The sequence below is a fragment of the Ruegeria sp. AN11 genome, from assembly GCF_056536005.1.
Genome location: NZ_JBQFJD010000001.1, coordinates 3,613,984 through 3,727,350 on the forward strand (window position 1 = coordinate 3,613,984; position 113,367 = coordinate 3,727,350).

Below are 113,367 nucleotides of genomic sequence, written 5' to 3' on the forward strand. Positions count from 1 at the left end.
CGGCATCTTTTCGATCAGGTTTTCAGCAAAGATCGAACCGGGAATCGAACCTGCGGTATTGGCGAAATAGCACAGCTTCATCAGCTGGTCGTACACCGCCTTGCAGATCGATTCGCGGCCATAGCCTACGTTGACCGTCCAGACCCCGCCGGATACGGCATCCAGATGCTCTTTGCCTTTCTGGTCCCAGACGCGCATGCCCTTGCCTTCGACAATGATGCGCGGGTCACTGGTTTCAAAAGGTTTATGCTGCAGCAGATGGTGCCAGATATGGGCGCGGTCGGCTTCGACTACGCGCGAAAGATCGTTTTCGTTGAACGTGCCGTCCATGACATGTCCTTTCCAAAATGCAGTGCCCGGCGGCGAAATCAGCCCTGTCCCGGGAAGTGTTTCCGATGGCCCAGATCACCTTGAAAGGTGCTTTGTAGATAGGGCCAGATCGCATCATCCCGTATCTCCAGAGCATACGCCAGAGTATTTTTACGGATTTGCACAGCCCTGTCTTTGTGGTGAAGTCTACCGGCACGAATTGGGAGGACCAGCGGATGTCAGGCACCAACATCTATACCCGCCATCTGGATAAAAGCGGCGCGAACTACACACCGTTGTCTCCGCTCAGCTTTATCGAAAGGACGGCTCAGGTTTATCCGGATTATCCGTCCGTGGTTTACGGTGATCGCAGGTATACGTGGGAGGAAACCTACTCGCGTTGCCGCCAGCTTGCCGGGGCGCTTGCGGCGCACGGAATCGGGCAGGGGGATACGGTGTCGATCATTGCGGCCAATCTGCCTGAAATGTACGAGGCGCATTTTGGCGTGCCAATGGCAGGGGCAGTGCTGAACGCGATCAACACCCGGCTGGATGCTCCGATCGTTGCGTTCATCCTGAACCATGCCGAAGCCAAGGTTCTGCTGGTGGATCCCGAGTTTTCGGGCGTGGTCAACGAGGCGTTGAAACAGGTCGATCACGAGGTTCTGGTCATCGACATTGAAGACCCAAGTTTTGCCGGTGGCGAAAAGATCGGATCAGTGACCTATGATGATTTTCTGGCCACAGGTGACCCGCATTACAATTGGTCGTTGCCGGCAGATGAATGGGACGCCATCACGCTGAACTATACCTCCGGTACGACCGGAAACCCGAAGGGCGTCGTCTACCACCACAGGGGTGCCGCCCTGAACGCGCAATCGGATATTCTGGACTGGGACATGCCGAAACACTCGGTGTATCTGTGGACCCTGCCGATGTTTCACTGCAACGGGTGGTGTTTCCCTTGGGCCATGGCGGCCAATGCCGGGGTTTCGGTCTGCCTGCGTGCAGTGCGGGATGAGCCGATCTATGCCGCGTTCCGAGAGGAGAAAGTAACCCATTTCTGCGGTGCCCCCATTGTTCTGAACATGCTGGCCAATGCCCCGGACCACCTCAAGGTTTTTGATCATCCCATCAAGGTGATGACTGCCGGTGCGCCGCCGCCAGCCGCCGTCATCGAAAAGATGGAGGCCATGGGCGTTGAAGTGACCCATGTTTACGGGCTGACCGAGACATATGGCCCTTCGGTTGTCTGTGCGTGGAAAGAGAAATGGAACGAGCGGGGCGCGGATGAACGCGCCGCGCTGAAGGTGCGGCAGGGTGTGAAATACACGGCGCTGTCCGGCCTGATGGTCGCGGATCCGGAAACACTGGAACCTGTTCCGGCCGATGGCGAAACCATGGGTGAGATTTTTATGCAGGGCAACGTCGTGATGAAAGGGTACCTGAAAAACCCGGATGCCACGGACAAGGCGTTCCGGGGTGGTTGGTTCGCTTCGGGCGATCTTGGGGTGATGCATCCCGACGGCTATGTCGCGTTGAAGGACCGATCCAAGGACATCATTATTTCGGGGGGCGAAAACATCTCATCCGTCGAGGTTGAGGGGATCCTTTACAAGCATCCCGCCGTGATGGAGGCGGCAGTGGTCGCGCGCCCGGATGACAAGTGGGGCGAAACACCCTGTGCATTTGTCGAACTGAAGCCGGGCAGGGAAGCAACTGAGGCTGAAATTATCACCTTCTGCCGGGACAACATGGCCCATTTCAAAGCGCCCAAAACGGTGGTTTTCGGCGCATTGCCCAAGACTTCGACCGGCAAGATACAGAAATTCAAGCTGCGTGATCAGGCGCGAGGGCTTTCTTAGGTCCTGGCGTCATCGAATATTGACAGATCGAGAGGCAGCATCTCTCCCATCCAGATCGCGCGGTCACGGTGATCGCTCAGATGGTCGCCGGTCTCGGGGTGGGTAAATACGGTCAAACCCCTGCGGTTTATCATAAGCCAGGGAATGACCCGGTCGAATGCCTCCGGCCCAAAGCCCAATTGGCAACTCCACCGGGGGTGGGGGCCGACATTGCGCGCATGCATTCGGCCCACCTGAACGGGAAACAGACGCGCGGCTTCTTCACAGACAAGCCGGGCGGTTTCCTGTGTATCCGCGTCAAAATAGACATGGGCGTGATAGCCGGTAATTTCAGTCATATAGGGCCTCGATCATCATTCACTGGCCAAAGTGTACCGGCTGCACGGCTTCCTAGCCATCCTTGCCAAACACACAGAGACTGTGCGCTGAATCAGGCTGGGGCGTGCGCGTCAGGATATGCCGCTGCAAAGGCCGGGTGTTTGGCGCACGCGGCCTCAACTTGCAGGATTCGGGGCATTCCGCTCAGGTCGACCTGCCAGCGGCGCGCATTGTACATCTGCGGCATCAGGCACAGATCGGCCAGACCGGGCGCGTCTCCGGTGCAATACGGGGATTGATCGAACCCGCCCAGCAGGTCTTCAAACGCCAGCAGGCCGGGGCGAATGAAGTGACGCATCCAGTCCCCGGGCATGTCACCGGCCCCGCCGCTCAGCGTGGTGGCATGGCGCGCGACGGAAAGATTGCAGACGGGATGCAGGTCGACGGCAATGGAATGCGCCAGGGCCTGAACTTTGGCACGTTTGCCTGCGTCAGCTGGCAGCAGCCCCAGATTTCGCGTTTGATCGAGATACTCAAGGATTGCCAGAGACTGGGTCAGCCGCAGGCCGTCAATCTCCAGAACAGGAACGAAACCCTGCGGATTCCGGGACAGGTGGGCCTTTGACTTATGTTCGCCTGCAACCAGATCGACGACTTCCGACCGATAGGGGATGCCAGCCAGATTAAGGGCGATCCGAACCCGGTAGCTGGCCGATGACCGCCAGTAGTCATAAAGAACGACGTCATTCATCTTGGTCTCCGCTGCCAAATCACCCCTGCTCCTTTTTTGCCCATGTGCTGAATTGGTTGAGGCCGTCCCTGACGGAGACCTGTGGGGACCAGTTCAGCAGGCGGCGTGCCTTCGAGATATCGGCCAGAGCATAGCGAATGTCGCCGGCGCGGAAATCGCCGGTGACTTGGACGCCGTTGCGCGCGTCCCCGACAAGGCCGATCAGTTGCCGGGCCACGTCGATGATGGTCGCCGCCTCGCCCGCGCCGATATCCACGATCTGATCCGAGAAACTGTCCAGCGCGACGGTGCTGGCAAAGGCGCGCACAACGTCGTCGACATAGACAAAATCGCGGGTGATATCGCCGTCCTCGAAGATGTTGAGCGTCTTGCCCTGCATGATCTGGTCGGCAAAGATCGAGATCACGCCGGTATAGGGGTTCGACATGGACTGCCCCGGGCCATAGACGTTCTGCAGGCGCAGAATGCCGACCTCGGTCGGGGTGCCCCAGAAGGCCTGGGTCAGCAGGTATTCCTGCATCAGCTTGGTCGAGGCATAGATCGAGGCGGGTGCCACCGGGCAGGTATCGGCATTGGTCGGCACCGGTGTCAGGGTTTCGCCGCTGGCCGATTTCGGCAGGAAATCTCCGTTCGACATGTCCTGGCTGGTGCGGGCGACCGCAGGCACAAGGACGTTGTTGGCGTCCACGCAGGCGCCCTCACCATAGACGCTGCGCGAGCCGGCCAGAATGATGCGGCGCACCGGGGTATCGGCCGCGCGCACCGCCTCGATCAGGTTGGTGGTGCCGATGATGTTGACCTCGTTGTACCGGGTCGGGTGGTCAAAGGACTGGCCGGTGCCGGTTTCGGCGGCAAGGTGGAAGATGAACTCGGGCCGGACCTGCGACATGGCGCGCTGCATGTCGTCGCGCGAACGCACGTCGCCCACGATCATCTCCGCGCCCGAGGATTTGGCGATCCTGAAATTGGTCTCGTTCTGGAAATGAACCTGTGGGTGCAGAGAGTCGAAAATCGTGACGTCATGCCCTTGCTGAACAAGTTCAGCGCTCAGCCGCGACCCGATAAAACCCGCGCCCCCCGTGATCAGAATCTTCATTAAGCTATCCACCATGTCTACAGATGGCGCGTCACTAGTTCATTCAGGCGAATTTCGCAATGTAGCCCGGATGTGCCGGGTGCAACCTGCCTGAAAATTCAACGTCTCAGGCGTTGTCCTGGAGCCGGCAGGTGCCGGCATTTATTGGGGCAGGTGAGCCCAAATACTAGCTACAAGGCCAGTGCATTTAGGTTTCAACCGCCTCGCATGACCGGAGCACGTCCGCCACAAAAAGTTCAACTGCCTGTCTGTGCAGGCTGGAAGATCGCGTTGCGAGGTAGAATGTCGAGGTCCAGTGCAGTCTTTCAGGCGCAAGTTCTCTCAGACGGCCGTTTTGCCCAAGGCCTTCCACAAAGTGAACAGGCAGCGGCCCCAGAAAATGGCCGGTTTCAATCAATGTCGCCATCGCCTCCATATTCGCCACGACCGCTTTGGATTCCTGGGATTGCAGTTCCGGCGATACCAGCATGCCGTAGGACCGCTGGCAAATCTGATGTTGCGAGATGACGTCGAGATCGATCTTGTTGTCGGGCTGGTCGTACAATGGATGGTCTCGGCCGCAGTAGAGCCGATGTTCTTCCTGACACAGTTCATAATAGGTCAGTTCGGCAACCTGATTGCGAAAGGGCGCAATTGCCACATGCAGTTCCCCGGTCAGCAACCGTTGCGTCAATTCTGTTGGTGAGGCAACGACGACTTCCAGCTGCACCTCGTTTGGCCGATCCAGAAATCGCTTGAGGGCTTCTGCCAGGTTCAGCTCGGCCAACGAGTTGACAGCGTCCACGACGCCGATCCTCAAATCGCCGGCTATCGTGTTTCGAAGCCCCAGCAGTTCGGCATCAAAATCACGCGCGCTCCGCAATATGTCCTTGGCCTTTTTGTACGCAATCTCGCCGCGTTCCGTCAGCCAGAAACCGCCGCGCCCCCGTTCGCAGACCCGGTAACCAAGCGCAGCTTCCAGGTCGCGGATTCGGATGCTGATGGCTGATTGGGTGATACCCAGCGCATATTGCGCATCGGTGAATCCGCCGCAATCGACCACGGCAACAAAAGTCTCCAGAAGTGTATTTCTCAGCAGTTTCAACGATCAGCCCTCACTGAGGTCATTACATGAAGAATCCTTATGTCAACATTTACAGTATGATATTTTTTAATGAAAGGAACCGTGATGTGATCTCCCTCAGAAGCAACTGACTAAGCGAAACGGGAGGATATTCGCGTGGCTTTTACTCTGAGTACCCTAAGAACAACTGCGACCGCCGCGCTGCTCGGGCTGGCGCCCATTGGTGTGCTGGCGGAAGACTGGAAATTCGCCATCGAGGAAATTCCGGGCTCGATCATGGACGCCTATGCGCAGGAGTTCAAATCCCGCATCGAAACCGCGACGAATGGTGACGTGACCGTGACCGTCTATCCGATGGGCGCGCTGGGCACGCCGACAGAAACAGTCGAGCAGGCCGCCGATGGCATCATCCAGTTCACCAATGTCTCGATCGGCAACCTGGGCACTGTTGTGCCGGAAAGCCAGGTGTTCCTGCTGCCCTACCTGCTGCCGTCCGACCCGGCTGCAATCTCGAACATCCTGAGCAGTTCGGAAACCATATACGGCCCGATGAATGATGATTTCCGCCAGCGCGGTCTGGAAGTTCTGACGATGTATTCCGAAGGCCCGCAGGTCTGGACCACCAACCGCGAGATCCGCACGCCTGAAGACTTCGACAACTTCAAGATGCGCGTGATGGTGTCGCCGATCCTTCTGGAAACCTACAAGAACATGGGTGCAAGCCCGACGCCGCTGCCGTTTGGCGAAGTGTTCGGGGCGCTGCAACTGGGTGCTGTTGATGGTCAGGTCAACCCGATCCCGACCATCGAAGAGATGAAGTTTTATGAAGTCACCAGCCACCTGATCTGGGCTGGCGAGCAGGAGCTCGTCACCACAGTTGTGGCCGGTTCGGACTGGTTTGAAACCCTCAGCCCGGACCGCCAGCAGCTGGTACGTGACACCATGGCCGACATGACCGGGTTCATCGATGGCGTTGTCACCGACTTCAACCAGCAGCGTCTGGACATCATCAAGGAAGCCAAGCCTGACATCGGTCTGGTTGTTCTGACCGAAGAAGAGCGTGATGCGTTCCGCGCGCGCAGCACCGACACCTCGGCGACTTATGTTGATACCGTCGGTTCCCGCGGCCAGGAGTTGCTGGACGCGCTGCAGGCGGAGCTTGCGGGTAACTGATCTCCCCACCACTCACACAAAACTTCCTCACGCGCCCTGCGCGTGAGGGCTTTCAAAGGGAGGACACCATGCAAAGCGGCACCGCCACTCCCTTCGGCTTTTTGGGAAAGATCGACGCCGTCATCGGACGGATCGAAGTCTGCATCCTGGGCTGGGGGATCATCCTGATGGCCGTGAACACAATCGCCAATGTTTTTGGTCGCTATGTGTTCAACCAGTCCATCTATTTCTCTGAAGAACTGAACGAGTTCCTGATCGTCATCGTCACCTTCATGGGGCTGGGCTATGCCACCCGCAAGGGTATCCACATCCGCATGTCGGCGATCTATGACGCGCTGCCGATCAAACTGCGCAAGGGTCTGATGGTGGTGATTGCCGCCACCACCGCAGTCGTCATGGCGGTACTGGCCTGGTACGCGCTTGAATATGTTCAGAAAGTCGCCTCGCGCGGGCGAATAACCCCGGCGCTGCAGCTGCCGCTGTACCTAACTTACGTCTGGGTGGTGATCGGACTTGCGCTGGCCTCGTTCCAATACCTGTTGACCGCGATCCGCAACCTGAATTTCGCCGAGGAAGAGGTCTACGTCTCGTACCTCGAGATCGACAGCTACGAAGACCCCGAGACCGCGGCGGCCATCAAGAAATTCGAAGATTCCAAGGAGGCAGGCAAATGACCGAGTTGATGCTGGTCGTTATGATCGTCCTGCTGCTGGCAGGCTTCCCGATGAAAATGCCGCTGATCTCGGCGGCGGTGCTGGGGTTCCTTGTCTACTTCCCGGACATGAACATGCAGATCCTGATCCAACAGATGATCGGGGGTGTGAAACCGGCTGCGCTGATCGCGGTGCCGATGTTCATTCTGGCCGCTGACATCATCACACGCGGTCATTCCGCCAACCGGCTGATTGACCTGGTGATGAGCTTCATGGGCCATATCAAGGGCGGATTGGCGATCTCTGTCACCTCGGCCTGCGCACTGTTCGGCGCGGTTTGCGGCTCGACCCAGGCGACCGTGGTGGCCATCGGCGGCGCGATGCGCCCCCGGATGCTGAAATCGGGCTACAGCGACAGTTTCTCGATCGGTCTGATCGTGAACGCCGCCGACCTTGCATATCTGATCCCGCCTTCGATCGGCATGATCATTTATGGCGTCGTGTCGGGCACTTCGATCTCGCAACTGTTCATCGCCGGTATCCTGCCGGGTCTGCTGATCGTGGCGCTGTTCTCGGCCTATTGCATGGTCTACGCCTATCGCCATGACATCCCCGTGCTGCCGCGCGAGGGCTGGGCGCAGCGTTTTACCGCCCTGCGCAAAGCGCCATGGCCGATGGGTTTTCCAGCGATCATCGTGGGCGGTATTTATGGCGGTGTCTTCTCTCCGACCGAGGCGGCGGCGATCTGTGTGCTCTATGCGGTCGTGCTGGAGGTCGTGATCTTCCGCTCGATCAAGGTCGGTGATCTGTTCGATATCGCGTTGTCCACCGGTGCCATCACTTCGGTCGTTTTCATCCTGATTGCGGCAGGCGCGGCATTCAGCTGGACGCTGAGTTTTGCCCAGGTGCCACAGACAATCATCGCCGCACTGGGTCTGGAAAGTGCCAGCCCGCTGATGGTGTTGCTGGCAATCAACGTGGCCTTCTTCGTCGGCTGCATGTTTGTGGACTCGATCGTGGTGATCCTGATTCTGGTTCCGATCTTTGCGCCGATGATCAAATCCAGCGGCCTCGACCCGGTATTGGTCGGCGTCCTGATCACGCTTCAGGTTGCCATCGGCGCGGCCACGCCACCCTTCGGCTGCAACCTGTTCACTGCCATCGCGGTCTTCCGCCGCCCCTTTGTCGAGGTGGTACGCGGAGTACCCCCGTTCCTGATCATCCTTTTGATCGTGACGGGCTTGCTGATAACCTTCCCTCAAATCGCCCTGTTCCTGCCGGAACTGGCCTATCGCTAAACCATAAGAAACGGAGAAAATCATGTCGGGACATGGTTATGAAGCTGGTCGCCTGAATCTGCCTTTTGTCGGCATCTCGACCTTTGGCAAGAAGCCTTATGTCGAGAACTGGGACGAAATCGACGCGGATGTGGCGATCCTTGGCGCGCCATTCGATTTCGGCTGTCAGTTCCGCCCGGGCGCACGGTTCGGGCCACGCTCGGTGCGCGAGGCATCGACCCTGTTCAGCTTTGGTCACGCTGGTGCCTACGACCACGAGGATGACGCGACATATCTGGGCAGCGACGTGCGCATCGTCGATCTGGGGGACGCCGACATCATCCACACCAAGACCGAGGAGAGCCACGCCAACATCGAATACGGCGTCAGGAAAATTCTCGATGCCGGCGCGATCCCTGTCACCATCGGCGGCGACCATTCGGTCAACATTCCCTGCATCAACGCATATAAGGACGACTGCGCCAAAAACGGACCGATCCACGTGATCCAGATCGATGCGCATCTGGACTTCGTCGACGAACGGCACGGTGTCACCGTTGGCCATGGCAACCCGATGCGCCGCGCCATCGAAAAGGATTATGTCTCGGGCATGACCCAACTGGGCATCCGTAACGTGTCCTCGACCGCGAAAGAAGGTTATGACGATGCGCGGGCGCGCGGATCGGACATCCTGTCGGTGCGGCAGGTTCGCAAGCTGGGCGTCGAAGGCGTTTTGGATCGCATCCCGGAAGGCAGCCGGTACTATGTCACGATCGATATCGACGCTTTCTGCCCGTCGATTGCGCCGGGTACAGGAACACCCAGCCATGGCGGGTTTCAGTACTATGACGTGCTGGAAATCCTGCAGGGCCTCAGCAAACGCGGCGACGTGGTCGGCATCGATCTGGTCGAGGTCGCGCCTGCTTATGACCCCTCGGAAAGCACACAAATCCTGGCGGCCCAATTGTTGCTGAACTTTATCGGGTTCATTTTCCACAACAGGAAATAGGCTCCCTCCCATGGCGTTCTCTGATGCCGTGACATGCCGGCGCGCTGACAACAAACGTCGCGTGCCGGTTTGGACCGTTCCCATGATGCATTGACGGTTGCGAGGCTTGAACCAAGGCCCCTTTGCATCCTCGGACGATCGGTTCGGGAAGTGGCGCGAATCTCAAGATGTGCGACTCTAAGGGCGTGCAGTGTTTGTTCAATCCCCGGGAAAGCTATGGCCTGACTTACGAAACGTTTCGTTCATCAAGAAACTTCATCGTATTTTCCAGGCCTTGTTGCATGTGGTCTTCAAGGTGATCCAGCATGTCATCCAAGCTGTCCCCGTTGGCTAGCTGAATATACTTGTCGTGGGACTCATGGAGCGGGCCGCCACGCCCATGCGCCTTTTGATGCATGGCAAAGTAGAACTGCAGGTTGGGTTTCAGACGTTCCCAGCTTTGCAACAGCAGGGTATGCCCCGACAGCTCGTAGCACCAAGAATGAAGATGCATTTCGGCCATGATCGCACCGTATGGATCATTGTTCGAGATGCAATCGCATAGCTTGTTGTTTCGCATCTGCAGGTCGGCGAGGCTGATCAGATCGCGCTTGTCCCAGCAGAACCGGAAGGCCATCTTCTCGAGCCCGGTGCGAAACGAATAGATTTCATCCAGATCAACCGGATCCAATGTACGCAGGAACGTTCCGCGGAAAGGCAGATAGACCAGAAGCCCGATCTCACTCAATTGAACCATGGCCTCGCGAAGCGTTGCGCGGCTTACGTCCAATTGGGCGGCAACTTGTGTTTCCAGCAGCTTTGCACCCGGATCCAGATTGCCGGTCAGGATCAGTTTCTGGAGGCGCTCCAGTGTTCTGTCTTTCAGCGTGTCGCCGGATTTCTCTGGTGAGGATGCTTGCCGTGTCATTTCGATCCCGTTGATGGAACACCCGATGGGTGGAAGGCGAGATTACTTCTTTAAGTCAGGATAGCCAGAAAAATGACCGAAGCTGAACTTTCTATTCCGGTTCGATGGCTGGCTGTGGGGCGTGGAAACTAGAGTTAGTTCGAATATACAGTATTGTCGACAATATTTGAAATTGTCGACAATATGAAAATCCTGCTGTAGTGTCGTGCCGGGTGGGGATTCGAAAAGCGCGAAACCTGGCTGCGATTGCCCACCCCATCGGCAAGAACAGTTCATCCGGTCCGGAACCGGGATGACACAACAGGTGAAAAGGGAGAAATTCATGTTGTCGACCGGCGTTCTCAAAGGGAAAATGAACTCGGGGCTCGCGGTGATTGGCGCCGCCGCGCTGCTGTCGGGCGCTCCCGCAAAAGCCGAAGAGTTCCTGACCATCGGCACGGGCGGTGTTACCGGCATCTATTACGCCGTTGGCGGCGGTATCTGCCGGCTGGTCAATCAGGGACGGAAAGAGCACGGCATTCGCTGCTCGGTCGAGAGCACCGGCGGTTCGGTCTACAATCTGCGCACGATGCGTGAAGGTGAACTGGAGATGGGCATTGTGCAATCGGACTGGCAGTTCCACGCCTTGAACGGAACCAGCTTATTCGAAGAGGACGGTCCGGATTCGGAGCTTCGCAGCCTGTTTTCGCTGCATCCGGATACGGTCATCATCGCCGCGCGCAAGGATACGGGAATCGAGTCGCTGGACGATCTTGGCGGTCGGACCATCAACTTGGGCAATCCCGGCTCTGGTACGCGAGGGACGGCAGAGGTTCTGGTAGACGCGTTGGGTTGGGACATGGATCACTTCGGGCTGGTGACCGAATTGAAGTCCGCAGAACAATCCGCAGCGCTGTGCGACAATACTATCGAGGCGTTTCTGATGGTCGCTGGGAACCCGGTGGCCAACGTTCTGGAAGCCGCTACAACCTGCGACATCAACATCATTCCGGTTGAAGGCGAAGCCGTGCAGGCTCTGGTCGAGAGCAAACCCTATTACGGTAACGTCACAATTCCGGGTGGTCTGTACCGCGGCGTAGATGGAGACGTTCCGTCCTTCGGTCTTCCGTCCACCTTCGTGACATCCTCGGACGTGCCGGAAGAAACCGTATACGTGATGGTCAAGGCGGTCTTTGACAACTTTGATGCCTTCAAGTCGTTTCACCCGGCCTTTGCCAACCTCAAGAAAGAGGAGATGGTCGTAAACGGACTGTCCGCTCCGATGCACCCCGGTGCAGAGCGCTATTTCCGCGAAGTCGGGTTGTTAAACTAACCACCTTTACCGGGGCGGCGGCCATCGCCGCCTCTGCACCACCTAAACCCAGCGTCCAGCTACGAGCGAAGATATGAGCGAGCAATCCCTGAGCCATTCCACCCATGACGCGCAGGAAGACCTGCGCAATCGGGACATCAAGATCTTTCTCAACGGCAGGATCGCACCGCGCAGCGAAGCCATGGTGTCCGTCTACGATTCCGGCTTCATGCTGGGTGATGGAATGTGGGAGGGGCTACGGCTTTATGACGGTGTATGGGCGTTTTTTGACGAACACATGGATCGGTTTTTTAACAGCTGCAAGGCCGTCTCGATTGATGTTGGCATGACCAAGGCCGAGGTCCTGCAGGCGCTGAACGACACCGCCAAGGCCAACGGTATGACAACGGACGCGCATTGCCGGTTCATGGTGACTCGTGGTCCAAAGGACAAGCCGTTTCAGCATCCGGGGTTGTCACGTTCCGGGCCAACGGTAGTTGCGATCGTCGAGCACTCGAAGCCGGTGGACAGCCTGATGAGCCAGGGCATCCGGCTGGCCACCGTGCCTCAGGTGCGTGGCCTGCCGATGAGCCAGGACGCCAAGTATAACAGCCACTCGAAACTGAACTGCGTTATCGCATGTTTGCAGGCCGAGCAGGCGGGTGCCGACGAAGCCCTGATGCTGGACCCTCATGGCTTTGTGAACACCACGAATGCATGCAACTTTTTCATTGTGCGCCGTGGCGAGGTTTGGACATCCAACGGAGACTACTGCATGAATGGGGTGACGCGCCAAAAGGTCATCGACCTGTGCCATGCTAACGACATCCCTGTGTTCGAAAAGAACTACTCGCTCTACGAAGCCTATGGTGCCGACGAGGCATTCCTGACAGGTACTTTCGGCGCCCAGACACCCGTCGCGTCAATTGACGGGAAAAAGATCGGTGAACATGAAGGTGCCGGTCCAATGACACATCGCATCCGAGAGCTTTACAAGGAGCTTGTGCAGCGAAATGTCCACCATCAAGGCGGTTGCCCCTACTAAGCGGAGAGCATTGAGCGCGACCTGGCCAAACTGTTGCTTTTTTTCGGTCTGCTATGTGCGCGCCGTCTTCCAAAATGAGTGATGTTGAGGAAGGGGAACCTGCAAAATCACAGCGGACATTGTCCGCCCACATGGCCTCCAGAGTGAGAGAGGCATGTTCTTCCAACAGCAACTTGGCGTTATCCGCATCTTTGACCAGAGCAGCGTCGAACATGCCTATGGGATCAGAACCCTCAGTCCGGTTATCGCAAGCAACGACGGCTCGTAAACACCTGACTGTTCAAAGTAGGGTAACTAGAGCATCCACTCGACCGGCAGCCACCTTACGACCGCCGTCATCGCGCGCTGGAAGCTGCTGGTTTCCGGTTCCGTCGTGTGAACAGTGACTGTCCCGTCTTTTTCTTCTTGCAGCCAGATCACCTCACCGTTGTCGGCCAGTTCAACACGGTACGCGAATTCGGGCCTGTTCAGTTGATCGGCAAGCGACGCTGCAATCGCGGGGCTTTCGACCAGCAATCCCATTTCGGTATTGAGACGCGCAGATCTAGGGTCAAGGTTATAGGAACCGATAAAGACCCGCTTTCCATCCGACCCAAAGACCTTCGCGTGTAATCCCGAGGCTGAACCGGCCAGTATCTCGGGCAGGCTTCGGTCGCGATGTTCCTGCCGTAACGCCCGAAGTTCCAGCAACTCGACACCGCTGTTCAGCAGGCCATCCCTGTATCGCATATAAGCGGCATGAACCGGCATAACGTCCGTGGCGTCCAGCGAGTTGGTCAGAACGCGGACCTTAACGCCGGACTTCGCCAACCCTTCCAGAATGTCAGCGCCTCTTTCGCCGGGAATAAAATACGCCGACACAAGGTCCAGTGAGGTTTCAGAGCCTTGCGCGAATTCGATCAGCCGTTCCACGATCAGGTCTTCGCCTTTGACTTCGCCTAGGCCTTTTGCCGGGTCGTCTGAAAAAAGGGTGATTTCGCTCCATTCGAACTTCAGATCATGTGCGGCTATTTGGTCGGTCAGCGCATTTTCCTGGATTGCCTTTTGATAGCCCGCGCCAACGGCAGTCTGTCGCGCAGCGTCGGCCGTGGATTGAAGGCTTTTTTCCGCCGGAGGTCCCAGAAAGAGGTCGGCGTCGTAGGATGAGCCGCTGTTCCAGTATGAATCGAAGGATTGCGAAACCTCGTCCACGATCGGACCAATGGCTATCGCGTCCACGTCCAGGTAGTGGGTTCCAGCGCCGTAATCAAAGTATATGTCGCCGACATTGCGGCCCCCGACAATCGTTGCCACACCGTCCACTGTCATTGACTTGTTGTGCATGCGTCGATTCAGGCGGCCGAAGTCAAAAGCATATGACAGGAGTTTGGGGTTTCTCAGCGTGAACGGATTGAAAATACGCACATTTGCGGTCGGCAGGGCATCGAGTTCGGCAAGATAACTGTCCATTCCGGATATGCCGTTATCGTCGACCAGCAATCTGACCCGCACGCCGCGCTCGGCCGCTGACCTAAGCTCATCCAGCAGCATCAGGCCCGTGACGTCATCTTGCCAGATGTAGTACTGAGCATCGATTGAGGAAACCGCCTCTCTCGCGAGGATGGCCCGGGCCGCGAAAGCCACGCGCCCATTGCCCAAAGGCCGAATTCCGTCCCGCCCGGGATTCCGTTCGAGAGCGTTTTTGATCGTCTCCCCCAAGGGTCCGGTCCAGTCCGCATCTTGCTTCAGCGTTCGCTCTGAGAAGTTCTCTTCAGGAAGCGGAAACGCCAGTCTTAACCCGACTACGGCGATTGCGATCACCGCCACTGCAATCAAACAAATCCTGATCAGCCGCATTCAGGGTCCCTTGTTGTGTGCGCCGGATTGGCCTTGTTGCCGAGATTGACCTATTGGAACTTGGATTTTCAAGAGAATAGATCGAAGCAAGTGGTCTAGCGACATGCTGTGATTGCCTTTGGGCGGAATCAGACCATCGCGCTAAGTTCCGGACTCTGAGGTAGGGTGCGGATCTCAGGCAAAGTGAGGATCAGCGCATCGAACAACAGGATCGTTCACTCGAATTTCGGCTGGGATTGGGCTTGACGCTTTGCAGAGCGAACGGACGGTCACTGGCGGGCTTTGCGCTACATGAAACAGGTTTTTAACGCGGCCAATGCCGAATCCATTTCTTCCTCGGAATACCCGCAAAAGCCAAGGATCAGGCCATTGTGGGCCGAACCTTTGACTGAGAACCGTGATAGCGGCTGCGCTGTGACGCCCATCTCTGATGCGCGCATGGAAATCTCGGTATCTTCGAAGCCATCGTTGAGGTGCAACACTACCTGCATACCCGCCTGGTGGTTGATGAAGTGCCCATAATCCGAGAAATCGTGCCTGAGCCGTTCCAGAAGATATTTCCGCCGATCATCGTATATCCGACGCACCCGGCGCAAGTGTCGGTAAAATTCCCCTGACTTCATGAACTCGGCCAGCGCCTGTTGGGGCATATAGCTCGCTTTCAGCCCGAAGCGCCTCAACGTTGTTCGGAAACGGTCGATCAGGACCTCGGGGACGATGACATATCCCAACCGCAATGAATTAGAGAATACCTTGGAGAAACTGCCGACATAGATTGCTCGGTTCAGACTATCAAATCCCGCCATGGCAGGGATCGGACGGCCCGCATACCGGAATTCGCTGTCGTAGTCGTCTTCGAGAACCCACGCGTCATTTCTTTGCGCCCATGCCAGGAAGTCCAGCCGACGGCTTGGCGACATGGCCCCACCAAGCGGGTATTGATGTGACGGCGTCAAAACGGCAAGCTTTGGCACGGTGCCCTGTTCGGGCAAACGGGCGCCGCTTTCATCCACGTCCAGATAGGTTGGCGCAAGCCCCTGGGCGTCGGCAAGCTGGCGAACGGGCAGATAGCCCGGGTTTTCCAGGCCGACGATCTCGCCTTTGCCAACCAGACTGCGCAAACAAATCTCGATTGCATCGATTGAGCCGGCGGTCACGATGATCTGATGCGGTGAGGCATCGATCCCACGCCACTCTGATACATGTGCGGCGATGGCTTCGCGCAGATCGCTATTTCCAAAACCGGAACTCCCGACCAGCATGGCCTCGGGATTTGTTCGGCAGACGCGGGCAACCGCCTTGGCCCACTGCCGGTGCGGGAACAATCGCATGTCCGGATAGCTGGCCTCGAAAGGGATCGGGGTTTTGATTTGTTTATCGGCGGATCGGGTCCCTGTGCGATTGCCTGACTTGGTCAATTCAACTTCACCCAAGGCACAAATAGTGTAGCCCGACCCTTGCAGGCTGTTCAGGTAGCCTTCGGCAACCAGTTGTTCATAGGCTGTCACGATGGTCGAACGCGACACACCAAGTTCGGTGGCAAACACGCGGGTTGGCGGCAGTTTCGAACCCTCGGCCAGATCGCCGGAAATGGCGCGGTCTCGGATAGCGGCACAGATCTGCTCGAAGACCGGTGTCTTCGCGGACCGGTCGATGGAAAAGGCAAGCCAGGGTGTTTGCTTCATATTGGTATGCTCATTTTTGTCCATTTTGGACATTAATGAACATCCAAAATCATGACAATCGATTCCCGACCAAAAACACCTTGAGGACGCCGCCATGACAGTGCGTAGAAATGAACACGGCCAGCTGATCGGCATGGCCTTGCCCAACTGGGCAGGCGCCGAGCACCCCGGACACAAGGGAATGGCCGGGCGCTATGCGCGCTTGATCTCTCTGGATCCGTTGACGCACACAAAAGAACTGTTCGAGGCGTTCAGCCAGGATCGTTCGGGAAAAATCTGGACCTACAACTTCATTGGACCGTTCAACACGGCTTCGAGTCTCAGGGCCTGGACCGAAGGCGCCAGCGGCGTTGACGCGCAACCCTATTTTGCTGTGATCGATCAGGAAACCGGCAAGGCGTCGGGGATTGCCAGCTTTATGCGCATCCTGCCCGAACATGGCGTGATCGAGATCGGCGGCATCACTTTCGCACCCGGCTTGCAACGCACAAGGGTTGCGACCGAGGCGATATACCTGATGATGCAGCGCGCCATGACCGAACTGGGCTATCGCCGCCTGGAATGGAAATGCGACGCGTTGAACACACCCTCTCGGGCAGCGGCAGAGCGTTTCGGTTTTCGGTTCGAAGGCGTGTTCCAACAGGCAGCCACTTACAAGGGCCGCAACCGTGACACCGCTTGGTATGCGCTTTTGGATCGGGAATGGGAACCCGTCCAGCGTGGTTTCCAGACGTGGCTTGCACCGGAAAACTTCGATGAAGGTGGCCGACAGCACCAGAAGCTCTCGGACCTGATCGCGCTGGAACGCTCCAAATTCTACAAAACGGAGGACGTCGCATGAACCGACTGACCATGTTCGCCCTGTTTTACACCGCCAGTTTCCTTCAGGCGGGTGCCTATGGCCTCACGTTCATGTTGCCGCGCCTGTTCGAAACCTTTGGGGCCAATGAGAAAGTGGTGGGCGTAACGTTGTTCGTCACCACCATCGCCACGCTGATCACTGTCTATTATGCCGGTCATCTGTCAGACAGGTTCGGGCGCCTGCGCACGCTTGGTGTGGCCTGTTTGTCCATCGCGGCCGCGCTGACCGCCTATGGCCTCGCCGAAGGTGTCGGGGCGCTTCTGATCTTTGCCAGCATCGCGATCGGCTTTGGCTGGGGACTGACCTACGCGCTGTCGCCCATCGTTCTGACCCGCTTGGTCACGACCGCTGAACGGGTTCGTTATTTTGCCATTCTGTCGGTCGCCTTGATGGCCGGGTTCGGCCTGTCGCCGGTCATGGCGTCGATGATGGAAAAAGCCGGCATGACGGTGAACACCGCATTCTTTGTCACGGCCGCACTGTGCGCACTGGCCGGCGCTATCTTCTTTGCCCTCATCAAGCCTGTTCGCGCTCATTCCGAGGGCTCCGGCCCCGAGCTGCGCTCCTCCCTCTCGCTGGCCGGCGTCGCCGCTATCATGCGCTCGCGTGCGCGACTGCCGGTGATCATGGTCTGCCTTGGCGCGTCGGTCTTTGCCGGGATGAACAACTTTCAGACCGTCTTTGCGGATGAGCGTGGACTGGATTACGCCGATTATTTCCTGATCTACACGGTCACTGTCGTGCTGTTCCGGGTGGTGCTGGCGCGGTTCAAAGGCGGGCGCAATCCCTACATGACGATCGCCGCCCTGCAATACGTGATGTTCGGGTCCGTTGTGCTGTTCATGGGGATCGGCGGCAATGTCCAGATGTATCTGGTCGTCGCCTTCCTGTTCGGCATCGGTTACGGGGTAAGCTATCCGATCCTGGCAGCGATGGCAGCCAATGATGCCGACCAGGACCTTTTGCCCCAGACACTTCAGTTCTTCGCTCTTTCTTACTTCATTGGCATCTTCGGCTTCCCGCTGGTGGCGGGATGGATGATCGTCGAATTGGGCAACTTAGCACTTCTGATCCTGGTGGCCGCCCTGGCCGGGATCGAGGCAACCATGGCGGCATTACGCGGCGCGCAGCAACGCAAGGCTGTTCCGGTCAGCACATGACCCGGATTGCCGAGAACCTTGCGGCGGTGCAAGCCCGGATCACCCGCGCTTGTATCGCCTGCAACCGAAACTCGGCGGAGGTGACGCTGCTGCTGGCGACCAAGACGCAACCGGCAGCACGGATCCTGGAAGCCATGGCGCACGGCCCCTTCCTGACCGGCGAGAACCGCGTGCAGGAACTTGTCGAGAAATCACCGGCTCTGGCCGGGCACAGGATACAACGGCATCTGATAGGGCACCTGCAATCGAACAAGGCGGGTAAGGCATTGGAACATGTCACTTGCGTGCAATCCGTCGACCGGCTGTCGATCGCCGAAAAGCTGAATCGCCTGTGCGAGGTTCGAGAACGGGAGTTAGATGTTTTCCTGCAATTCAACACATCGGGCGAGGCCAGCAAGTTCGGCATGGATCCAGCCGACGCCATATCATTCGCCCGTGCCGTGGCTGCACTGCCCAACCTGCGGGTGCGGGGCTTGATGACGGTTGGTTTGCTGGCCCCGCACCCGGTTCTGTCCCGCGATAGTCCGCGCGACTTGCGCCTGTTGCGGGACAAGATCACATCCGAAGATATAGACGACGTGGACCTGCGCCACCTGTCGATGGGCATGAGCACGGATCTTGAGATTGCTATTCAGGAAGGATCAACCATGCTTCGCATCGGGACTGACGTTTTCGGAAAACGAAACCTGCCGCCGGGAACCTTTTGGCCCGAAAAAGAATGGGAGTATCTGGCATGATTGCAGTCATCTTCGAGGTTGAAATCGCCGACGGGCGAAAACAGGACTATCTGGACGTTGCCGCAGACCTGAAGCCGCTGCTGGAGCAGGTGGATGGGTTCATATCCGTCGAACGCTTTCAAAGCCTGACCAATCCCGGAAAACTGCTGTCGCTTTCATTCTTTAGGGATGAGAAGGCTGTTGAAGCTTGGCGCAATCTGCCGCGTCACCGGGCCGGACAGGCCATGGGCCGAGACGGAATTTTCGAAGGTTATCGCCTGCGCGTTGCCGGTGTGATCCGGGACTACGGAATGAACGACCGGGAACAGGCCCCGAAGGACAGCCGGGAAACGCACAGTTGAAGGTTGGGTGCCTCGCTGCCGTCGATCCGCATCTGGAATTGCCTGATGACTAAGCAAGGTTCAGATTGCTCACAGCGCGAACAGATGCTTGCCGGAACAGACTTGCCAATGGGGACATTTCACTGTCCGCCCGGGCCATTATGCCAATTGGCCCCGCAGTCAGACTTGTATCGATCGGTAGCGCCTTTAGCCGTCCGCTTTGGATGTCTGCGGCGACCACGCCCGTTGAAATGATCCATACGGCACCGCCGGCAAGCGCAACCTGCCGCCCGAACGCTGCGGAGACGGATTCGATCATTCTTGGAAAACTGCTCAGACCGTTGGCGATCATCATCCGGTCGACCAGCGGTCGGATCGCCGAGTCATCCGGCGGATAGATAACGGGATAGTCTGACAACTCGCTCAGGTTCTGGGCATGGACCAATGGGTGATCGGGCGCACAAACGATTGCGACGCGTTCGATATACATTTGAGTGAACGAGATATCCTTCATCGTCGTTGGTTTTCCCAGCCGACCGATGACAAGCTCCAACTGCCCCGCGTGCAAGCGATCGATCAAATATCCATGGGGGCCGTCCTCGACCCGGGGAATGGTGTCGGGCGAAAGCTGGGAAAAGATCTCGAGCGCATGCGGCAGTAACCGGGCGGCAACGCTGGGCAGGGCGCCAATGGAAATCGAACCGGCATCTCCCTTGCGGATCGCGGCGACGCTGTTCATCGCCATGTCCAAGGCTGTCATTCCACTTGTTGCGTGTCGCAAGAACACGTCCCCGGCCACGGTCAGTGTAATGCCACCCCTGTTGCGCTCCAGAAGGGTGGTGCCGGTGATGTCCTCCAGTTCTTTCAGGGTTTTCGAGATTGCAGGCTGACTGAGATTCAGGTTCTCGGCCGCAAGTTTCATGCTTTGTCGCCGCACGATTTCAACGAAGGCTTCGATGTGCCTGACTTTTAGCCTGCGATCGATCATCACTTTCCATTTTTGGAAACTAAATGGGACATAACGTCATTTTACATAACGGAAACCGTAGTGCAATCTGGTCGAAGTTGGAGGAGGGGACAGATGCGCACACAAGTCGTGGTCATCGGTGGCGGACCGTCAGGCTTGCTTTTGTCGCAGCTTCTGCATGTCCACGGCATAGACAGCATCGTTTTGGAGAGAAAGACCAAGGAATATGTCCTCGGCCGCATCCGCGCAGGAGTATTGGAAAAGGGATTTGTCGGCCTGATGGAAGAGGCCGGTGTCGCCGACCGCCTTCATGCCGAAGGTTTCGAACATGACGGCACGCTGATTGCTTATGATGACGAGTGCTTTCGCGTCGATTTTCGCGAACACACCGACACGCCTGTCGTCATCTATGGCCAGACGGAAGTGACGCGCGATTTATACGCTGCCCGCGAAGCCGCAGGCGGCAGGATTGTTTTCAACGTGGAAGATGTCACGATCCATGATGCCGACACCGACACGCCGTTTGTAACATTCACGGTCGACGGTAAGGAGCAGCGTGTGGATACCGATTTCGTGGCTGGCTGCGACGGGTTCCACGGCGTCAGTCGCCAGACCATTCCTTTGGATGTGCGCCGCGAATACGAAAAAGTCTATCCATTCGGTTGGCTTGGCGTTTTATCTGAGACGCCCCCTGTCCACGAAGAACTGATTTATTCTTCATCGAGCCGTGGTTTTGCGCTGTGCTCCATGCGCAACGAGTCTCTTAGCCGCTATTACATTCAGTGTTCGTTGTCCGACAAACCCGAAGATTGGTCTGACGCGTCTTTCTGGGCCGAGCTCAAGCGTCGTATCCCGTGCGAATTCGCCGAAGCGTTGGTGACGGGACCGTCGATCGAGAAATCGATTGCGCCGCTACGCTCGTTCGTGACGGAACCGATGCGCTGGGGGCGGCTGTTTCTTTGTGGCGATGCCGCGCATATCGTGCCGCCGACCGGAGCGAAGGGGCTGAACACCGCGTCTTCGGACGTACACTACTTGTACAACGCCCTCAGGGACTTCTACGAAAACGGCTGCACCCGGGGAATCGACAGTTATTCGCAAAATGCGCTGGCCCGCATCTGGAAAGCTGAACGCTTCAGCTGGTGGTTTTCATCGCTGCTGCACCGGTTTCCGGATCAGTCCGAATTTGACCTTAAGATGCAGCAGGCCGAGATCGACTTCCTGCGGACAAACACGGCGGCCCAAAGGGCGATGGCTGAAAACTACGTCGGTTTGCCATATTGATGGGCATAGCCAAGGAGATAACGATGACGGATCGCTATACCACGGGAATGTCAGTCCGGCGCCGGGTGCTTGGTGATGTGCATGTGGACCGGGCGGAGGCACAGAAATCCGCCTTTGATGCGCCGTTCCAGGAAATGATAACTGAAACGGCGTGGGGCACCCTTTGGGCCAACGATGCGATCACACCGCGCGAACGTTCGATGATCACGCTTGCCCTTTTGGCGGCCACGCGGAACTTCGAGGAGATCCCGATGCATGTGAAGGCGTGCAGAAATACAGGTGCCTCGAGGGAAGACATCATGCAAGCTTTCATGCATGCGGCGGTTTACGCAGGCGTTGCATGCGCGAACCAGGCCGTGAAGCTGGCAAAACAGACATTTGCCGAAATGGAGGGTGAGGTGAAATGACCAGGCCGATGGACCTGTACCAGCGGGACCGCGAATGGCACCCGCCTGCCTTTTCCCCGAATTACAAGACGAGTGTGTCGCGCTCGCCCAGAAATGCCCTGTTGTCGCTGGAACCTTCGCTGAGCGAGGCCACAGGACCGACATTCGGCCATGATGATCTGGACCCGCTGGATAATGACCTGATCCGAAATTACGCCAAGACAGGCGATCCGATCGGCGAGCGTATCATCCTCCATGGCCGGGTTCTGGACGAAAACGCACGGCCGGTTCCGAATACCTTGGTGGAGATCTGGCAGGCCAATGCAGGGGGCCGCTATCGCCACAAGAAAGACACCTATCTGGCCGCGATTGATCCCAATTTCGGAGGGTGTGGCCGTACGCTGACGGACGAGAATGGCTGTTACACTTTCAGAACGATCAAGCCAGGGGCTTATCCGTGGCGCAACTGGGTCAACAGCTGGCGGCCGGCGCATATTCATGTTTCGGTGTTCGGCCCAACCTTTGCGCAGCGGCTGATCACGCAGCTTTATTTTGAAGGCGACCCCCTGATTGCCAAATGTCCGATCGTGAACACGATTCCGGATCAAAACGCGATTGATCAACTGGTTGCCGCGCTGGATCTGAACGCGACGGTTCCGCTGGACAGTATCGCCTACAAGTTCGACATCGTGCTGCGCGGTCATCGATCGACCTATTTCGAAAATCGCCCGGACGGGAATTGATCATGGTTCAGAAGCTCGACTATCTGAAAGAAACCCCATCGCAAACGGCCGGACCCTACGTTCACATTGGCCTGGCCCCGGGGGATGCAGGGTTTGACATCTACCGGCAGGAATTGGGCCGGGACGTTGTCGGCGCGCAGGCCGAAGGTGAGCGGATCACTATTCGGGGCAGGGTGCTGGATGGCATCGGCGCGCCGGTCAAGGATGTTCTGATCGAAGTCTGGCAAGCCAATGCAAAGGGGATTTACCCCGGGCAGGGCGAGGTTGAGCCCGGTTTTCGTGGATGGGGCCGTATCATACCCGATTTTGAATCCGGAGAGTGGATCGTTGAAACAGTCAAGCCCGGCTCTGTTCCGTATCGGGATGGCAGGCCAATGGCTCCGCACATCAGCGTGTGGCTGGTAGCCCGCGGCATAAATGTTGGGCTGAACACGCGGCTCTATTTCCCGGAAGAAGAAGCCGCCAATTCGGTTGATCCGGTTCTGAATCTGATCGAACAGGTTGACCGGCGGCAAACCCTGATAGCTGAAAGAACCCCGGATGGCTATCGGTTCGACATTCGCTTGCAGGGGGAAAATGAAACGGTGTTCTTCGATGTCTGACGAAACAAAACAAAACCCGTGTATTATTTGCGTGGCAATCACCGGCTCGGTTCCGACCAAGGCGGACAACCCGGCTATTCCGATCAGCGTGTCGGAACAGGTTGAAAGCACACAGGAGGCTTTTGAGGCCGGTGCTGCCATCGCCCATTGCCATGTGCGCGATGAGGAAGGCAAACCTACTTCGGACCCCGATCTTTTTGCCGCGTTGAAAGAAGGGATCGAAACCCACTGTCCCGGCATGATCGTGCAGCTTTCGACGGGTGGGCGGTCCGGGGCGGGCTCCGCCCGTGGTGGCATGTTGCCGCTGCGGCCGGACATGGCGTCCTTGTCCGTCGGATCGAACAACTTTCCGACCCGCGTTTATGAAAACCCACCTGATCTTGTCGAATGGCTGGCCAGCGAGATGGTGAAGTACGATGTCAGGCCAGAGATCGAGGCGTTCGACCTGTCTCATATCTTTCAAGCGGCCAAAATGCATAAGGCAGGTCAAATCAGGGATGTGCCCTATGTCCAGTTTGTCATGGGCGTGAAAAACGCCATGCCCGTTGACCGTGAGGTTTTTGATTTCTACGTGCATACAGTGCGCCGCCTTTGGGGGGATGTGCCATGGTGTGCGGCGGGCGTCGGGGCAAATCAGATCGTGTTGAACGAGTGGTCCGTTGTTTCCGGCGGGCATGTTCGAACGGGGCTTGAGGACAATGTGCGCCTGAACAGAACCACGCTTGCCCCCTCGAATGCAGCGTTGGTTCGTCGAGCTGTCGAAATCTGCGAAACGCACGCACGCCCTGTCGCGACTGTCGCGCAGGCGCGCGCAATCCTTGGGTTGCGAGAGGTCGCCGCCTGATGCCGAGCTTCGCCAGACCCCGTGACGTAATCTTGCACTACGAAGTGGCAAACCACGGTGTCGGCAGAGTGCCTGTTGTCTTTCTGAACTCTTTGGGAACGGATTATCGCATCTGGCGGGAAGTCGTGGCAGGTCTGGGCAAAACAGAATGCCTTCTTTGGGACAAGCGCGGGCATGGCCTGTCGGATTGCGCCGCAACTTCAATTGATACGCTGGCCGAAGATGTTGCCGATCTGATGGACATGTTGGGTTGGCGTCATGCAATTCTGTGCGGTGTTTCGGTCGGTGGACTGATCGCTCAGCGCATTGCCCACCGACGCCCCGATCTTGTGGCCGGGCTTATCCTGAGCAATACCGGCACGAAAATTGGGGATGACGAGGTTTGGAATACGCGCATTCAGGCTGTGCGTGAATCCGGTATCGATGCCATCGCCGACACGGTAATGGAACGTTGGTTCTCCAACCGTTTCCGAGCCGAGCACCCCGATGCTGTGGCCGGTTACCGAAACATGCTGACACGCATACCTGCCGAAGGTTATGTCGCGACCTGCGAGGCCATTCGGGATGCGGATCTTGCCGAAACAACCAGCCAGATCAAAGTACCCACCATCTGTATCGGTGGGCGTGAAGATCAGGCAACGCCGCCCGAACTTGTAGAGGCTTTGGCCGACCTCATCAAAGGCGCAGAGCGGCATATTTTGCCGGATGTCGGGCATTTGCCATGCGTAGAAGCGCCGGGATTTGTCGCGGGTCAGATCCGGGCACTATTGGGTCGTGTGGCATGAGTGACGTGTTCAATCATCCTTGGTTGTCGGGCCTTTTTGGCGATCAGGACGCCGAGGCGATCTGGTCAGCCGAACGTACACTGACCCATATGCTTGCCTTCGAAGCCGCTTATTCCCGCGGACTTGGCGCCATTGGCGTCGTACCAGAGGACCAGGCCCGGGCCGCCGCCGAGTTGATTGAGCGCGCCAATCCGGACCTTCGGGATTTGCAGGCCGGAACCTTAAAAGACGGGATGCCAATTCCCGCATTTGTGCGTGGTCTGAAGGCCGAGGCCGGGCAATTGGACGGTGCGATCCATACCGGCACAACCTCACAGGATGTGATGGATACAGCGCTGGCAATGACAATGCGCGAAAACTCAGATCTGATCGCGGATCGCCTGTCGACCCTGACCGAGCGATTGGGTAGTCTGGGCCGCCGGTTCGGCAGCAACAAGATGATGGGCCGCACACGGATGCAGGCCGCATTGCCGATCTCGATCGGGCACCGGATCGAGAACTGGCAAGCGCCGTTGATCGAGCACGGCGATCGCATCGAACAGATGCGCAAGAGTGTCGAGCGCCTACAATGGGGCGGGGCAGTCGGGGATGGACAGGCCATTGGTGAAAAGCATCGCGACCTGGCAGCCTTTGTTGCCAAAGCGTTGTCGCTGCGCCCACCCAGCCGCAACTGGCATTCAGATCGCGCAACCGTCACCGATTATGCAAATCTGTTGTCGCTTATTTCCGGTTCGATTGGAAAAATAGGGCAAGACATCTGCTTGATGGCGCAGCAAGGTGTCGACGAAATCAAGCTTTCGGGCGGCGGTGGGTCATCAGCCATGCCGCACAAACAGAACCCAATTCTTGCCGAATTGCTGGTGACGCTGGCGCGCTTCAATGCCACGCAAGTATCCGGGATGCATCAGGCGCTTGTGCATGAACAGGAACGTTCAGGAAGCGCCTGGTCGCTGGAATGGATGCTGTTGCCAAACATGGCCAGGTGCACGGCCAGATCGCTTTCTGCAGCGAATGCCCTGTGCGCGCAAATTGATTCAATGGGGGTGCGGGAATAGGCGCGAGGCAGACATCGCGCCGAACGCCAAACACCGAACTGCGCCATCACGACACAACGGAGGAGGAGAAATCATGACCATAAGGAAATCCTTGCTGAGTTCACTGGCCGCCCTGGCCGTTTCAGCAACAGCCAGCCTGGCCCAGGAAGTGACGCTGACGATGCATCACTTCCTGCCGCCAGTCGCAGCGGCGCACAAAGGCATGCTGCAGCCATGGGCCGATAAGATCACTGCCGACAGCGATGGCAGGATTGCGATTGAAATCTTCCCGTCAATGTCGATGGGTGGCAAACCACCTGAACTGTTCAGCCAAGTGCGTGATGGGTCTGCCGATATTGTCTGGACAGTCCTGGGATACACGCCGGGTGTCTTTCCGCGCACCGAAGTTTTCGAGCTGCCGCTTGTACACGCAGGCTCTGCGACGGATACAACGGTCGCCATGAACGCCTCGATGGAGATGCTCGCGGAAGACTTCGATGACGTCCACGTCATCTTTCTGCACACCCATGATGGGAATGTCATACATTCGGCGTCCGACCCGGTGCGCACTCTGGAAGACGCAAAGGGGATGAAGCTGCGGACCCCCAGCCGTACGGGCGCGTGGGTGATCGAAGGCATTGGTGCGGAACCGGTTGGCATGCCCGTGCCAGCCTTGCCCGAAGCCATGTCGAAAGGCGTTGTGGATGGCGCGCTGATCCCGCTGGAAATCGTGCGACCCCTGAAATTGCAGGAACTGGACAAGTCCATAACGGAACTGCCGAACGGAGACCGCTTTGGCACCGCGACCTTCATGGTGGCGATGAACAAAGACGCCTACGAAGCGCTGCCGGATGACCTTAAGGCCGTTATCGACGCCAATTCAGGCGCCAATGTCGCGCGCGAGGTCGGGTCCAATTGGGAAGGTTTCGAAGAAAGCGGCACCGAGGCACTTGAAGACGCAGGTGTAGAACGGATCGTGTTGTCCGACGAAGAAGCGGCCAAGTTCAACGCCGTGAGCGAACAGATCGTCCAGCGTTGGATTGACGAGGTGAGCGAGAAGGGCATTGATGGTGCTGCCCTCGTCGACAAAGCCCGCGCGGCAATTGCCGCAGCCCAGTCTGGCAAATGATTGGAAACCGACCGAGCGGTCCGATGATCGCCCGGTCGTTTGTGAAGCCTCGGGAATATGAGAATGCGCGTGGTTCTGAAACGGCTGGCGGATGCTTTTGCATTGCTCGGCGGCGTCATCCTGCTTGCGATTGTCGCCGTCACCACAACGAATGCTTTTGCCTTCATCCTCGATCGGTTTGCCGGGGCGTTTGGCGCGGATGTGTCGGGCCTGCCGGGCTATGAGGATTTTGTTCAGCTGGCAATCAGCTGCGCAGCCTTGATGTTCTTTCCCTACTGCCAGGAAAACCGAGGCCATGTGTCAGTGGATTTGCTGATGGATCACTTGCCGAAGGCCGTGCAGCGCGGCTTCGATCTTCTTTGGTTGGGGGTCACCGTCATTGTCGCTGTGTTTTTAAGCTACTGGATGGTTTTCGGTATGCTCGAAGTACGCTCGGACGAGGTGGTGACCAGCGTTCTGGGGTGGCCGACCTGGCCATTCTATTTCCCCGGCCTGCTGTCGATGATCCTGTGGGCTTTGATCGCGGTGTCTCAGGCATTCGAGGGCGCCGCAGATGCTTGATCCCATTTCCATCGGCATTCTTGGCCTGATCGTTCTTTTCGTCCTACTGCTGCTTCGGATGCCCGTCGGGATCGCGATGATCGTTGTGGGGATTGGCGGCACGTGGGTGCTGAGCCAATCTGTCAGTTACATCCGGTTCGTGCCCTACCTGAAGCAATTCAAAAGCCTGTTGTGGGAAAACGTGGCCAACTATGACCTTTCCGTCGTCCCGCTGTTTGTCCTGATGGGCTATGTTGCGGCCGAAGCGCGACTATCCACTGATCTCTTCAAAGGCCTCGAAGCGCTCATGTCGCGTTTGCGCGGTGGCGTTGCGATGGCTGCGGTCGCGGCTTGCGGTGGTTTCGGTGCAGTTTGCGGGTCTTCTCTGGCGACCGCAGCCACGATGGGGCGCGTTTCGTTGCCCGAACTGAAACGGCTGGGATATGCGCCCAGTCTTGCCTCAGGATCACTGGCCGCCGGAGGGACCTTGGGAATTCTGATCCCGCCATCGGTAGCCCTGGTGATCTATGCGATCATCGTGGAAGGCTCGATCCTGCGGATGTTTCAGGCCGCTATCGTGCCAGGGATATTGGCCGTTCTGGGTTTTATCGCCGTGATTGCCATTCAGGTGAGGATGAAACCATCGCTGGCGCCAGAGCCGACGCAGATGGATCCGGTTGAACGAAAACTGGCTATACGTCGCCTCTGGCCCGTTATTCTGATTTTCGGTGCCATCATACTGGGTCTGGGCTTTGGTCTGTTCACGCCAACACCCGCCGCCAGCATTGGGGTTTTTGTGATAACGGCCTACGGTTTTGCGCTGCGGGTTTTTACGGGCGAAGGATTGGCGTTTTCCGGGTTGTTGAAGGCCATTCGCGCCACGGCAATCACCAGTGGAATGATCTACCTGATCCTTTTTGGCGCCGAAGTTCTGAAAGGCTTTTTTGCCCGCACTCAGCTGCCGCAGGCCTTGTCCGACTGGGCCGCAACCAGTGGTATGGATCCGATGCTGATCCTTGTGATCATGCTGTGCCTCTTTGTCATTCTTGGCTGCTTCATGGAAAGCTTGGCAATGATCCTTGTGGTGGTCCCGTTTTTCTGGCCGACCCTGATTGCGTTGAATGGGGGCGAGTACGCCACGGCCGAGACGGCGGCGTTCGGAATGGACGCCGATAACCTCAAGATCTGGTTTGGAATACTGGCGCTGATCGTTGTGGAACTAGGGTTGATAACGCCCCCCGTCGGGTTGAACGTGTTCATCATTTCGTCGCTTGAAAGGGATACGTCCATGGGCACGGTGTTCCGGGGCGTCTTTCCCTTTCTTGGTGCCGAGGTCGTACGGGTTGCATTGATCCTGTCGATACCGGCCCTGACGCTAGCGGTGCCGGCACTCATCGGGGGCTAAGCAAGTTTTGATACCTGTTTTGGACGCTTGCGCAGTATCTCCGACTTAGATGCGCTGTGATTTTGAGGAAAACGGCACGGCACCAAATTCCTTTTCGCCGTTTACAAATTAAAATATTCATTTTAGTGATTGTGTATGAGTGAGAATGCATGGTCCCGACGCACTTTCTTGTTTCACGCCGCATGCCTGACGGCATTGGGTGCTCAATCCAGGATTGCACTCGCCGAGCTGCAGCTTGGTACTTCGGCCCGGATATCAACAGTGTCAGACGGGCACCTGTCGTTGCCGCCGGAGATGGTGTTCGGATCCATGCCGAATGAAGAGCTGAAGCAGCTTCTGAACCGCAATAAGGTGGACACGACCAAGTACGAGCCGGAGTGCAACGTTGCACTTTACCGCGACAATGAAAACACGGTGTTGTTCGATGTTGGGGCGGGGTCTGATTTCATGCCGACGTCCGGCAAGCTTCTGGAAACTCTTGAAACAATTGGCCTGGCGCCTGAAGACGTAACTCAGGTGATCTTTACCCACGCGCACCCGGATCACCTTTGGGGCGTTTTGGACGACTTCGACGATCTGCTTTTTCCCAACGCCGCACACCACTTTGGTCGCAAGGAATGGGACTATTGGTGGAACCCTTCAACGGTAGGGTCGATAGGGGAAGATCGCGCCGCGTTTGCCGTGGGCGCAAAGCGACGCATGGAGGCGATTGAGGATCAGGTCGCGTTCTTTGACGACGGTCAGGAGATCCTTCCCGGTATCGCCGCTCGGGCAAGTTATGGGCACACGCCCGGCCATATGGCATTTGAAATTCGCAATGGAACCGAGGCCGTCATGATCGTCGGCGATGCGCTCGGGAATCCGCATGTCGCGTTCGAACGCCCGGACTGGCACAGTGGTACTGATCAGGACCCTGAAGCTGCAGCAACTGCGCGCACATCACTGCTGGATCAGATTTCTCAGGAGCAAATGAAAATCATTGGCTTTCACCTGCCGAACGGTGGGATTGGCCGGGTCGAAAAGACCGGCTCCGTATATCAATTCATTGGAGAGCCTTCATGATGCGATCGTTCGTGATTGCCGTTGCCTTGGCCACACCAGCCTGGGCCAGCGAAGATATTGCAGATCAATACCCGCAAAGCGTGCTGTATTCCAAACCGGTCGAATACATTCCCGGCGTCTATTCTGCCATTGGCGCAACTGCTCCGCCCACCTATGAAAACTCCGGTCACAATAACAACCTCAGCTTCATCGTAACAGGTGAGGGCGTGGTCGTTGTAAACGGTGGTGCGGCCTATGTACTTGCCGAAGCGCTTCACAAGGAAATCCAGGCGATCACGGATCAGCCGGTCAAACTGGTCTTTAACGAGAACGGTCAGGGGCACGCGATGCTTGGCAATGCCTACTGGTCAGAACTTGGCGTTCCAATCATCGCACACTCGGATGCAGCGGCAGAGTTTGAGGAATACGGCGCCCAGATCCTGCAGGGGATGCAAGAGTACAACAAGGACAAATCCGAAGGGACGTTCCTGGCTGGCCCGACCGAAACATTCGACGACGAATATGTGGTCGAGCTGGGCGACTATCGCATTGAGGCGAAATACCTTGGACCGGCACACAGTCCCGGTGATATTTCGATCTGGTTGCCCAACCAAAGCCTTGTCATCGCAGGCGACATGGCCTTCCACGAGCGTATGCTGCCGATCTTTCAGGAGACCTATACGGCCGATTGGCTTGAGACCTGGGACAATGAGTTCGAAGCCTTGAATGCCACATATGTCATTCCCGGGCACGGCCACCCGACAAACATGGATCAGGTACGCCGCTATACGCGCGATTATCTGATTTACCTGCGCGGCAAGGTTCAGGAGCACATGGATGCCGGTGGCGATCTGGCCGAGGCCTACTACGTCGATCAGTCGCCTTATGCCCAACTGGATACGTTTGAAGAACTGGCAACAAAAAACGCCGGACGTGTTTTTGAGCAGATGGAATTCGAATAGTTCAGGACTGCTGTGGAACGGGCAACCGCATCAGCAATCTGTGCGTGCTGATCGCCCCAACCCACATGAAGAAGACGGCGAGCCATGCGGTCGATGACAGGGCTGACCCACCAGACAAACCGGCCCCAACGGCGCAGCCGCCTGCCAGCATCGCTCCGAAACCCATAAGAACGGCCCCGACCAGGTAGCGTTCCATCGGTGTATCCGGGCCAAACCGTTCAATCTTCCACTCTCCGGCAAGTATGGCAGATCCCGCTGCACCGATGGCCACACCCGGAACAAGGCCGATACCGAAGGACAGCACGACATTACGCTCTGCAACCAATGCCATCAGTGTATCTGTGGAGGGGCCCGTGAAGGTGACCGAGGACGCGGGCACAACTTCAAAAGACGCTTGCGCGATTGCAAATGTCATCAACCAGCCAAATGCAACCGCCACCCCAACTCCTGCTGCGGATACGATCTTGGTGATCGTGACATTCCGGCGGATTGCAAATGCAATTGCCAGGGCCAAACCGAAGGACGCAAGGCTTGCGTAAATCACCGGAGAAAACCCAATTATCTTGGACAGATCACGCGGCGCGCCTCCAGCGATGGTCCAGATGCCGGAAAGCGCCTCGCGCGCCGGGCTGAGAACACCGGTGTAGGCCGCCTGAGCCACCAAGGTCAGAATCAACCCCGCTACAAGGGCACGCAGGTTCCCGCTGGACGCCAGAACCAACAGGCGTGAGGCGCACCCGCGCGACAGAACCATTCCAACCCCGAACATTGCACCGCCAATTACCGCACCGCTGAGACTTCCCGTCGATGCAATCGCACGCGCCCCGGACAGGTCCAGCCATCCGAACGAGACAAACCCCTGCACCAGAGTCAGCGCTGCGGAGAAGGCAATCAGCCAAACCGCAAGCCGTGGCCCGAACTCACCTTCAGCGACCTCGACGGTCGAGGCGCGCAAACAGAAGTGGGATTTCTGGGCGGTCACACCGAATAGGAGGCCGACAAGCGCTCCGGCAAATGCCAGCGCGCCCGGGTCTCCCAGCAGATCGATGAGCCTCTCCATGGACAGAAACTCTCACCTCGTTGATTGTTCGTCTTTGTCTTTCGTCAAATTACTATTGCGCGGCCATCGGCGTTCGAGCCAGTTGGCATTGCGTCCAAAGCTCGCCCAAAGCGGCTACCAACCTGTCGATGTCTTCCGGTGAATGCACGGGCGACGGAGTGATCCGCAAACGTTCAGTTCCCTTCGGGACGGTTGGGTAGTTGATGGGCTGGATATAGATCCCGAAATCGCGCATCAGAACGTCTGATATAAAGCGGCATTTGATCGGGTCGCCAACCATGACCGGGATGATGTGGCTTGGGTTGGGTGTGTGTGGAATGCCCAGATCGTCCAGCCTGTTTCTGACTTCCTGCACGCGTTGCCGGTGCAAATGCCGCTCCGCTTTGCTCTGCTTCAGATGACGAACAGAGGCCGCCGCACCAGCTGCCACGGCAGGGGGCAGCGCGGTGGTGAATATGAACCCACTGGCAAAAGACCGAACAAAGTCGACAAGGTCATGGGAGGCCGCGATGTATCCGCCGACTACGCCGAACGCTTTGCCCAATGTTCCTTCGATGACGGTCAGACGGTCCATCAGACCTTCGCGTTCGGCAATGCCACCTCCGCGTGGGCCGTAAAGTCCGACGGCGTGAACCTCATCCAGATATGTCATCGCGCCATAGCGATCCGCCAGATCGCAAATCTCGGCAATCGGTGCAATATCGCCGTCCATCGAATAAACACTCTCGAACGCGATGAGCTTCGGGGTATTGGCCGGCAGGTCCGCAAGGTGCCTTTCAAGGTCCGCGAGGTCGTTGTGCTTCCAGATCCGCTTGTTGCAGCGACTATGGCGTATGCCCTCGATCATCGAAGCGTGGTTCAACTCGTCGGACAGAACAGTGATACCGGGGATCTTGGATGCCAAAGTGCCCAAAGCAGCCCAGTTCGACACGTAGCCGGACGTGAACAACAACGCCGCTTCCTTGCCATGCAGGTCTGCAAGTTCTTGTTCCAGCAACACATGCTCGTGCGTGGTTCCCGAGATATTCCGTGTTCCGCCAGCCCCGGCACCACAGCTGTCAATGGCCTGATGCATGGCGGCGAGGACTTTGGGATGCTGGCCCATCCCGAGATAATCGTTCGAACACCAAACGGCTACATTCTCAGGACTGTTCTTCGTGTGGCTTCGGGCAGTTGGGAACTTGCCACACTGACGTTCCAGATCAGCGAAGACCCGGTAGTTCCCTTCTTCCTTCAGCTTATCAAGCTGGTCGCGAATGCACTGCTGGTAGTCCATTTCAGTTTCCAACGGCCTCTTCGACGATCTCGGACAACAGGGTCTGGACCTTTTGCATCGGACCGTCAGGATAGCTTCGGTATCCCACCATCACGCCGCTATCGTTCTCGGCCACAAAAATTCCGTAGGGGCAGTAGCCGATATTCATTGGGTCGGCTTCCATCACCTCACGCGAGATCTTTGCTGAACAGAAGATGAAGATATCTGCGGCCGAAAAAATCTGTTTGTCGCTGCCGACGTCAGAGCCTGTTCGGTTCAGCATTTCACCGACATGGCTGACATAGTCGATGACCAGTCCCTGTCCCACGATCGTGGACTCCACGGCGAAGGTGGCATCGTCAAAACTTCCGTCGAAGGGAGTGGTTATGATCGCTTCCGCAAGCGCCTGGCTTGCCAAGACAGCGGAAAGCGCGGCCGTAGCGATAAAGTGTTTCATGATCGTGATCCTCCTCGTGAACCGCATTCTCTCAGGTTGTGCTGTGGGGCCTTTGACACCGGTCAACCCCCCCCCAGTCCTTTAGCCAAACATGTCCGAGGTGATACCCGCGTACCAACCAAGCGACTCTTCGTAGGTTGCTTTCCGAAGGTCTGTGTTTTCGCCTGTCTGACTGATGAAACCATCCACCTTGGCGATCTTCTCGGGCGTCGCTTCGTACGTGGCACCGACTTTGACCCCGTCATCTGCATCGATGAGCGACCAGCACGTGTTCGAAAACTTGGCCGGAAACACTTTCGACCCGGTCAGCGCGCCTCGTACGGCATTTGCACAAACCTTCGCCTGACTGTTGGCCGAGAAACCGGATTTCGGCATGTCGCCCTGCTGGCTGGCATCACCAAGAACATAAATGTCCGGATCGGCTTTCGAGGACATGTCCGCCGCATTGACAGGCGCCCAGTTTCCGTCGGTCACACCCGCCATTTCCGCGATGCGCCCCGCTTTCATCGCCGGGATCACATTGCAGACATCGACCTTGGTCACTTCACCGTCGATGGTCACAGTCATCGCGTCCGGATTCACCGACACGTTGCCGCCGCCGAAGTCTTCACCGATCCAGTCTACCGTCCCTTCGTAGTGGTTTGCCCAGCCTTCCTGAAACAGTGACATCTTGGAAAACTTCGGTTTCGGATCAGCTACGATAATTTTTGCTGTCGGATTGTTCGCCTTCAAAACATGCGCGACCATTGAAACGCGCTCGTACGGCCCGGGAGGGCAACGGTAGGGATTCGGCGGGGCGACCATTGCAAAGATCCCGCCTTCGGGCATTGCCATTACCTGCGCTTTCAGGAGTTCGGTCTGGGAACCGGCCTTATATGCGTGCGGCATCTTGTTTTGTGCGGAGATATCCCAACCCTCGACCGCGCCATCGACGAAATCGATACCCGGGCTCAGGATCAGCTTGTCATACGGGACGGATCCACCCCCCGCCAGGGACACGGTCTTTGCGTCGCGATCCACGCCAACCGCCCAATCATGAACCACGTTGATGCCATAGTCCGCGGCCAGCGTGCCGTAGCTGTGTGCAATATCCGAAAGCTCCTGAAACCCTCCCAAATAAAGGTTCGAGAAGAAACAGGTGTAGTACGTTCTGGACGGCTCGATCAGAGTTACATCGATTTCGCCTTTGCTATCCTTGGCAATGTAGCGTGCAGCGGTTGCCCCACCGGCGCCGCCGCCAACAACCACGACACGTGGCTTGCCTTGCGCCAGTACCATCGGAGCGGACAGCCCGGCGGCAATTGCCCCGGCGGTTCCAAGAAATGCACGTCTATTGATTGTCATCGCGTTTCCTCCCCTTAGTCACTTTTATTCTGGATTGTTGAAATAGGCGGCCAAGGCCGCGATCTCGTCGTTGCTTAGCCGTCCGGCGATCATTTGCATGACCGGATGGGGCCGCTGCTTTTGCTTGTATGCGTGCATGGCGACCACGAAGTCCTCATCAGGCCAATACACGATCGAGGGAATGCCATCGTCGGCCCCTTGGATCTGATGGCATGTCGTACATTCGCTGCTGAGATATGCGCCGTATTCAGGATCACCCTGGATCGCCAGAATCGCCGGATCGACCGAGCGATCGGTACTTTTAGCCGTTGGATCCGCTTCGGGAATATCCCGGGGATTGTCCGAAAACGCCCGAAGATATGCGATAACGTTGGCCCTGTCTTCCGCGGTCTTCAAACCGCGAAAACTCATCCGTGTTCCTGACGCAAAGGCACGTGGGTTTTCGATGTAAGCCGACAGGGTGTCTGCGTGCCATTCCAGGCCCGAATTTCCCGCACGTTTCAGGCTTTTCGAATAGTTGAAGCCATCCAGCCCGGCGGCCTTGCGGCCGAAGATTCCGTTCAGATGTGGACCGATCTTGTTTTCAGCCCCGTCACCGACCTCGTGGCAGCCTTTACACTGCGCGAACACAGCTTTCCCGGCGTCCGCATCGCCCAGGTCCTCGGTTGCGCTTGCCATAGGTGCAAGACCACCCAAGACCGCAGCACAACTCAGTACCTTCGGCCACCCCATGGTCAGCCTCCGAACGACTTGAGATAGACAATGACCGCCTGGATATCGTCCTCTTTCTTAAGTCCCGCGAAAGACATTCGCGTCCCCTTCATGTAGGCTTTGGGCTTTGCCAGAAACGCCGCCATTTCTTCGTCAGTCCAGACGAGGCCGTCATCGGCGGCCGCCTTCATTGCCTTGGAGTATTTGAACCCTTCGAAAGCACCGGCATTTGCTCCGATAATCCCATTCAAGGCCGGGCCCGTCCGGTGCTTGGCACTTTCACCGACCTGATGACAGGATTGGCACTTCTTGAAAACTTTCTTTCCGCTTTCGATCATCTCGGGATCAAGTGCGGCGGTTTGTTCTACTGCTGTAGCTTCCGCCGGTTTCTCTTCGACCTCCACCGATGCTTCCTGAACCGAAGGCTGCGCCTCGGTCGCCTTTGCTGCGGTTTCTTCAGGCGTAACATCCAAAACAGCCGCGCGCATCGTGATTTCCACGCTTTCCTTGCAATCGGTCATGCAAGGTTTGCTGGTCCAGAAATGGGCCTCAGCGGTTTCACGATCATCCACGATGAAACCGCCTGCATTCGGCATTTCGACTTCGAGGAAATTCTCGTGCGACAGAGTAAACTCGTCATCGACGATGTCATTGGAATAAAGGATATAGGCCACCATCGCATAGACATCATCCGTTTCCAGCGACTGTGCGTTTCCGAAGGGCATGGACCGGTTCACATAGTCCCAGACCGTCGAAAGATAGGGCCAATAGGACCCGACTGTTTTCAGAGGGTCCTTGTCGGCCAGTGTGCCTTCGCCGCCCGCCAGTTTGGGCCAGTTGTCCACGCCTTCCGCGAAATCGCCGTGGCAGATCGCGCATTGCTCGGCAAAGACCTCTTCTCCGGTGAACACGTCACCAGAACCCTCCGGCAAACCGGTTCCGTCCGGAGCGACGTCCAGATCCCACGCCGCAATCTCTTCTGACAGTGCTGGCCGTCCAAGCCCGAATTTTTCGGCATAAGCCGGTACGGCCAAACATAAAGCAAGGGCGGAGGCGGCTAACAGCTCAGGATACTTCGACATTTTCCGCCTCTCCGGTCTCTTTGATCCACCAGGTCTGGATGCAATTGTTGTGGTAAATTGAATTCTCGCCGCGCACTTCACGCAGTTGGGCCTTGCTTGGCTGGACATAGCCTGTGGAATCCTTCGCGCGGGCCTGCAGAAGCATTTCGGACCCGTCCCAGTTGTAGTCCAGATAAAAGCGGGTCAGCGCCTTGTCCGTACCGGGCGCTGCCAGTCGGGCCGGAATCCAGTTCTTGCCCCCGTCCACGGAAACGTCGACACCCGTGATCGAGCCTCTTCCAGACCAGGCCAACCCCGTGATCACCAAGGGTCCCGGTCCGTGCTTGATCGGAGCCTGTGGACTGGGCGACGTTACAACGGACTTGGCGTCCATGACCCAGGTCCATTTGCGGGATGTGCCGTCTTCCAGCGTGTCGGTGTATTTCGAAGTCTCCTCGCGGCTCTCAATCGCCATTTCCGTGACCTCGACGCGGCGCAGCCATTTGACCCACATGTTGCCTTCCCAACCGGGGACGACCAGGCGAACCGGATAGCCATGTTCCTTGCGCAACGCCTCGCCATTGGCCTTGAAGGCCACGATCACGTCGTCCATGGCCTTTTCCAGCGGGATCGAGCGCCCGTTCGAGGATGCATCCGCCCCTTCAACGTAAACCCACTTGCCTTCGGGCTTCACGCCGGCCTCTTCCAGCAGGGTGCGAAGCGATACGCCGGAATATTCCATATTGTGGATCATTCCATGGGTGAACTGCGCACCATTCAGTTGCGCACCGGCCCACTCCATACCTGTATTTGCAGCGCACTCGCAGAAATAAACGCGGTTCTCTCGCGGGAAGCGTTCAAGGTCTTCGTAGGTGAACACAAGGGGTGTATCGACCAACCCGTTGATCATCAGGCGGTAGTCCGCCTTGCTCAGTTCGATGGCGCCTGAATGATGCCTTTCGAACGCGCAACCCTGCGGCGTGATTGTACCGTCCAACGCGTGGATCGGTGTGAAGTTTATCGAACTGATCGTGTCGGCGGTCAGCCACTCGACATTGCGGCGCACGACGTCGTCTTCAAACTGGATCGGCAACCCGTAGGGGGTCGCATCCACGCCCTCACCAGTGGCCTGTGCCCATTCCTGAACCTGGGTAATCAGCGGATCGGGGCCGGCAGCGCGCGCTGCTCCGGCGCCGACTGCTCCTACTCCAACGGCGGCCGCGCCACTTAGAAATTGGCGGCGGGAGGGTGCCTTTTCTCTGGAGTTTTCACTCATCGTGTTTGCCTCCGTTACTCGATCAGCAAATTTTGTTTATGTGTTGCAAGTTCCGGCCGCGGCCTCAGGCGCCGATGACATCGACCGATGTATTCGGCTCGACGGTCACGGTGCCCTGGCCGCGAATGTGGTTTTCGACGACATCCCAAATGGGTGGGCCTTCGGTGCCCTCGTTGACGCTGGCCCAACCCGCCACGACGTAGGTTTTCGACGGATCAATCGCCTCGCCGGTCTTGAGCAGGGTCATTTCACTGATCCGCTGGCCTTGCGGTTTGGTTACGTCGATGCGGTAGCCAAGCCCGCCGACACGCACCATGTCGCCGCCCTGCTGGTAATAGGGATCAGGGTTGAACAGGTTGTCACCGACATCTTCGAGGATGACGTGGATGAATTCGCCCGTCATTTCCGTGCGATACGCGTTCGGATAGGACATCGAGGTGACGTTCCAGATGTCTTCGCGGGTAATGTCCTGCCCCGGCAGGATCGACGGCCCCCAACGGACGCCGGGCGACATCGCGATGTCCGCCTCGCGCTGGTTGATCAGGGCATCGCAGATCAGATCATCCCAGGTGCCGTTAAAGTTGCCCCGGCGGTAAAGCAGCGAGTCGGTCTTACCGATGACCTTGCTCAATGCCGTTTCGAAAGGTGCCCGTTGATCGTTGATCAAGGCGGAAATGGCAGGATCTGGGGCGATAACGTCCGAGAAGATCGGGATCAGCTTGTGCTTCAACCCCATCATCTGGCCATCCCGCACATCCAGGTCCACGCGGCTGACGAATTTGCCATTCGAACCCGACGCGACGATGTGGGTCTTGCCAACCAGAACTGGCTCGGGCAACGCATCATGGGTGTGACCGCTGAGGATCACGTCGATCCCCTGCACCCGTGCGGCCATCTTTTTGTCAACGTCGAACCCATTGTGGCTGAGGACAACGACAACATCGGCACCGGCATCGCGCACTTCGTCGACCATGGCCTGCATGTTTTCGTCCCGAATACCGAAAGAGTATTCCGGGAACATCCAGCCCGGGTTGGCGATTGGCATGTAGGGGAATGCCTGCCCGATCACGGCGACCTTTGCGCCGCCCCGGTCAAAGAACTTGTAGGGTTGGAACAGCTCGGCGGGTTCGTCCCATTCGGCGTCAAAGATGTTCTGGCCCAGGGCGGCAAAGGGCAAACCTTCGACGATTTCGTTGACTCTGTCGCTGCCCAGGGTGAATTCCCAATGGAATGTCATCGCGTCAGGTTTCAGCGCGTTCATGACATTGACCATGTCCTGCCCAGCCGTCTGGTAGCAGGTGTAAGAGCCGTGCCACGTATCGCCGCCGTCCAGAAGCAGGGCATCAGGGCGGTCAGCGCGGATAGCGTTTATGACTGTCGAGACCCGGTCCAGACCACCGACCCGGCCATAGGTCTTCGCCAGCGCCGCGAAATCATTGTAGGTCAGTGCATAGGCAGACGGGCTTCCATCCTCGATCCCGTAGGCTTTGCGAAACGCGGCACCCGTCACATGCGGCATGTGCCCGCGCGCGTCGCCGATACCCAGATTGACTTCGGGTTCGCGGAAATAGATCGGCTTGAGTTGCGCGTGTATGTCGGTGACATGGATCAGGCTGATATTGCCAAAAGTCTCAAACTCCAGCAGCTGATCCTGCGTCAGGCTTTGCTGCGCGGCAAGTCTGGCCCAGTTTCCAAACCCGGACGCCCCATAGAGCGCGGAAGCGGCCATCGAAACCTGCAGGAAGTCACGTCGCGAAATCATCTATCGGCTTTCCTATTTCACATATAAATGTGTGAATGTTTAATCAGTCGAAAACCCGCGCAAGACATCTCTTGCGCGGGTTCAGTGTTATTGACGCACGGCCGGAGTTTCGACCGACAGCCCGTTGCCACGTGAAGCAACATAAAGCTCCAGCGCGCGGAACTCATCCGATCCTTCGGCAAAGGTTTCCGCCCGCGTATCGCGAATACAGCCACGGAAACGATTGTGGCGCGAAATCAGCTTGGCCTGTTTCAGGCGGTAGGTCGGAAATCCGTTGATCATACCCTGGCTCAGGTGATCCGCCCGGATCATGTTGCCCCAGTTGTCCTCATGACAATTGGCGCAGCTCAGTTCCAACTGGCCATAGCGGGTGTAGTACATTTCCTTACCCTGCTCCCAATAGGGGGCGGCATCGCCATCAATAGCGACGTTCATCGGCATCCCGCGTGACTGCAGACCAATCAGCGCGACCATACCCTGCATGTCGCCGCCGGACCATTTCCAGGCATCGGCTTCCATGCGATCCGTACGACACTTGTTGATCAGATCTTCCATAACCATCAGCTTGCCGCTTTCGGCATCGACCTTGGGCATGGACGCCTGCAGCCCCTTGAAGCTTTCCACGCCATCATGGCACGAGGCACAGCTTTCACCAGCGGCACCATCGGCCGCCTGGAACAGGTCCGCCGCCTGGTCGACAAAGATCATCGCCGGATTGTCAAAATCGTCGATTTGAAGCGCCTGGGTTTCATCGGTTCGGAAATGCCACCCCGAATAGATCTTGTCGAAGTTTTCGACATGCGCCGGTGCCGCGGTTACCGAGATCATATCCAGCTCGTCGTTGATCACGAGATTGTCGCCGTCTGGTTCGGCCACCGCCGCCATTGGGAAAGCCAGAATAGCTGCAATCGCCGTAAGTGCCTTAGTTTTCATTACGTTCCTCCCTTGGTGGACAAGCGCCAGAACTCATAACCGGCGCTGACCTGCCTTAGCGGTCGAGCCGTCAGGCGATCTCGATCGATTTCTTTTCGTCGTAGACAGAACCGTCATCGTCGTACCATGTGAAGACAAACTCACCGGCCTCGGGCACAGTTGCTTCGAACTGGAAGTACGGGTTTGTCGAAATCGCCGGCTCCATCGTCACATCAACGACCAGTTCACCGTTAAACTCGCAGGTGAAACGGTTTATGATCGAACGCGGGATGACATTTCCTTCTTTGTCTTTGCGCTGACCGCTTTCCATTTTGTGGCTGATCAGCGTTTTGATCGTGATCGTTTCGCCAGCAGCGGCAGTCTTGGGAACCTTGACGCGGGGTTTTACACCGGATGCCATTGGTTGAACTCCTGTTCTTCAGGGCGCGTGGCGATCAGCCGCCGCAGCCGCCAATTGTCACTTTTACGGTCGCGGATGCCTTGGCAAAGCTGCCATCCGCCATCTTGGCCACGGCAATGACGTCCTGCGTTCCGGCAAGCCGAATGCGCGTGGAAGCAGCCTGTTCGGCCGCCAGAGGGCCGAAATTGAACGTGGCAACGCCCGGCTCGGGGTTACCTGCCGCCACGATCAGAATTGCGGAAGCACCCGGCGCACTGACTTCAATCGGTACAGTATTGCCATTCTCGGCAATTTCCGGCGCCGTAAGGGTGACACCACCGTCCGCCATGTCCGCCCCGCCGGTAAACGCCGCGATGGCATCTTTGGCGGCCGCATTGGCGCGGAGCGGCATCAGTGTCAGGAACGCGGCGCTCAGGCCAAGGGCCAGAGTCTCGCGACGAGAAAGTTCCATTTTCAATCTCCTTCGGATTCTCGCAATTTCACGCCTTAACGCGTGATCATTCCTCTTTCAGGGTCGCCAGAAATGCGACCACATCCTCGATCTCCTGCGCGGTGAGGATCGTCGTCAAAGGCGCTGACGGAGCTTTGCCGGTATAGGCGTCGCCGGGGCGAATATAGCCGTCATCCTTGTAGAAGGCGGGCATGACCGTTCCTTCAAACGTCATCTTGGCATTTGCGACCAAACCGCGAAGTTCTGCTTCGCTCCAACGATCACCAGCTCCGTCCAGCATCGGTCCAACTTCTCCATGAAACGGAATTTCCGCCAAGGCCGTAACCGCATGGCAGGCCACGCAGTTGCCCTTGGACTTGTCTCCGACGATGATCGCACCGTTTTCGGCATCACCTGCAACGCCGGTCAGAGAGACCTCGATTGCACCATAATCATCATAGGCTACGTCTTTCGGGCCTGTGCCTGCCGCATAAGCGGCGACACCTGTCATTGCGCAGACCAAAGTTAAGAGTCTCAGCTTCATGATCCCTCCCATTTGCTACCGCGCCGATGGCGCTTTGCGGCCCAAAGCTTTGGTGTACCGTAGTCGACGGGCAGGGTTCGTCGCAACATTAAATTCATCAAAATGAATTTTTTTATTTGTAACGCTATCGCTCAGTCCTGCGAAATATTGTTTCGCTCCTGAATGCGCCGCGCATGGTATCGTTGAAAATCTTCACCATTATCAAGTTCGTATCGTTTCTCATTGACCCAAGTAAAAAGATCCAGGGTTGTTCCTTTGGAGAACGCGCCTGGCATGACGGCAACCGCCGCATTGATGGCTGTGACGTCCTCGGGCACCTCTTCCGGCAGAAAAACAAGCGTCGGGGTGAACAGAATCCCCCACTTGCGCATCAGCGCTCTTTGCTCATTTTCTTCCCCGTCAAAGTCGGTGGCGGTGGTGCTTCCATGCAAATCCAATTGGACCACAAAGAAGTTGTCTTCGATATACACCGCCAGATCAGGCTGGGGAAAAACCTCATCATGCATCTTTTTGCAATAGATGCAGCCTTGTTGTTCAATGAATAAAACCAAGCGCTTACCTTCACTTGAAGCCTCTTCAAGGTCCTCGCGGAGGTCCTTGAACGTATCGCGCATCCACGGCGTTTTGTGCAAGCCGTCGTCGCCCAGTTCCGCAGCGGAAACTGCCCCACCCAACAGGCACGCTGCCAGGAAAAGTAATACTCGGTTCATGTCTTCCTCCTGTCTTAGCCAATCGCCGCGAGCCAGGGCATATGGTCCAGCATCCACTGGGCGATGAGGTTGATAGAGTTGGTTGCAATCAGCACGCCGAAGAGAATCAGCAGCCCGCCCATTGCCTTTTCGATCAAAGGCAAATGCTTCCTGAACCGCGCCATCCATTGCATGAACGGGCGAACCAAAAAGGCCGCCAGAACAAACGGCGCGGTCATTCCTGCACCGTAGACGAACAAAAGCATTGCACCACGCCAGGCCGTCTCGGTACCTGCCGCCGTAAACAGGATTGCCGCAAGCACCGGTCCGACGCAGGGTGTCCAGCCAAAAGCAAAGGCCAGTCCAAGAACGTAGGCTCCGATCAGGCTTATATTCGACGTCTCGCCTATGTCCGCGCGAAACTGGCGATACAGAAACCCGATGCGGACAAGCCCAAGGAAATGCAGTCCCATTGCAATGATGATGGCCGCCGCGATCCAGCGTAGAATGTCAAAATACTCTCGGACCAACTGCCCAAAAATCGAAGCCGTCGCTCCGAGAGCCATGAATACGGTGATGATCCCGGCCGCAAATGCGATTGCAGATAACGTGGCCCTGCGACGGACGCCGGGCGAAATGGCGGAACCTGCTGAAATCTGCTCCATCCCGACACCCGCCAGATAGCTGAGGTAGAAGGGCACAATCGGCAGGATGCAGGGAGAGAGAAAAGATAAAAGCCCCGCGACCAAAGCTCCTGCAAATGTAATGTCGAGCATGGTCAAACCCGTCCCAAAACGCTATCATTCACACATTCAAAATAGTAAAGATATAATGCTGCGGTCAATCGGATCTTGAGATGCGTCAATTACTCTTGCTTGTTCTGGCAATCACATTGCTTGTTTCCCCTGTGTCTTCGCGGGCCGAAATGACACTTCTGATGGCAGAGGAAGATGGGTGTATATGGTGCGCCCGTTGGGATTCCGAAATCTCTCAGATCTACCCGAAAACGCCCGAAGGACATACCGCACCATTGCAGCGCGTCGATATCCACGCAGCACTGCCAGACGGTATTTCTCTGACAAAACCTCTCTACTACACGCCGACCTTTGTTTTGTTGGACAATGGCCACGAGGTCGGCCGGATTGAAGGCTACCCGGGCGAGGACTTTTTCTGGGGCATGTTGGGTGTTTTGCTTCGTGACGCAGGAATACCGATTGAGACCTCTGGCTAATTGGCGGCAAATTATATAAACTGTTTTGAATACGTGAAGCCAAGACAGCGAGGCATTCTTGTTGGACAAACCATCGAAACTGCCTGTGTTCTCGAAGGACATGTGTGCGGAAGATCTGGACCGAATGATGGAAAATGCCCAGACGGCATCAAACTTCCTGAAGGCTATCAGTCACGAAGGGCGTCTGATGATCCTGTGCTATTTGTCCTCGGGGGAAAAATCCGTCACCCAGATGGAGGAGATGCTATCGGCTCGGCAGGCTGCGGTCTCTCAACAACTGTCTCGCCTGCGCTTCGAAGGTCTGGTCAAAACCCGGCGCGAAGGAAAAACGATCTACTACAGACTGGCTGACGACCGATCGACACAGATTCTCGAGGTTGTTTACGATCTTTTCTGCAGGGAAAATTAGAGGCCCTGTCTGAAAGGCCGCCAGCTTTGGGAGGGGACTGGCCATGTTCGAATTGCTGGGAGACGCCAATTCCGTTGCCCTGATCGGATTGATCGGCGGGATAGTGTTGGGATTGGCGGCACGTATCGGTCGTTTCTGCACGTTGGGCGCGATTGAGGACTACCTATACGCGGATGATGATGGGCGGCTGCGAATGTGGGCGATGGCAATCGGTGTGGCCATTGTCGGTAGCCACGTGGCTATGGCGTTGGGTTGGCTCGATCCCGTCGAAACGACATATCTTGCACAATCGTGGAACCCGCTCGGCTCGATCGTGGGGGGGTTGCTGTTCGGCTACGGCATGGCCATCAGTGGAAACTGTGGCTACGGCGCATTGGCAAGGCTGGGGGGCGGTGACCTCCGATCATTCGTAATCGTATCTGTCCTTGGTCTGTCAGCATACGTCGCGATGTCGGGCCCTTTGGCGTATCTCAGGGTTTCGGTATTTCCTGTGGAAATGGATATCGGCCAGCCGCAGAGCATCAGCTTACTGGCCGAGCGCTTGACCTCTGTTCCGGCCTGGTTGATTGGCACGCTTGTCGGCGCCGCCACGGTGGGTTTCGCTCTGGCAAACGAACGGTTTCGCCGCACCCCGTCGCGGGTATTTTGGGGCACAGCCGTAGGACTGGCGGTCGCCTCAGGTTGGCTTGGAACGTATCGGGTTGCGTCTCATGGCTTTGACGGAGAGACGGTGCAGACCCATACATTCGCAAAGCCGCTGGGTGACACGATACTCTATCTGATGACGGCGTCCGGCACCACGCTTTCCTTTGCTGTCGGTTCGGTCTCAGGTGTTCTCATCGGAGCGTTCCTTGGATCCTGGTCCAAGGGCCATTTCCGGTGGGAAGCGTGCGAGGATCCACGTGAACTCAAGCGGCAAATGCTGGGTGCCGCCATCATGGGCCCGGGCGCGGTCATCGCGGTTGGATGCAGCGTTGGACAAGGCATCTCTGCCTTCTCACTTCTTGCCTACAGCGCGCCCGTCACATTCGCTGCGATCTTCGCCGGGGCAGCCCTTGGTTTGAGGCAACTCGTCTCAGGGCTGTCTTTCATAACTGAGCGTTGAGTTCCTAATTCAACGCCAACCGGAAACAACTTCCCGCCGCCTCCCTGACGTCGGTGAGTTTCTTTCGCCAATAATCAGTTCGTGTTGATAGCGTTTTCTTGATTAGCGCCTCATACCTCATCATGATCCAGATATGTCGGTCGAAATTGAAAAGTGGCTAAATGATCTCGGATTGAGTCAGTACGCAGATGCTTTTGCGGAAAACGATATCGATGCGCGCGTTCTGCCATTGTTGACAAGCGACGACCTCAAGGAGCTTGGGGTAAGTCTGGGTCATCGAAAAATCATTCTCGCTGCGGTTCGGGAACTGAGTGGCCAACAGAAATTGCCCACTTCACCCCAGTCAGCGGACGGGCGAGTCGATGAGAAGGATGAGGCATTTGTTTCTGATGAGGCTGAAAGTGGAAGTCCATCGAAAAGAAGATCTACAACACAAACAGCCGCTGAGAGGCGACATTTAACAGTCGTGTTTGCTGATCTGGTTGGCTCGACAGAACTGACCAATCGCCTGGATCCCGAAGACATGCGGGGTCTGTTGCAGAATTACCAGGATGCCGTCGCAGGGGCGGTAAGCCGATATGGCGGCTACGTCGCGAAATATCTGGGCGATGGCCTTCTGGTGTTCTTCGGCTGGCCAACGGCCTATGAAGATCACGCTGTTCGCGCGGTAAAGGCCGGTCTTGAGGCTGTTCGACGGGTCAAAGAACTTAAAACGCCGGACGGCGAGCGTTTGTCGGTAAGGCTGGGCGTTGCGAGTGGTGATGTGGTGGTCGGCGACACGGTCGGAGAAAACACTTACGAAGAAGGCGCAATGACCGGCCCGATCGTCAATCTTGCGGCTCGGTTGCAGGAATATGCAGAACCAAACTCAGTCGTCTTGTCTGTTGAAGAAACCGAAGCAGCCTTGCATCAGATTTTCGAGTTCAAATCTCTTGGGCAAACCGAACTCAAGGGGTTCAGAGAACCACGCACTCTGTTGAAAGTAGTTTCGGAGCGCAGCGCGGAGAGCCGTTTTCGCGCTTCACACAGAAATGACGCCGGCAGCGCCATGATTGGCAGGGATTACGAAAAAGGGATCCTTTTGCAGTCGTGGCAACGTGCCAAAAGCGGTCATGGGGAAGTTGTCCTTCTGGCGGGCGAGGCCGGAATCGGAAAATCGCGCCTGACAGAGGAATTCCTTGCAGAAGTCGCCGCAACTGACGAAGCCGATGTGATAAGACTGAACTGTTCCCCTTATCTGACCAGCAGTCCTTTCCACCCGGTTACGCAGCGAATTTCCCAGGACGCGGATGTTGAACCTGACTTTGATGACAATCTGATCCTCGACCATGTCAGGGAGATGCTGGAGGGCAGAAAAGGCTTGGACTGGGAGAAGGTCTTGCCTGTTTTCGCCGCCTTGGTCGCGCCTCGTAGCGCGCTCGCTCGAGAAGTGCTCGACTTGACGCCGCAGGAGCAGCGCGACCTAACAATTCAAACCTTGATCCACGCGGTTCAGGTTCGGTCAAACGTGCGTCCGGTTATTCTGTGCGTTGAGGATGCTCATTGGATCGATCCTTCGACGCAGGCCCTGTTGGAGCGTTTCAAAGCGATTTGCACCGATCTTCCCCTGATGATGTTGATAACGCACAGACCGGGCTGGGAAATGGCCCGTGACGATGGAGCCTCGCACGTTCAGACCCTCTTGCTGAGGCGGTTTGATTCAGCTCATGTCTTCAATCTGGTTCGCAATATTACCGGTCAGGATCCGGACGATGCGCTGATCGCCGCAATTGTTGAGAAGACGGATGGCGTGCCCTTGTTCGTCGAGGAACTGACCCGTGCAATCGTGGAAGCCGGAGAGCAGGGACAAATCCACATACCGTCGTCTTTGAAAGGTGCGTTGATGGCGCGGCTCGATGCGGTTTCACCAGAGGCCAAACAAGTCGCGCTTACGGGATCCGTCATTGGCCGGGAGTTTGAGCCGAGCATATTAAGTGCCGCAATGAGCCTAGATGAAGCCGACATCATCAAGCGTCTCGAAGAGCTTTCTCGTACCGGCCTGATCTTTGAAAGCGGGCATAATCGTGGGCATTTCGTTTTCCGACATGCCCTTATTCGTGACACTGCCTATCAGTCTATGTTGAGCTCTACCCGAAGACAGCAGCACTCAGGTGTGGCGCGCGCTTTGCTGCAGATGCGATCCGCTGAGATTGAACGCAGACCCGAATTGGTCGCCCGCCATCTTTCAGAGGCCGAAGAATGGCCCGCTGCGTTCGAAAAATGGCGCACTGCGACTGAAATGGCCCTCGGGCGATCCGCTAGTCAAGAGGCGATGGTCAACGCCCGGGAAACACTCAAGGCAGCGGAAAATCTCGGACCTGAGAACAGTGCTGAAACGATCAAGAGCAAAATACTGATCGGTCGCAGCCATGACAGCCTGGGTCAGTTGCCAGAGGGTATAGCGGTCTTGAAAGCTGCTTCGGACGCAGCCCGTGTCATACGTGACGTAGAGCTCGCTGCAGATGCGGCCAACCACTTTGCGGATTCGTGTATGATGTCGAGCGAGAAATACAGCGAGGCAATTGAACTTTGTGACGACGCGCTGAAGGACCTGCCCGACCATGACGAAGTTCGCCGGTGCAGGCTGATGAGCCAACTTGCGCGCGCGCACATGTTTGCTGGCCAGCTTTCCGAGGGCGTGCGTTTTGGCCAGCAATCCATGGAACTGGCCGCGAGACTGGGTGATTACAAATCCCAGTTCTCTGTGATGATGATGCATTTTGGCGCGCCGTTTGTCGCGCGCAAAGGAAGAGAGGCACGCCATTGGCGTGAAAACCTCGATGCCATGCATCGGGTGGCCGAGAACCTGGGAAGTATTGATCAGGGCCGGAATTGGACACTCAGCCTGTTTGTCGGAGCCGAAATGGCCGACCGAGACCTGATGGACAAATCGCTCGAATTGCTGGCGGAGAACTCGGAAAAGGAAAACCATCTGCAGCTCTACTGGGTTCAGAAACACGCACGCGCCATGATTGCAATTATGGACGGCGATTTTGACCAGGCCGAAAAGCATGCAACCGAGGCGGTGCAGATAGGTCGGAAGACCCACGGCGAACACGTTGAGGGCGTCTTCGGTGTTCAGATGTTCACCATCCGCCGCGAACAGAACCGTCTGCACGAGGTCGCGCCGGTGATCAAAAAACTGATGACGGACAGCCCCGATGATATTTCCTGGAAACCGGGCTTTGGCCTGATCGCGGCAGAGTTGGGATATACAGAACCAGCCGAACGCATTTTGAACGAAATGGCAGAAAATGGCTTCGATCTTCCACCGGATGCCATGTATTCGACCACATTGTCCTATCTTGCCGACATTTGCGTCGCCGTTGAGAACCTTAAGCATGCCAAGACCCTCTTTGACATGCTTGCCCCATACGAAGAGCTGACGATCACCGCTGGGGCAACCACAGTTTGCACCGGGGCTGCTGCGAGACGCCTTGGCAGTCTGGCCGCGCTGCTGAAGGACTGGGATACTGCCGAAAGGATGTTCGAAAAGGCTATCGAAATAGACACGCACATGAAATGCCCGCCCTGGATTGCGCATAGCAAGGCAGCCTACGCATCCGCGCTGCGGCGCCGGGGTCGAACGGATGATCTGAAGTTGGCGTTTCAACTGGAAGGGGAAGCGTTGGCAACTTCGCAGAAATTGAGTATGGTTTCCTTAAGGTCAAAGCTCGAAGGAACAGCCAGTTAAGGCCATACCATGCTTGGGGGAGCATCATGCCAAGGTACATCATAGAAAGACAATTCGCCGAGCAACTGAACGTCACCGACGATGACAAAATCCACATCAAGCAGATCAATGACGAGGTCGGCGTCGAGTGGATTTTCTCGTTCCTGAGCGCAGACAAGCGCAAAACATACTGCCTGTATGAAGCCCCTGATGAGGAGAGCCTCAGAAAGGCGGCCGAGCGCCTGAACATTCCTGCCGATGTCATAACACCTGTGGATCAGATCGATCCGGGCATATTCGCCTGACCGTCAGCCGGTCTTTTACCTGAAAGAACGTAGCTCCTTCGTGAAGGGCTTCATAAGTACATGAGGCAGCCGTGCAAGAAGCCTGACCTGACAATGGGGAGGCCTAAGCATGTATGACCTGAAAACACTCGACGGAAGCACAGCAACTGTGGATCAGGAAGCGCTGGACGCGCTGGATGCCTCACTTCGTGGCGGTGTCTACCTGCAGGGAACTTCGGAATATGAAGACGCAAGGACGACCTGGAACAGTATGTTCGAGCGTTATCCCGGGTTCGTAATCCGCGCCATGGGGGCGAGTGATGTCCAGAAGGCAGTGAACTTTGTCAGAGACGCAGGCCTCATGATGTCGGTCCGGTCCGGTGGGCATCAGATTGCAGGTCATGCTGTCGCAGACGAGACCGTAATGCTCGATCTGTCCCAGATGCGGTCTGTACACGTGGATCCGGTCAACAAGATTGCGCGGGTTGCGCCAGGTGCACTGCTTGGCGACGTAGATCGCGAAACTCAGGCTCATGGGCTTGCCGTTCCCGTTGGCATCAACTCGACCACGGGTATCGCAGGTCTGACCTTGGGCGGTGGCTTTGGATGGACCACCCGGAAATTCGGCATGACTATCGACAACCTGCTTTCGGCAGAAGTCGTGACCGCAGACGGCGCGATTGTAACGGCCTCTTCCACGAGCCACCCAGAGCTTTTCTGGGCCATCCGCGGTGGGGGTGGAAATTTCGGGGTCGTGACTTCCTTCGAGTTCCAGTTGCACGACCTCGGACCCGATGTTCTGTCAGGCCTGATCGTACATCCGATCGAAAAAGCGTCGGAGCTTCTTGCCCAATTTGCGGCCATTGCAGACAATTCCCCTGATGAACTGACCGTCTGGAGCGTGATGCGCAAAGCACCGCCTCTGCCTTTCCTGCCGGAGGAATGGCATGGGCGGGAAGTGCTGATCTTTGCGGCTTGCTATAGTGGACCGATGGGCGAGGGTGAAAAGGCGATGTCACCCTTACGTGCGCTCGGCGAACCGATTGCCGATGTCATATCACCGCACAAGTTCGTGGACTGGCAAGCCGCCTTTGACCCCTTGTTGACGCCCGGGGCCCGGAACTATTGGAAAAGCCATGATTTCGATGCGCTATCCTCGGATGCGATAGCGGGTCTGCTGGAGGCAATTTCCAGCCTTCCCGACCCGGCGTGCGAAGTCTTCATTGCCCATCTAGGTGGCGCAATGGCCCGCGTTGAATCCAGCGCGACAGCGTATCCGGAAAGATCGGCACATTTCATCATGAACGTTCACACGCGCTGGGAAGACCCCAGCAAGGACGGAGAATGCATTGAATGGGCGCGCAGGCTTTATGAGCAGATGCGACCACATTCGACTGGCAGCGCGTATGTGAACTTCATGCCAGAGGACGAAGCGGATCATATGACTTGCGCGTACGGCGCGCATGGGGAGAAGCTAACAAAGATCAAAGGCAACTATGATCCAAATAATCTGTTCAGGATCAATCACAACATCTTGCCCGGGTGAGGCCATGCCGTGCTTGCAAGGTCGGGCTGAGTAGAGACCCGTAACCTGATTTGGTACCGCACAAATGCTCACTTGGGTGTGCCAAAAGCCCGCAGGGAGCTCTTGATTGCCGTCTTGAGGGTCCATACGAATCCGGTTTCGAAATCAACCGAATGAGGCGGCGAAGAGAGAACTGTGCATTGCATATCTGCCGGTCTTGCTGATCGAAGCGTTCCGCCAGCTTCACCATAACCGGCCCTCGTTTCCCGACCTGAGCAGCGCGCATGTGATCAATAAGGTAGTGCGCCCGCCGCTCTCATTCTCGGGGGGCTAAACTACACACTGGGTCTAAATAGCCATTGCAGGCTGTCCAGACCTTTGGATGACACTTATCCGCTTTTCTCTGAACGAGCATATCCGACGACGCCAATTCGGTTTTGGATAGATGCGTACAGATTTCTTTTTGATACTTCCTCGACAAATTCCGATTTTTGACTTTGTTTCATAAGCGCGTACAATTCCAACAGCTTTTAGCGTTGGATTTTCAAGTTGGCCCGCCTTCACGAAGACGACGGTAGGAAAAGCGGCCAGCACGGGAGGGGGAAATGAAGAGATTTTCTGTTTGGTTGTTTGCCCTCCTGTCGCTTACGGGGTGCTGGGAGAAGGAAGAGGAAACAGCCGAAACGGTCGTCCGTCCCGTCAGAGCAACCGAGATTTCCGATCTGTCCAGTTTGCATGACCGGTATTTTGTTGGAACAGCCAGAGCCGCGCGCGAGGTGTCCCTGGCATTTCGCGTCCCGGGCAACGTGGTCGGAGTGGACGTTCAGGTTGGCGACCTGGTGGCCAAGGGCGACGTTGTCGCAGCCTTGGACCCGGCCCCATACCAGGCCGAGGTCGATCGGCTTTCAGCAGAACTTGAGAGCGCGCAGGCGACGTTCGAGAACGCCAAGCTTCAAACGGACCGGCAACGTTCATTGGTTGAAAAAGACGTTGCTGCGCAAGCGACACTTGATCGGTTTGTCGCGGGTGAAACATCAGCTCAGGCAGCAATCAATTCTGTCCAGGGCGCGCTGGACAGGGCCACCTTGGATTTGACCTATACAAGCCTGACTGCGCCATTCGATGGGCGTGTGGTCGCAAAATACATCGAGGATTTTGAAGAGGTCGCGGCACAAAGCCCGGTTCTGCGCATTCTGGATGCGGAGCACATCGAAGTGGTGATCGATATCCCCGAACGATACATCGCCCTGATCCCGCATATCGAGGACATAACCGTTACTTTTGACGCTTTAGGGGACGTGATCCTGCCTGCCGAGATCAGTGAGATTGGTTCTGAAGCTTCTGCAACCACCCGAACCTTCCCCGTCACGCTGATTATGGAGCAACCAGAAGACTCGCTTGTTCTTCCGGGCATGGCAGGGCGTGTCAGCGGTCAGCCAAAGGAAGGGCACGAGCCATTTGACGCGATCACGGTTCCTGCCAGCGCGGTTTTTGTGCCCGAAGGGGAAACCGCCCCTCATGTCTGGGTGTTTGACGCAGCCTCGGAAACCGTGACCGCACGGAAGGTTGCGCTTGGCACACCCCGGTCGCAAGGGGTCGCCGTCAGCGAAGGACTGGAGTTCGGCGACGTGGTCGTTACGGCCGGCGCGAACTCTTTGCGAGAGGGCCAGAAGGTGTCGCTGCTTTCTGAGGATCCGGAATAATGGGCCTTGCCGCATTCGCAGTCCGCAACGCCAAGTTTGTTTGGTTTACGGTCGTCATGCTTACGTTGGGCGGCATTTCGGCGTTCTTCAGTCTTGGCCAGTTGGAAGACCCCGAATTCACCATCAAGACCGCAGTTGTAACCACCCCCTATCCCGGTGCCAGCCCTGAAGAAGTTGAGCAGGAGGTCACCGAACGGATTGAACTCAAGCTTCAAGAGATCAAGGAAATCGACTACATCTCGAGCGAAAGCCGGGCCGGCATTTCGACCATCAAGGTCGAGATCCGTCCGAATTACTGGTCCGATGAACTTCCCCAGATCTGGGACACGCTGCGCCGCAAAGTCAGGGACGTGGAAACAGACCTGCCCCCTGGCGCAGGCCGTCCTGCTATCAACGACGATTTCGGTGATGTCTTCGGGCTTCTGCTGGCCATGACATCTGATGGGTTTGCCGCCCAGGAACTCGACCGGTTTGCCGAAGACTTCAAGCGAGAACTCTCATTGATCGACGGTGTCGGACGCGTCGATCTGTGGGGAGAGCGCGACAGGGTCATCTATCTGGAAACACGGGAAGAAACTTTGGCTGCGCTGGGCGTATCGGCTCAGACCATTCTCAGCACCTTGCAGACGCAGAACGCGATTGTGGATGCGGGGCGGGTGAACATTGGCGACTACCGCATGCGGATTGCGCCAAGCGGTACATTCACCAGCCCGACGGACATTGCAGATCTGGTGGTGCGGCCAAGCGGTCTGGATCAGGTTCAAAGCGGCCAACGTCGGGGCCCGGAACTGCTCCGGCTGGGTGAAGTTGTCGAGGTCAAGGAAGGTTACGCTGATCCACCGACCACCATGATGCGCTATAACGGTCTTCCGTCCATTGGATTGGCGATATCCTTCCAGTCAGGTGTCAACGTCGTCAGAGTGGGAGAAGCTGTAGATGCGAGAGTGTCTGAACTGATCGCGGCCCTGCCTGTGGGCATCGAGGTTGAGCGGGTTCATTGGCAGTCCGACGACGTGAATCTGGCAGTCAGTAGTTTCCTGATCAGCCTCGGACAGGCCGTCGCGATTGTCTTGGTCGTTTTGACCTTGGCGATGGGTGTTCGGATGGGCATCATCATCGGCAGCGGGTTGATCTTGACGATACTCGCCACCTTCATTCCGCTGGCGATGCTGGGCATAGATCTTCAGCGCATGTCCTTGGGCGCGCTGATCATTGCGCTGGGCATGATGGTCGACAACTCAATCGTCGTGGCGGATGGCGCAATGGTTCGGATGTCGCAAGGCATGGATCGCGCGAAAGCCGCAATCGACGCCGCAACGCGCCCCGCCATGTCCCTGCTTGGGGCCACGTTCGTCGCCGTGATGGCCTTCTACCCGATCTTTGCATCTGTCGAGAGCGCGGGAGAGTACTGCCGAACACTTTTCTCGGTTGTCGGGATTGCGCTGCTGGTCAGTTGGCTGTTGTCCATGACGGTCACGCCACTGCAGTGTGTTGCCATGCTGCCCGAGCCAAAGGGCGGAGCCAGCGAGACTTTTGACACCGGTCTCTACGCCGTTTACCGCCGTTTTCTGGCCGCCGCGATCCGGGTTCGCTACCTGACGATCGGTGTAGCCCTGGGTGCTTTGGTTGTCGCAGGCGTGGGCTTTGGTTCGGTCACACAACTGTTTTTCCCAACCTCTTCGATGACCAAGTACATGATCGATTATTACGCGCCCGAGGGAACGCGGATTGAAGCCGTGTCAGAAGCCATCAAACGCATCGAAGAGCAGGTGGAAATGGATGACCGCGTGACTGGTATCGCAAGTTTTATCGGGGCAGGCCCGCCGCGTTTCTACTTGCCCGTCGATCCCGAAGGGACCAATCCGTCCTACGCGCAAGTCATCGTGAACGTCCAGGATTACCGGGACATTCCCGAGATGACCAAAGCCATTTCGCTGTGGATGTCCGAGAATATGCCCGAGGCAACCTCGTTCACGCGCCAGTTTGGTGTGGGCCCCAGCAATACCTGGGCGTTTGAAAACCGTATCATCGGCCCGGCAGATGCCGATCCCGAAACCCTGCGCGAAATTGGCGACCGGGCTGTTGCGATATTGGATCAGCATCAATGGACGAAGGTGGCGCGCACCGATTGGCGCAACAGGGTCCTGAAGACCGTGCCTGACTATGACCAGGACCGGGCACGATGGACGGGCATCACGTATGAAGACCTTGGCAACACGACGAAACGCGCGTTTGACGGCCGTTCGGTTGGCCTCTACCGCGAGGGCGATGAGTTGCTGCCGATCATCGTCCGGCCCGGCGCGGAAGATGTGGCCGCCGTGGACAACTTTGAACTTCTGCAACTGCAGTCTCCGTTTTCAGTGGAACCGGTCCCGTTGGCCCAGGTCGTGCGCGGCGTGAATATCCAGCCGGAAGACCCAACGATCAATCGCCGCGACCGGCGCCGAGTTCTCACCGTTCAGGCCAACCCCATCGACAGCGTTACCCTGCCAAGCTATCGCGCCGCAGTTATCGCCGATTTTGACGCGTTGGAGGCCGACTTGCCGCAAGGCTACAGCATGGAGTGGGGCGGAGAGTACGAGGACACGGTATCTGCTCAGGCGTCCCTGATCCCCGGAATGATACCCGCGTTTTCGATCATGGCTCTTATCGTTGTTGGCCTGTTCAACTCGTATCGCAGACCGCTGGTCATTTTTCTGACCGTGCCTTTTGTGCTGATAGGCATCGTCCCCAGCTTGCTTCTCACGAACACACCCTTCGGGTTTGTGGCGTTGCTCGGCGGCATGAGCCTGGCTGGCATGATGATCAAGAATGCGATTGTTCTGATCGATCAGATCAACGACAACTTGGCTGAAGGTCAACCGGGATACGACGCCGTTTTGAATGCCGGCGCCTCAAGACTGCGCCCCGTCGTATTGGCCGCGGCAACCACGGTTCTGGGTGTCATACCACTGCTGCCGGACGTGTTTTGGGTGGGTCTTGCTGTCACGATCATGGGCGGATTGACGGTGGGCACGATGCTCACAATGATCCTCGTCCCGGTTTTGTTCGCCACGCTGAATGGTATCCGACAATCACCACAGGCCGTTTAACATGGCCTTTCGAACCACGGTCGGATCAGTTTTTTCCGAGTGAGATAGATGGTTGCGCAATTGATTTAGCGTTTGGGGGGATAAGGTGGACAATACAATACTGTATTTCTTGGTGGGAATATTCGTAGTTGGCCTGCTTTCGATGGGATATTTTGCCAAGGGCAGCGGAGCACTTTGGGTCATCGCAATACTGGTCGGCGTATTGCTTGCAATGGTCGCATTCTTTGGAGGCTACTTTGGTGAAGCACCAAAGTGAATCTTGAAGGCCTGAGATTTGCCATAACCATCACGCTCACTGTCGTTCGGCCAACATCAGCACGAATGAGACAGTTTGGGGTGTTTTGATTAAGGCAGGTTTACGGCTCATCGTAACCGCCAAGGAGTGAAGATAAAAAAGAAACCCCGAAACCACTGGGCCAGAAACGGGAGCATTTCCTTGAGGGTTCCGCCCCAAGAGCCTGCTGTCGTTCGATGTTCCGATGACCTGGCTGGAGTGGCAGGATATTTTTCAACATATTGAAATATATTAAAATAAATGGAAAAAGCTCAATGGGCGATTTTTGGGGATCGGTTTGAATTCAGTCATGTGTCTCACTTTTTGCTCTTGATTGTTTTGGCGTTTGGGGACTCGTCGGCCATACGAATTTTGCGCTCTGGGCAAGAGCCGGATGTTCGCTGCATTGGCAAAAGACCGACGGGCCGGGGAACAAGCGAACTATGATCAAAAAGCCTTTTAGGATCCTGCCAGCTCCGCTCTCGCAATAAGGTGCCGGGTGATGTTGTCGACCGGCTGTTGGTTCCGGATGGGAAGATCTGGAAGCCCAAAAAAAAGAAACTGGCCGCACTCAATAAATCTGACATGGCATCGGGGGAACATTTTTGGTCAAATGGCTGCCGAAGGTTCCGTTCCCTGGGATGAATAAATAACTTGCCGATATGAAAAACTTAATTTCCCGTGGCATATCGAAGGCCCTTGGCCGTGGCAGAACACAGCCGCTTGAAAAGCCAGAGGCTATTCCGCCGGGAACTAAAAGTATTCAAATGCCGCGGGAACAATCCAAAATCTTGTCGCGCTGTCTGTCGATTGATCTGGAGGTTGATCCCAAGGAAGCCAAGTTGTTCGCCTTTGCAGCCGTGCTGGAAGGCGATGGAGAGGGGATCGTTCATCGGAAAGGTGACCTGAAAGCCGCGCTTGAAAAGCTCGACCTGTTTTGCGCCGGTTTCGCACATGTTATTGGGCACAATATTCTGCGCCACGACTTGCCGCATCTTATGGGGGGTTCCGGGAACGCTTGCGTCTGCTGTTTGGCTAAGATGCTCGCTTCGTGACGGTCTTGACCATCCATGTCTTAGCCAAGCGGTTGGTTGGCGCGAGTTTCGCCCGACGGGTAGCTGCCGATGAACTTGATTTCGAGACGCTTCTGACCGACAATTACCGCTCGTCGAAGAACGTGATCAGCGCAGCGAACGCCGTGATCGGAGGATCCCGGGAACGTATGAAAACAGGCCATGGGATTACCGTCGACCAATCACGGCAAAAGGACCCGCCCCGGGGGTATCATGGAAAGCCTCGACCCGGTTGCGCAGGGGCGGGTCCAAATCCTTGGCTGCCCGGCCGGAAACGACGCTCAGGCCCTTTCGGCGGTCAACGAGATGATCCGCCTGTCAAAACTGATCCCAGATTGGAGCTGGAAGGGGACGGCAATCATTTCTCGTGATTGGCGCAAGCTTCTGCCGGTCTGCGACTTTGCCGAGGCGCATGGAATTCCCGTCGAAATGGCGAACGAAAACTTGCCGAGTGTGTGGCGTACCCGTGAGATGCGGAGATTCATCGGCGGCCTAGGTTTTCAGAAGATACTGTACATAAAGAAGCAGAGCGATTGTCGTTCCCGCTGCTGCAATGTTGAATGTGACTTCCCACCCTGTCATTTGGGTGCTCCCTTAATTGATAAGTTTCGCTTCTCTCCCGGCGCAGTAACGATTTAGGACCGAGCGGGTTTTAATCGGTCCGATACTCCGTCGGGTTTTCGCGAGCCGATACGGTGACCGATCGGTTTGCAGCTTGACCAGAGCGTAGGGGCGAGAGTTTGTGTTCCATTCGACCCGCAAGTGGTTCATCGCCCAGTGCGAGCGAACGGGTTTTCCTGAGCACTTCACAGCCTCTCTGGTCGGTCACCAATCGGCTCGATCGGAGAACGGGATCACCTACGGGAAATACTCGGCTGGGATCAGTGATGAGCAGCGTCGGTCGATCGTCGATCAGATACGGCTCCCGATATGAGTTTCCCGGACATCGACGCGTTCGAGGAGCGAGCAGCGATTGCCGAATACGACGGCGGGTGCACCCGTAAGGCAGCGGAAGATCTGGCAGCTCGGGCTCAGGGGTTCCGGGATGCTGAAGCCTACTGGCAGTGGTTAGCCCACAATGTCGTTAATCGCAGACCACCCTGAAATCCAAACCTCGGCGGCCCTTAGCGGGTTGCCGGCGGATCTCTGCTTTACTTTCTTTTTCCAAGGATGACGTTGGTCGTAGGTGGCGGAATGAAGGCTGTGCGGACAAAACTGCCGGTCATTACGTCGCCTGAATTGCTTCCCACAATACGAGTAGATGCTAACGCTCGTGTCGAAAATGTAATATTGCTCAGCCAGATGTGCTCAAGTACACAGTCTGGAATGCGAAAGCCTGCGCGGCTAAGATTGAATTAAGTACATCGCAACCAAAGGCGCGACAGTGATTAATTCGCCTCAGAACACAAATCGCCATGGGTCGCAAAAACAGCTTGCGCGTGCACGTGAGCGTGAGCGTGCGATGCGGGCAATCCTTCAGGTCATCTCACGGTCCCGTGACGATGAAAAACCTGTTTTTGATGTGATTCTTGAAAGCGCGGCACGATTGTGTAATGCGCCATTTGCATGTCTGTTTCTGGCCAATGATGAGCGCACCTGTTTGACAATCCCCGCCTATCACGGCGCCCGGTCACAATTCGTTGAGCTGATCAATGCCAATCCGTTGCCAATGGACCCGGAACAATCACTGACGGTACAGGCGATGATTGCTCGCGAACCGCTGCAGATCGCCGATGCACGAGACCAAATTTACGATGCCGGTCAACCGCACCGGGTTCACGCGGTTGAAGTTGAGGGCATACGCACACTTCTTACCGTTCCGCTGTTAACACCGGATTCTTCGCTAGGGGTTTTGTTTCTCTACCGTCGGGAAGTGTTGCCCTTCACAGAAGATGAAATCGCCTTGGTGCAAACCTTCGCTGCACAAGCCGTTATCGCCATTCAGAACGTGCGGCAGTTCCGCGAGCTGCAGGCTAGGCTAGAGCGTGAAGTGGCGACGCGGGATATTCTGGAAGTCATCAGCCAGAATCGGGACGATGATGGCCCAGTGTTCGACCTGATCACGCGGAACGCGGCGATACTATGTGGTGCACCGGTGTGCACTTTGTGGCGCGTCGAGAATGGCATTATCCACTACTGCGCCAGCTATGGCGTCCGCGGCGAAGCCCTCGCCGAGACGGAACTGACGCCAGCAGAACCGCTTGCCGACAATACTTTGACTGGCCGGGTTTTCCGCTCTCGAGCGGTCGCCCGGATCGACGATGCTACTGACGAAAGTTATCTTGATTACGAATGGGTCCGGGCGCGGGGCCTGAAGTATCTGGTAGGTGTACCTATCTTTGTCCGCGGCGAAGTGTGGGGCAGCATAAACCTCATGTGGCCGCCCGACCGCCTCCCGCGTGACTCGGATACCCAACTGGTCGAAGGCTTCGCCTCCCAGGCCGCCATCGCCATCTAGAACGTGCGCCAGTTCAGGGCGCTGGAGGCGCTCAATGCCGAATTGGGCGATCGGGTGCAAGCCCAGGTGGGCGAGATCGAGCGCATGGGGCGCCTAAAGCGGTTCCTGCCGGCGGCGGTGGCAGATACCGTCATTTCGTCGGGATCTGAGAAGTTGCTGTCGAGCCATCGGGCGCTTCTGGGCGCGCTGTTCTGCGACATCCGGGGCTTCACTGCCTTTTGCGAGACGGCGGAGCCGGAGGAGACCATCGAGGTTCTCCAAACCTATCACGAAGAGATGGGAAAGCTGATCAACGCCCACGAGGCGGGAGTTGATCTGCGGATGGGGGATGGCATAATGGTGCTGTTCAACGATCCGCTGCCCTGTGACGACCCCGCAGGCGAGGCGGCGCGGCTGGCGATTGCCATGCGCGCGCGGATGGTGGATCTTTGCATGCGATGGAAGCGATTGGGTCACCGGCTGGGTTTCGGTGTGGCTGTCTCCCTTGGGTATGCGAACATTGGGATCGTGGGGTTTGAGGGGCGGTTCGACTACACGGCTTCTGGCACACCTATCAACCTAGCGTCGCGTCTTTGCGACGAGGCAGAGGATGGAGAGATCCTTCTAAGTCCGCGGGCGGCCATCGCGCTCGAGGATCGGTTCCTCGTGGAATCGCGTGGGGAGTTAACGCTGAAAGGCATCCGGGAGCCAATGGAAGTGTTTCGGCTGACCGGCATAGCTGAGGCTTAGTCAATGAGTGCTTAGGGCTCAGGCCAGTCGTTCGCGGTATCTGGTATTGATGGCCGCTTTAGTGGACAAAACCGCCATTAGCTGCATAGCGGCATCGGATTGCCAATTGGTCGAAACCGCTACGGGCTTGTTGTGGCGCTTCTTAACGCTTTTGCCCAATCCTCTAGATGGCTATCGTGATATGGGCCTTGCTCGGATTTGAAGGTCACGACACCCTTAGCGTCGAGAATATACAAGCGCTCTGGTGCGCCAGCGTAATCGTCATTTATCCGATTGTCTGGCCAATCTAGGACAACTTGGCTGTGAAAGCTGAAGGCCCTTCGCCAATCATGGGCCACCTTGGCACGCTCATTCATATTTGTTGGTTGAGCGTACATAATTTTGTCGGCACGGTTGGAGTTTGTGTTCCATCCGTCTGTCGGATGCGCTTCCAGCGTGTAAACGAAAACGAACTGAACCGAGTTTTCAAATTCGCCAATTAACTGCTTCATGCGCTCGGATTGACGACGAAATATGGGACACGTGTAGCTCCCGAAAATCAACGAGACAGGCGCATCGCGAAGATCGGATAGCTTCAGTAAGTCGGATGAAACGTCTCCATCCTCACATAATACGTGCGCCAAGAAGTCTGGAGCCGGTTCACCTAAGTTGGCCTTGCATCTCGTTTCTGACGCTGCCGCTTTGTCGAGATAGTCAAGAAAATCCGCCTTACTAAGACTCATCGCATCTTCGAATTCATCATCGGACATACCGTCCATCTGATCACGCATACTGAATGCAATTTTGCTCACTGTTCTTCCTCCGCCACACCAAATTTACCACGAGTGGCCAAGAAGTCTGAAGCGATCATTCGCAGCGTGTCGCTCGAACGACAGCTACGCGGACAAAGCGGCTGCTGTGTATTGGAAGCGGTCACTCTTGACGGTCCACCTCGCAAAGTCATTGTCTAACACTTACTGATTGAAAGCGTGAGACGGGACGGTGAAGATGCCACTTGATACGAATTTAATCCTATGCCCGATAAACCTTCGTCACGTGAGGCTGGATCACAGCGCCTACGAAGAAGCAATCGCAATGGCTAAACGCCGAGAAGCGCGGCTTCTCGTGGTGACAGTTGCGCCAGAAATGGAGCGAAACTTGAACATTCGCGACTCTGTTGGATATTGGAGCGAGCAACTGAAGAAGTTTGTTGAAGATCACCCAGCAGAAGGCGTCGAACTTGAAACCACTGTCCGGACCGGAGCGGTGCATCGCCAGATCGTGAAACTCGCGGATGAACGCAACGTCGACATGATCGTAATGGAGGCGGCCAATCCAAAAATCCAAGACTACCTGTTGGGTACAACTGCCAGTCATGTCGTTACGCACGCTAGGTGCTCTGTTTTTGTAGTACGTAACTAGCCGTTCAAAAATGGCGAAGTACCGCAGTTTGATGTAATGGCTCCCCTATCTCAATGGGAAGCCACAACTGCTCTCGACTGTTTCTCAGAGCTTCTTGTATTCAGATCGCAAGGCCAACCACAGGCAGTAGCACATGATGAGTATCACCAGTGTAAACGGGATCCCCATAGACACGGCGGCTCCCTGAAGGGCGTTCAACCCACCGCCGAGGAGCAGTGCAATAGCGACAAGGCCTTCAAGCGTACACCACCATACGCGCTGAACGACGGGCGCATCCAACTTGCCACCTGCGGTGATTGTATCGATCACCAGTGAACCGGAGTCGGACGAGGTGACAAAGAAGATCACAATCAACACCAGTGAGATCGGCGCAATGATGTTGTACAGCGGCAGTTCCTTGAGGAAACCGAACAAAGCGCCCTCCGGAGCATAACTGTCGATGACAGTGGCTTTGACTCCTTCAGCACCACCGGAATTCAGCATGTCGATGGCCGCACCTCCGAAAGTGGACATCCACAACGCACAAACAGCTGTTGGTGCAATCAGGGCACAGAGTACAAACTCACGCACGGTGCGACCCCGGGAAATCCGTGCAATGAACATGCCGACGAAAGGCGACCAAGCAATCCACCACGCCCAATAGAATGTTGTCCAGCCGTGGAAAAAGCTCGTATCTTCCCGCCCGAACGGATTGGAGAGTGCGGGCAGCAATGTGACATAGTCTACCATGACTGAAACGTAGCGCGCGATTGCGGCAGAAATTCCGGTCATAGCGATCACAAAAATAAAGAGCCCGACGGCCATTATCATATTTATCTCAGACAGTCTTTTTACGCCCGCGTCCATGCCCAAGAGGACGGAGCCAAGAGCGATAAGCGTGATGGCAACGATAATGATAACGGTCAGCGTCGGGGACGGTGAGATGCCAAACACCTCATTCAGACCTGCAGCAACTTGTTGAGCACCCAGGCCCAAGGACGTCGTAAGGCCGAAAAGTGTCGCAAAGACCGCCAGCGTGTCAATGAGATGTCCCCAAAAGCCCCAGACACGTTCTCCAAGCAGCGGAAAAAAAGCCGACCGGAGCGTGAGTGGCAGGTTCAGGTTGTAAGCGAATATCGCAAGCGCCAATCCCACTGCAGCATATACAGCCCAGCCTTCGAGACCCCAGTGATGTATTGTCCCGACGACGCCAATATACTCATTGCCCGGTTGACTAATGTCGATGTTCAGGGGCCGTGCATTCCCGTCTTCCGAAAAGTTGTAATACACTGGCTCCAAAACACCAAAGAACAGGAGGCCGATCCCGATCCCTGCCGCAAACATCATTGCGATCCAACCCGCATATGAGTAGTCGGGTTTCGCATCCTTTCCGCCAATTCTGACTTTTCCGACAGGCAGGACAATAAGCGCCAGGCAGAACAACGTGATCGCATTTACCGACAACACCAGAAACCAGTCAAAGGTACTGGTCAGCCATGGCCGGAGCCAGCCGAAGAATGCAGCGGCAGCTTCCTGATTGGCCAAAGCCACGATCACGAAACCCAGGATCAGCAAACCAGAGACAATGAAGACGGGGTTGTGAATATCCAACCCGAGCGGCCTGATGTTGTCTTGTCCGAGTTCATACTCAGTCTCGAAGTCCCAGACACGTGGGTCCGGGTCGAGCATCTTTTTGGGACTTGAATCTGACATTTTGCCTCCCATAGCGCTGTTTCATAAGGTTTATCGTTGCACGGCATGCGACGATCTGTCCAACACTGAGTTGGAGGGAGCTACGACAGGAAACGGCGCATCAAGTCCCAAGGCCGCAAAGTCAAGAAGCAAAAAACAGTCAAATCAGCTTCGATAGGTAAACAATTTCAACAGGGTAACTTTGTCGCGTAGCGGCAAATTAGTCGGCCGAGAACGCCAAAAACCCACACGACTTAGTGACCTATGTTCTGAAGTCTGTCGTAGCCATCTCGGCTAAACAGCAGAACCGTTAGGTCAAGTTCATCCCTGTCTAACAGCATTGGGGAACTCGCAGCTGGCTCAGTTTCCTCGGGTAGCGCAACCGTCAAGTGGGCAGAATTAACGCGTTTAGATTGCTTACGCTTTGGCACCGGAACCACAATTCAATCTGCTGTCCTGTGATATCCGCATTGGACTGATATTGTTGAAAAACTCCAGTTTTGGCCAAAACCGGAAAAAAATTACCCATTGACAGGCGGTTGATTTTTTCGCCAGGGGGTCGGCCGAAGCAATGGTTCCGCGATGTGAGAGGCTGTCATGGCCTGCTTTGGGCAAGTGGTGTCAACATTGCTGACGCGATGGAAATCGGCGAAAAAGCGAGTGGGCCGAATTCTCGAGTTTTTCAACAATATTGGCTTAATTCGGTCATTCGCAGTAACTTCGTGAGCGTCTACTTCGCGGACGCACCCTACGCCAAAGGGCAGTTCTACGTGAAAAGATCAGTAGAAAGGTACTTCAATCCGGAGTCGCAAATGATCACGGAAACGGTCTGGCCTTTGTGAGGGCCTTTTAGCAGCTCGACAGCACCCGCCACGTTGGCGCCGGCAGAAAACCCAGCGAAAATGCCTTCTAAACGCGCCAGATTGCGACAAGTCTGACGCGCCGTGTTGCCATCAATTTGAAGAAACCCATCCCACACGAACCCTCGAAGGAAATCGAGATCATCCATAACATACCCACCTCCCTGAATGGGATGTTCGGGGCTTGTCACTTCCTGACCGGCGATAACAGCAGCGCCTTCGGGCTCAATGGGATAGCATTTGATCTCTGAATTTCGCGATCGCAGGTACTTGGAAGTCCCAGACAAAGTGCCACCCGATCCGACAAAATCACAGAATGCATCGATGTTGCCGCCGGACTGTTCCCAAAGTTCTGGGCCAGTCGTATGTTCATGGGCACTCGGATTACCTTCTCGTTGGAATTGGTCAGCTCGAAATGCGTTGCGTTCAATCGTCAGTTTTGTAGCCACGCGATCAACCTCTGCGAGGTCAGCGCCGGATACTTCCCCGGGGCGACTTCCCGGCATTTGATCTACCAACACGACTTCGGCGCCAAGAGCCTGCATCATTTGTGCGCGCTCAGGCGAGTTGCCTTTGGACATGACAGCAACGAATGGGTAGCCTTTGATACTGCAGATGATGGCAAGGCCGGTGCCCATATTGCCACTTGTCAGCTCAACGATTGTCTGCCCATGCTCTAACGTGCCATTGGCCTCAGCTGCTTCAATGACCCCAAGCGCCGCGCGGTCTTTTTTTGGAGAATCCGGGGTTCAAGTAATCGAGCTTGGCTAAAATTTTTCCCTCGCAACCATAGTGCTTTACCAGCCGATCAAGAGACACCAAAGGTGTGTTTCCAATCGCTCCGAGAATGGAACAAAATGTACCAGTCATTATAAGAGTCCCAACTCTGTTTCGAAGCGAACTTTGGTAGACACTGCAGAGTTTTGCAACTTGGGCGCCTGGTGCTCAGCCACCAAAAAGTAACGTAAGGCTGCTCTGTAGGCGACACAACCTATCGCGGCAATCAGGTTTGGCGTTAGAGACTGGCCAAAACTGATTTCCAGTCTCGGTTATTTAAGTGGCAAAAATTTTCTTGTGGATACCTGCTGGAGTGCGAGCTCACAAATATACCAGCTGGTTTTCTACTGCTTCCAATAGTGCCGTCTTAACTGCGTCGATCATTTTAGTGCGAGGTGAGGCTCTCATATTCGCCAGGCCAACAATGCGCTTAGGTCCGTTCTGTTCAAGGGGAATACTTTTGAGCCGCAAGTGGTCATATGCAGCTAAGCGGCTGTCTGGTATGATTGATACGCCAAGTTCAGCCGCCACCATACTTGAGATTGCTTCAAGGCTCTCTAGTTCCATGGCGTCTTTGACTTCAATGCCCTTTCTTTGCAGCCAAGTCTCGATTTGCCTTCCTACAACCGCATCACGCGTAAAACGAATAAACGGTGACGCACCAAGCAGTTCTTTCGGAGGTAAATCTGGGGTGTTTTCCGAGACAAGCAGGACCAATTCTTCGGATACAATTTCAGAGAATTCCAACGTGTTTGGCAGAACATCTGGTCGGGAAATGATCGCCGCTTGAATCTGCCCGCGATCTAACTGTAGCAAAAGCTGATTGGTCAAACCTGGAACAACTCTTACACGGATATCCGGATGCACGGACTTTAGCCTCGCTAGCGCAATTGGCACCAATCCAGTCAGAGTTGTTGGAACGGCCCCCAAAGTTATTTCACCAGAGAGTTCGTTGTTCGACCTCACCCTTTCCGCCAAACCGTCATATGCGGCCACCACCGCAGCAGCCTCTCCGACTAATGTTAGCCCGGTATGAGTAAGTTTGGGAGATTTGGCTGATCGGTCAAATAAATCGAGCCCCAAAGTGACCTCCAGATTCCGCATTTGGTGACTGACGGCCGACGCAGTTAAATGCTCCGCCTCTGACGCGGCACGGAAGCTACCATGTCGATGGACTGCGATTAGAGTTCGCAGTGACCTAATGCTCATTCCGATAACCTCGCTACCGCCTAACCCGTGATCAATATGTGAAATTTTTTCACCCATCAGTCAAAGAATTTTCGTTTTTGTTCATTTTTGTTGATGTGTACCTTGCGCATAGCATGCCCAACGAAACCAAACCCAGAGGTGCTTATGGTTGCTCCCAAATCCAACGCTTATACTTCCATCGTTGCCAAACCCTTCGCTCCAAACCTTGGGGCTGAGATTTATGGAGTCGATCTAAGCCGGCCTGTTCCTGACAACCAGTTCGCAGAGATCTGCAGCGCTTTTCACACCTATCAAGTTCTGTTTTTCAAAGAGCAGAAAGAAATTCCGCCTGCGCAGCACATTGAATTTGGGAAACGCTTTGGACCGCTTCATGCGCACCCCGCAGCCCCAACAATGGAAGGATATCCAGAGATTTTCGAAATCCATGCAACCAAGAATTCCAAGGTAGCAAACGGTGAGTTCTGGCACTCTGACGTCTCTTGCGACGAGACGCCTCCTCTTGGAACTATGCTTCAAATCCATATCGCCCCTCCCTGCGGCGGGGACACTATGTTCAGTGATATGTATGCGGCCTACGACGATCTTTCTGAACCGATAAAAGATATGATCAACGGCCTGTCTGCGCTTCATAGTTCAGAGCATATCTATATAGGCCGCTATAGCGACCGGGGACAAAAAGACAGCGATATTGATTGTCCCGAAGCAGTTCATCCAATTGTTAGAACTCATCCGGAAACGGGCCGGAAATCGCTATTTGTGAACCGAACATTTACGACAAAGATTGTGGGCTTGTCGGATAAGGAAAGCGATGCGATCCTCGACATGCTTTTCGAGCATGCGGAACAAATCAACTATCAAATCCGGTTCAGGTGGTCGCTTTACGACATGGCCTTTTGGGACAACCGGTGCTGCATGCATCGTGCTATCTGGGACTATTGGCCCGCAGAGCGTAAAGGGCGACGTGTGACCGTGAAAGGCGATAGACCTGTTTAGTCTCGACTGAACCGAATTGCTCGATCAATGAAACCAAATCTTTAGGAGCGCTAAGTGCGAGCTGCAGTCGTAAGAGAGTTTTGTGAAGACCTTTCGATTGAGACGGTCCCGGATCCAACCTGTCCAGACAATGGAGTGGTCCTGGAGGTCGCTGCCTGTGGCGTATGCCGCTCGGATTTCCATGGATGGTCTGGTGCACACCCCAAAGTTCAAAATGGCTCCATCTTAGGGCACGAATACTGTGGGACCGTGGTAGAGGCAGGGCCTCAAGCGAAGCACAAAGTTGGTGATCGCCTCATAGCGCCATTCATCTTAGGCTGCGGCAGCTGCAACGCTTGTCAAACAGGCGTATCAAACACTTGTGCTAACCAAATCGTTCCTGGATTTGGAACGCAAGGTGCATACGCAGAATACGTTGCAGTGCCTTTTGACCACAACTTGGTTCACTTGCCAGAAACGCTGTCCCCTGCCTTGGCGGCAGGGCTCGGGTGTCGTGTCACCACTGCTTGGCATGCTTTGACTGACCGTGCAGATGTCGCAGCTGGTGAATGGGTGGCTGTCCACGGAACCGGAGGGATTGGCTTGTCCGTTCTTCTATTGGCAAAAATGCTTGGATGCCGAGTTGTCGTAGTGGATGTGGTTGAAGAAAAGCTTGAGTATGCAAAGCTCAACGGCGCGGACGCAACAGTAAATGCAAGCAAAGAAGACGCCGCAGCAGCGATCCGAGATATCACGGATGGAGGAGCACAGGTTTCCATAGAAGCGTTGGGTATCGAAACAACGACGAACGCATCCGTAGAGTGTCTCGCTATCCTTGGTCGACACGTGCAAATTGGTATGCCGTCGGGCGACGGCCAGATGCAGGTGAACATGCGTGCAATCTATTCCAAACAACTCTCGTTTTTTGGCACTCGTGGTATGCCTTCATGGAAATACCCCCGCCTTCTAGGAATGATCGAACGTGGCGAAGTGGATATCCAGCCAATGGTCGCCAGAGAAATCCGATTGGAAGAGGCTAGCAATGAACTTCGCGCAATGAATGGACCGACTTCCCCAGGAACCGCTGTTATCACAAGGTTTCAGCCGTGATCGGCCCAAACGCCTTATGGGTTTTTTAAACAGTCATTCCCTCTATCATTGTGCGTCCCTATGCAAATTCAGTTATTCGCGCAATCTGGCTGTTCCGGGTAACGCAATGAACGTCTGCTTTTGGCTCCAGGCGGTCATTCGTGTATTAGGCTTGAGCGACCGCTTTGACGCCATCGACTCCATAGGCCCCGCCACCCGCCAGCACCGGCGACCGCCCGTCAGCCCCAGGAACGACTCGTCAACGGTCCAGTCCTACGGATGCCGTCAGCACCAGTGAGCGGTCTCGGGTCTCTCTATCCTCCGGTTTTTATTCATTACTTATACCTATTCCCCACCCCCATAGTACCCCTGCTAGTGGTTAGGAAAGAGGAGGAGACAAGGGGAGTCAGAACACCCGAAACCACTGGGGCATAAACGGGTACCACGGGTATCGAACTAACGATGTTCCAATCAACTGGCTGGGGTGGTAGGAAACCTTGCCGACCGATGAAACCAATGAGCTTTTCCGACCGGTGGCCGGAACTGGGGCGATTTTGGGGGGCATTTAGCGGAGCTAAGCGATACGCGGCACGAGGACGAAGGACGAGTGAGCACGGGGAATTTAGAGGGTGAGCATCTGGCATTCTGTTAATCGAAGCGACGTGTTGAATGGAGCATCAACGGGTCAGCATTGGCAATTCGAGTCGCTGGCAGCCCCATTTTACATTGGCGACAGGCGCTGGCGGGGCCAATGATGGTTGAATGCGCTAAACAGGCCTAAAGTCGAATTTCATTTCATTTTCTGCTATCCTCAAACTCGGAGGATTAGCATGGAGCGTAGGATTGCTGCCATTCTCGCCGCCGACATGGTTGCGTACTCGCGCCTAATGGAGGCCGACGAGACAGGTACCATTGAGCGACAAAAACGACACCGGATCGAACTCATCGACCCCAAGATAGACACCCATAAAGGTCATATAATAAAACTAACGGGGGACGGAATGATTGCCGAGTTCCCCAGTGTCGTAGAGGCAGTTCACTGTGCGGTTTCGATTCAAGAAGCCATGAAAACCCGAGAAGAGCATGTCCCTGAAGATCGCAAGATCCGCTATCGAGTTGCGGTCAACCTTGGCGATGTAGTCTTCGACGAGGGGGATATCTACGGAGACGGTGTCAACATCGCGGCTCGGCTGGAAGAATTGGCCGCACCGGGAGGTGTGGTCGTATCCGGCACAGCCTACGATCACCTCAAAGCGAACGTGGAAGTTGGTTATGAAGATCTAGGAGAAAAGAGAGTAAAAAACATATCCACTCCTGTCAGGGTGTATCGGGTGGTGCCGGGCGGGAAGCCGCTTGTTTCAAGCTCTGGAAATTTTCCAATCAAGTTAGGCATTTCAATGTCTGCGATCATCCTCTTGCTTGCACTAATGATTTGGCGACCATGGAAACCGGAATTCGATCCTGCCTCAGTTGATCAGATGGCCCTTCCTCTGCCGGACAAGCCTTCACTCGTGGTACTTCCGTTCGACGATTTTAGTGACAATCCAGAACACGCATTTTTTGCAGACGGGATCACCGAAGACCTGATCACGGACTTGAGCAAGCTGTCTGGCATTTTCGTAATTTCACGAAATTCAAGTTGGACTTACAAAGACAAGGCCGTGAAATCCCAGCAGGTCGCTGAAGAATTGGGGGTACAATACATCCTTGAAGGGAGCCTGCGCAGAGCAGGAGATCAAGTCCGTGTAAATGCACAGTTGATCGATGCCTTGAGCGGTCATCATATTTGGGCCAACCGATATGACAGTGATGTTCAGCAGGTTTTTGAACTTCAGGACAAGGTCCTAGAAGAAATAACATCTGCATTGGCGGTTCAATTGACAGCCAAAGAAAAACAGGAGTTTGGAACAACAGAAACTGAACATCCTGAAGCGTATGACTCGCTGCTGTACGGCCTTGAACTTTTGCGCAGTGGCAATTCTGATGACACCTTGAGCGCGATTTCCAGATTTGAAGACGCGATCGCAATCGATCCCGATTACCACAGGGCTTATGCTGCCTTTGCTGCGGCCCATTGGCGAATTGTTCAGAGTGTCTGGTTTCTGGCCATGAGTGGCGGGTTTGAACGGTCTTGGAAAGAAGTGGAAAGAAGCCTTGAAAAAGCAATGGAGGAACCATCGGCTTTAGCATATTCGGTTCAGGCAGAGATTCTTGTGGAGCAGGGCCGCCACGATGAGGCTTATAAGGAATTAGATAAAGCGTTGGCTTTGGCGCCAAATGACCCTGACATACATCTCGTAAAAGCCAAGGTCCTTAACGCGACAGGGCGTGCGTCGGAAGCAGAAGCGGCGGTTCAGTATGCCTTGCGTTTTGATCCGCTTGAACCAACCCGTTATTTGCGCGAACTGGGTGTTTCCCAGCTTCACCAAAAAAAATATGAGGACGTCGTGGCAACGATGCGACGCGTGCTCAACCGCAATTCTGACATAGTGGCCGATATTACAACGTTAGTATCCGCGCTTGGTCACTTGGAGCGGCTAGAGGAAGTCCCTGATTTGGTAAAGCAGTACGACGCTCTTGCCCTGCCGTCGTTTTATGATCCCTTTACGGCTGAAGAAAGCCTTATCTGGTGGTACGGTGACATGTACGGTTACGACCCGGATTATCGCCGACATTTGTATGAGGGCGTTTTGAAAGCCGGGGTACCACCCAGCACTGGCAATGACATTGATTACGATGATGTCGCAGACCAAATGACACGTGATGAAGGTTTGTATTACCCTGAATCAATCTCTCGTATTAATACTGAAGAAGCACATGCTCTTTGGGAACAAGGCGCAGCGAAATTCGTCGATGTGCGCGCGAAGTTGGATTTTAATGCCGGGCATATACCCAATTCCTTCAACTTCTCGCTGTTAGTTGGTCTGTCACGAGACGCACTTTTGGAAATAGCGGAACTTGATGACACTTTGGTATTCAGCTGCCATGGGCCACATTGCCCATATTCTGCGTATGCCGCAATAAAGGCCCACCTCTGGGGCTTCGAGGATTCTCGGTACTATGCCGGTGGGTATCCAGATTGGGTCGAGCAAGGCCTTCCAACGGCAATCGTTGAAAACGATTAGCTCGTCGCTCGCCAACTACCCCTTGGTTTCACCCTGAAAAATGCCAGAAACGTCGGCTGCGAGCTTCTGTTGGGCGTAGAGCAGACGTTCAGTTGGTACCGGTCGGAGTGCAGACGCCCAGCTAAATTGATGGCGTGTTCGCATTGAGCCCTGAGCAAGCACGAGTAGCCTTGTGGTTGATTGGTGAAACGCGGCCTTTATGCTAAAATTCGGCTGCGGAAAACGTGAGACGGGAGGAGAAGTCATGGCTTGGAATGTTTCGGGCGAGCTCGTCGAAACCTGCAGTTGCAACATGCTTTGCCCATGCTGGTTCGGACAAGCCGACCTTATGCTCATGGACCAGGGGTATTGCGCAACAACACTGTTGGTACGCATTCGCGAGGGCTCTCATGAAGGCGTGGACCTTTCCGGTCAGAACGCGATTGTCTCGTTTCATTTCCCCGGGCCGACCCTGTTCGACGCCAACGGCACCGGGCGAGTGTACATTGATGAAAACGCCAGCGATGCGCAGGTAGCGTCATTGGAGACCATCTTGCAGGGTGCGTCCGGCGGCGGCATGGAAGTACCAGCAAGCCTGTTGTCGACCTGGCTTCCGACCAAACGCGCCGGGATCAGCGTGACCGAGGCCGAAGGCGAACTAACGGCGAGTGTGGCTGGTGTGGGCGAGATGAAATCCCGCCGTCTGGTCAATGATCTCGGCAACAAGATGAAACTGCAGAACGCCGCGTTCAGCCTCGCCTTCGGGCATGAGGGGCATCAAGGTGATCTGGCCCCCAGTGACGGCACCACCTGGAACGACTCAGATATGCCCATGAGCTGGACAGGCCGGTCGGGTGTGGTTGGACAAGTCGCCTGGGCCGGCTGAGGCTGGGCCGGATCGTCAGGCTATTACAATGAATGCTTTAGGAGTTGCACAACGGGATCGGGCGCTGGTTCTGGCTGCGCTAGTTGCGCTCACGGCGCTGGCGTGGGCCTATACAATTTACCTCGGGCGTGGTTCGTCCCCGATGGCGATGGCCAGCGACGTAACCATGCCGATGATGATGCAGTGGTCAGTCGCGGATTTTGTCTTCATGCTTATCATGTGGGCCGTGATGATGTTCGCGATGATGCTGCCTTCGGTTACACCCGCCGTAATGATCTACGAAAGAGTGCGCGCGAAACGGGAGGAGGCAGGGCGCCCCTTCGTGCCGACGGGCAGCTTCGTTGCAGGGTATCTGTTGGTTTGGCTGGGGTTCTCGCTGGCGGCGACTGTATTGAATTGGTGGCTGCACACGGGTGGCGCGCTTTCCTCCATGATGGGGAGGGTTGCGCCGACCGTGGGCGGCGTGATGTTGATATTCGCCGGGTTGTTCCAATGGACGCCACTCAAGAACGCTTGCCTAGAGCATTGCCGCTCGCCCATGAGTTTTCTGACGGCTCATTGGCACGAGGGAAACCTGGGTGCCGCGAAGATGGGGCTTCAGCACGGGGCCTACTGTCTTGGCTGCTGCTGGCTGCTGATGGTGCTGTTGTTTGTATTGGGCGTCATGAACCTGCCGTGGGTTGCCGTACTTACAATCGTGGTGTTGGCGGAAAAGACGTTGCCATTTGGGCGATTTCTGAGCCGAGGATTTGGCCTGGTATTGATTGTCTGGGGCGGGTGGTTGATCGCACTGACCTGAGGAAGGGTCGATAAATTCTCAAGCAGGTCGAATGCCACGACAGAGTGATATCCGAAACCTTACCGGACGGGCAATTTCAGTACGAGATAGAAACCCGCCTCGAGCCTAAATCTGACATCTCCACTCGCCACGATACTCCCGATAGCCGAGTTTTCGTTTTATCGCTTTACACGGGCAATGATTTTTTAAGACTAATGCGCTGATTTGAGTAAGCAGGCTAATTCAAATTTGCCAAGGACCTGAAATCCAAGTCTGGTGCTCAGTCCGGCAAGCCAGCTACACGAAGGGTTTGCATAAGGTGGTCGAGCGTTGACGGATCCTTGTAAGGCTGACTGCTTGCGTAGTCGGATAGGCAAAACGCCGGATCACTCCTCACGATATCGTGGGCGACGCGTTTCGCCTTGTCGTGAGCGGATGTAAGCTCGTAGTCGCTGCAGAGAATAATGCGAGCGTCATTGTTCTTTTGATTAAGCCGCAAGGACTCTTTCGCAGCGCGGATCGAGAGCGCAATGTTGCCGTTGTCTCGGTACGCGGCTGCGAGTACGTCGATTAGCCAGGCAGGATACACTTTCTCGAGCTGAAGGGCTTCTTTCACGCTCTGAACAGCGGACTGTGCGTCGCCGCAATAATTCAGCACGAGCCCCAGGAGAGCATGCGCCAACGGACAACTCGACCTAAGCTTCGCTCCGGTTTTACATAGCTTCAGCGCTTCTTCATATTTCCCGTTAAGAAGTAGAATATGCCCAAAGACAGCGTGACCGATGCCGTTGTTGTCTTCGTATTTTATTGCACTTTGCGCCCAATTGGCCGCCAGTTCCATGGATCTTGCTGCCGGCTCGGTCCACTTGAAAAAACCGTCCATCCAATGCGTTACGGAAACGTAGCTCGGACCCACCACTGAGTCGGGTTGTACGCGGTGAAGCTCTTCAAAAAAGCCGCGGGCAATTCCATTGTCCTCAGGGTTTAGCTCGTAAAAGTGACTGGCACCGCGGTAGTAACACTCGACCGCCTCAGGGCTGTTGAGTTTTTCGAACCAAATGCGATTTCGTTCATTCGTGGCCAACTTTATGTTCAGTGCAGCGATGATTTCCCGAGTGATTTCATCCTGAACTTTGAAGATATCATCCACAACTCGATCATAGCTTTGAGCAAAGATGATTTGCTCGATTTCTACGTCTGTAAGTTGCGCGGTGACCCGCACTCGATCACTAGCCTGTTGGACAGCGCCTTCGAGAATGTAGCGAGCGCCGAATTTGGCGCCCACCGATGATGCCGAGACATCTTTCCCGCGATAGGGATTAAGGGCCGGTGCATGAACAAGAAAAAGCCCGGAAAGCTGTGTTAGTGTGGCCGAGATACCGAACCGGATACCATCGGCAAGAAAGTCCTTTTCGGGGTCAGAACACAGGCATTTGAAGGGTACAATCGCGATGCAAGGTCTTTCCGGAAGGTCGAATTCAAGCGTGCCTTTGTCGCGTGCGCCGGCATCCGTCTCGATCTCTTTGGTGGCAACACGGTACGCGCGCACTTGGCCTTCAATGTTCCTGAGAGTTTGCTCACCCACGAATTCGAACGGATAAGAGATCTTGCCAACAACCTGATCGTAAATCGTTCCGCTGATCATAATTCCCCCAGCTTCGGCCAGCTTCTCGAGCCGGGCCGCGACGTTAATTGCGTCGCCAAAGAGGTTGCCTCCCTCGACCATTACATCGCCGAGGTTGATGCCAATGCGAAAAAGCATAACGCGGTCTACTGGAAAGTGAGCGTTTCCAGTCTCGAGTCTCCGCTGAATTTCTATGGCGCAGCGCACGGCTTCCACGGGACTCGGGAATTCGGCGATTACACTGTCGCCCGCGGATCCAAAAACACGACCGCTGTAATTGGCAATGGATGCTTCAATGGTTTCACGGTGGACCAGGAGCGTTCGTAGCGTAGCTTCTTCGTCCGCATCCATCAGCCGGCTGTATCCTACTGCGTCTGCTGCAAGGATAGCCGCGAGCCGTCGCCGAACTTGGTCATCCGTCATAGCACCTGCTTCCCTAGGTCACAGAACTATGGCGCCATCTTACTTTTCCAGGGAACGAGAGTCCACTGACGCGTAAAGAAAGACGCGCATTAGGCAGGGCCCTGCGTACGGCCGGACTGTCCGAATTGCAGTCTCTCAAACCTTGCTCAGCGAATAGTCGAACCGAGCCCAACGCCGACGTCCACAATATGAAGATGAACTGACTTACTTTCGCCGAGAGGCTCTGTTGCACAAAACGCGTGAGGGATTCATCTTGTGAATCCAGTGTGGTAGCTGGGATGCATGAGCAGACCTACACCCCCAACCTACAGGACCAAGAACTGGCCAGCTTATAACGAAGCGCTCAAGCGCCGGGGTTCGCTGACGATCTGGTTCGACCCTGAGATGAGCTGGGATGGCGCGCCGACAGGCAGGCGTGGCCGCCAGCAGATCTACAGCGACGCCGCTATACAGACGTGCCTTTCGATGAAGGTGCTGTTCGGGATGGCGCTCCGGCAAACAACTGGCTTCGTCGAAAGTCTGCTTCGACTGGTTGGCCTCGACTGGACGGTGTCCGACTTCAGCACGCTGTCGCGCCGTCAAAAGACGTTGGCCGTCAATATCCCGTATTGCGGCTCCAAGGGTCCGCTACACCTGCTGATCGACAGCACCGGCATCAAGGTCGAGGGCGAAGGCGAATGGCACGCCCTCAAACATGGTGGCCCGAAGCATCGCGTCTGGCGCAAGGTCCACCTCGGGATTGACGAGGAAACGCTGGAGATCCGGGCTGTTGAGATCACCGGGAGCCACATTGGTGAAGCACCGGTTTTGCCCGACCTGCTCGGCCAGATCCCGGCGGACCAGGAAATCGGCATCGTCACGGCAGATGGGGCCTACGACACACGCAATTGCCACGATGCCATCGCTGACCGCGGCGCCCACGCCGTCATCCCGCCCGGCAAGAACGCCAAGCCATGGAAGACCGTCACCGCTGGTGCCGTAGCGCGCAACGAGGCGCTGCGGGCATCGAAATACCTCGGCCGCGCCCTCTGGCGAAGATGGAGCGGTTACCACCGCCGGAGCCGCGTCGAGACCAAGATGCATTGTGTGAAACTGCTGGGACAACGGCTCATGGCGAGAGACTTCGAGCGACAGGTCGCCGAGTTCCAGGTCCGCATCGCCGTCCTGAACGGCTACACCGCGCTCGGCATACCCGTCACGGGAGCTGTGGGATAAGTCCGTTCGGGGAAAGGGGAACCTCGGCGTTCAGCCGATTTGTGCAACAGAGCCACGCCAGAGTATTTTACCCCAGTTAGCTTCTCCAGTTTCGATTACTTTGTCGATGAGGTGGCGCAGGTCGATATCGTCTCCAAGCTTTACGAATATGGGTAGTGTCTCGTCTTCAATACGTTCAACCCCTGTCAGGATTTGCTGTCTGTCGATAAACTGTATCCGAAGAATCTGGGGGGTAGCTGAAACCGCGCCAAGCAAAAGGCTAACGAACTCTTCAGAACCCTCCGGTTCAACTTCCCCCGAGGAAATCCTGCCCGCAATGAAGTCGATTTGATCTGCAGCTGCAGACAGATAACGCTCGACCTGTTGTCGTTGTGTGCCAATAATAAGTTGAGCCTTCTGGGTCAGCAGCTCTGAGGTATTTCGATAGCCAACAAGCAGCCCCACACCCAATACGCCTGCAACTGAAGTGAGAACGAAGAAACCAAGCCCAAGCGCCAAGGCGACCGACATTGAAGCATGCCATTCGCCGGCATTCTCGTGAGAATTATTTCCTTTTGGCCCCCCCATGACACGCCCCGTGAACGAGACCATCGATTGGTACAATGCAGCAGATTATATGCAATTTCTTAAGCTTTTAAAAGTTTGGCTTGTTTGAGGGGCCGTGGTATGGGCCTTCAACGACCTCTGGGGTCCCACCCTCAACACCCGTATCACCCGAAACCACTGGGGCATAAACGGGGGCATTTCTCGGAGGGTTTGGCCCCAAGTGCCTAGTCTCGTTCCATGTTCCGATGAACTGGCTGGGGTGGTAGGAATCCTTGCCAACCGATGATTGTTATCGGCTTTTCCAACCGGTGGCCGAAACTGGGGCGGTTTCGGGGGCATTCTGCTGAGCGAAGCGACGGGCAGCATGAGGACGAAGGACGAGTGAGCATGGGGCATTCTCGACCGCTAGAGAAGCCGCTGACGGGACAGCTGACGAGACCGCCGAGGACGGTCCACTGGCGCTGGCTGGACCGCTGACGACTGGTTCCGGGTGCTGACGGGTGGTCGTTGGTGCTGGCGGAGTGGTCGTTCGAGGCTAGTGCTGCGAAGGACCGTTGAGAGCCCATTAAAATCGCTCCGGCCCCAGATTTTGAAAGTTGGATTAAAGCGTCTAGACTGCGTGCAGATGGCAATCCGAATGAGTGAAGCGATGTCTGATGACTTTGAAATCAGGAAATTGATTGGGCAACACTTTGAGCCTATGCGATGGGGCGCGGTTGATGAGCCCAATTGGGGAAAGTTTGGAAACGATTTCCTTGCGGACGCAAAGTTATGCGGCGCGGCACGCCCAGCGCAGCTTCGATCGCTTGAGGAGTTCGTAGATCGGATGGAAACGGTCGCTAGAAAGAATCTGCGCAGCTTTGAAGAACACACCCGTGGAATGAAGATCTTGCGCTTTGGCAATATCGCGGTCGTTCTTGCAATGTCGGAACTTGTGGAAAACGGCAAGGACGTCAGCCACGACATCAGTGGGTATCTGCTTGTTAAGTCTGATGGCCGTTGGTCGATCATGGCTCACGCTTGGGATCAGGCGGACGAGAACAACCCGGTCCCAGAAGAATTGCACTAGCCTTTCAAGGAAATGAAACCGAAACTTGCAAATATACCAACCCTTGAAACAGAACGCTTGAGCATGCGTGCACCGCTCGCTTCAGATTACAAACCGTTCGTCGAGTTCCGTATGTCAAAACGCGCTCAAGGCGTCGGTGGACCATTTACGCGATCAGAAGCATATGGCCAATTCGGCGAGTTGTTCGGTCATTGGATTCTACACGGATTTGGCCGGTGGGTCGTTGCTGACCGCAGGACAGATGAGCCGCTTGGTGTTGTTGGTCTTTGGTTTCCAGAGGGATGGCCGGAGCCCGAGGTGGCTTGGTCGGTTTTTGCAGGCGGGGAGGGCAAAGGCATAGCGTTCGAAGCCTCACTCGCCGCTCGAGATTTTGCCTACTATACCCTTGGGTGGACAACGGCAGTTAGCCTCATCATGGAAGGCAATACTCGGTCGTTTGCTCTAGCTGAGCGCCTGAACGCGACATTTGAAAGAACGTTTCAACACCCCGCATTGGGCGCGATGCAAGTCTGGCGCCATCCTAAGCCAAGTATTAAGCCGCAGGAATAGAAACGAGAACTTTGCGGGGAGTTAATCCCAAAAGGGATCATCCAAAATCTTCGTCCGCTTCGCCCGCGGAACGGTCATTTAGCAAGCCCTTAACCAACGTCCGCATTGGCAAAAAGAAAGCAAGGCGAAGGCCCCCGGCAACCCGCTAAGGGCCGCCGAGGGTTCTGTCTATGAGGGTGGTCTTCGGTTGACGACATAGTCTGCCAACCACTGCCAGTAGGCTTCAGCGTCACGGAACCCCTGAGCCCGAGCAGCCAGATCTTCCGCTGCTTTACGGGTGCAACCGCCATCGTATTCGGCGATAGCAGCGCGTTCCTCGAACGCATCAATGTCCGGGAAGGTCATGAGGCAACTGTCCCTAGCGGGAGTCTTATCTGATCGACGATCGACCGGCGTTGCTCATCACTTATGCCAGCTGAGTAGATGCCGTAGGTGATCCCGTTCTCTGACCGTGCCGATTGATGACCGACCAGAGAAGCCGTGAAGTGTTCAGGAACACCAGTTCGCTCGCACTGGGTGATGAACCACTTGCGGGTCGAGTGAAACACCAGTCCCGGTCGCTCCAGACCCAGCCGCCGTCTCAGTCTCGTAAACCCCTTGGTGACGTGCGCCACGGTCAGATCAGGAAACAGCGGGCCATGGCTAGGCAGTTGCCGGAAGGTCTCATCCAGCACCGGGTGAACCGGAACCAGTCTCTCCGCAGCATCCGTCTTCAGCAGTCTCAGTTCATTGGGTTGAACATGAACGAAGCAACCGAGGTTGCCCTTGGTCACGAGGTCTTCCCGAAGTAACCCAACCGCTTCCCCCGCGCGCAGTCCTGTCAGCAGGCAGGTCAGCAGAACGGAATGAAGCTCAGGATCACGAGCCGCCAGAAGTCTGGAGACCTCATCGTCAGTCGGCACCGCATAGGGTTGAGGACGCACTTTCCGATCGAACGGCACCGTCCGGAACGGGTTGACCTCCAGATGCCCCTCATAGACCACCCAGTCGAGGAAGTGATTGACCTGCGACCAGATCCGCCGCTGGGTTCTGGCCGTGATGGTCACCGATCCCCGAGACGAGTAGGTAACGAGTTGGTCCAGGGTCAGCCCGCGTGTCCTCTCTGACTTACCGATCATCGGTGATAGCTGGGCTATCGCTGACAGAAACTCTCGCCCCTCCGCCCGCGTCAGACTGCAAACCGATCGGTCGCCGTACCGGCTGGTGAACAACCCCACAGAGTATCGGACCGATTTGAACCCGCTGGGTCGTAGTTCATCACAACGCCGGGAGAGATAGGCGCGGCTCAGGTCACGAACCGGCACCTTTACCGGCGCGGCTGGTCGGGTGAAGGCAGGACCGTCCAGAACTGTCCCGGAGCCCTCCAGAGTGGCCCGGAGACGCACGAGAGACGACTCTGGCTGGTCGAGCCAATCAAGAACGTCAGCGGTGCTCTCTGTGGCAGAGAGGGCGTCCTCTGCCTGACCCCGGACTTGCTCCACCAGTGTCTCGAAGCGGGCATTGACTTCAGCGGCACGGACGCGGGCGGTGTTGCGATCCCCGGTCTTCAGGCTCTGCTTCAGCGCCTGAGCGCCCAGCGCGAGAGCCACGTCAACGGGATAGTTGCGTCTGAACAACCAGGTATGGCCCTTCAGATAGGCATAGCGAATGTGAGCAGACATCAGTCTCCTCCTTTCAGTGTTGGAATGTGGGATGGGTTCAGTTGGTTGAGATAACCCGTAGGATCATCTCGAGGGCCGGTTCGCCGTAGGTACCAGCCAGTGGGCCGGTCACAGCAAAGCCGGTCACGCAGTCTTCGAACACCTCCTCCACGCGGAAGTGATGTTCGGGGATGTCATCGAAGGCGCGGACGACCACGACGTCACCGGGATTCAGTTTCAGCTCAGTCATCGTCGGACCTCCACGTCCAGAGGACCGCCAGCAGAACCAGCGCCGAGACAGCGGGGTGGGACCGAGACACCACCCAGAGCATCGTCGTCAGGACAGCCTTGGGCGGTGGGTGCAAAAGAAAACCCCCGACGAGAACGCCGAGGGCAGACAGGTACTTCATGGATCATACTCCTGCAGTTGCTTCTTTATTTAGATGCAGGAGGTTCCTCGGTTTGGACGGGAGTGGACGTTCAGATTCATAGTGGGAATGGCCGAGTTGCGGACAAAACCGACATTAGCTTTATTTGCCTGAATGACCCCTTAAAGCCCCGCCGCAGGCATTCATAATTCGGCAGTTTGTGCGGAATGTGAAGCTTCAGGCTGTTTCGGCGGTTTAAACGCTAGCCGCGCGTACCATCGGCGTCGCGCTTGCCGCGTTGATGGCCAAGGTAACAAATACGAGCCAGATGAGCAGAGTGGCTTTTTCTGCGCGAAAGAGATTTGTGGAGGGGGTGGTCATGGTGGTCTCCTACCTTAACGTTTCTGGGTGGGGACGGATTTGAGGCTGGTGGTTTCGGTCGCCTTAAAGTGGGTTTGTTCCGCTCTGGCAGCCGGGGCCACTGTATTGATCCTGAAAGCGGTGAAGCCCGCGAAGACGGCCATCGCAAGTACAAGCATCCAGCCCATGACTGCATCGCCAAATACCGCCGAAAGCGCGCTGGTCATGAGCGGGCCTGCAATGCCGCCGATGGTGAAGACAAACAGCATTGTGACAGCGCTGGACGCGACATAGACGGGCACAGTGCGGTCCATCGCGTGAGCCAAAAGCAGCGAGTAGAGGGTGAGCATCGATCCGCCCAGGAGGATCAATCCGGCGAGCATTGCAATGTAAAGTGGTGTGCCCACGATGGCTGAGTAGCGCGCACCGTCGCCAGTGGCAAAAGTGGCGAAGGCCGCAAGGGCGCCGGTTGCGACTGTCGTCGTCACTACAATGACGCGGCGCCGATCCATGCGGTCTGACACAAATCCAAGCGGATAGAGAAACAGGATACGCCCGACGTAAATAGCAGCGATGCCAATAGCCACATCCGTGGCATCAATGCCAATGACAGCCGCCCGATACGGCACAACATTCATGAACACAGTGGACACGATACCAACGGTGAGCGCGCCGAGAGCGGCAGTGGGCGCGTCTTGAAACAGCGCCTTGAAGCGTACATTCGCCCGTTCTTTGCCCTCGGGCGGCGTGCTGGGCGTCGCGGCGATCACCACAATTGCCAGACAGTAGAGCAAGGACATCAGCACAAAAGACTGGTTCAGGTCGTCGGGTGTAACGATGACGAGAACCTGACTGAGAACCGACATCAACCCGAGGACAATGGCAAACACGGCAAGCAATCGGCCCCGCGATTTTTCGTCGACGGTTTCGCTGATCCAGGCGTCACCGATGGCAAAAAGGCCCGCGGTTGCAACGCCGGTCATCAGGCGCACGATTAGCAGCGTGGGCTCGTTCTCAGTCACGGAAAAAAGCAGGGCGGCAGCGGTGCATATGGCCGCCCCCGCAGAAAATGCACGAATATGTCCAATGCTGGTGATCCAGCCTGCAATGTAGAAACAGCCAATCAGGAAACCCAACGAGTAAGCAGCGGGCGCCAGCGCAGCGATTTCCTGAGACGCGCCGGTTTGGGCAAAATAGAGCGCGACGATGGTACCCGATGCCGCAGTCACCAGCTGTATCGCCGCGACCGCGATAAACAGGTATTTCAGGGTGTGGATTTGATCGCTGAACCGGGCCATGGAACTGCTCCAGGAAAGAGAGGAAAAGTGGGGCGCGCCTGACGCGCGACCTGCTTTAGTTTGGAAAGCTGACTTTGACTTCGACGTTCAAGCCGGGAATAAGGCCGCGCTCAAGATTTGGGATTTCCGCCCAGATGCGCAGGGTTTCGTTCGCGGCCAGCACGCTTTCAGCAAAAAGCACGCGGCCACCCTGTGCCAGTGGCTGAACGTCACCTGGCAAATGCAAGTCGACCTGAAAGCGCTCTATCAGAGCACTCAGGCCCTCTGGCGTCGACTGGTCCAGCGCGATCAGGGATTTGTACGGCATTCCGTACACAACTCGGACCGTGTCTGTGTGCACAATCTGCGCCAGCGCCTGACCGTTTTCTGTGTCCAGATAGGTGCCCACCTGTTTGTGGGCGAGCCCAATTTGCCCCGAAATCGGCGCCCTGATCTGTGTCGAAGCCAGCTCAAGCTCTGCCAATGCACGGTGCGCCTGCGCCTCTTGCAACGCCACCTTGGCCAGTATCAGCCGGTCCATAGCGTTTTGAACGGCCAGTTCGGAAACCGCATCGCGCGCGCCAAGTTTCGCCTGCCGTTGCGCCTCGGCCTCCGCTGTTGCCAATTCGGCCTCACGACGGTTTTCGATCGCACGGCTGGCGGCGAGCTTTTGTTCGTAAGCCGGGGCCGCAATTTCAAACAGCAATTGGCCTTTCTCAACCGTATCGCCCGGCTTGAAATGCACCGCCGCAAGGATGCCGCGCACCGAATTGGCTACCAGAGCGCTCTCACTGGCCTCTATCCGTCCGGTAAATGTCTCTGCGGCGAGCATGTTGGTGAACTCTTTCACAGGCTCTGCGTGGGCACTGTGTGTCATCAGAAGACCCAACAGCAGAAGCGGGAGTTTTGCAAAAACGGTCATGGTTGGTCACTCCAGATGCAGGTCAAAGAAGGTGTTGAGCTCACGCCAAGCGTCATGAGTCTCCGGCGCGTTCACGAAGAAACCTGCCATGTAGTCGCCGTGTGACTGGCCGTCGTAGACATGTAGATCGGCGGCAACTCCGGCGGCGCGCAGGGCGCGGTGCATGCGCACCGTGTCGCTTAGCAACAGGTCGCGTGTGCCGGTCAGAAGAACCGTCGGCGGCAGGTTGTCCAGATTGGCGTAGATCGGGGACAGTCGCGGATCGGTGCGGTCGGTACCGTCCGCATAAATGCCAAACGTGCCTTCAATCACACCCTCGCGGGCGCCAAGCGGATCAAGACCCTGCAACGTGATCCAGCTGTCCGACGTCTGCGCCAGATCCACAGCGGGCGTGCCTGCCATAATGGCTCCAGGCAAAGGGGTGCCCGTATCGCGCAGTTGTAAAACCGTCGACAACACCAGGTTGCCCCCCGCAGATGTGCCAAACATCGCGACTTTGGCTGGATCATGGTCCTTGATAACTTGCTGCCACACGGCGATCACATCATCTGTTGCGGCAGGAAACGGATGCAGCGGTGGGCGGCGATAGTCGACAGACACCACCTCAACACCCAAACCATGCGCCATCCAGATCGCTTCGGCCATGGCGGCCTCACCACCATTAAAAACGAAGGCCCCGCCGTGCACATGCACAAAAACGGTGTCCGCCCACCGGGGATCAATGGTGATTGGCGTGACACGGTAGGTGGTCACCCCCGCCACGTTCTCGATGGCGAATTGAGCACCAGTCATCTCAAGCAAACGTGCGACCCCTTGTAGGGAGGCAGCGTCAAACTCAGCTTGCAACGTAAGCCATTGCTCGGTGGAGGATGGCGTTTCGGCATGCGTATCAACTTGACGGCGTTCGATGAGCCCGGCCAATTCCGGGGACACGCCCGCAGGAACCGGTGCGGTCCGCGCCGCCATTGGCAGACCTTCAAACACGGTTTTTGCCCTGTCTGCGGTGGCGACCGCAGGCACCGAAAGAGCTGCAATCAGTGCGCTTGTCAGAACAACTTTCAGGACGGAACGGCGTTTCATGTTTGGTCTCCAACTTTCAGCTTGGGTCATTCGTTTCGCTAAACTGGAGGTAATTTGCGGGGGAAGGCCGCGCCACTTCCAAAAGTGATCATTTCACGACAAACTGTCCGTCATGGACACGGTTTTGCAAAGCACCTTGGCGTTTCGCCCCGCGCTTCAAGGGCTTGACCAAATTGCATCGCCGCGGGTGTCCGAACATGCGCTGAAAGAAGCCGGGCTGTCGCGAGCGGTAATGGAAGACCCGACGGTGTTCCTCCCCTATCGGCTTCAGGCGCGGTTCATGCAAGCCGCCAGCCTGAAGATCTCCGAAAAACACATCGGCGCCTATATCACGCAAGACTTCGATTACGCCTCCTTTGGGGCCTACGCAGACTATGTGCTCGGCGCGCCGAAACTGGATGTGGCCCTGGCGCGGGCCGAAAGAATCCTGCCATTCCTGCAACGAGGGTCAGTTATGCGCACCCGCGTGGATGGCGATCATTTTGTGCTTGGGTTTGATGCCATGCTTGGCGGAATCGCCGGGGCAAATTTGATCGATCAGGACCTGCCATTTGTGCTGCAGTCTGTGGTGCGCGAGTTCTGTGGACGCCGCTGGCGGCCGAGCTGGGTGGAGATGCCAGAGGTGCACCGAGGCACCGAAACCGCGCTGCAGTACATCTACAATGCAGAGGTGCGCGTGGGGGGATCCGCTGCCAGCATTGCTATCCCTCTGTCAGAAATCGAAACCCCTAATCCGCGGACAACCGATGAGAGGCTGGCGATGACGTTGACAGGCATCCGCGATGTCCGGTCGCGGCAAACGCCCTCAACCACCAAAGAGGTGGTTGGGAACGCCTTGCGCGCGCAACTCGCCATGGGGCACGCCGACATCGAAACGGTGGCGGCCACATTGGGTGTCAGCGTACGCAAGCTGCAACGGCAACTCACTGCGGAGAACACCAATTTCAAAGAGATCCGTGTGACTGAACAGACAGATCGAGCCAGGTCGCTGCTGTCGGGCACCGACCTTTCTGTCGCGGAGGTTGCCTTCAATCTTGGGTTCAGCGAGGTCAACAGCTTCCGCCGCACATTTGCCAGCTGGTTTGGAATTTCACCATCTAAGTTCCGCAAATTGAGCGGTACGTAGGTTGCAAGGCCTCAATGGAACGGACATTGACGCAATGCGCAGCGAAGGTTCAGTTTCCGCCCAAATTGATGAACGCTGCGTAGCGAACCAGTGTCCAGTTTGGGCTCGATACGGTCCTTCGCCGTTGCCCGCTCGAACGTCCGCTTCTGCGCCAACGGTCAGCCACTTCATCAATGTCGACAAACGGTCGTCAGCCGGTCGGCCTACCCGCGCTCGAATTCAGTGGTAGCGGTTCACTTGGCGTTGCATCTGGGTGCAATGACGAAAGATACGCACAACTGGGTGTATCATGGTTACTGCGTGTTCGGTGCGAGTGTGCCAGGTATTTGAAGCCTTACGAAGCATTACGACCTCCCATTGGTGACGTTACGTTAACCCGGGTGAACGAAAGGTTCTGTGAACTGGGACACAGAGCGCCATTACAAGTTTCCGCCCCCCAACCCGCCAGCACCAGCGACCCCCGTCAGCACCCGGAACGACTAGCCAGCGGTCCAGTCCCACCGACGCCGTCAGCGCCAGTGGGCGGTCGATCTAGCGGTCAGAAATGCCCCGTGATAGGTGAACCGACATAACGTAAGGCTAATTGTACTTTACAACTGTACCTTCGCCGATGCGACCTCCCCAACTCACTGCACGCACTTTGACTTGAGATATGGCTACATTGACAACTGCATCCCCGCCCAACTCAGCGGCGCTCTGTCTCAGCCGAGCCTCAACCTGCGCGACGGTTGGATCCTCATTGAACACTGTAGTTTTGTTAACAGCCACTTTTATTTCCTGGATTACGGTGTATTCCTGAGAGGCCGTTTCGCCGCTAAACAATTCAATTTGGTTCGCAGATATAGCCGCGCCCGATGCCGCCGTGATTTCAGAGTTGTTGATCCCGTCTTCTTCCCACGTGCTTGAGCAAGCGCCAAGCGACACTGCTAAACTTAACGCTGCAAACAACTTCAAAGTAATAGTCTTCATTGGCTTTCCCCCATCAAGTTCTTCGGCGTTCCTCCCATCAAGTGCTTTCCTCATCGTGCCGAGAAATGCAGTTACCCCTCCTTGATATAAGTCAAAGGATAGTCTCCGGGACGCTGAAGCCTACTGGCAGTGGTTGGCAGACTATGTCGTTAACCGCAGACCACCCACATAGACAGAACCCTCGGCGGCCCTTAGCGGGTTGCCGGGGGTGCTCACTTTGTTTTCTTTTTTCCCAAAGCGGACATTTGCTGCAATTTAAATGAACGACTGCTTTGCGGGACGAAGTAGTTGTTCGCTGCTGTGCGGCGCTATTGCGCATACAGTAAACGCAAGAATGCTACATCGTGGAGAAGCGGGAAGCACATGAAGCGATATTTGCCGTCATGACTAGCCGCGTTTCCGAGCAGCGGACATCAGTGCCATTCCGCCCAGCGCAGTTAACAACAGAGGAAGCGCACCTAGAAGTGGAACCGCCGAGACTTGTTGAGCTACGGCGAAGGTATTCGTGCCAAACGAACCTTGAACACTAATACCAGTATATCCGTTGCTAAAGTACCGTCGGCTTGAGACAAAAATATTATCACCGGAAAATGCAAACGATGGTCCTGCTAAGAGAGGCCCATTAGGTGTGGAAGAAACAATAGTCATTCCTAGCGAGGCACCAACTGCTGAAGCAAACTGCCCCGCCAGAGTTGAGTCACCCCACCATTTTTGACTTTGTAGAAAGTTAGAATTAGCTGCGTAAGACCCTGTAATCGTAGTTACTTTCCAATCTTCATTGTTAATCGTGACGGTAACAGCGTCCGCCGACACCCCAATCATAATCAATGACAAACTCGCTAGACCAAGTTTTAACGTTCGAAACATTTTATCCCCCCATTCAATCGTACATTCACCGCAACACCCAGATTGCTCACATGCATTGTTTCGACTCTAACAGTGCTAAAAAGTTATCATATTTTCGGTTTCGTGCCTAATTGCACCAATCTACAAGACCGAGTTCAGTCACCGAAAACAGAAACGGGGGGCTAGCATGAATGCAGAAACACGCGGCCTCAAGGCATGAATTTCCCCTCCTTCTCAGTGCTAAATGCACATTGGAGATGCTGTAAGTGAACAGTAATCTGATTGATCATGCTACACCAAATTAACCTTCAAGCTAAGGAGTCACTGAGCTCGGTGGCGCGGTATAGGCAATTGATGTTAAAGAAATTTTGGGACGCTTTAGGGCTTTCATCAGTCAATCGCAGCATCAGGCTTGAACGTCCGCTCAGTCATCCGCCAGCACCAACGGCCACCCTTCACCCCTCAGAACGTCTCGTCAGCGGGTCGTCAGCGCCAGTGAACGGTCACTCTAGCGGTCGAGAATGCCCCATGCTGACCCTCCAAATGCCCCCGAAACCGCCCCAGTTTCGGCCACCGGTTGGAAAAGCCGATAACAATCATCGGTTGGCAAGGATTCCTACCACCCCAGCCAGTTCATCGGAACATGGAACAACAGCAGGCGCTGGGGGCTAAACCCACCGAGAAATGCCCCCGTTTATGCCCCAGTGGTTTCGGGTGTTTCGGGTGTTGAGGGTGGGCCCTCTGAGGTCGTTGAAGGCCCATGCCACAGGTCATAGCAGGTCGTAGTCGACCCCGTTCGCCCAGAAGTCCCAGTCGTCGCGCTTGTTATCCGCAGCCGACCCCTCAATCAGGTGTTCAGGACGGACGCAGCGCTCATTATGACAGCGATGGCGAACCACCGTCGCCTCATCGATCACCGCCCGGTTAGTTGCGTCTGAACAACCACGTATGGCCCTTCAGATAGGCATAGCGAATGTGAGCAGACATAGGCCTCCTCCTTTCAGTGTTTAAATGCGGGTGGGTTCAGTTGGTTGAGATAACCCGTAGGATTATCTCCCGATCCGGTTCGCCGTAGGTCCCAGCCAGAGGGCCGGTGACAGCAAAGCCGGTCACGCAGTCTTCAAACACCTCCTCCACGCGGAAGTGATGTTCGGGGATGTCATCGAAGGCGCGGACGACCACGACGTCACCGGGATTCAGTTTCAGCTCAGCCATCGTCGGACCTCCACGTCCAGAGGACCGCCAGCAGAACCAGCGCCGAGACAGCGGGATGAGACCGAGACACCACCCAGAGCATCGTCGTCAGGACGGCCTTGGGCGGTGGGTGCAAAAGAAAACCCCCGACGAGAACGCCGAGGGCAGACAGGTACTTCACCCGAGTTGCGGACTTTGCAGACATCCGCAGTGTTGCTCCAAAGGACCGCAGTCAGCCCTTTGCTGCCGTCCGCCAAGCTTCAGCTTTTTGCATGTGCAGCAGGACACAATCCGCGCATTCCGGACGTTCAGAGCAAGGAAGCAAATGGCAATTGAGCGGGCAAAACGCCTTTTCGCTTCACGTATTCCAAAGCTGGCTCCAACAACTTGGCTGTTTCAGGAACGGTTAATGTGGGCCCGTCCGGAAGGTAGCCGTCCCAAGTCAAAAAGATCACCAAAAAGGAGGTCCCGCGAAATAAACATGCTTCGCTTCACAGACTTCTCACTGACATGCGCAACCGGAAATGCCGTTGCCGCTGCCGCTCGAATGGCCGCAGCAGGTAGCGCCGTTTGGCATGGTGCAACAGCGCACTGAGGCATCGCATATAGGGTTCACAGGTTCGAACACGATCAACGCCAAAGATATCAGGATAGCGAACATAGGATCACTCCTCAATGTAGCGGATGGGGCGGCGGTGATCGAAGGCTGCGGAGAGGAACAGATAGACCATGAAGTCGCGCACCAGCGGCTGCTGCTCCGGCGGGTAGCGTTGGATCAGATTGCGCGCGACGCCGATTTCCTCGTAGAGAAATTCCCGCAGCGTGTCGCGCCAATAAAAATAGGCCAAATGATCCTTGATGACCCAGAAATGCCCCTGGTAGATCTGCGCAGGACTAGTGCCTTCGGTGAAGGAGGCGTTGCCCCAGGTGGTGACATAGTTCTTGAATATGCCTTCTTTGACGCCGATCGGGACATAGCCTAGGGGCAAATCCTTGTAGAAGATGACCACCGAAGAGCGGTCGCGCGGTTCGCCTCCTTCGCAACCAGCACGGAATACGATGTCAAAAACCCAGAGGTCGTCGTCTTCCGCGTTGTCGGTAGGTTTAGGAATAGGGCGGATGAAATAGGTAGTGTAGAGCAGGTATTCGTCCGGTCCTACCTCCTCGATATAGGAGGTGCTGGCCTTACGGTTTGCGCCAAGCTCGACACTCGCTACATTGAAGATGTTGGCGTCGATCCCCGCACCACCACCCAGACTGAAGATCTTCTCGGCTTCAATCGTTTCTCCACAGTTCTTGGCGAAGACAAGTCGCTTATTGGCAATCTCACGGACGCTGTCCGACAGCATCGAGCTGGGTGAGCCGAGCTCGCGGTGGAACGAGACCGACAGTCCATGTGCGAACCGAGCAGCGGCGCGATCGGTATCGACAAACTTGAGTGGCAGCACACCCTCACCATCGAGAGCGCAGAGCGATAGGGCTACTGCACCGGCCTGGTGCGGCACGGCGCCGGGTTTGTAGGCGCGGGCACGGAAGGGTCGGCAAGCTTCGGCCTGTAGCTCTGCGACGCGGGACGGGCTGTAGCGGCCACGCTCTAGTTGGAGGATAGGATCGCGTGTCAACTTCTCGAACGCGTCGATGATGCCAGCGACGTCTTCATTCAGACTGGGTACAACCGCATAGCCCGATACCGCTCCGACCTTGTAGCTGCAGCGCCAGATTGCGGAGCTGCATTCGGTGGGCTGGTTGCCGGGGCAATTATCAGTACCATAGCAAAAGGTCGCCTCTGATACGCCGTCGGCAAAGATATAGGTGGCGTTTGGGGTGATCGGCGCGATGTCGTCGATGGAGATAATTTTGCGGTGCCCGTACTCGGTGAGTGCAAGTACCGGCGTGCCACGTCCCGCGCCCGTATAGGCGGGCAGGTCGAGTACGCCTAGGGGCTTTACCACCAAGCCGATGGGGTACATCTCCTGGTCTTCGAACTGCTTCTCCTCGCAGGTGACGTTCGCGAAGCGACCGGGCTGGACCGTGATCCAGAACTCCACATCGCCGATGGGACTCAACTTGGTGACTTCGTCATCTGCCATGAAGAGTTGTTCTAACCCGCCAAGGGCCCAATTTAGCGCATCGCGCTCTTGATCGACACTAATGAGTTCGTCGCATCCGTCTATCTGGGCGATGGCCACCACGGGAATAAGTGACAGCGCGGCAGCAAGGCTCACTATGCGCATGGTAAAGTTCCTAGGTATTCAAATGTTTTATGTTCTTTATGCTTACCCAATATACCATCAATAAAAGTATTTGTCTTGTTGAACTAAATCTTTGGCTCGAAGTAGTCTCTCCGATCTCCCGCCCAGCCGCGACATCCTCGGCGAAACGGGTCGTTTTTGTCATTCGTCGCGCAACGATCGAAATCGTTGCAAGAACATGTGCCACAAACTCTTGGCAAAACCGCTTTTGATTTTGTCACTTTTTTGGCCTTCCTTCTGATAGCAGACATTCGCGCGCACTGCAGCATCGGTGACTTTTGGGCTCCCATCAGTCCTTCGCAAGACTGGGAATGAACGTCCCCACCACCCGCCAGCACCAGCGAACATTCTTCAGCGCCCCGGAACGACTCGTCAGCGGTCCAGTCTTACGGACGCCGTCAGCACCAGTGGACGGTCACTCCAGCGGTCAAAATGCCCCGTGCTCACTGATAGAAATGCCCCCGAAACCGCCCCAGTTCCGGTCACCGGTCGGAAAAGTTGATAGGTTTCATGGGTCGGCAAGGATTCCTACCACCCCAGCCAGGTCATCGGAACATCGAGACGTAGACACCCGTGGCAGCCGTTTGCTACGGAAAATGCCCCCGTTTATGCCCCAGTGGTTTCGGGTGTTCTGCCTCCCCCTGTCTCTTCCTCTTTCCTGACCTCTAGCAGGGGTTCTATGGGGGTGGGGAATAGGTATAAGTAATGAATAGAAACCGGAGGATAGAGAGACCCGAGTATCCTCCTTCCTGATCCATAATACACAGAGGGAGGAGGAGGTTATGGGGGAGATAGAGAACCCATGGCACTCGCGACCGATCGACGTTCACCGCTGGTCGGATCATCCAGAGGTGGCAGAGTTGGTCGACCGCATCTGGGACGGCTGGCGCTGAATGGGCTTGGAGAGGTATCTAGGCATGTCAGGTTCGAGCCCAGATGTGTAAGATGCTGCGTTCGGCTCGGGTGGCAGCGACCCGCAGTTTTCTGACTTTACGAGGCAAAGGCCGCTGGGCATTGCGGATCGGCACGACCGGCCCGATAGCGGCCATTCGACGGTCTGCAGCGGGTGGGGATTTGCGCTAAAGGTCCGCCCCGAACTAGTCAGTACCTGCCGGGATACATACTCATCATACTTTGGACATCGGCATCGCTGGAGAAGGCGTCCGGGTTGCGGGAAAGAACCTCCCTGATGAATTCCCGCCGGGACCGGGCGTCATCGGGCTGCGTTTCCTCAGTGCGGGGGTGCAGGGCGAAGTTGAATACACGCTGGATGAAGCCAAGAGCCTTTTGAAGCGGCGGGACTGTGCGGGTGCTGGTCATGAATGCATTCATCTCTCGGGCCTTTTCTGCTGCTGCGAAGGTTCTCCCACTGTAGTGGCTGCGGGATTTTCGGGTATCGGCCGCGGCGATGTGCTATTCTACAAAAATGAAGAGCGCATTCCGGAGCTGGTCAGAAATCAGGGTCTTTCTTGCCGTCGTGCGCGCGGGGTCCACCTTGGCTGCCTCGCCCCAGCTCGGCATGGCTCAGCCAACTGTTGCGCGCCGCATTGAGGCGCTTGAGCATGAGCTTGGCATAACCTTGTTCGAGCGGGACACGCGCGGCTTCCGGCCGACGGAAACAGCACGAGCAATCCTGCAGAAGGCGGAAGAAATCGAAGCGGCGGCGATTTGCCTGGCCGAGACAGTCGAAACGTTGCGCAGCACCAGGCCGATCCGGATCACGGCCTATTCCGGCAACTTCTCGCCCCGGGTCGCAACGATCTTCAACGAGTTCTCTTTACTCCGCCCCGATGTCAGCTTCGAATTCCTGCCCAGCGTCGAAGTCCTGGATCTATCGGCTGGCGAAGCGGATATAGCACTGCGCGTGACAAGAAGCCCTCCCCATCCAGACCTCATCTGCCGCAAGATCAGCACCGCGCGTTACGCGCTTTTCGGATCCCATTCATACGCCGAAAAACACGGGTTGCCGACCTCGGTCGAAGACTTGTTCAACCATACGTTTGTCAGCTTCCTACGTGAAGGCGTGCCGTCAGCCTTTCACGATTGGCTGATCCGCTATGCGGAACCTGATCAGATCAGGCAAACCTATTCCGAGCTGGATCTGATGCATGCCGCCATCCGGTCGGGTCATGGCCTTGGCATCATAAACGTGAAACTTGCCGAAAGCGATGACACGCTCATTCAATGCTTTGCGCCGCTCGAGGAGATGAACTCGGAGCATTTGATGCTGATTGCGCCAGAGGCTTATCGTCGCCCCGAAGTAAAGGCCTTCGCGAAATTCTTCGCGCCCCGCTATGCTGCCATTTTCAGGTAGAAGCTTCCCGTGAAACCGGAATAATGAATTGCGGCGGTCAACCACACTGATTGGGTTTTCATCCGCACACCGACTGTCTATGAATTGCGCCCCGAGCGACCGCTCTCCGGCTAGCCAGCCTACGCTTCCTCAAACGGAAATTCCCGTTGGTCACGTCCGATTCCGGCTAACTGCGGTTATAATCTCAACCGAGGCAGACGACCGCTCCGCCCGCATTTCGGTCGTTCGCCCAACCTCCTCCTCCCTCTGTGTATTTTGGATCAGGAAGGAGGGTACTCGGGTCTCTCTATCCCCCGGTTTCTATTCATTACTTATACCTGTTCCCCACCCCCATAGAACCCCTGCTAGATGTCAGGAAAGAGGAGAGGTCAGAGGGCGTCAGAACACCCGAAACCACCGGGGCATAAACGGGGGCATTTCTCGGAGGATTTAGCCCCAAGTGCCTGCTGTCGTTCCATGTTCTGATGACCTGGCTGGGGTGGTAGGAATCCTTGCCGACCGATGATTGTTATCGGCTTTTCCCACTAGCCCGAGAAACTGGGGCGGTTGCGGGGGCATTTCGAGGGTGAGCACGGGGCATTTTAACCGCCACAGAGGCCGCTGGAAGGGCTGCTTACGAGACCGCTAGATCGACCGTCCACTGGCGCTGAGACGACCGCTGACGAGTCGTGCCGGGGGGCTGACGACTGTTTGTTGGCATTGATGAAGTGGCTGACCGTTGGCGCAGAAGCGGACGTTCGAGCGGACAACGGCGAATGACCGTATCGAGCCCAAAGCAGACGTGGAGAAAACGGCGATATGTGATAGCCAACAGGGTATAATTCAATGTTGAGTGCCAAATGGTTTGCAACCCCGTACCTAAGAAAGTCACCCATATTCCGGATTTATTTGCCCTTGCTACCTGTCCATTTTGCCGCGATCAGCAGGTTGTTTCCCACCGTGATTTAAAGAGCAAGGGCAGGCCAATTGATGGAACTGCGGAGTGGGTGTGTTCACTTTGCAAGGGCATTCCGCGAAAAGAGCAATTTGATTGAATTATCCCCCGGGGGCGGGGCTGATCTTCGAGGTCATACCCAGCGAGCAGCTATCGCCTCCATTGCAAACGGTAGACTGTGTGATCATCTGGAAGTCCTTTGAGGACCAAAGATCGTACGGCCGCAAATTCGAACTCGTGATTTCCCCCAACTATGGCTCTCGTCACATCCGACACAAGAATTTCACCCGGATTGGCCGATGAAGTTATGCGAGCCGCTTTGTTGACCACGGTTCCGAAGAAGTCGCCACGCGCCAAAACAACGTCGCCGGTATGAATGCCAACTCGTAGGCCCAAGCGCGGTTCCACATCGCTCAAAGCCACGGCTTCCTGTATTTTGATCGCCGCCAGAAGCGCTTCAGTCGCTGATTGGAAACTGGACAATGTCCCGTCTCCCAGCGACTTCACGAATTGCCCCCGATGTGTTGCGACGATACTCTCAACAGTCTGAAAATGCTGATCTATCAACGCCGACCAACCCTGATCTCCCATGGCCGCCGCGAGCATCGTACTGCCTTCGACATCAGTAAACAGCACCGAGGCCAAACCTTCTGCCTGAAGCAATTCCGGACCTTCTTCGAGCGCAGCTTTCACAAGAGTTTGAATGGCCAACTGTTCGCTACCTACAAAATCTATGTTTGGGTAGGGAAGAGAGGCGTGACGATTAATGATCCTCCATGACGCACCCTCTAAGACGAATACCAGCACCGTGCGGACGATGTAATCATCTCGAAGCCCGGGAAACCCAACCCGATGTAGAAAAGCAGACCAGCCCGTCTCTCCGTTCTCGAAGGCTTCGGCTTCGAGAACTTCCCACACATCCGGCTCTGGCATTTCGCCGATGAATTCGCCGACTCCATCGCGGACAACCTGACCTTTCCAAAACTCATTCTCGCCAGTTCCAATGAAGCGCAGATCGACCGAGTCGGAAAGGTAGTCCTTCAAAACGTGCGTATTTAGGGTCCTAATCGCCTCAAACCAGCGTTCTGTAACAGCAAGTATCTCAGGAGAAGCCTTGACCACAACTGATACTCCCAACACAGGCGAAACAAGCGCAAAGTAAATTCGTCGATCTGGAATTAGCCGTACTGAACTCTACCACCTTTATGCTGCCCACGCACAAGCATGTAATCAAGGAAGAAGATGGTAGAGGCGTCAAGCACACCTTGGACCATGCAGACCTGAGACAGAGTTGTTGAAGCTCCGTCTCGCCGGCGCACTTAGGGCTTGCTTCGAGTTTCAGCTTTGTCCGCATCGCTGTCGCTAGCGAAGTTTCGGCGAATGACCAAACCGAGCACGAAACGTCCTATTAGGCTGCTGACAATATCTGTAGTTTTGACTCCTGCAAATTTGAAATTTGCATTGTGAATTAGGTCACATCTCAATGAGTTTCATTCTGATATTTTGTTAGTATCGAGGGAGATTTAATCATGAACATGGTTGCTGCACTCGCACTGCTATCTGCTCTTTTTTATTGTATTGCTATGGTCGCCATGAAGTCATGGTGGACACTACCCAGCCTGGGCGTGGCAACCATAATCGCTGTTGCCTTACTGACAGCTGGCGCATTCGAAGTTGCTGCTCTGGGGCGTGAAAAACTGGGGCTGATTTACGTGGCTGTAATGGGAGCTGAAGTCATAATTTTAGGTGTAGTCTCTCATTTTTTCTTCGAAGAGGTGTACTCAGTCAAAGAAGCTGCCGGGATGGCACTAGTTCTTGTTGGAACAGCTGTCGCCTGGACTTAGCCCTTCGATTTCACAACGATCTTGCTGCTCAGCGACCTCTTTGAGCGCCCCTATAGTTCGCATAGCAGACATTCACGTTTCGCAAGTTTAGGTCTGCCATCCGTCCATAAGCGGATATCTGACCAAATGACTACGATGTCCGCGTTGAGCCCAAAGCAGTCGGGAGATCTCTATTAATTTGGGTTCGATAAGCGGTCATGGCTTTTTGGATGGCTAGGTCAAACAGCTTTACAAGCGTTTCATCGCTAGAATTAACGATGTACACTATGCGACTTCTCTAATCTGACGTAACTTGCCGAAATGCCAAAGCCGAAGATCAGAAAGCTTGCTGCCATCGTTTCGGTCGATGTCGTTGGTTACTCTCGTCTCATGCAAATTGATGAAGAGGGAACTCTTGCGCGGCTCGGAGTGTGCTTCGACGGCATCGTTTCGCGCCGGGTCGCAGCGCATCACGGGCGTGTCGTCAAATCAATGGGTGACGGCCTATTGATTGAGTTTCCTACAGCAGCAGATGCGGTTGCCTGCTCGTTGGAAATCCAAAAAGTCATCGCGGAACGGGAAGCCGACTTCACCGACGACTTGAAAATAACTTTTCGCATCGGTGTAAACATTGGCGACATTGTTGTCATTGGAGATGACATATTTGGGGACGGCGTGAATCAGGCGTCACGCCTTCAAGAAATTGCCAAACCAGGTGAGCTTTGTATCTCGGGCAGCGTGTTTGATCAGGTCAAAGACAAAATTGAGCATCCCTTTGTAGACCTAGGTCATCGAAAGTTAAAAAACATTGTTCAGCCTGTCCGGGCTTATCGTTCGACTTTGACGGCTGCAGGTGAAGAGTCCAAGCCGATTGGCTGGCCGTTCCTCACAGCTGCAAAACGTGAACCGATCACTGCAGGTGGATGTCTTTGCGGAGCGACTCGGTACCAGGTTTGGTCTCAGCCAGTTGCAGTTGGCTTTTGCCATTGCAGACACTGTCAGCTGGCTCTTGGTTCGCCATTGAATGCATGGGCAATTTTTGAGAAGCAAAATGTGACATTCGAAGGCGAAGAACCGAGTTTGTACGCTTCCTCAAAGCTTTCTGAGCGCGCATTTTGCAAAAATTGCGGGACGAGCATTTATACCGACATCAAAGATATCGGATACTATTCGATCCGTGTGGGGACGCTCGACAATCCAGCTGATTTTCCGCCTGAGCTTCACTATGGCGTCGAAAGTCAAATCCCTTGGGTCGACATACACGACGACTTACCCAGAATTAGAACAGAAGAAGATCCGCGCATGGCCTCTCGTTGGGTTGCTGTGGGCGAGCCAAGTTCCGGGCCAACTCCACCTTTTTCGGAGGATCGCGTTGCTAATAGGCTAGAGGGAATGACGATTGGTCCAGCAAAGAACAATGAGTAACGGCAGGTTTGTCCGCAACTCGGCCATTCCCACTAGAAACCTGAATGTCCGCGCCCGTCAAAACCGAGGAACCTCCTGCATCTAAATAAAGAAGCAACTGCAGGAGTTTGATCCATGAAGTACCTGTCTGCCCTCGGCGTTCTCGTCGGGGGTTTTCTTTTGCACCCACCGCCCAAGGCTGTCCTGACGACGATGCTCTGGGTGGTGTCTCGGTCTCATCCCGCTGTCTCGGCGCTGGTTCTGCTGGCGGTCCTCTGGACGTGGAGGTCCGACGATGACTGAGCTGGAGTTGACCCCCGGTGACGTCGTGGTTGTCCGGGCCTTCGATGACGTCCCTGAACACCTGTTCCGCGTGGACGAGGTGTTTGAAGACTGCGTGACCGGCTTTGCTGTGACCGGCCCACTGGCTGGTGCCTACGGCGAACCAGATCGGGAGATGATCGTCCGGCTCGTCCCTGACGCCTAACGGCAATCCCTAACAATCAACACTGAAAGGAGGAGACTCATGTCTGCTCACATTCGCTATGCCTATCTGAAGGGCCATACGTGGTTGTTCAGACGCAACTATCCTGTTGACGTGGCTCTCGCGCTGGGCGCTCAGGCACTGAAGCAGAGCCTGAAGACCGGGGATCGCAACACCGCCCGCGTCCGTGCCGCTGAAGTCAATGCGCGCTTCGAGACACTGGTGGAGCAAGTCCGTGGCCAGGCAGAGGACGCCCTGTCTGCCACAGAGAGCACCGCTGACGGTCCTGATTGGCTCGACCAGCCAGAGTCATCTCTCGTGCGTCTCCGGGCCACTCTGGAGGGCTCCGGGACAGTTCTGGACGGTCCTGCCTTCACCCGACCAGCCGCACCGGTAAAGGTAGTGATCCGGGACCTGAGCCGCGCCTATCTCTCCCGGCGTTGTGATGAACTGCGACCCAGCGGGTTCAAATCGGTCCGATACTCCGTCGGGTTGTTCACGAGCCGGTACGGCGACCGATCGGTTTGCAGCCTGACGCGGGCGGAGGGGCGAGAGTTTCTGTCAGCGATAGCCCAACTGTCTCCGATGATCGGTAAGTCAGAGAGGACCCGAGGGCTGACCCTGGACCAACTGGTCGCGTATTCGTCTCGAGGGTCGGTGACGATAACGGCCAGAACCCAACGGCGGATCTGGTCGCAGGTCAATCACTTCCTCGACTGGGTGGTCTATGAGGGGCATCTGGAGGTCAACCCGTTCCGGACGGTGCCGTTCGATCGGAAGGTCCGTCCTCAACCCTATGCAGTCCCGACCGACGAGGAAGTCGTGCGGCTGCTGAGAGCCAAGGACCGGGACCTGCATTCCGTTCTGCTGACCTGCCTGTTGACAGGACTGCGCGCGGGGGAAGCGGTCGGGTTACTCCGGGAAGACCTCGTGGCCAAGGGCAATCTCGGGTGCTTCGTTCATATCCAACCTAACCAACTGCGACTGCTGAAGACTGACGCCGCTGAACGACTGGTTCCGGTGCACCCCGTGCTGGATGAGATGTTCCGGCAGCTACCATCATCTGGTCCTCTGTTTCCTGACCTGACCGTGGCGCAGGTGACCAAGGGGTTCGCGCGACTGCGACGGCAACTGTGTCTGGAGCGGCCGGGATTGGTGTTTCACTCGACCCGCAAGTGGTTCATCACCCAGTGCGAGCGAACCGGTGTGCCTGAGCACTTCACAGCCTCTCTGGTCGGGCACAAGTCGGCACGGTCGGAGAACGGGATTACCTACGGCATCTACTCGGCTGGTATTAGCGACGAGCAACGTCGGTCGATCGTTGACCAGATACGGCTTCCGGCATGAGCTTCCCAGACATCGACGCGTTCGAGGAACGGGCTGCTATTGCTGAATTCGATGGCGGGTGCACCCGTAGAGCGGCAGAAGATCTGGCGGCTCGTGCTCAGGGGTTCCGAGACGCTGAAGCCTACTGGCAATGGCTGGCTGACTATGTCGTCAACCGAAGACCACCTTCATAGACAGAGCCCTCGGCGGCCCTTAGCGGGTTGCCGGGGGATCTCTGCTTTATTTTCTTTTTTTGCCGAAGTCGATGTTGGTTTAAGGCTGGCTGAATGACCGTTCTGTGGTCGGAACTGCTGGCCTAGCTTCATGGCGCGGGCAATTTACCTGCCCACACCAAAGATCCGCTTCGACTTTGCGGTTTATTCAATTGCAGGTAGCCCAGTGACTGCCTCGAACGCGTCCGAATGCGGCTCCACGTGATAAGGTTCTCGCGTCCCGGGCAAGACTTCAAAGAACGGATCGAAATCGACCATTGCCTGAGCGAGGATACCGAGCACGGTTGGGTCGCCCTCTATTTGCGCTGATCCATCCGCAAGTTGCGCATCCAGTGTTTTCTCACCGGCCATTGTCAACTCCAAGTCGGCACGGTTGATTGTCAAAGTCAGGTCGGGCGCATCTGCAGTGAACCCTTCGACATTTGTTAAGGTCGCGTTGCGCAACTCCACGAGGAACTTCTCACCATTGTCGGGAGTCACCAAATTCATAGTGAACTCGTGCCCTTCGACTTTGCGGCTGTCCATCTTGATGGCAAGGAAGTTCAGGAACAGTTCCGTCGACATAGCCCGAATAACGTCCGGACTCGAAGAGTCTGGAATGTCGCCCCCCGGGATACCCGAACGCAACTCAAATGCTCCGGACAGGAAGGAATTACGAAGTCCCGGATTTTCTTGCTGATAGCCGAGTTGTTCGTACACATCTGCCAGCAGATTCCGGGCCGACATGTTGTGCGGTTCCGCTTGCACCAGCTTGTTCAGAATCTCGCTAGCCAGAAGGTATTCACCGGTGTCGTGCAACTCGACTCCTCGAGCCATGATTGCGTCTGAGCCGCCCATCATCTCTACATAGAGAGGCGCTGAGTCCTCTGGCGAGTGCGGGATCAACGTTGCCGGGTTGCAGTCCCAGAAGCCGATGTATCGCTGCACTACACCTCGGCTATTGTGTTGAGGTGAACCATGATAACCCCGACAGTGCCACTTGTCTTGAAGGCTTTGCGGCAGGCTGTAGACGTTGTGAATCTGGTTGATCGTCACGCCTTTATTAACAAAATGCAGCACTTGATTGTTCATGTGTGCATAAAGGTCTCGCTGATCGCGCAGTATCGCTTGGACTCGGTCGTTGCCCCAACGCGGCCAGTGGTGCGAATAGAACATCACGTCTGCTTCTTCACCATAGAGATGAAGCGCGCGGCTGATATACTTCGACCAACGCAACGGATCACGTACAGGTGCACCGCGCAGCGTGTAAATATTGTGTAACGTCGCCGTTACGTTTTCCGCCATCCACAGAGCCTTCATGTCGGGCAAGTAGGTGTTCATATTCGAAGGTGCCTCTGTCCCCGGTGTGTTCTGGAAAATCATCCTGACACCGTCCACCTCGAACTCTTCGATGTCCTCTTCAACTATTCGGGTCGGCGCAATCAGTCCGACAGCACCGGCTGACACACCCTGCCCAAGACCCTGTCCGACATAACCATGAGGGCTTGCAGGCAGGAGTAGCCCATACTGGTAAAACAGGCGGCGATTCATGGCGTTGCCAGCATAAACATTCTCGGAAATTGTATGTTCCATGAAGTCGCGGGGTGCGATAATTTCAACCTTACCTGCGCGGACATCGGCCTCATCAACGACACCGCGCACCCCCCCCCAATGGTCGCCGTGGGAATGCGAATATATCACCGCTGTTACGGGTAATCCCTCGCCCACATGCTGCTGGAACAACTCCAGAGCAGCGCGAGCAGGTTCCGCAGAGATAAGAGGATCAATAACAATCCACCCAGTCTTGCCTCGCACGAAAGTGACATCGGATAGGTCAAACCCACGCACTTGGTAAATGCCGGGAATAACCTCGTAGAGACCATAGTTCTGGTTCAATCGGGAAATGCGCTGCAGGGATGGGTGAATACTGTCAAAGTCAGTATCGCTGTTCAGAAAATCAAATCGCTTCTTGTCCCACGCGACGTGACCGGCATCAGCCATGATCTGCTTGTCCTGCATCTCAGCAATGAGGCCGCGCTGCTGTTCTTCGAAGTCCTGCACATCAGAGAATGGAAGGGTACGCCTCGCTTCGTCCAGAATTTCCAGTGTATATTTGGACGGTGCCTTCCCTTTCGGATGGAAATGCCCTTCAAGTGGCGGTGCGGAAGCCGTGCTCTGTGCAGCTGCTTCGTCTAACAGAGCGGTGGACGAAACGGCAAATGCTGTTCCGACAGTAGGGATTGCCTTCAATACATCGCGTCTCGTGGTCATAAGTTCCCTCCTCCCAAATCTTAAAACTACGACAATGTTTGCGATGATAGCAGGCGAGGAGCTTTGATGCATGATAAACAAATTCATTTCTTGAGATGTCTTCTCGGAGTTCTCAGGCCAGCCATTCGAAGCACTAGGCTCGGGCGACCGCCCCACCGCAGCCCCCATGACCCGCCAGCGCCAGCGACCCCCGTCAGCCCCCGGAACGACTCGTCAGCGGTCGTCTCAGCGCCAGTGGAAGGTCGATCTGGTGGTCTCGCCAGCGCATCTGTCGGCACTAGTAAACTGCCTCTCCAGCGGTCGAGAATGCTCCGTGCTCACTCGTCCTTCGTCCTCGTTCCGCCCCCGAAACCGCCCCAGTTTCGGCCACCGGTCTGAAAAGCTCTTAGGTTTCATCGGTTGGCAAGGATTCCTACCACCCCAGCCAAGTCATTCAGACATGGAACAACAGCAGGCTCCGGGGGCTAAACCCTCCGAGAAATGCCCCCGTTTATGCCCCAGTGGTTTCGGGTGTTCTGACACCCTCTGACCTCTCCTCTTTCCTGACCTCTAGCAGGGGTTCTATGGGGGTGGGGAATAGGTATAAGTAATGAATAGAAACCGGAGGATAGAGAGACCCGAGTATCCTCCTTCCTGATCCATAATACACAGAGGGAGGAGGAGGTTATGGGGCAGATAGAGGACCCATGGCACTCGCGGCCAATCGACGTTCACCGCTGGTCGGATCACCTAGAGGTCGCCGCCCTGGTCGACCGCATCTGGGATACGCGCCAATTCGTGTGGACTTAGAGTTTCCTGGTTTGCACAATAGGTGGTCCCTCATGTTAGGATATTGACACCTAGCGAACCGTGCTCGCTGAAATCGCGTTTTATGATAGAGTAAGCAGTCAGCAAATTGAGACTTTTTGCTTGAGGAAACAAAGATGGAACGCAAGTTGGCGGCCATTCTGGCCACGGATGTTGTCGGGTTTGCGGGGTTGGTATCACGCGATGAGAGCGGGGCATTGGCTAAATTGGTGCGTCTAGAACGTGAGGTCATTGACATGCAGGTCGAAGCAAACCGAGGCCGTGTGTTCAAGTCTACAGGCGATGGGTTTTTGGCTGAGTTCTCCAGTGTCTTTGAAGCGGTCAATTGTGCAATCGGCGTTCAAAGAGCATGTGCGCTGGAAGCACGCCGGTCGAACAATGACGACTCACTCATCTTACGTGTCGGCGTCTCTCTTGGTGATGTTGTTGTGCACGGGGAAGATATTCTGGGAGAAGGCGTAAATACAGCCGCGCGGCTGGAAGCAATTGCAGAACCAGGTGGAATTGCTGTCTCAGGCGAAGTAATGGCACAAATAGTCGGCAAGGTAGAGCTCCCACTGGTGGATTGTGGTCACAAAAAATTAAAAAGTACGGATACTCCAATTCATGTCTACATGACCCAGTCAAAATCTGGGGAAGCAGGAGGTTTTCTGGATTTTGATGAAGACGAATTGACCAAGACCCTAGTGACCGGCGGCTGTATTTGTGGATCTGTCCGCTATGAAGTAAACGCTCCGGCCATAAGCACTGGATATTGCCATTGCAGCTGTTGCAGAAAATTCTCCGGTTCGGCAGTCAACGCATGGACAGCGTTTCCTGCTTCTTCTGTTCGTTTTCTCACCGAAGAGCCACTTTATTTCGCAACCACGCCAATAGCGATGCGTGGCTTTTGCCCTAAGTGCGGGGCAAGTCTGACTTACAAGCTCATTCAGCCTAAAGAAACGGCGTATTTGGTCCTGCATACTTCAAGTCTCGATCATCCAGAAAATTTTGCTCCATCAGTCCACTCTGGTATGGAAAGCAAATTGCCTTGGTTCGACATTTTGGATGATCTGCCTCGCACACGGTCCGCAGACTCCCGAGTGTTGCAAAAAGCATGGTCGAGTGTCGGTTTGCCCGATCCCGAAACTTGGGGGCCTTTGGCTGAGCCGCCAGATGTTTTTTAACGGCCAAGGAAACTCGCGAAAGTTTGCACCTCAATCTTTCATCTATCGACTGTTACGATCCACTTGGTTCTGCCACCTCAATATTGGATCTCGAACGGAACAACCTCTCGCCCTGTTCGCCTCTCTTGTTCCGCCAATCGTTGAAGATACCCCTCTGACCGGGCCGTCTGCCGCCAAATCACGTAGTCTTTCACATGGTCCGCATTGGGGTCGGCCTGCTCGTCCAGCCCATAGAATTGGTTCGACGTCGGTAACGGGGCACCGGCCACTTCTTCTGAAGCCTCGGCCATCACCCGCTTCAATTCTCCAACACGGGTATAGTCGATGATGTAACTGTCATGCACTGACAGGACTGGTACGGCCAGATCGCAGAAGTGCCGATGGACTCGTTCTGCTATCTGACTATCGAGGTGCATCAGCCGGATACCTTGATCCGCGAACAGAAAGTCCCTGATGTGAGGGGTCTTTTCCAGAAAGCCCGTCAGCAGGGTCTCCAGTTGCTCGTTCGTCAGTGTCTTGCCTGCGTGGCCGGTTGGAAAGCCATCACGAAACGCCCGGAAGGCGGCATCCCTGGAACCGGCGTTGATCGCTGTCAGTACAAGCCGCTTGATAAATTGACGCTGTAGCACTGAAGGCAGCCATGCACCCAGTATGTCGGGCAATTCATAGGGATCGCCATCAAGTTCTTTTCCTGCTCGAATGCTGAGCAACGAGACATGGAGGCTGCGGAAGTCCACTTCGACGACCGGCGTGTCATTGATGAAGATCTTCGACCTCCAGTCACTGTTGATCTGCTGCCACCAGCCGCCATGAAAGCGCCCATTCAGGTTGAAGTCAGAGCGGCTGAATATCCTGCGGGTGAACTTATGATGATGATCGGTGGTGACATCATCGACCCTTGGTTCATCCAAAACAGGGATATCAATGAAAGCATCAGCGATTACTTGGTTGTAGCGCTCAAGCTCAGCCCGCATTCTGATGATCTCGTCGGTATCCTCGTACTCGACCAGTGCCTCTGCTTTGTCGCCTCTGAGGATGATGATTTCTTCACCTTCGACCCGACCAACGTCATCTCGTCGGAATGCCACTTCGGCGAACCATCCCTGCAGGACCTCGGAGGCTCGTATCCTCGTCGTTCTGTTCCCCCGGGCCAGAGGACCCGAGTAGCTGCCCTTGGCAACATCCAATAGTCCTGCCTCAATCAGGGTGTGAATGATCGGGATGATCTTCTTGGATATATGGATCGCGTTATAGCGAGAAGACGTGTCCCAGTAGTTCGAGGACATGGAGACGCCGATAGACAATTCCGGGTCTTCCAGCCAAGCAACATAAAGGTCTAGAACCAGCACCCGCAGTTGATGTCTGAATGCAGTCTTCGGCTTCGGTCCGGAGGTCTTATCACTCGGCAGGTAGCCGTCCCAGATGCGGTCGACCAACTCTGCCACCTCTGGATGGTCTGACCAGCGGTGAACGTCGATGGGCCGCGAGTGCCATGGGTTCTCTATCTCCCCCATAACCTCCTCCTCCCTCTGTGTATTATGGATCAGGAAGGAGGATACTCGGGTCTCTCTATCCTCCGGTTTCTATTCATTACTTATACCTATTCCCCACCCCCATAGAACCCCTGCTAGAGGTCAGGAAAGAGGAGAGGTCAGAGGGTGTCAGAACACCCGAAACCACTGGGGCATAAACGGGGGCATTTCTCGGAGGGTTTAGCCCCAAGTGCCTAGTCTCGTTCCATGTTCCGATGAACTGGCTGGGGTGGTAGGATTCGAACCTACGATACACGGTACCAAAAACCGCTGCCTTACCACTTGGCTACACCCCAACGGTGAGCGGCTATCTACGATTGTTGGTGGCGGTGTTCAAGGGCTTTCCTGCAAAAATCTCGGTTGCCCCAGAAATTTTTTCAAGCCTTTATTTTGTTTCAATCAAGACCGCCCCGGCGCGATGTCCGGTCGCGACCAATTCGTGCGCCGCCGGGCACTCGTCGATAGAAAAAACCTGCTGGATTGGGCAATACAAGGCACCTGCCTCAAGTGCGGTGTGGAGTTTTTCGATTGCTGCAGAACGGGAGGCCATGGGTAATAGATAAACCAGGATGGTCTCCAGCGTAACCGCTTTGAACATCAGGGGGTAGAAGGGCAGAACGGGAAGCATTTCCTTGGCGGACCCAAAAGTGTTGATCCGTCCGTTTTCAGCGATGACTGCCGTGTTCGTCTCGACGTTCCGGCCAAATTCGACATCGACGATTCGGGCGATCGGGCGCCCGTTGTTGGCTTGCAGAATTTGATCCGCGAGGTCCGGGGCATTGTAGTCCAGAACCGCATCTGCTCCGGCCTGCAAAACCCTTTCGAAACTGCCCGGACCGGACGTGGCGATGACATGGGCGCCGCCCCACTTTGCCAGTTGAACAGCCAGATAGCCGACCGTGCCAGCGCCGCCGTGAATCAGCAGGCTTTGCCCCGCGATGTCACCGCCAGAGAATACGGCGTGGCATGCTGTCAGGCCCGGAATGCCCAGTACGGATCCGGTTTCGAAAGACACGGAATCGGGCAGTGGCACGGCTTGCTCGGCCGGCAGCGTGATCTCAGTGGCGGCTGTGCCAAACGGCCGCTGCCACTGGCCGTTCCAGAGCCAGACGCGTTGACCGATCCTTGAGGTTGGGACTCCCTCGCCAACCGCCGCGACAACCCCCGACCCGTCGCTGTGCGGGATGATCACTGGGAATGGCGGCTTGGTCACGCCGGGTCTGCTTCCGGCGCGGGCTTTGACATCCGAAGGATTGGCACCTGAAAACGCCAGATCAACTGTGACTTCTCCGACCCCCGGAGGGGTTGAGGGCACATCCTGTACTTTCAGAACGTCGCCTGCGGAACCAAAGGCGCGATAAGTGACGGCTTTCATGGTCATCCCTTCTTGTCTCGCCGCAACAGTAGCCGGGACGGCGTGAATTGCCAGCCCCAGTAAAGGATTGGGAGCGACAGGTACGGCGGATTCCTTGTTTTGCCGTAGGCCAGCTGCAATTGAATTCCAGTTGCGAAAAGTGTCAATTAAGATAATGAAATAACTAATAAAAAATGGAAATCGCATTGAAAATGGGGATTTCAGGGATTAGCTTTCGGACATCCGCAAGACACGTGCCAAGGAGGCTCAGAAATGCAATTGAATTCCAAAGTTTCAGACGCCCTGAACCGTCAGATCAACAATGAGCTTCACGCCTCGTATTCCTATCTTGCGATGGCCGCTTATTTCGAATCCCAGGATCTGCCGGGCTTTGCACAGTGGTTCAAAAGCCAGTCGGCAGAGGAAAACGCACACGCTATGCGTATCTTCGAGTTTCTGGCCAAGCGCGGGGGGCGGATAGAGATTGACGGGATTGCCAAACCCCAGGCGGATTTCGGGTCGCCGGTTGATGTGCTGGAAGCGGCGCTGGCGCAGGAGAAGACCGTTACAGGTCAGATCAATGCGTTGTTCGAACTGGCGCAGGAAGTCAGGGAGTTCAGCACCCAGAACATGTTGAACTGGTTTCTGGACGAGCAGATCGAGGAAGAGGATCTGATAGGTCAGGTGCTGGACAAGGCAAAGGCCGCCAACGGTGATCGCTGGCACCTTTTGATGCTGGATCAGGAGCTTGGCGCTCGCGGCGTTGGCGACCCGGAATAGACGCCGGCGAAAGGGCTATTCCCGGATTTCTGCAGGATCAACGCCCCACAGGTTACCTTTCAGCGTCCAGCCGCGATAGCCACCGGCTGAGACGCGGCACCAGTCAACCGTGCAGGTTCCAAGGCGGGCCACGACGCCCGCTTCGAAATGAGCGCTGACCTGTGAGGCAGGGTCGGGACTGGAATAGACCGGCAGCATGTCGCTTTCGATCAGAACGGTCCGTACGCCTGACAACAGGGCGTAGTGGACCCAACCTCCGGCGCCGTCGCGATCCTGAACCTTGCGCCAGTTTCCGTATTCGGCAGTGATCTGCAACGGCATCCCGCGCCGTTTGAACACCCAATCGATTCGATGGGTCAGCGATGGCCCGCGGCGCACATTCCCTTCAGCGGCTTTCATCGACACATAACGTGGCAACGGTAGGTTGGTGACGGGGCCGCGTTTGTCCTGCGCGCTGGCCGCCAATGTGCCGAACACGATCAGAAATACAGACAGGATCGCCAGAACCGGGCGTTTTACCGATAGAAAACCACTCACCGAATGCCTGCTCTTATACCTGTTCAACGGGTTTCGAAAAAAGGTCGACTCAATGGCCGTGGGGTTCTTGTGCCCCGCCTTATCCTGCGCCACGATGACATGGCGCGCGCACGTTTGCAAAGCAGTGGGAGGGCGAAAGTGCCAAGAGAACGTCTGAGTGTTGTCGTTACGCGACGGTTGCCAGAGGCAGTGGAAACCCGATTGAGCGAGCTGTTTGATGTGCGCCTGCGGGACGATGATACACCCATGACCCGCGACGAGCTTGTCGCGGCCGTGAAAGAGGCGGATGTCCTTGTCCCGACGGTCACGGATACCATTGACGGCGGACTGCTGGGGCAGGCGGGTGAAAACCTGCGGCTGATCGCGAATTATGGCGCCGGCGTCGACAATATCGATGTCGCGACCGCGCGGCAGCGTGGGATACTGGTCTCGAACACACCCGGTGTTCTGACCGATGATACCGCGGATATGACAATGGCGCTGATATTGGCCGTCACACGCCGTATCCCCGAGGGGCTGGCGATCATGCAAAAGGGCGATTGGACGGGATGGGCGCCCACGGCATTCCTTGGAGGGCGGATCGGCGGTCGCCGGCTTGGCATCCTCGGCATGGGCCGGATCGGTCAGGCTGTCGCGCGCCGTGCCGCCGCGTTCGGAATGCAGGTGCATTACCACAACCGCCGCAGGCTGCGCCCCGAGATCGAAGAAGAACTTGAAGCGACCTATTGGGAGAGCCTGGACCAGATGGTATCGCGGATGGATGTCATCTCGGTCAACTGCCCGTCGACCCCGTCAAGCTTTCATCTGATGAACGCACGTCGTCTGAAACTGATGAAACCGTCGGCTGTCCTTGTGAACACCTCGCGCGGTGAGGTGGTCGATGAAAATGCGCTGACCCGCATGATCCGGTCAGGCGAAATCGCGGGGGCAGGGTTGGATGTCTACGAACACGGTACCGACGTCAACCCGCGCCTGAGGCAACTGCCCAACGTTGTCCTGTTGCCGCACATGGGGTCCGCCACGCTGGAGGGGCGGATTGAGATGGGCGAGAAGGTTATCATCAATATCAAAACCTTCGAGGACGGGCATCGCCCACCGGATCAGGTGGTGCCATCAATGCTTTGACAAAATGACGCCCCGGTCGGAAATGCCGGGGCGATCGTGTATTTCATCATTATTAGATTGAGAGGACACTATGAAACGGGGATTGATTTCAGGACTGCTTCTGTCTGTGGCTGTCTCGACCACTTCGGTATTCGCTCAGGAAACTGCGGACGCGGTGTCGCCCGAGGCGGCGACCGAAGGTGAGGCGCAGGCGCTGACCGCTGAGGTGATCGCAGCGCTTGAAGCGAAGATGGCCGGGGCCCCGGTTGAAGCGCAAGACTGGATGGTGGCCGCCGCCAACCCGCTTGCGGTCGAGGCGGGCGCGCGGGTGCTGCGCGACGGGGGCACGGCGGCGGACGCGATGGTTGCCGTTCAGGTTGTTCTGGGATTGGTCGAGCCGCAATCGTCAGGTCTGGGCGGTGGCGCGTTTCTGGTCTGGTACGATGCGGCCAGCGGTCAGCTGACCACTCTGGACGGGCGTGAAACTGCACCGCTCGCGGCAAGACCCACGCTGTTTCAGGACGAAAACGGAGAGCCGCTGAAGTTCTTCGATGCCGTTGTCGGCGGCCTTTCTGTGGGAACGCCCGGTACGCCTGCCTTGCTCGAAGAAGCGCATCGGCGCTGGGGGCGCAGCTCATGGCCCTCGTTGTTCAAGGACGGCATCGCGCTGGCCGATGACGGATTTCTGGTGTCGCCTCGACTGGCGGCTTTGGTCGCGAACGACGCCGAGCGTCTGGCGCGTTTTCCTGCTACGGCCGAATATTTCCTGCCCGGTGGGGCACCTTTGGAACAGGGGCAGCGGCTGACAAACCCGGAATATGCCGAAACGCTTCGCACCTTGGCAGGTGAAGGCTCAGCCGGGTTCTACGGTGGCGATATTGCTGCGGGCATCGTGAACACAGTTCGCTCGGCGCCGGGCAATCCGGGTGTGTTGTCCGGGATCGACCTCGCGCTCTATCAGGTGGTAGAGCGCGCGCCGGTTTGCGCGGCCTACCGGGCCTATGAGGTCTGCGGCATGGGCCCGCCATCATCAGGTGCCCTGACGGTCGGGCAAATTCTGGGAATGCTGGACGGCTACGATCTGGCTGGCCTCGGGCCGGAAAATCCCGAAGCGTGGCGATTGATCGGTGACGCCTCAAGACTGGCATTTGCCGATCGCGGTCGCTACATGGCTGACAGCGATTTCGTCCCGGTGCCGACCGCCGGTCTGGTGGACCCGGACTATCTTTCCCAGCGCGGTTCGCTGCTGAACCAGGAAGGTGCCCTGACCGAGGCAACACCCGGCAAGCCCGAGTTCGACCACGCCCTGAACCTGGCGGATGATGTTTCTCTGGAGCTGCCGTCGACGTCGCATATCTCGATCGTTGACCGGTATGGGAATGTGCTGTCGATGACGACGACAATCGAAAACGGCTTTGGCTCGCGGCTGATGACAAGCGGCTTCCTGCTGAACAATGAACTGACGGATTTCTCGTTCCGAACGCACAAGGACGGCGTCCCGATTGCCAACCGGCTTGAACCCGGCAAACGCCCCCGCTCGTCGATGAGCCCGACCATCGTCATGCAGGACGGTGCTCCGGTGCTGGCCATAGGTTCACCCGGCGGCAGCCGCATCATCGGGTATGTCGCCAAATCGATCATCGCCTGGGCCGATTGGGGTATGGATGTGCAGCAGGCCGTTTCCCTGCCGCATCTGGTCAACCGCTTTGGGACATATGATGTCGAGTTGGGCACCGGTGCAGAAGGTTTCCTGGATGCCCTGACCGAGCTGGGTTTCGAAGTGAATGCCCGGGATCTGACCTCGGGCCTGCATGCCATCGAAATCGGAGAGGTTCTGAGCGGTGGCGCAGACCCGCGTCGTGAAGGTATAGCGCTGGGTGAATAACCGGGCGACAGAAAGGAAAGACCATGGTGCAGGCAAACGCTTTGCCCCGGAATGAGGACGGGATTGCAACCGCAATCGGTATCCTGAAACAGACATTCGGGGACCGGCTGCAAACGGGTGATGCCATCCGCGAGCAGCATGGGCATACAACGACCTGGATAGAAAACCAGCCGCCGGACGCGGTGGTCTTTCCACACTCAACCGCAGAAGTCTCGGATATCGTCAGCACCTGTGCCCTTCACAAAGTGCCGGTGATTGCATTTGGAACCGGCACTTCGCTGGAAGGGCACGTGAACGCGCCCGCAGGTGGGGTTTGTGTTGATCTGAGCCAGATGAACAAGATACTGGCCGTCAATGCCGGTGATCTGGACTGTCTTGTGCAACCCGGTGTCACGCGTGAGGATCTGAATTCGTATCTGCGGGATCAGGGCCTGTTTTTTCCCATCGACCCGGGGGCGAATGCCTCGCTGGGCGGGATGGCTGCGACCCGCGCGTCAGGCACAAATGCCGTCCGCTACGGCACGATGAAGGACAATATACTCAGCCTCGAGGCCGTGATGCCGGATGGGCGGATCATTCGCACTGGTCACAGGGCCAAAAAATCCTCGGCCGGATATGACCTGACCCGACTGCTGATCGGGGCCGAGGGCACCTTGGGCATTATCACCGAACTGACGCTGCGCCTTCAGGGCATCCCCGAGGCGATCAGTTCAGCCCGGTGTTCTTTTCCCTCCGTAGATGCGGCCTGTCAGGCCGTCATGATGACGATCCAATACGGCATCCCCGTGGCCCGGATCGAATTGCTGGACGAGTTGTCGGTCAAGGCGGCCAATGCCTATTCCGGCCTGGCTCTCCCTGAAACACCGCTCTTGCTGCTCGAGTTTCACGGGTCCGAATCCGGTGCCATCGAACAGGCCGAAACCTTCGGACACATCGCGGATGAGTTTGGCGGTACCGATTTCGCCGCAACCTCGACCACGGAAGAACGTAACAGGCTTTGGCAGGCCCGCCACGACATGTACTGGGCGTGTCTGCAGTTGCGACCCGGCACAAGTGGTATTTCGACCGATGTCTGCGTCCCGATCTCGCGTCTCTCCGAATGTGTGACTGCCACGCAGGCCAAAGCGGCCGAGCTGGGCCTGGTCGCGCCGATGGTAGGGCATGTCGGGGACGGCAACTTCCACACTCTGTTGTTGATCGACATGGACAATACAGCCGAGGTGTCCAATGCTGAACAATTCGTCGGCTGGCTGAATGATCTGGCCATCTCTATGGACGGAACTTGCACGGGTGAACATGGCATCGGGCAAGGCAAGCGACCCTACCTTCATCGAGAGCTTGGGGCCGCGTTGGATTACATGGCCGCAATCAAATCTGCTTTGGATCCGGACAATATCATGAACCCGGGCAAGATATTGTGAGCGGCCCTGCCGCTTCATCTTTTCCCAAATACTCAAATTCAGCGATCTTCAGCTGACCGAACTTCTGTTGTTCGTGCACTAAGGTCGGTTTTGTCCGTTTTTGCGTCGGATGGACTTTGCGGTCAGATGCGCCATTCGTCATAAACCATGCCAAACAGATTCATTCCGGAGAGCGGGCACATGAAAACCCAAGTCAAAGCACTGGTCGTTGGCGGCGGCGCCGTCGGCACCTCGATTGCGTATCATCTGGCCAAGGCGGGCTGGGACGATGTGATGCTGATCGAGCGGGACGAATTGACGTCCGGATCGACATGGCACGCCGCCGGTCTGCTGCCGCTGTTCAACATGTCCTATGCGACAACTCACATCCACAAATACTCGGTCGATTTCTACAAGACGCTCGAGGAGGAAACCGGCCTGAACGCTGGTTTTGCCGTGGTCGGCAACCTGCGCATGGCGCAGACGCAAGAGCGTATGGATGAATACATGCTCTATGCGTCCACAGCCGAAACCTGCGACGTCGCCTACGAGTGGCTGACACCGGAGCAGATCAAGGAACGCTGGCCGCTGATCGAGACCTCGGACCTGAAGGGCGCGATCTATCACACCGAAGACGGCTATATTAACCCTGCGGACGTAACGCAGGCGATGGCCAAGGGGGCCCGTCAGCGTGGCGTCGATATCGTGCGCAAGATGCAGGCCGACGCGTTCCACTGGAACGGCACCCATTGGGAAGTCACCTGCACCAAAATGGTGGAAAAGGGTGGCAACCTTGTCGAAAGCGACGAGAAGGTCGTGATCACAGCCGAGCATGTCGTGACCGCATCGGGCAACCACGCACAGCGCACTGCCAAGATGCTGGGCATCAAGATGCCTGCCATCCCGGTTGAGCACACCTTCATCGTCATGGACAAAGACCCCGAGCTGGTCAAATGGCGCGAAGCAGGCAACCCGGAACACCCCGTTGTGCGTGACGCCGACAACGAGTCCTACGCGCGTGAAGAGCGTGGCGGCTGGATTCTGGGTATCTATGAGCACGGCGCACCCGCGCGCTTTGAACATGGCGTGCCGGACAGCTTCCGTGCCGACCTGTTCCCGCTGGATCTGGACCGGATCGCGGATCAGTATATGGCAATGGCCGAGCGTGTGCCGTCCTGTGCCGAGTCCGGCTTGAAGGACGACTTCAACGGCCCGATCTGCTATACCCCCG

The 113,367-nt window shown here is 56.2% G+C and carries 110 protein-coding genes, 1 tRNA gene and 1 pseudogene (2 of these 112 cut by a window edge); 62 read left to right on the forward strand and 50 right to left on the reverse strand.

Features of this window, described 5'->3' with window-relative positions; genetic code table 11:
- A protein-coding gene (locus tag ACR3EQ_RS17880) for an aminotransferase family protein (RefSeq protein WP_170616061.1) crosses the window boundary here: on the reverse strand, window positions 1–330 show its beginning. It extends 1,062 nt beyond the left edge of the window; the window shows 330 of its 1,392 coding nt (coding positions 1–330); the start codon lies at window positions 328–330; its stop codon lies beyond the left edge, outside the window.
- 215 nt (window positions 331–545) lie between these two features.
- Between ACR3EQ_RS17880 and ACR3EQ_RS17885 the strand changes: the two genes are divergently transcribed.
- A complete protein-coding gene (locus ACR3EQ_RS17885) occupies window positions 546–2,174 on the forward strand; it encodes an acyl-CoA synthetase (protein WP_170616063.1) in 1,629 nt (542 codons plus the stop codon).
- On the opposite strand, the gene ACR3EQ_RS17890 is transcribed toward ACR3EQ_RS17885, so the two are convergent.
- The 4 genes from ACR3EQ_RS17890 to ACR3EQ_RS17905 form a co-directional block, all read right to left on the reverse strand.
- On the reverse strand, window positions 2,171–2,512 hold the full coding sequence (locus ACR3EQ_RS17890) for a DOPA 4,5-dioxygenase family protein (protein WP_170616064.1): 342 nt from the start codon (window positions 2,510–2,512) through the stop codon (window positions 2,171–2,173). The genes ACR3EQ_RS17885 and ACR3EQ_RS17890 overlap by 4 nt on opposite strands.
- Before the next feature lie 92 nt (window positions 2,513–2,604).
- Window positions 2,605–3,243, reverse strand: coding sequence for a maleylacetoacetate isomerase (gene maiA, locus ACR3EQ_RS17895; RefSeq protein ID WP_170616066.1), 639 nt, complete (start codon window positions 3,241–3,243; stop codon window positions 2,605–2,607).
- Between the two features lie 19 nt (window positions 3,244–3,262).
- Complete coding sequence (locus ACR3EQ_RS17900; protein WP_170611465.1) at window positions 3,263–4,339, reverse strand: NAD-dependent epimerase/dehydratase family protein; 1,077 nt, start codon at window positions 4,337–4,339, stop codon at window positions 3,263–3,265.
- A gap of 187 nt (window positions 4,340–4,526) precedes the next feature.
- Window positions 4,527–5,423, reverse strand: a complete 897-nt coding sequence (locus tag ACR3EQ_RS17905; RefSeq protein ID WP_170617298.1) for a LysR family transcriptional regulator — start codon at window positions 5,421–5,423, stop codon at window positions 4,527–4,529.
- A 135-nt stretch (window positions 5,424–5,558) separates the two neighbouring features.
- Between ACR3EQ_RS17905 and ACR3EQ_RS17910 the strand changes: the two genes are divergently transcribed.
- The 4 genes from ACR3EQ_RS17910 (at window position 5,559) to speB (ending at window position 9,514) form a co-directional block, all read left to right on the forward strand.
- A complete protein-coding gene (locus ACR3EQ_RS17910) occupies window positions 5,559–6,575 on the forward strand; it encodes a TRAP transporter substrate-binding protein (protein WP_480491413.1) in 1,017 nt (338 codons plus the stop codon).
- Window positions 6,576–6,643: 68 nt separating this feature from the next.
- Window positions 6,644–7,249 (forward strand): TRAP transporter small permease, encoded by a 606-nt coding sequence (locus ACR3EQ_RS17915; RefSeq protein ID WP_480491415.1) that lies wholly within the window; start codon window positions 6,644–6,646, stop codon window positions 7,247–7,249.
- Window positions 7,246–8,526 (forward strand): TRAP transporter large permease, encoded by a 1,281-nt coding sequence (locus ACR3EQ_RS17920; RefSeq protein WP_480491417.1) that lies wholly within the window; start codon window positions 7,246–7,248, stop codon window positions 8,524–8,526. Before ACR3EQ_RS17915 ends, ACR3EQ_RS17920 begins: the two co-directional genes overlap by 4 nt.
- Window positions 8,527–8,548: 22 nt before the next feature.
- Window positions 8,549–9,514, forward strand: coding sequence for an agmatinase (gene speB / locus ACR3EQ_RS17925; protein WP_480491419.1), 966 nt, complete (start codon window positions 8,549–8,551; stop codon window positions 9,512–9,514).
- Between the two features lie 226 nt (window positions 9,515–9,740).
- On the opposite strand, the gene ACR3EQ_RS17930 is transcribed toward speB, so the two are convergent.
- Window positions 9,741–10,421: a GntR family transcriptional regulator gene (locus ACR3EQ_RS17930; protein WP_480491421.1), complete on the reverse strand. Its 681-nt coding sequence runs from the start codon at window positions 10,419–10,421 to the stop codon at window positions 9,741–9,743.
- Window positions 10,422–10,743: 322 nt separating this feature from the next.
- On the opposite strand from ACR3EQ_RS17930, the gene ACR3EQ_RS17935 reads away from it, so the two are divergent.
- Window positions 10,744–11,733, forward strand: a complete 990-nt coding sequence (locus ACR3EQ_RS17935; protein ID WP_480491422.1) for a TAXI family TRAP transporter solute-binding subunit — start codon at window positions 10,744–10,746, stop codon at window positions 11,731–11,733.
- A 73-nt stretch (window positions 11,734–11,806) separates the two neighbouring features.
- Complete coding sequence (locus ACR3EQ_RS17940; protein ID WP_480491424.1) at window positions 11,807–12,757, forward strand: aminotransferase class IV; 951 nt, start codon at window positions 11,807–11,809, stop codon at window positions 12,755–12,757.
- A 294-nt stretch (window positions 12,758–13,051) separates the two neighbouring features.
- Here the strand turns inward: ACR3EQ_RS17940 and ACR3EQ_RS17945 are convergent, their stop codons facing one another.
- On the reverse strand, window positions 13,052–14,593 hold the full coding sequence (locus tag ACR3EQ_RS17945; RefSeq protein WP_480491426.1) for a phospholipase D family protein: 1,542 nt from the start codon (window positions 14,591–14,593) through the stop codon (window positions 13,052–13,054).
- 287 nt (window positions 14,594–14,880) lie between these two features.
- Entirely contained in the window at window positions 14,881–16,278 is a 1,398-nt protein-coding gene (pdxR, locus tag ACR3EQ_RS17950; protein ID WP_170617284.1) for a MocR-like pyridoxine biosynthesis transcription factor PdxR, read from the reverse strand.
- Window positions 16,279–16,372: 94 nt separating this feature from the next.
- Between pdxR and ACR3EQ_RS17955 the strand changes: the two genes are divergently transcribed.
- Genes ACR3EQ_RS17955 through ACR3EQ_RS17970 form a run of 4 tightly spaced genes read left to right on the forward strand, consistent with a single transcriptional unit; the run spans window position 16,373 to window position 19,378 of the window.
- A complete protein-coding gene (locus ACR3EQ_RS17955; RefSeq protein WP_480491427.1) occupies window positions 16,373–17,119 on the forward strand; it encodes a GNAT family N-acetyltransferase in 747 nt (248 codons plus the stop codon).
- Complete coding sequence (locus tag ACR3EQ_RS17960; RefSeq protein ID WP_170617280.1) at window positions 17,116–18,300, forward strand: MFS transporter; 1,185 nt, start codon at window positions 17,116–17,118, stop codon at window positions 18,298–18,300. Before ACR3EQ_RS17955 ends, ACR3EQ_RS17960 begins: the two co-directional genes overlap by 4 nt.
- Complete coding sequence (locus ACR3EQ_RS17965; RefSeq protein WP_480491429.1) at window positions 18,297–19,037, forward strand: YggS family pyridoxal phosphate-dependent enzyme; 741 nt, start codon at window positions 18,297–18,299, stop codon at window positions 19,035–19,037. Before ACR3EQ_RS17960 ends, ACR3EQ_RS17965 begins: the two co-directional genes overlap by 4 nt.
- Window positions 19,034–19,378 (forward strand): antibiotic biosynthesis monooxygenase family protein, encoded by a 345-nt coding sequence (locus ACR3EQ_RS17970; RefSeq protein WP_170617276.1) that lies wholly within the window; start codon window positions 19,034–19,036, stop codon window positions 19,376–19,378. Before ACR3EQ_RS17965 ends, ACR3EQ_RS17970 begins: the two co-directional genes overlap by 4 nt.
- Before the next feature lie 49 nt (window positions 19,379–19,427).
- On the opposite strand, the gene pcaQ is transcribed toward ACR3EQ_RS17970, so the two are convergent.
- Window positions 19,428–20,345, reverse strand: a complete 918-nt coding sequence (gene pcaQ, locus ACR3EQ_RS17975) for a pca operon transcription factor PcaQ (RefSeq protein ID WP_170617274.1) — start codon at window positions 20,343–20,345, stop codon at window positions 19,428–19,430.
- Window positions 20,346–20,438: 93 nt separating this feature from the next.
- Between pcaQ and pobA the strand changes: the two genes are divergently transcribed.
- From pobA to ACR3EQ_RS18035, 12 genes are all read left to right on the forward strand, one after another.
- Complete coding sequence (gene pobA / locus ACR3EQ_RS17980; RefSeq protein ID WP_170617272.1) at window positions 20,439–21,608, forward strand: 4-hydroxybenzoate 3-monooxygenase; 1,170 nt, start codon at window positions 20,439–20,441, stop codon at window positions 21,606–21,608.
- Between the two features lie 23 nt (window positions 21,609–21,631).
- Window positions 21,632–22,015, forward strand: coding sequence for a 4-carboxymuconolactone decarboxylase (pcaC, locus tag ACR3EQ_RS17985; protein WP_170617270.1), 384 nt, complete (start codon window positions 21,632–21,634; stop codon window positions 22,013–22,015).
- Window positions 22,012–22,737, forward strand: coding sequence for a protocatechuate 3,4-dioxygenase subunit beta (gene pcaH / locus ACR3EQ_RS17990; RefSeq protein ID WP_170617268.1), 726 nt, complete (start codon window positions 22,012–22,014; stop codon window positions 22,735–22,737). The genes pcaC and pcaH overlap by 4 nt, the downstream gene beginning before the upstream one ends.
- A 2-nt stretch (window positions 22,738–22,739) precedes the next feature.
- A complete protein-coding gene (pcaG, locus tag ACR3EQ_RS17995; protein WP_170617266.1) occupies window positions 22,740–23,339 on the forward strand; it encodes a protocatechuate 3,4-dioxygenase subunit alpha in 600 nt (199 codons plus the stop codon).
- The gene (locus ACR3EQ_RS18000) at window positions 23,332–24,183 is read left to right on the forward strand and encodes a 3-oxoadipate:acetyl-CoA acetyltransferase (RefSeq protein WP_170619803.1); all 852 of its coding nucleotides are present in this window, start codon (window positions 23,332–23,334) and stop codon (window positions 24,181–24,183) included. Before pcaG ends, ACR3EQ_RS18000 begins: the two co-directional genes overlap by 8 nt.
- Complete coding sequence (gene pcaD, locus ACR3EQ_RS18005) at window positions 24,183–24,968, forward strand: 3-oxoadipate enol-lactonase (protein ID WP_170617261.1); 786 nt, start codon at window positions 24,183–24,185, stop codon at window positions 24,966–24,968. Before ACR3EQ_RS18000 ends, pcaD begins: the two co-directional genes overlap by 1 nt.
- Window positions 24,965–26,023, forward strand: coding sequence for a 3-carboxy-cis,cis-muconate cycloisomerase (locus ACR3EQ_RS18010; RefSeq protein ID WP_170617259.1), 1,059 nt, complete (start codon window positions 24,965–24,967; stop codon window positions 26,021–26,023). The genes pcaD and ACR3EQ_RS18010 overlap by 4 nt, the downstream gene beginning before the upstream one ends.
- Window positions 26,024–26,096: 73 nt before the next feature.
- Window positions 26,097–27,131, forward strand: a complete 1,035-nt coding sequence (locus tag ACR3EQ_RS18015) for a TRAP transporter substrate-binding protein (RefSeq protein WP_170617257.1) — start codon at window positions 26,097–26,099, stop codon at window positions 27,129–27,131.
- A gap of 63 nt (window positions 27,132–27,194) precedes the next feature.
- Window positions 27,195–27,692: a TRAP transporter small permease gene (locus ACR3EQ_RS18020; protein ID WP_170617255.1), complete on the forward strand. Its 498-nt coding sequence runs from the start codon at window positions 27,195–27,197 to the stop codon at window positions 27,690–27,692.
- On the forward strand, window positions 27,685–29,076 hold the full coding sequence (locus ACR3EQ_RS18025; protein WP_480491432.1) for a TRAP transporter large permease: 1,392 nt from the start codon (window positions 27,685–27,687) through the stop codon (window positions 29,074–29,076). Before ACR3EQ_RS18020 ends, ACR3EQ_RS18025 begins: the two co-directional genes overlap by 8 nt.
- 135 nt (window positions 29,077–29,211) lie before the next feature.
- Window positions 29,212–30,138, forward strand: a complete 927-nt coding sequence (locus tag ACR3EQ_RS18030) for an MBL fold metallo-hydrolase (RefSeq protein ID WP_170617251.1) — start codon at window positions 29,212–29,214, stop codon at window positions 30,136–30,138.
- Window positions 30,135–31,079 carry an MBL fold metallo-hydrolase gene (locus ACR3EQ_RS18035; protein WP_480442251.1) on the forward strand — a complete coding sequence of 315 codons (945 nt, stop codon included), beginning with the start codon at window positions 30,135–30,137 and terminating at the stop codon, window positions 31,077–31,079. Before ACR3EQ_RS18030 ends, ACR3EQ_RS18035 begins: the two co-directional genes overlap by 4 nt.
- 1 nt (window position 31,080) lies before the next feature.
- Here ACR3EQ_RS18035 and ACR3EQ_RS18040 read toward each other — a convergent pair whose 3' ends face one another.
- The 14 genes from ACR3EQ_RS18040 to ACR3EQ_RS18105 form a co-directional block, all read right to left on the reverse strand.
- Window positions 31,081–32,139, reverse strand: coding sequence for a YeeE/YedE family protein (locus ACR3EQ_RS18040; protein WP_480491434.1), 1,059 nt, complete (start codon window positions 32,137–32,139; stop codon window positions 31,081–31,083).
- A gap of 52 nt (window positions 32,140–32,191) precedes the next feature.
- Window positions 32,192–33,415 (reverse strand): 5-aminolevulinate synthase, encoded by a 1,224-nt coding sequence (gene hemA, locus ACR3EQ_RS18045; protein WP_170617247.1) that lies wholly within the window; start codon window positions 33,413–33,415, stop codon window positions 32,192–32,194.
- Window position 33,416: 1 nt separating this feature from the next.
- Entirely contained in the window at window positions 33,417–33,851 is a 435-nt protein-coding gene (locus tag ACR3EQ_RS18050; RefSeq protein ID WP_480491436.1) for a DUF302 domain-containing protein, read from the reverse strand.
- 81 nt (window positions 33,852–33,932) lie between these two features.
- Complete coding sequence (locus ACR3EQ_RS18055; RefSeq protein WP_170617243.1) at window positions 33,933–35,195, reverse strand: NAD(P)/FAD-dependent oxidoreductase; 1,263 nt, start codon at window positions 35,193–35,195, stop codon at window positions 33,933–33,935.
- Window positions 35,196–35,219: 24 nt separating this feature from the next.
- Window positions 35,220–35,873 (reverse strand): c-type cytochrome, encoded by a 654-nt coding sequence (locus ACR3EQ_RS18060; RefSeq protein ID WP_480442271.1) that lies wholly within the window; start codon window positions 35,871–35,873, stop codon window positions 35,220–35,222.
- A gap of 56 nt (window positions 35,874–35,929) precedes the next feature.
- On the reverse strand, window positions 35,930–36,988 hold the full coding sequence (locus ACR3EQ_RS18065) for a c-type cytochrome (RefSeq protein WP_170617240.1): 1,059 nt from the start codon (window positions 36,986–36,988) through the stop codon (window positions 35,930–35,932).
- The gene (gene soxC / locus ACR3EQ_RS18070) at window positions 36,972–38,243 is read right to left on the reverse strand and encodes a sulfite dehydrogenase (RefSeq protein ID WP_480491438.1); all 1,272 of its coding nucleotides are present in this window, start codon (window positions 38,241–38,243) and stop codon (window positions 36,972–36,974) included. The genes ACR3EQ_RS18065 and soxC overlap by 17 nt, the downstream gene beginning before the upstream one ends.
- Before the next feature lie 64 nt (window positions 38,244–38,307).
- Window positions 38,308–40,005 carry a thiosulfohydrolase SoxB gene (gene soxB / locus ACR3EQ_RS18075; protein WP_170617236.1) on the reverse strand — a complete coding sequence of 566 codons (1,698 nt, stop codon included), beginning with the start codon at window positions 40,003–40,005 and terminating at the stop codon, window positions 38,308–38,310.
- Between the two features lie 87 nt (window positions 40,006–40,092).
- The gene (gene soxA / locus ACR3EQ_RS18080; protein WP_170617234.1) at window positions 40,093–40,938 is read right to left on the reverse strand and encodes a sulfur oxidation c-type cytochrome SoxA; all 846 of its coding nucleotides are present in this window, start codon (window positions 40,936–40,938) and stop codon (window positions 40,093–40,095) included.
- Window positions 40,939–41,008: 70 nt separating this feature from the next.
- Complete coding sequence (soxZ, locus tag ACR3EQ_RS18085; protein WP_170617232.1) at window positions 41,009–41,338, reverse strand: thiosulfate oxidation carrier complex protein SoxZ; 330 nt, start codon at window positions 41,336–41,338, stop codon at window positions 41,009–41,011.
- 34 nt (window positions 41,339–41,372) lie between these two features.
- Complete coding sequence (gene soxY / locus ACR3EQ_RS18090; protein WP_480491440.1) at window positions 41,373–41,789, reverse strand: thiosulfate oxidation carrier protein SoxY; 417 nt, start codon at window positions 41,787–41,789, stop codon at window positions 41,373–41,375.
- Window positions 41,790–41,835: 46 nt separating this feature from the next.
- Window positions 41,836–42,312, reverse strand: a complete 477-nt coding sequence (gene soxX, locus ACR3EQ_RS18095; protein ID WP_170617228.1) for a sulfur oxidation c-type cytochrome SoxX — start codon at window positions 42,310–42,312, stop codon at window positions 41,836–41,838.
- Between the two features lie 131 nt (window positions 42,313–42,443).
- Window positions 42,444–43,022, reverse strand: a complete 579-nt coding sequence (locus ACR3EQ_RS18100; protein WP_170617226.1) for a SoxW family protein — start codon at window positions 43,020–43,022, stop codon at window positions 42,444–42,446.
- Window positions 43,023–43,036: 14 nt separating this feature from the next.
- Window positions 43,037–43,777, reverse strand: coding sequence for a cytochrome c biogenesis protein CcdA (locus ACR3EQ_RS18105; RefSeq protein WP_170617224.1), 741 nt, complete (start codon window positions 43,775–43,777; stop codon window positions 43,037–43,039).
- Between the two features lie 80 nt (window positions 43,778–43,857).
- On the opposite strand from ACR3EQ_RS18105, the gene ACR3EQ_RS18110 reads away from it, so the two are divergent.
- The 14 genes from ACR3EQ_RS18110 to ACR3EQ_RS18175 all read left to right on the forward strand — a co-directional run bounded on the left by ACR3EQ_RS18110 (window position 43,858) and on the right by ACR3EQ_RS18175 (window position 60,596).
- The gene (locus ACR3EQ_RS18110) at window positions 43,858–44,232 is read left to right on the forward strand and encodes a thioredoxin domain-containing protein (protein WP_170617222.1); all 375 of its coding nucleotides are present in this window, start codon (window positions 43,858–43,860) and stop codon (window positions 44,230–44,232) included.
- Between the two features lie 100 nt (window positions 44,233–44,332).
- A complete protein-coding gene (locus ACR3EQ_RS18115; RefSeq protein ID WP_170617300.1) occupies window positions 44,333–44,641 on the forward strand; it encodes a metalloregulator ArsR/SmtB family transcription factor in 309 nt (102 codons plus the stop codon).
- 43 nt (window positions 44,642–44,684) lie between these two features.
- Window positions 44,685–45,746 carry a YeeE/YedE family protein gene (locus ACR3EQ_RS18120; protein WP_480491443.1) on the forward strand — a complete coding sequence of 354 codons (1,062 nt, stop codon included), beginning with the start codon at window positions 44,685–44,687 and terminating at the stop codon, window positions 45,744–45,746.
- Between the two features lie 133 nt (window positions 45,747–45,879).
- Window positions 45,880–49,479 carry an adenylate/guanylate cyclase domain-containing protein gene (locus tag ACR3EQ_RS18125; RefSeq protein ID WP_480491445.1) on the forward strand — a complete coding sequence of 1,200 codons (3,600 nt, stop codon included), beginning with the start codon at window positions 45,880–45,882 and terminating at the stop codon, window positions 49,477–49,479.
- 26 nt (window positions 49,480–49,505) lie between these two features.
- The gene (locus ACR3EQ_RS18130) at window positions 49,506–49,763 is read left to right on the forward strand and encodes a DUF4242 domain-containing protein (RefSeq protein WP_170617216.1); all 258 of its coding nucleotides are present in this window, start codon (window positions 49,506–49,508) and stop codon (window positions 49,761–49,763) included.
- A gap of 109 nt (window positions 49,764–49,872) precedes the next feature.
- Complete coding sequence (locus ACR3EQ_RS18135; RefSeq protein WP_480491447.1) at window positions 49,873–51,288, forward strand: FAD-binding oxidoreductase; 1,416 nt, start codon at window positions 49,873–49,875, stop codon at window positions 51,286–51,288.
- 584 nt (window positions 51,289–51,872) lie between these two features.
- Entirely contained in the window at window positions 51,873–52,970 is a 1,098-nt protein-coding gene (locus ACR3EQ_RS18140) for an efflux RND transporter periplasmic adaptor subunit (protein WP_170617212.1), read from the forward strand.
- A complete protein-coding gene (locus ACR3EQ_RS18145; RefSeq protein ID WP_480491449.1) occupies window positions 52,970–56,062 on the forward strand; it encodes an efflux RND transporter permease subunit in 3,093 nt (1,030 codons plus the stop codon). Before ACR3EQ_RS18140 ends, ACR3EQ_RS18145 begins: the two co-directional genes overlap by 1 nt.
- 85 nt (window positions 56,063–56,147) lie before the next feature.
- Entirely contained in the window at window positions 56,148–56,318 is a 171-nt protein-coding gene (locus ACR3EQ_RS18150) for a hypothetical protein (protein ID WP_170619310.1), read from the forward strand.
- Window positions 56,319–56,998: 680 nt separating this feature from the next.
- On the forward strand, window positions 56,999–57,391 hold the full coding sequence (locus tag ACR3EQ_RS18155) for a hypothetical protein (RefSeq protein WP_170617499.1): 393 nt from the start codon (window positions 56,999–57,001) through the stop codon (window positions 57,389–57,391).
- Window positions 57,392–57,622: 231 nt separating this feature from the next.
- Window positions 57,623–58,048: a hypothetical protein gene (locus ACR3EQ_RS18160; protein WP_480442394.1), complete on the forward strand. Its 426-nt coding sequence runs from the start codon at window positions 57,623–57,625 to the stop codon at window positions 58,046–58,048.
- 291 nt (window positions 58,049–58,339) lie between these two features.
- Window positions 58,340–58,513 carry a hypothetical protein gene (locus ACR3EQ_RS18165; RefSeq protein WP_170617520.1) on the forward strand — a complete coding sequence of 58 codons (174 nt, stop codon included), beginning with the start codon at window positions 58,340–58,342 and terminating at the stop codon, window positions 58,511–58,513.
- A gap of 358 nt (window positions 58,514–58,871) precedes the next feature.
- Window positions 58,872–59,867 (forward strand): GAF domain-containing protein, encoded by a 996-nt coding sequence (locus ACR3EQ_RS18170; protein WP_480491451.1) that lies wholly within the window; start codon window positions 58,872–58,874, stop codon window positions 59,865–59,867.
- 3 nt (window positions 59,868–59,870) lie between these two features.
- The gene (locus ACR3EQ_RS18175; protein WP_480491453.1) at window positions 59,871–60,596 is read left to right on the forward strand and encodes an adenylate/guanylate cyclase domain-containing protein; all 726 of its coding nucleotides are present in this window, start codon (window positions 59,871–59,873) and stop codon (window positions 60,594–60,596) included.
- Between the two features lie 119 nt (window positions 60,597–60,715).
- On the opposite strand, the gene ACR3EQ_RS18180 is transcribed toward ACR3EQ_RS18175, so the two are convergent.
- Window positions 60,716–61,387 (reverse strand): deiodinase-like protein, encoded by a 672-nt coding sequence (locus ACR3EQ_RS18180; RefSeq protein ID WP_170617516.1) that lies wholly within the window; start codon window positions 61,385–61,387, stop codon window positions 60,716–60,718.
- 196 nt (window positions 61,388–61,583) lie between these two features.
- Between ACR3EQ_RS18180 and ACR3EQ_RS18185 the strand changes: the two genes are divergently transcribed.
- Complete coding sequence (locus ACR3EQ_RS18185) at window positions 61,584–61,997, forward strand: universal stress protein (protein ID WP_170617513.1); 414 nt, start codon at window positions 61,584–61,586, stop codon at window positions 61,995–61,997.
- An 84-nt stretch (window positions 61,998–62,081) separates the two neighbouring features.
- Here the strand turns inward: ACR3EQ_RS18185 and ACR3EQ_RS18190 are convergent, their stop codons facing one another.
- The 3 genes from ACR3EQ_RS18190 to ACR3EQ_RS18200 all read right to left on the reverse strand — a co-directional run bounded on the left by ACR3EQ_RS18190 (window position 62,082) and on the right by ACR3EQ_RS18200 (window position 66,571).
- Window positions 62,082–63,689, reverse strand: a complete 1,608-nt coding sequence (locus tag ACR3EQ_RS18190) for a BCCT family transporter (protein ID WP_170617524.1) — start codon at window positions 63,687–63,689, stop codon at window positions 62,082–62,084.
- A gap of 745 nt (window positions 63,690–64,434) precedes the next feature.
- Entirely contained in the window at window positions 64,435–65,235 is an 801-nt protein-coding gene (locus ACR3EQ_RS18195; RefSeq protein ID WP_480442397.1) for a PLP-dependent cysteine synthase family protein, read from the reverse strand.
- A 391-nt stretch (window positions 65,236–65,626) separates the two neighbouring features.
- The gene (locus ACR3EQ_RS18200) at window positions 65,627–66,571 is read right to left on the reverse strand and encodes a LysR family transcriptional regulator (RefSeq protein WP_480491455.1); all 945 of its coding nucleotides are present in this window, start codon (window positions 66,569–66,571) and stop codon (window positions 65,627–65,629) included.
- Between the two features lie 87 nt (window positions 66,572–66,658).
- On the opposite strand from ACR3EQ_RS18200, the gene ACR3EQ_RS18205 reads away from it, so the two are divergent.
- From ACR3EQ_RS18205 to ACR3EQ_RS18230, 6 genes and pseudogenes are all read left to right on the forward strand, one after another.
- Window positions 66,659–67,507 (forward strand): TauD/TfdA family dioxygenase, encoded by an 849-nt coding sequence (locus ACR3EQ_RS18205; RefSeq protein WP_170617511.1) that lies wholly within the window; start codon window positions 66,659–66,661, stop codon window positions 67,505–67,507.
- Between the two features lie 135 nt (window positions 67,508–67,642).
- Window positions 67,643–67,951: pseudogene (locus ACR3EQ_RS18210) on the forward strand (alcohol dehydrogenase catalytic domain-containing protein); the annotation flags it as partial.
- Between the two features lie 138 nt (window positions 67,952–68,089).
- Window positions 68,090–68,596 carry a zinc-binding dehydrogenase gene (locus ACR3EQ_RS18215; RefSeq protein WP_480491799.1) on the forward strand — a complete coding sequence of 169 codons (507 nt, stop codon included), beginning with the start codon at window positions 68,090–68,092 and terminating at the stop codon, window positions 68,594–68,596.
- 809 nt (window positions 68,597–69,405) lie between these two features.
- Window positions 69,406–71,700, forward strand: coding sequence for a rhodanese-like domain-containing protein (locus tag ACR3EQ_RS18220; RefSeq protein WP_480491457.1), 2,295 nt, complete (start codon window positions 69,406–69,408; stop codon window positions 71,698–71,700).
- A gap of 244 nt (window positions 71,701–71,944) precedes the next feature.
- Window positions 71,945–72,565 carry a DUF1326 domain-containing protein gene (locus ACR3EQ_RS18225; RefSeq protein ID WP_170617505.1) on the forward strand — a complete coding sequence of 207 codons (621 nt, stop codon included), beginning with the start codon at window positions 71,945–71,947 and terminating at the stop codon, window positions 72,563–72,565.
- Between the two features lie 28 nt (window positions 72,566–72,593).
- Complete coding sequence (locus ACR3EQ_RS18230; RefSeq protein WP_170617503.1) at window positions 72,594–73,364, forward strand: DUF2182 domain-containing protein; 771 nt, start codon at window positions 72,594–72,596, stop codon at window positions 73,362–73,364.
- Window positions 73,365–73,623: 259 nt separating this feature from the next.
- Here ACR3EQ_RS18230 and ACR3EQ_RS18235 read toward each other — a convergent pair whose 3' ends face one another.
- Window positions 73,624–75,390: an adenylate/guanylate cyclase domain-containing protein gene (locus ACR3EQ_RS18235; RefSeq protein ID WP_170619308.1), complete on the reverse strand. Its 1,767-nt coding sequence runs from the start codon at window positions 75,388–75,390 to the stop codon at window positions 73,624–73,626.
- A gap of 282 nt (window positions 75,391–75,672) precedes the next feature.
- Here ACR3EQ_RS18235 and ACR3EQ_RS18240 point away from each other — a divergent pair, with 282 nt between their 5' ends.
- Window positions 75,673–76,605: an IS5 family transposase gene (locus ACR3EQ_RS18240; protein ID WP_170619095.1), complete on the forward strand. Its 933-nt coding sequence runs from the start codon at window positions 75,673–75,675 to the stop codon at window positions 76,603–76,605.
- Between the two features lie 30 nt (window positions 76,606–76,635).
- Here ACR3EQ_RS18240 and ACR3EQ_RS18245 read toward each other — a convergent pair whose 3' ends face one another.
- Complete coding sequence (locus ACR3EQ_RS18245) at window positions 76,636–77,172, reverse strand: hypothetical protein (RefSeq protein ID WP_480491458.1); 537 nt, start codon at window positions 77,170–77,172, stop codon at window positions 76,636–76,638.
- Between the two features lie 598 nt (window positions 77,173–77,770).
- On the opposite strand from ACR3EQ_RS18245, the gene ACR3EQ_RS18250 reads away from it, so the two are divergent.
- The gene (locus ACR3EQ_RS18250; RefSeq protein ID WP_480491460.1) at window positions 77,771–78,220 is read left to right on the forward strand and encodes a nuclear transport factor 2 family protein; all 450 of its coding nucleotides are present in this window, start codon (window positions 77,771–77,773) and stop codon (window positions 78,218–78,220) included.
- Window positions 78,221–78,232: 12 nt separating this feature from the next.
- Window positions 78,233–78,769: a GNAT family N-acetyltransferase gene (locus ACR3EQ_RS18255; protein WP_480491462.1), complete on the forward strand. Its 537-nt coding sequence runs from the start codon at window positions 78,233–78,235 to the stop codon at window positions 78,767–78,769.
- A gap of 168 nt (window positions 78,770–78,937) precedes the next feature.
- On the opposite strand, the gene ACR3EQ_RS18260 is transcribed toward ACR3EQ_RS18255, so the two are convergent.
- The 8 genes from ACR3EQ_RS18260 to ACR3EQ_RS18295 all read right to left on the reverse strand — a co-directional run bounded on the left by ACR3EQ_RS18260 (window position 78,938) and on the right by ACR3EQ_RS18295 (window position 84,416).
- The gene (locus tag ACR3EQ_RS18260; RefSeq protein WP_480491463.1) at window positions 78,938–79,114 is read right to left on the reverse strand and encodes a hypothetical protein; all 177 of its coding nucleotides are present in this window, start codon (window positions 79,112–79,114) and stop codon (window positions 78,938–78,940) included.
- Complete coding sequence (locus ACR3EQ_RS18265) at window positions 79,111–80,430, reverse strand: DUF6538 domain-containing protein (protein WP_480491465.1); 1,320 nt, start codon at window positions 80,428–80,430, stop codon at window positions 79,111–79,113. The genes ACR3EQ_RS18260 and ACR3EQ_RS18265 overlap by 4 nt, the downstream gene beginning before the upstream one ends.
- A 37-nt stretch (window positions 80,431–80,467) precedes the next feature.
- The gene (locus tag ACR3EQ_RS18270; RefSeq protein ID WP_480491467.1) at window positions 80,468–80,659 is read right to left on the reverse strand and encodes a hypothetical protein; all 192 of its coding nucleotides are present in this window, start codon (window positions 80,657–80,659) and stop codon (window positions 80,468–80,470) included.
- Window positions 80,652–80,819: a hypothetical protein gene (locus ACR3EQ_RS18275; protein WP_170484287.1), complete on the reverse strand. Its 168-nt coding sequence runs from the start codon at window positions 80,817–80,819 to the stop codon at window positions 80,652–80,654. Before ACR3EQ_RS18275 ends, ACR3EQ_RS18270 begins: the two co-directional genes overlap by 8 nt.
- Window positions 80,820–81,032: 213 nt before the next feature.
- Window positions 81,033–81,158, reverse strand: coding sequence for a hypothetical protein (locus tag ACR3EQ_RS18280; protein ID WP_480491469.1), 126 nt, complete (start codon window positions 81,156–81,158; stop codon window positions 81,033–81,035).
- 14 nt (window positions 81,159–81,172) lie between these two features.
- The gene (locus tag ACR3EQ_RS18285; protein WP_480491471.1) at window positions 81,173–82,435 is read right to left on the reverse strand and encodes an MFS transporter; all 1,263 of its coding nucleotides are present in this window, start codon (window positions 82,433–82,435) and stop codon (window positions 81,173–81,175) included.
- A gap of 55 nt (window positions 82,436–82,490) precedes the next feature.
- Window positions 82,491–83,336 (reverse strand): efflux RND transporter periplasmic adaptor subunit, encoded by an 846-nt coding sequence (locus ACR3EQ_RS18290; RefSeq protein ID WP_480491473.1) that lies wholly within the window; start codon window positions 83,334–83,336, stop codon window positions 82,491–82,493.
- A 6-nt stretch (window positions 83,337–83,342) separates the two neighbouring features.
- Entirely contained in the window at window positions 83,343–84,416 is a 1,074-nt protein-coding gene (locus tag ACR3EQ_RS18295; protein ID WP_480491475.1) for an alpha/beta hydrolase, read from the reverse strand.
- Between the two features lie 112 nt (window positions 84,417–84,528).
- Here ACR3EQ_RS18295 and ACR3EQ_RS18300 point away from each other — a divergent pair, with 112 nt between their 5' ends.
- Window positions 84,529–85,542 carry a helix-turn-helix transcriptional regulator gene (locus ACR3EQ_RS18300; protein WP_480491477.1) on the forward strand — a complete coding sequence of 338 codons (1,014 nt, stop codon included), beginning with the start codon at window positions 84,529–84,531 and terminating at the stop codon, window positions 85,540–85,542.
- A gap of 579 nt (window positions 85,543–86,121) precedes the next feature.
- Here ACR3EQ_RS18300 and ACR3EQ_RS18305 read toward each other — a convergent pair.
- The 7 genes from ACR3EQ_RS18305 to ACR3EQ_RS18335 all read right to left on the reverse strand — a co-directional run bounded on the left by ACR3EQ_RS18305 (window position 86,122) and on the right by ACR3EQ_RS18335 (window position 92,123).
- Window positions 86,122–86,511 carry a hypothetical protein gene (locus ACR3EQ_RS18305; RefSeq protein WP_480491479.1) on the reverse strand — a complete coding sequence of 130 codons (390 nt, stop codon included), beginning with the start codon at window positions 86,509–86,511 and terminating at the stop codon, window positions 86,122–86,124.
- Window positions 86,512–86,898: 387 nt separating this feature from the next.
- Entirely contained in the window at window positions 86,899–87,378 is a 480-nt protein-coding gene (locus ACR3EQ_RS18310) for a hypothetical protein (protein WP_480491480.1), read from the reverse strand.
- A 749-nt stretch (window positions 87,379–88,127) separates the two neighbouring features.
- Complete coding sequence (locus ACR3EQ_RS18315) at window positions 88,128–88,274, reverse strand: HNH endonuclease (protein WP_170504788.1); 147 nt, start codon at window positions 88,272–88,274, stop codon at window positions 88,128–88,130.
- Window positions 88,275–88,380: 106 nt separating this feature from the next.
- Entirely contained in the window at window positions 88,381–88,572 is a 192-nt protein-coding gene (locus tag ACR3EQ_RS18320; protein WP_170816228.1) for a hypothetical protein, read from the reverse strand.
- A complete protein-coding gene (locus ACR3EQ_RS18325) occupies window positions 88,565–88,756 on the reverse strand; it encodes a hypothetical protein (RefSeq protein WP_170817431.1) in 192 nt (63 codons plus the stop codon). The genes ACR3EQ_RS18320 and ACR3EQ_RS18325 overlap by 8 nt, the downstream gene beginning before the upstream one ends.
- A 460-nt stretch (window positions 88,757–89,216) precedes the next feature.
- The gene (locus ACR3EQ_RS18330; protein WP_170617653.1) at window positions 89,217–90,785 is read right to left on the reverse strand and encodes a hypothetical protein; all 1,569 of its coding nucleotides are present in this window, start codon (window positions 90,783–90,785) and stop codon (window positions 89,217–89,219) included.
- A 1,119-nt stretch (window positions 90,786–91,904) separates the two neighbouring features.
- A complete protein-coding gene (locus ACR3EQ_RS18335) occupies window positions 91,905–92,123 on the reverse strand; it encodes a hypothetical protein (RefSeq protein ID WP_480491482.1) in 219 nt (72 codons plus the stop codon).
- 106 nt (window positions 92,124–92,229) lie between these two features.
- Here ACR3EQ_RS18335 and ACR3EQ_RS18340 point away from each other — a divergent pair, with 106 nt between their 5' ends.
- A complete protein-coding gene (locus ACR3EQ_RS18340) occupies window positions 92,230–93,117 on the forward strand; it encodes a LysR family transcriptional regulator (protein ID WP_480491484.1) in 888 nt (295 codons plus the stop codon).
- 1,084 nt (window positions 93,118–94,201) lie between these two features.
- On the opposite strand, the gene ACR3EQ_RS18345 is transcribed toward ACR3EQ_RS18340, so the two are convergent.
- Window positions 94,202–95,173 (reverse strand): adenylate/guanylate cyclase domain-containing protein, encoded by a 972-nt coding sequence (locus tag ACR3EQ_RS18345; protein ID WP_321254686.1) that lies wholly within the window; start codon window positions 95,171–95,173, stop codon window positions 94,202–94,204.
- Window positions 95,174–95,580: 407 nt separating this feature from the next.
- Here ACR3EQ_RS18345 and ACR3EQ_RS18350 point away from each other — a divergent pair, with 407 nt between their 5' ends.
- The 6 genes from ACR3EQ_RS18350 to ACR3EQ_RS18375 all read left to right on the forward strand — a co-directional run bounded on the left by ACR3EQ_RS18350 (window position 95,581) and on the right by ACR3EQ_RS18375 (window position 99,282).
- Window positions 95,581–95,895 carry a hypothetical protein gene (locus ACR3EQ_RS18350; RefSeq protein WP_480491486.1) on the forward strand — a complete coding sequence of 105 codons (315 nt, stop codon included), beginning with the start codon at window positions 95,581–95,583 and terminating at the stop codon, window positions 95,893–95,895.
- Window positions 95,896–96,195: 300 nt separating this feature from the next.
- Window positions 96,196–97,299 (forward strand): GFA family protein, encoded by a 1,104-nt coding sequence (locus ACR3EQ_RS18355; protein WP_480491487.1) that lies wholly within the window; start codon window positions 96,196–96,198, stop codon window positions 97,297–97,299.
- Between the two features lie 114 nt (window positions 97,300–97,413).
- A complete protein-coding gene (locus tag ACR3EQ_RS18360) occupies window positions 97,414–97,581 on the forward strand; it encodes a hypothetical protein (RefSeq protein WP_170484287.1) in 168 nt (55 codons plus the stop codon).
- On the forward strand, window positions 97,574–97,765 hold the full coding sequence (locus ACR3EQ_RS18365; RefSeq protein WP_480491489.1) for a hypothetical protein: 192 nt from the start codon (window positions 97,574–97,576) through the stop codon (window positions 97,763–97,765). The genes ACR3EQ_RS18360 and ACR3EQ_RS18365 overlap by 8 nt, the downstream gene beginning before the upstream one ends.
- A gap of 39 nt (window positions 97,766–97,804) precedes the next feature.
- Window positions 97,805–99,109 (forward strand): DUF6538 domain-containing protein, encoded by a 1,305-nt coding sequence (locus ACR3EQ_RS18370; protein ID WP_480491490.1) that lies wholly within the window; start codon window positions 97,805–97,807, stop codon window positions 99,107–99,109.
- Window positions 99,106–99,282, forward strand: coding sequence for a hypothetical protein (locus ACR3EQ_RS18375; protein ID WP_480491491.1), 177 nt, complete (start codon window positions 99,106–99,108; stop codon window positions 99,280–99,282). Before ACR3EQ_RS18370 ends, ACR3EQ_RS18375 begins: the two co-directional genes overlap by 4 nt.
- A 183-nt stretch (window positions 99,283–99,465) precedes the next feature.
- Here ACR3EQ_RS18375 and ACR3EQ_RS18380 read toward each other — a convergent pair whose 3' ends face one another.
- A complete protein-coding gene (locus tag ACR3EQ_RS18380) occupies window positions 99,466–101,571 on the reverse strand; it encodes an alkyl/aryl-sulfatase (RefSeq protein ID WP_321254675.1) in 2,106 nt (701 codons plus the stop codon).
- 666 nt (window positions 101,572–102,237) lie between these two features.
- Here ACR3EQ_RS18380 and ACR3EQ_RS18385 point away from each other — a divergent pair.
- On the forward strand, window positions 102,238–102,360 hold the full coding sequence (locus ACR3EQ_RS18385; protein ID WP_480491493.1) for a hypothetical protein: 123 nt from the start codon (window positions 102,238–102,240) through the stop codon (window positions 102,358–102,360).
- A gap of 134 nt (window positions 102,361–102,494) precedes the next feature.
- On the forward strand, window positions 102,495–103,544 hold the full coding sequence (locus ACR3EQ_RS18390; RefSeq protein ID WP_480491495.1) for a GFA family protein: 1,050 nt from the start codon (window positions 102,495–102,497) through the stop codon (window positions 103,542–103,544).
- Window positions 103,545–103,621: 77 nt separating this feature from the next.
- Here the strand turns inward: ACR3EQ_RS18390 and ACR3EQ_RS18395 are convergent, their stop codons facing one another.
- The 3 genes from ACR3EQ_RS18395 to ACR3EQ_RS18405 all read right to left on the reverse strand — a co-directional run bounded on the left by ACR3EQ_RS18395 (window position 103,622) and on the right by ACR3EQ_RS18405 (window position 106,451).
- The gene (locus ACR3EQ_RS18395) at window positions 103,622–105,058 is read right to left on the reverse strand and encodes a hypothetical protein (protein ID WP_480491497.1); all 1,437 of its coding nucleotides are present in this window, start codon (window positions 105,056–105,058) and stop codon (window positions 103,622–103,624) included.
- A 239-nt stretch (window positions 105,059–105,297) separates the two neighbouring features.
- Window positions 105,298–105,372, reverse strand: a tRNA-Gln gene (locus ACR3EQ_RS18400).
- An 89-nt stretch (window positions 105,373–105,461) separates the two neighbouring features.
- Window positions 105,462–106,451: an NADPH:quinone reductase gene (locus ACR3EQ_RS18405; RefSeq protein WP_170614865.1), complete on the reverse strand. Its 990-nt coding sequence runs from the start codon at window positions 106,449–106,451 to the stop codon at window positions 105,462–105,464.
- A 252-nt stretch (window positions 106,452–106,703) separates the two neighbouring features.
- On the opposite strand from ACR3EQ_RS18405, the gene ACR3EQ_RS18410 reads away from it, so the two are divergent.
- Window positions 106,704–107,210, forward strand: a complete 507-nt coding sequence (locus ACR3EQ_RS18410; RefSeq protein WP_170614864.1) for a ferritin — start codon at window positions 106,704–106,706, stop codon at window positions 107,208–107,210.
- Window positions 107,211–107,225: 15 nt separating this feature from the next.
- On the opposite strand, the gene ACR3EQ_RS18415 is transcribed toward ACR3EQ_RS18410, so the two are convergent.
- Window positions 107,226–107,747, reverse strand: a complete 522-nt coding sequence (locus ACR3EQ_RS18415; RefSeq protein ID WP_170614863.1) for an SH3 domain-containing protein — start codon at window positions 107,745–107,747, stop codon at window positions 107,226–107,228.
- A gap of 138 nt (window positions 107,748–107,885) precedes the next feature.
- Here ACR3EQ_RS18415 and ACR3EQ_RS18420 point away from each other — a divergent pair, with 138 nt between their 5' ends.
- The 4 genes from ACR3EQ_RS18420 to ACR3EQ_RS18435 all read left to right on the forward strand — a co-directional run.
- Window positions 107,886–108,872, forward strand: coding sequence for a 2-hydroxyacid dehydrogenase (locus ACR3EQ_RS18420; protein ID WP_170614862.1), 987 nt, complete (start codon window positions 107,886–107,888; stop codon window positions 108,870–108,872).
- Window positions 108,873–108,942: 70 nt separating this feature from the next.
- Window positions 108,943–110,736, forward strand: a complete 1,794-nt coding sequence (gene ggt / locus ACR3EQ_RS18425; RefSeq protein WP_170614861.1) for a gamma-glutamyltransferase — start codon at window positions 108,943–108,945, stop codon at window positions 110,734–110,736.
- A 23-nt stretch (window positions 110,737–110,759) separates the two neighbouring features.
- Window positions 110,760–112,157: an FAD-linked oxidase C-terminal domain-containing protein gene (locus ACR3EQ_RS18430; RefSeq protein WP_170817164.1), complete on the forward strand. Its 1,398-nt coding sequence runs from the start codon at window positions 110,760–110,762 to the stop codon at window positions 112,155–112,157.
- Window positions 112,158–112,337: 180 nt separating this feature from the next.
- Window positions 112,338–113,367, forward strand: partial view of a GcvT family protein gene (locus tag ACR3EQ_RS18435; protein WP_170614859.1) — the 5' end (the start) only. 1,478 nt of this gene lie beyond the right edge of the window; 1,030 of the gene's 2,508 nt are visible here — the first part of the coding sequence; the start codon lies at window positions 112,338–112,340; its stop codon lies off the right edge, out of view.

Coding starts and splice junctions, on each gene's coding strand:
- ACR3EQ_RS17885 (WP_170616063.1), top strand. CDS start 546: ATGTCAGGCACCAACATCTATACCCGCCATCTGGATAAAAGCGGCGCG.
- ACR3EQ_RS17890 (WP_170616064.1), bottom strand. CDS start 2,512: ATGACTGAAATTACCGGCTATCACGCCCATGTCTATTTTGACGCGGAT.
- maiA (WP_170616066.1), bottom strand. CDS start 3,243: ATGAATGACGTCGTTCTTTATGACTACTGGCGGTCATCGGCCAGCTAC.
- ACR3EQ_RS17900 (WP_170611465.1), bottom strand. CDS start 4,339: ATGAAGATTCTGATCACGGGGGGCGCGGGTTTTATCGGGTCGCGGCTG.
- ACR3EQ_RS17915 (WP_480491415.1), top strand. CDS start 6,644: ATGCAAAGCGGCACCGCCACTCCCTTCGGCTTTTTGGGAAAGATCGAC.
- ACR3EQ_RS17920 (WP_480491417.1), top strand. CDS start 7,246: ATGACCGAGTTGATGCTGGTCGTTATGATCGTCCTGCTGCTGGCAGGC.
- speB (WP_480491419.1), top strand. CDS start 8,549: ATGTCGGGACATGGTTATGAAGCTGGTCGCCTGAATCTGCCTTTTGTC.
- ACR3EQ_RS17930 (WP_480491421.1), bottom strand. CDS start 10,421: ATGACACGGCAAGCATCCTCACCAGAGAAATCCGGCGACACGCTGAAA.
- ACR3EQ_RS17935 (WP_480491422.1), top strand. CDS start 10,744: ATGTTGTCGACCGGCGTTCTCAAAGGGAAAATGAACTCGGGGCTCGCG.
- ACR3EQ_RS17940 (WP_480491424.1), top strand. CDS start 11,807: ATGAGCGAGCAATCCCTGAGCCATTCCACCCATGACGCGCAGGAAGAC.
- ACR3EQ_RS17945 (WP_480491426.1), bottom strand. CDS start 14,593: ATGCGGCTGATCAGGATTTGTTTGATTGCAGTGGCGGTGATCGCAATC.
- pdxR (WP_170617284.1), bottom strand. CDS start 16,278: ATGAAGCAAACACCCTGGCTTGCCTTTTCCATCGACCGGTCCGCGAAG.
- ACR3EQ_RS17955 (WP_480491427.1), top strand. CDS start 16,373: ATGACAGTGCGTAGAAATGAACACGGCCAGCTGATCGGCATGGCCTTG.
- ACR3EQ_RS17960 (WP_170617280.1), top strand. CDS start 17,116: ATGAACCGACTGACCATGTTCGCCCTGTTTTACACCGCCAGTTTCCTT.
- ACR3EQ_RS17965 (WP_480491429.1), top strand. CDS start 18,297: ATGACCCGGATTGCCGAGAACCTTGCGGCGGTGCAAGCCCGGATCACC.
- ACR3EQ_RS17970 (WP_170617276.1), top strand. CDS start 19,034: ATGATTGCAGTCATCTTCGAGGTTGAAATCGCCGACGGGCGAAAACAG.
- pcaQ (WP_170617274.1), bottom strand. CDS start 20,345: ATGATCGATCGCAGGCTAAAAGTCAGGCACATCGAAGCCTTCGTTGAA.
- pobA (WP_170617272.1), top strand. CDS start 20,439: ATGCGCACACAAGTCGTGGTCATCGGTGGCGGACCGTCAGGCTTGCTT.
- pcaC (WP_170617270.1), top strand. CDS start 21,632: ATGACGGATCGCTATACCACGGGAATGTCAGTCCGGCGCCGGGTGCTT.
- pcaH (WP_170617268.1), top strand. CDS start 22,012: ATGACCAGGCCGATGGACCTGTACCAGCGGGACCGCGAATGGCACCCG.
- pcaG (WP_170617266.1), top strand. CDS start 22,740: ATGGTTCAGAAGCTCGACTATCTGAAAGAAACCCCATCGCAAACGGCC.
- ACR3EQ_RS18000 (WP_170619803.1), top strand. CDS start 23,332: ATGTCTGACGAAACAAAACAAAACCCGTGTATTATTTGCGTGGCAATC.
- pcaD (WP_170617261.1), top strand. CDS start 24,183: ATGCCGAGCTTCGCCAGACCCCGTGACGTAATCTTGCACTACGAAGTG.
- ACR3EQ_RS18010 (WP_170617259.1), top strand. CDS start 24,965: ATGAGTGACGTGTTCAATCATCCTTGGTTGTCGGGCCTTTTTGGCGAT.
- ACR3EQ_RS18015 (WP_170617257.1), top strand. CDS start 26,097: ATGACCATAAGGAAATCCTTGCTGAGTTCACTGGCCGCCCTGGCCGTT.
- ACR3EQ_RS18020 (WP_170617255.1), top strand. CDS start 27,195: ATGCGCGTGGTTCTGAAACGGCTGGCGGATGCTTTTGCATTGCTCGGC.
- ACR3EQ_RS18025 (WP_480491432.1), top strand. CDS start 27,685: ATGCTTGATCCCATTTCCATCGGCATTCTTGGCCTGATCGTTCTTTTC.
- ACR3EQ_RS18030 (WP_170617251.1), top strand. CDS start 29,212: ATGAGTGAGAATGCATGGTCCCGACGCACTTTCTTGTTTCACGCCGCA.
- ACR3EQ_RS18035 (WP_480442251.1), top strand. CDS start 30,135: ATGATGCGATCGTTCGTGATTGCCGTTGCCTTGGCCACACCAGCCTGG.
- ACR3EQ_RS18040 (WP_480491434.1), bottom strand. CDS start 32,139: ATGGAGAGGCTCATCGATCTGCTGGGAGACCCGGGCGCGCTGGCATTT.
- hemA (WP_170617247.1), bottom strand. CDS start 33,415: ATGGACTACCAGCAGTGCATTCGCGACCAGCTTGATAAGCTGAAGGAA.
- ACR3EQ_RS18050 (WP_480491436.1), bottom strand. CDS start 33,851: ATGAAACACTTTATCGCTACGGCCGCGCTTTCCGCTGTCTTGGCAAGC.
- ACR3EQ_RS18055 (WP_170617243.1), bottom strand. CDS start 35,195: ATGACAATCAATAGACGTGCATTTCTTGGAACCGCCGGGGCAATTGCC.
- ACR3EQ_RS18060 (WP_480442271.1), bottom strand. CDS start 35,873: ATGGCAAGCGCAACCGAGGACCTGGGCGATGCGGACGCCGGGAAAGCT.
- ACR3EQ_RS18065 (WP_170617240.1), bottom strand. CDS start 36,988: ATGTCGAAGTATCCTGAGCTGTTAGCCGCCTCCGCCCTTGCTTTATGT.
- soxC (WP_480491438.1), bottom strand. CDS start 38,243: ATGAGTGAAAACTCCAGAGAAAAGGCACCCTCCCGCCGCCAATTTCTA.
- soxB (WP_170617236.1), bottom strand. CDS start 40,005: ATGATTTCGCGACGTGACTTCCTGCAGGTTTCGATGGCCGCTTCCGCG.
- soxA (WP_170617234.1), bottom strand. CDS start 40,938: ATGAAAACTAAGGCACTTACGGCGATTGCAGCTATTCTGGCTTTCCCA.
- soxZ (WP_170617232.1), bottom strand. CDS start 41,338: ATGGCATCCGGTGTAAAACCCCGCGTCAAGGTTCCCAAGACTGCCGCT.
- soxY (WP_480491440.1), bottom strand. CDS start 41,789: ATGGAACTTTCTCGTCGCGAGACTCTGGCCCTTGGCCTGAGCGCCGCG.
- soxX (WP_170617228.1), bottom strand. CDS start 42,312: ATGAAGCTGAGACTCTTAACTTTGGTCTGCGCAATGACAGGTGTCGCC.
- ACR3EQ_RS18100 (WP_170617226.1), bottom strand. CDS start 43,022: ATGAACCGAGTATTACTTTTCCTGGCAGCGTGCCTGTTGGGTGGGGCA.
- ACR3EQ_RS18105 (WP_170617224.1), bottom strand. CDS start 43,777: ATGCTCGACATTACATTTGCAGGAGCTTTGGTCGCGGGGCTTTTATCT.
- ACR3EQ_RS18110 (WP_170617222.1), top strand. CDS start 43,858: ATGCGTCAATTACTCTTGCTTGTTCTGGCAATCACATTGCTTGTTTCC.
- ACR3EQ_RS18115 (WP_170617300.1), top strand. CDS start 44,333: ATGTGTGCGGAAGATCTGGACCGAATGATGGAAAATGCCCAGACGGCA.
- ACR3EQ_RS18120 (WP_480491443.1), top strand. CDS start 44,685: ATGTTCGAATTGCTGGGAGACGCCAATTCCGTTGCCCTGATCGGATTG.
- ACR3EQ_RS18125 (WP_480491445.1), top strand. CDS start 45,880: ATGTCGGTCGAAATTGAAAAGTGGCTAAATGATCTCGGATTGAGTCAG.
- ACR3EQ_RS18130 (WP_170617216.1), top strand. CDS start 49,506: ATGCCAAGGTACATCATAGAAAGACAATTCGCCGAGCAACTGAACGTC.
- ACR3EQ_RS18135 (WP_480491447.1), top strand. CDS start 49,873: ATGTATGACCTGAAAACACTCGACGGAAGCACAGCAACTGTGGATCAG.
- ACR3EQ_RS18140 (WP_170617212.1), top strand. CDS start 51,873: ATGAAGAGATTTTCTGTTTGGTTGTTTGCCCTCCTGTCGCTTACGGGG.
- ACR3EQ_RS18145 (WP_480491449.1), top strand. CDS start 52,970: ATGGGCCTTGCCGCATTCGCAGTCCGCAACGCCAAGTTTGTTTGGTTT.
- ACR3EQ_RS18155 (WP_170617499.1), top strand. CDS start 56,999: ATGAAAAACTTAATTTCCCGTGGCATATCGAAGGCCCTTGGCCGTGGC.
- ACR3EQ_RS18160 (WP_480442394.1), top strand. CDS start 57,623: ATGGAAAGCCTCGACCCGGTTGCGCAGGGGCGGGTCCAAATCCTTGGC.
- ACR3EQ_RS18165 (WP_170617520.1), top strand. CDS start 58,340: ATGAGTTTCCCGGACATCGACGCGTTCGAGGAGCGAGCAGCGATTGCC.
- ACR3EQ_RS18170 (WP_480491451.1), top strand. CDS start 58,872: ATGCGGGCAATCCTTCAGGTCATCTCACGGTCCCGTGACGATGAAAAA.
- ACR3EQ_RS18185 (WP_170617513.1), top strand. CDS start 61,584: ATGCCACTTGATACGAATTTAATCCTATGCCCGATAAACCTTCGTCAC.
- ACR3EQ_RS18190 (WP_170617524.1), bottom strand. CDS start 63,689: ATGTCAGATTCAAGTCCCAAAAAGATGCTCGACCCGGACCCACGTGTC.
- ACR3EQ_RS18200 (WP_480491455.1), bottom strand. CDS start 66,571: ATGGGTGAAAAAATTTCACATATTGATCACGGGTTAGGCGGTAGCGAG.
- ACR3EQ_RS18205 (WP_170617511.1), top strand. CDS start 66,659: ATGGTTGCTCCCAAATCCAACGCTTATACTTCCATCGTTGCCAAACCC.
- ACR3EQ_RS18220 (WP_480491457.1), top strand. CDS start 69,406: ATGGAGCGTAGGATTGCTGCCATTCTCGCCGCCGACATGGTTGCGTAC.
- ACR3EQ_RS18225 (WP_170617505.1), top strand. CDS start 71,945: ATGGCTTGGAATGTTTCGGGCGAGCTCGTCGAAACCTGCAGTTGCAAC.
- ACR3EQ_RS18230 (WP_170617503.1), top strand. CDS start 72,594: ATGAATGCTTTAGGAGTTGCACAACGGGATCGGGCGCTGGTTCTGGCT.
- ACR3EQ_RS18235 (WP_170619308.1), bottom strand. CDS start 75,390: ATGACGGATGACCAAGTTCGGCGACGGCTCGCGGCTATCCTTGCAGCA.
- ACR3EQ_RS18240 (WP_170619095.1), top strand. CDS start 75,673: ATGAGCAGACCTACACCCCCAACCTACAGGACCAAGAACTGGCCAGCT.
- ACR3EQ_RS18245 (WP_480491458.1), bottom strand. CDS start 77,172: ATGGGGGGGCCAAAAGGAAATAATTCTCACGAGAATGCCGGCGAATGG.
- ACR3EQ_RS18255 (WP_480491462.1), top strand. CDS start 78,233: ATGAAACCGAAACTTGCAAATATACCAACCCTTGAAACAGAACGCTTG.
- ACR3EQ_RS18260 (WP_480491463.1), bottom strand. CDS start 79,114: ATGACCTTCCCGGACATTGATGCGTTCGAGGAACGCGCTGCTATCGCC.
- ACR3EQ_RS18265 (WP_480491465.1), bottom strand. CDS start 80,430: ATGTCTGCTCACATTCGCTATGCCTATCTGAAGGGCCATACCTGGTTG.
- ACR3EQ_RS18270 (WP_480491467.1), bottom strand. CDS start 80,659: ATGACTGAGCTGAAACTGAATCCCGGTGACGTCGTGGTCGTCCGCGCC.
- ACR3EQ_RS18275 (WP_170484287.1), bottom strand. CDS start 80,819: ATGAAGTACCTGTCTGCCCTCGGCGTTCTCGTCGGGGGTTTTCTTTTG.
- ACR3EQ_RS18280 (WP_480491469.1), bottom strand. CDS start 81,158: ATGACCACCCCCTCCACAAATCTCTTTCGCGCAGAAAAAGCCACTCTG.
- ACR3EQ_RS18285 (WP_480491471.1), bottom strand. CDS start 82,435: ATGGCCCGGTTCAGCGATCAAATCCACACCCTGAAATACCTGTTTATC.
- ACR3EQ_RS18290 (WP_480491473.1), bottom strand. CDS start 83,336: ATGACCGTTTTTGCAAAACTCCCGCTTCTGCTGTTGGGTCTTCTGATG.
- ACR3EQ_RS18295 (WP_480491475.1), bottom strand. CDS start 84,416: ATGAAACGCCGTTCCGTCCTGAAAGTTGTTCTGACAAGCGCACTGATT.
- ACR3EQ_RS18300 (WP_480491477.1), top strand. CDS start 84,529: ATGGACACGGTTTTGCAAAGCACCTTGGCGTTTCGCCCCGCGCTTCAA.
- ACR3EQ_RS18305 (WP_480491479.1), bottom strand. CDS start 86,511: ATGAAGACTATTACTTTGAAGTTGTTTGCAGCGTTAAGTTTAGCAGTG.
- ACR3EQ_RS18310 (WP_480491480.1), bottom strand. CDS start 87,378: ATGTTTCGAACGTTAAAACTTGGTCTAGCGAGTTTGTCATTGATTATG.
- ACR3EQ_RS18320 (WP_170816228.1), bottom strand. CDS start 88,572: ATGGCTGAGCTGAAACTGAATCCCGGTGACGTCGTGGTCGTCCGCGCC.
- ACR3EQ_RS18325 (WP_170817431.1), bottom strand. CDS start 88,756: ATGTCTGCAAAGTCCGCAACTCGGGTGAAGTACCTGTCTGCCCTCGGC.
- ACR3EQ_RS18330 (WP_170617653.1), bottom strand. CDS start 90,785: ATGCGCATAGTGAGCCTTGCTGCCGCGCTGTCACTTATTCCCGTGGTG.
- ACR3EQ_RS18335 (WP_480491482.1), bottom strand. CDS start 92,123: ATGACCAGCACCCGCACAGTCCCGCCGCTTCAAAAGGCTCTTGGCTTC.
- ACR3EQ_RS18340 (WP_480491484.1), top strand. CDS start 92,230: ATGAAGAGCGCATTCCGGAGCTGGTCAGAAATCAGGGTCTTTCTTGCC.
- ACR3EQ_RS18350 (WP_480491486.1), top strand. CDS start 95,581: ATGAACATGGTTGCTGCACTCGCACTGCTATCTGCTCTTTTTTATTGT.
- ACR3EQ_RS18355 (WP_480491487.1), top strand. CDS start 96,196: ATGCCAAAGCCGAAGATCAGAAAGCTTGCTGCCATCGTTTCGGTCGAT.
- ACR3EQ_RS18360 (WP_170484287.1), top strand. CDS start 97,414: ATGAAGTACCTGTCTGCCCTCGGCGTTCTCGTCGGGGGTTTTCTTTTG.
- ACR3EQ_RS18365 (WP_480491489.1), top strand. CDS start 97,574: ATGACTGAGCTGGAGTTGACCCCCGGTGACGTCGTGGTTGTCCGGGCC.
- ACR3EQ_RS18370 (WP_480491490.1), top strand. CDS start 97,805: ATGTCTGCTCACATTCGCTATGCCTATCTGAAGGGCCATACGTGGTTG.
- ACR3EQ_RS18375 (WP_480491491.1), top strand. CDS start 99,106: ATGAGCTTCCCAGACATCGACGCGTTCGAGGAACGGGCTGCTATTGCT.
- ACR3EQ_RS18380 (WP_321254675.1), bottom strand. CDS start 101,571: ATGACCACGAGACGCGATGTATTGAAGGCAATCCCTACTGTCGGAACA.
- ACR3EQ_RS18385 (WP_480491493.1), top strand. CDS start 102,238: ATGGGGCAGATAGAGGACCCATGGCACTCGCGGCCAATCGACGTTCAC.
- ACR3EQ_RS18390 (WP_480491495.1), top strand. CDS start 102,495: ATGGAACGCAAGTTGGCGGCCATTCTGGCCACGGATGTTGTCGGGTTT.
- ACR3EQ_RS18395 (WP_480491497.1), bottom strand. CDS start 105,058: ATGGGGGAGATAGAGAACCCATGGCACTCGCGGCCCATCGACGTTCAC.
- ACR3EQ_RS18405 (WP_170614865.1), bottom strand. CDS start 106,451: ATGAAAGCCGTCACTTATCGCGCCTTTGGTTCCGCAGGCGACGTTCTG.
- ACR3EQ_RS18410 (WP_170614864.1), top strand. CDS start 106,704: ATGCAATTGAATTCCAAAGTTTCAGACGCCCTGAACCGTCAGATCAAC.
- ggt (WP_170614861.1), top strand. CDS start 108,943: ATGAAACGGGGATTGATTTCAGGACTGCTTCTGTCTGTGGCTGTCTCG.
- ACR3EQ_RS18430 (WP_170817164.1), top strand. CDS start 110,760: ATGGTGCAGGCAAACGCTTTGCCCCGGAATGAGGACGGGATTGCAACC.